Genomic DNA, 115,343 nt, shown 5'->3' on the forward strand with positions numbered 1-115,343 from the left:
GGCGTCGCTTTCGCCGTCTGGGCACCCCGCGCCACCGCCGTCCGTGTGATCGGCGACTTCGAGGGGTGGGAGGGCCGCACGACCGCGATGCGCCGTCTCAACGACCTCGGCGTCTGGGAGCTGTTCTGGCCCGGCGCCCTCGAGGGCCAGCGGTACAAGTTCCAGATCCTCACCGACAGCGGTTGGGTGGAGCGGGCGGACCCGTTCGCCCGACGCACCGAGGTCCCGCCGCTCACCGCATCCGTCATCACGAGCGCCCACCACACCTGGTCCGAGGGCGACGACCGGTGGATGGCCGAGCGTGCCGCGTCGACGACGCACGACCGGCCGATGAGCATCTACGAGGTGCACCTCGGCTCGTGGCGCCCCGGCCTGAGCTACCGCGAGGTCGCGGACGACCTCATCGGGCACGTCCAGTACACCGGCTTCACCCACGTGGAGTTCCTGCCCCTCGCCGAGCACCCGTTCGGCGGCTCGTGGGGCTACCAGGTCACCGGGTACTACTCGCCGACCGCGCGCTTCGGCTCCCCCCGACGACCTCCGCTACCTCATCGACCGGCTGCACTCGGCCGGCATCGGCGTCATCATGGACTGGGTCCCCGGGCACTTCCCGAAGGACGAGTGGGCGCTGGCGAAGTTCGACGGCTACGCACTGTTCGAGCACCCGGATCCCCGTCGCGGCGAGCAGCTCGACTGGGGCACCTACGTGTTCGACTTCGGGCAGCCGCAGGTGCGGAACTTCCTCGTCGCGAACGCGCTGTACTGGCTGGAGGAGTTCCACATCGACGGCCTCCGCGTCGACGCCGTGGCCTCGATGCTGTACCTCGACTACTCCCGCACCGAGTGGCTGCCGAACATCCACGGCGGCCGCGAGAACCTCGAGGCGATCACACTCCTGCAGGAGACGAACGCCACCGCGTACAAGCGCTACCCCGGCATCGTGATGATCGCCGAGGAGTCGACCTCGTGGCCCGGTGTCACGCAGCCGACGAGTGCGGGCGGGCTCGGGTTCGGCCAGAAGTGGAACATGGGCTGGATGCACGACACGCTCCAGTACGTCGAGCGCGACCCGGCGTACCGCTCCTACCACCACGACGAGATCACGTTCTCGTTCGTCTACGCGTTCAGCGAGCAGTTCACGCTGCCGATCAGCCACGACGAGGTCGTGCACGGCAAGGGCTCGCTCTACGGCAAGATGCCCGGCGACGAGTGGCAGAAGCTCGCGAACGTCCGTGCCTACCTGGCGTTCATGTGGGCGCACCCGGGCAAGCAGCTGCTGTTCATGGGACAGGAGTTCGCGCAGCCCAGCGAGTGGAGCGAGGCGAACGGTCTCGACTGGTGGCTCCTCGACGACCCGGGACACCGCGGTGTCCAGGACCTGGTCGCCGAGCTGAACCGTGTCTACAAGGAGAACCCGGCGTTCTGGACGCACGACGCCACGCAGGACGGCTTCGAGTGGCTCGAGGGCGGCGACGCACCGCACTCCACGCTCGGTTTCCTCCGCAAGGCCGGTGACGAGCGCATCGCCGTGTTCGTCAACTTCTCGGGCGTCCCCGTCGAGCACCGCTTCGGTCTGCCGACCGCGGGGACGTGGAACGAGGTGCTGAACACCGACGCGTCGGCCTACGGCGGCTCCGGTGTCGGCAACCTCGGCGCCGTGCAGGCCGAGGACGTCCCGTGGGCCGGCCGGCCCGCCTCGGCGAACCTCGTGGTGCCGCCGCTCGGCGCGGTCTGGCTGCGCCTGGCGGACTAGCGCACCGACGCGACGACGGACGGGAGGCCCGGTACCAGCTGGTACCGGGCCTCCCGTCCGTCGTGGGCCGCTCCGCGGCGGCTGCTCAGTACAGCGCGTTGGCGAGCCGCCGTCGCGCCGCGACGACGCGCGGGTCCTCGGAGCCGATGAGCTCGAAGTACTCGACCAGACGGACCCGGAGTGCCTCGCGGTCCTCGCCGAAGACCGTGGGCACGAGGTCGAGCAGGCGCCCGAAGGCGTCCTCGACGTGCCCGCCGCTGATGTCGAGGTCGGCGACCGCGAGCTGTGCGGCGACGTCGCGCTGGTCGGCTCCCGCGGCGGCGCGGATCTCGTCCGCGGTCCGTCCGGACAGCCGGTCGAGGAGCGACACCTGCGCCAGCCCGGCGACGGCCATCTGGTCGTGCGGGTCCTGCAGGATCGCGGTCCGGTACTCCGCGATCGCGGCGGCGTAGTCCCCGCGCTCGATCGCGTCGTACGCGGCCTGGTGGTGCGGGGGGCAGCGGCTCGGGCTCCGGCTCACCCTGCTCGGCGCCCTCGGGCACGTCCGCAGCGCCGTCGACCTGCACGCGGCCCGCGACGCCGTTCTGCTCGGCGGCCTGGAGCACCTGCTCGAAGACGTCGCGGACCTCGGCCTCCGGCAGTGCACCGACGAACAGTCCGAGCGGACGTCCACCGATGACCGCGGCCACCGTGGGGATCGACTGCGCCTGGAAGGCCTGCACGAGCTGCGGGTTCGTGTCGGCATCGACCTTGGCGAGCACGAGACGGCCGGCGTACTCCTCGGTCAGACGTTCGAGCACCGGGGGAGAGCTGCTTGCACGGCCCGCACCACTCGGCCCAGATGTCCACGATGACCGGGACGACCGTCGACAGCTGCACGACGTCCTGGAAGCTCTGGTCCGTGACGTCCATGACCAGCGACGGGACGCTCAGGACGCCGTCGGGCTGTCCCGCACCGGTCGGCGCGGGCGTACCGGCACCGGTGGTCGCGGGGGCGGTCTGCGGCCGCTGTGCGCGGTCGACGAGGGACGAGAGGTCGACCGCTCCGCGCAGGCTGGACGGGGTCGGGGGGGGGACGTTGGTCATTGCACCTCACTAGCTGCGATCAGGCCCTGGGTGAACCCGAGGAGTTCTATCTTGTCGTCCGAGCCCACCGGGGGGCACGGAGAAGAGCAGCTGGACGCCGTACGTCGCCCGCACGCCCTTCGTGCTCGAGTCGACGCCCGACAGCGCCTTCACGGCGCCCTCGGTGTTGACCTTCGCCCCAGTGGCCGTCGGCGTGACCTCCTCGACCTCGTCGAGGTCCACGGAGACGAGCGCACCCGCGGTGTTCGTGGCGAGTGCCAGCGGGGTGTCGTCCGGGATCTCCGACGAGAACGCGATCTCGGCCGTGTCGTCCAGCGACTTCGCCTTCTCGTCCTTGTAGGACTTGCCGATCCGGGTGCGGAGGTCGTCGCCGTCACCCGCGAACAGGTCCGCGGAGGGGCTCTCGGCGTCCTTGGACAGGATGTCCGCGTAGGCCGCCGCCACCTCGTCCGGAGCGAGCGCGAGGAGCTTCGAGTCCGGGGCGAGCTGCGCGGCACCGATCGCGGTTGGGGCGAGCGAGGGCAGCTGCGCGTCCGCCTCGAGCGAGACGGCGTACTCCACCTTGTAGTCGGAACGGGCGTCCTGCTGCACGAGCGTCAACGCCTGCGGGGCGGTCTGCTCGTCGGAGCAGTCCGCGGCGACGACTGCGAAGACCGTCCGCGGCCAGGAGTCCGTCTGCTGCGGGAGCGCCACGCAGACGTCGTCCGCCGCGATCGCCGGCAGCGGCTTCGCCTCTGCATCGGCGTCCCGGATCGCGTAGTTGGCCTTCCGGAGCTCCAGGGCCGGTCCGGCGAACCGGGTACCGGCGAGGTCGGCGTCCTTGTCCGCGTCCGCCTGCTCGGCGACGTCGGCGACGCGGGAGACGATCCGCGAGATCTGCTGCTTCGTGGCGGCCGTGGCCGGGGCAGGTGCGGCACCGCCGGTCGCCGTGGCGGTCGGTGTGGGCGTCGCGCCCGCGTCGCCGCCCTGGGGCCAGTACTCGGATGAACAACCGCTCAGCACGAGCGCACCGGCGACGAGCACCGGCACGGCCACGAAGGACCGACGACCGCGTCGGCTCCGTGCCGGGACCTGTGCCCCGGCAGCGGCGGCACGACGGGAGGCACGGACACGCGGCGGTCGTCCGCCCCCCGCTCCGACGACGCGGACCACGGGACCGACGCTGGTGCAGGAACGCCCAGACCAGCAGGACGACCCCACCGAGGACGAACAACCCGCCGACGGTCAGGAGCGGACCGACGGACGGTGTCGCGGTGTCGCGGGGCCACGTGACGGAGACGTCCGACGGGGCCGGCGCCGACCCGTCGGAGGCGACCACGAGGGACACGTCCGCGGGCAGCCGCACGGTGAACTGCCGGGCGTCGTCGTACTCCTGGTACCAGAGGTCGCTGCCCCGCGGGTCCGGCACCTCCGTCGCGGTCCCGGTGGTGCGCGCCGTGAGCTTGCCCGCTGCGGCGTCGTAGCGCAGGGTCGTGTGTGCGGCATCGCCGACCCAGGCGTCGACGTCCGACGTCCTGCCGTAGGCCGCGAACACCTTCCCCGTGCCGGAGACGCTGATGCGCTGGTAGCCGGGGTTGGCGTTGAGCACGCTCCCCGGGATCACGGTCACCGGGGCGGACGTCGTACCGCTGGTCGCGGCGACGATCGAGGACGGGGGCGCGAACACCGTGCGCTGCCCGACGCCGAGACCGACGAGGAGCACCCCGATGACGAAACTGACGATCGCCAGGACGAACCGCACGGACTCTCTCCCTCCGCGCCGGGGTGGGGTGGACGGCGCGCGAAACAACGGTCCAGGGTACCCAGGACAGCTGTGAGGCGCATCCCCCCGGGCCTGGTCCACGCCTCCAGGGGCCGACCTGGACGCACCACTACACTCGGGGTCCGGACCGCACGGGGTGGTCCGGGACGACCGCAGGGAGCGACGCGTGGCGAACGACGAGGCAGAGTTCGGGACCGAACTGCGGGGGGTACCGCAAGGACGAGGTCGACCGTGCTCTGAACGACCTCCGCCGCGAGCTCATCAAGTCGAACACCGACCGGGCCGAGGCGGCGAAGGAGATCCGCCTGCTGCAGTCCCGCGTCTCCGACCTGCAGGGCGAACTGGACGAGGCCGGCACGCCGACGTACAGCGGCCTCGGTACCCGCCTGGAGTCGACGCTCCGCGTGGCCGAGGAACAGTCGACGCGGCTCATCAGCCAGGCCGACATCGACGCCCAGCGGCTCCGTGCCACCAGCCGGACCGAGGCGGAGCGCGTCCTGCGCGAAGCACGCGACGAAGCGCACGACACGCTCGAGGACGCGCGGACCCGGGCGACGAACGAGCTCTCCCGCGCCCGGGCAGAGTCGGCCGACACGGTGGAGCGCGCGCGTGCCGAAGCCGGGATCCTCGTGCAGGACGCCCGGAACGAGGCCGCCGCCGTCCGCGGGGCCGCCGTGACCGAAGCAGCCGAGGTGCGGTCGGTCGCGATCCGTGAGACGAACGCGCTGCGCGCCCAGGTCGAGCACGAGGTCGCCGAACTCCGTGAGGTCGCGCAGCGGGAGTCGGCAGCCGCCCGCCGTGCCGCCGCCGACCTCGAGCGCGAGACGGAGCACCGTCGCAGCGTCTTCGAAGCCGACCAGACCCGCCGACTCGAGGACCTCGACCGCGAGGAGAGCACCCGCCGCGAAGCCCTCGAGCGCACCCTCACCGAGGCGCGCACGGCCTGGGAGCGCGAACACGGCGCAGCCCGACAGGCCCTGGACCTCGAGGTCGAGAGCGCGCGCGCGGAGCTCGCCGCCGAGGTCGACCGCCGCCGCGCCGAACTCGCAGCCGAGGTCGACGACCGCCGCCGACAGCTCGACGAGGACCTCGCCGCCGCCCGGGCCACGTGGGAACGCGAACTCGCCGGGGCGCGGACCGCGCTCGAGCAGGAGATCGAGGCCGCGCACGCGCAGCTCCGTGTCGACACCGAGCAGACCGCCGCCGAGAACGCCCGCCGCGTCCAGGAGACCACGGAACGGATCGAGCGCGAGACGGCCGACCACCTCGACCGCATCCAGCGGGAGCGCGAGGCCGCCGAAGCCGCAGCCGAGCGGGCTGCACGGGAGCACGAGAACGAACTCGCCGCACGCCGGGAGCGCGAGCACGCCGAGGTCGACACCGAGATCGCCGATCGACGGAGCGCCGAGCTCGACGCCCTGTTCGCCGAGCGGACCGCCCTGCGACAGGAGATCGACACGGCACGCGCCGCCCTCGCGCAGGAGCGTGACGAAGCCCGGGCGACCGTCGAACGCGAACGGGAGGACGCTCGGGCCGCCCTCGAGACGGAGTTGGCCGCCCGACGGGACGACGCCGAGCAGGAGTACCTGGAACGCCACCGCGCCACCGTGACCGAGACGCAGAAGTACCTCGACGAGGCGAACCTGCAGCTCGCCGAGGCGACGCGGCGCGCCGCCGCCGCCCGGGAGATCGCCGACCGCCTCGAGCGGGAGGCCGCCGACGTCGCACGACAGCAGGAGTCCGACGCCCGGGAACGAGCCGCGGACCTCGTCCGCGACGCCCAGGAACGTGCGCACCGACTCGTGGCCGACGCCGAGGAGCGGACGGCGCTCCTGCTGGCCGAGGCCGAGGACCGTCTCGGCGCCATCCGCACCGAGCGGGAGGCCGTGGCCGGCTACCTGGAGAACCTGCGGGGCGTGCTCACGCACGCGGCAGGCGTCATCGAGGAGCAGGGCGCCGCTCGTCCCGCCACGGTCGGCGCGGACGACGCGGACCAGTCCCGGCTCGAGACGGACGGCGACGCGGCTCGCTGACCGGTCGCCCGGGGCCGGCGCTGGTCGGGCTAGGCCTGCGTCGGCCAGTGCGTGGGCAGCGGAGCGCTGCCCGGCACGACGAGGTCCGCGACGGCGTCGAGGACGACCCGCACGTACTTCTCCCCCACCCACAGGTGCTTCGCGCCGGCGACGGGCACGACCCGGACGTCCGGTGCGACGGCGAACCGGCGGACCGCATCGTCCGGCACGAGGAAGTCGTCGTGCTCGGGGACGAGGGCGACCACCGGCACGCCCACGCCCGACCACCGGGCGAGCTCCTCGTCCGTGGTCCGGTGCAGCGGTGGCGACAGCAGGACGACCCCGGCGACGTTCCCGGCCTCGACGTGCTCGAGCGCGTGCTTCAGGATGACCTCCGTCCCGAAGGACCACCCGACGAGCCACGGCGTCGGCAGGCCCCGCACGACGACCTCGTCGACGGCGGCCCGGAGGTCGAAGCCCTCGGACACCCCGTCGCCGAAGACACCCTCGGACGTCCCGCGCGGTGAGGTGACGGAGCGGAAGTTGAACCGCAGGACGGCCAGGTCGGCCAGCGCGGGGAGCCGGGCCGCGGCCTTCTTCAGGACGTGCGAGTCCATGAAGCCCTGCGCGGTGGGCAGCGGGTGCAGCGTGACGAGTGTCCCCCCGTGCCGGTCGGTCCAGCGGCTCGGCCAACTCCCCCCACCAGCGTCAGGTGGTCGTCGGTGACGAGCTCCACGTCCGTCCGCCGAGCAGGCAGCACGGTGCCGGAACGGATCTCCTCGCCGGGCGCAACCGGCTCGCGGGTCTGTCCCTCGGGGCGTTCGGTCGTCATGCGATGCTCCAGCAGTGATGGTGCCAATGACGGCGCGCAGCGAGGTCGGCGGCGTCGCCGAGCACCCCGTCCGCACGCCACACGACGACGTGCGCGGTCCCGGGTTCGATCGTCAGGCCGCAGCCCGGGCAGAGGTACTCCTTCTGCGCCGATGCTGCCGAGATCGGTTGCACCGACCACTCGCGGCCACGACGGACTTCGGTCCGGCGCCAACCGCCCGTCAGTCGCTCGAGTCCGGCCCCCCTCAGGGACGTCATCGTGGCCACGACCACGCGGGCGACGCGGCCGGTTGCTCCGCGGCACCGCGATCGCCGATCAGTACCAGTTGTACGAGACGCTGTGCGCCCAGGCGCCGCAGGGCGTGCCGTAGACACCGGTGATGTAGTTGAGTCCCCAGGTGATCTGCGTGGCGGGGTTCGTCTGCCAGTCGGCACCGGCGGAGGCCATCTTGCTGCCCGGGAGGGACTGCGGGATGCCGTACGCACCGCTCGGGTTGTAGGCGTTCACCCGCCAGCCGGACTCCTTGTTCCAGAGCGAGACCAGGCAGCTGTACTGGTCGTTGCCCCACCCGCGGGCGGCGACCATCTGCTGCGCGATCGCCTGGGCGCTACCAGGGTCCGGCGTCGCTGCGGTGGCGGCCAGGGGCGTGCTCGCGGCGGGCTGCGCTGCGGTGGCGTCGTCCTCGGTCGACGCGGTGTCGCTCGACGCACTGTCGGTCCCCGCGGGCGTGGCGGTCGGAGTCGGCGTGGGAGTCGGCTTGGGCGCGGGCTTGACGACGTCGAACCCGTCGCGGGCCGCGTCGAAGTCCCCGTACGTGCCGTGCGCCGAGAACTGCTGGGGCGTCGAGATCGGAGCCGGGGCGAGCACGGGCGCGGCCGTGGCGGCGTCGGTCTGCATCGGGTTGAACAGCGATCCACCGACGAAGGCCGACACGGCGAGGAACGACATCGCCGGGATCGTCGAACGCTGCCGCACGAACCCGTTGAAGGACCGCGGGGTCGACGGCTTCGACGGCGCGACGGACCGCGCGCGGGACCGGCGGACGATCCGGGCGGCGGGAGCGGTCACGACAGCTGCGGCCCGCGTGGCCTCGGCGTCGGAGACGCGGTTCGCTGCGACGGACACCGGCGCGATGACGGGAGCGACGGGCTGCTCCTGCTGGGCCGGGGTGGGACGGACGACCGAGGTCTCCGCCGTGCGCGTTCGGTTCTTCGCCGCTCGTCGCTCGCTGACGATCGCGTGATCGTGCAGTTCGCGGTTCGCGCGGTCGGATCGAGTGTCTGCCGTGTGCCTGCCCATGAGTCCGACCAGGATAACGGAACGATCACGGAAAGCGAAGCACCTGGGGACGGCGATTCGGCAGACGCCGATGCGGCCCGTTGCGCCCGTCCGTCAGCGCACGGCGAGCATGACCTCGACGACGGCGTCGAGGAGGGCGTCGACCTGGGCTTCGCGGTACCCGCCGTGCTTCGGACGGAACACGATCGACCGGACCTCGGTCAGGCTCAGCGGCTTGCCGTCCTTGAAGTAGCCGTGCAGCCGGCGCGAGAACGCGTCGACGTCCTTCGGGTGGTAGCCGGTCGTCAGGACGCTCACGCGCTGGAACCGCTGCCCGTCGGGTCGGCCGAGTCGCGCGACCACGTCGGACGCCTTGCTCCGGGCCTCCGCGTACCAGGCCTTCTGGCCGACGTCGGCGATCTCCCGCTCACGCTCACGTGCGGCGAACGCGTCCTCGAGTCGTTCCAGCGCGGCGTCGACGTGTTGCGTCGAGTAGCCGCCCTTCTTCATCGAGAAGGCGGTCGCGCGGATCTTCGCCGCCTCGATCCCGGGGGGCGCTGTCGTTCGCGGTGTAGGCACGCCGAGCGTCCTCGAGGAAACGCTCGACCTCGTCGGCGTCGTAGCCGAGGACCGAGCGGGGGGGCAGTCGGGAACGTCGAAGGCACGGCGCCATTGTGCCAGGCCTGTGTCGGAGCACTTCCTGGACGCGCGGGGACAGCGTGCGCGGAGCCCCGTCCGGAGTGTGGTCAGCGCACGATGACGAGGTACATCAGGTACGCGATGGCCGCCGACGGCAGGATGCTGTCGATCCGGTCGAGCAGCCCGCCGTGGCCCGGCAGGAACGAAGAGATGTCCTTGATCCCGAGGTCGCGCTTGATCATCGACTCGGTGAGGTCCCCGAGCGTGGCCGATCCGGAGATGAGCACCCCGAGGATGATCCCGGTCCACCAGGGCAGTCCGAGCATCAGCCACGTGACGAGGATGCCGACGAGGATGCTCGCCGCGACCGATCCCCCCGAAGCCCTCCCACGTCTTCTTCGGGCTGATGCGCGGCGCCATCGGGTGCTTGCCGAGGTTGATGCCCGTCGCGTACGCCCCGGTGTCCACCGCGACGACCACGAGGATGAACGCGATCACCCAGCGTTCGCCGTGGTCCTGCGCGGACAGGAGCACCACGCAGGCACCGAGCAGCGTCACGTACGCCTGGACGAACAACCCGTTCGTGAGGTCGCGGACGACGTTCTGCGCCGACGGCTTCGTGCGGGCGAAGGCGACCTCCACGAGGCGCCACACCGAGATGACGACGACGCCGCCGAGCAGCGTCGACAGCGCCCAGTCCTGCCCGCCGAGGAAGGCGGCCGGGACGGTCGCGACCGCGACTGCGACGCTCGGGATCCTCGGGACGTCACGACCCGCGAACCGCATCGCACTCGCGAGCTCGTAGACGCCGACGCCGAGCAGGAACGCGGCGACGAGCATGAACACCGGTTTGAAGACCAGGAGCGACGCGAGCATGACCACCGCGAACGCGAGTGCGATCGCGATCGCCGCCGGCAGGTTCCGCCCGGTGCGGGCGGTCAGTGCTTCGTTGCGCACACCGAACTCGGCACGACGTTGCCGGATCTGCGCCTCGAAGTCGCTCCGGGCCGCCCTCGCCCGCGCGTCGAAGTCCTGTCGGAACCCCGTCATGCGGCGGTCATCTGATGTGGGGCGGTCGTCGCCCTGGTCCGGACGGCGCATCAGACCTCGAGGAGTTCGGCTTCCTTCTTCTTCAGCGCCTCGTCGATCTGGTCGACGTGCTTCTTCGTCAGCGCGTCGAGCTCCTTGTCGCTGCGGGCGATGTCGTCGTCGGACACCTCGCCCTTCAGCGCGTCGAGGTCGTCCTTGGCCTTGCGGCGGATGTTGCGGAGGACGACCTTGTGGTCCTCGCCCTTCCCCTTGACGATCTTCACGAACTCCTTGCGGCGCTCGGCCGAGAGCTCGGGGATCGTCACGCGGACGATCTCGCCGTCGTTCGTCGGGCTGGCCCCGAGGTTCGGGAAGGTCGCGATCGCACGCTCGATCTCCTTGAGCGCCGACTTGTCGTACGGCGTCACGATGAGGGTGCGGGCCTCCGGCGTCTGGAGGGGACGCGAGCTGCGCGAGCGGGGTCGGCGAACCGTAGTACTCGACCGGGATCTTCTGGAAGAGCGCGGCGTTGATGCGGCCGGTGCGGACGGTGGCGAAGTCGTCCCTCGCGACGTCGACGGCCTTCGCCATCTTCTCGGTCGCCTCGGTCATGACGTCACTGATCACGGTGGTTCTCCTTCGGTACGGGTCGAGTCTAGTCAGTCGGCGGTCGGGACCCGGTCAGTTGCTGACGACGGTCCCGATGCGCTCGCCCTGGATCGCGGCGCGGACGTTGCCCTCGCCCTCCATGCCGAACACGTGCATCGGCATGCCGTTGTCCATGCAGAGCGAGAACGCGGTGGCGTCGACGACCTTGAGCCCCTTGAGGAGTGCGTCCTGGTAGGTGACGTGGTGCAGCTTCTCGGCGGTCGGGTCCTTCTTCGGGTCGGCGGAGTACACGCCGTCGACGCCGTTCTTGGCGACGAGCACCTCGTCCGCACCGATCTCGAGCGCACGCTGCGCGGCGACGGTGTCGGTCGAGAAGTAGGGCAGGCCGGCGCCCGCACCGAAGATGACGACGCGGCCCTTCTCGAGGTGCCGCTCGGCGCGACGCGGGATGTACTGCTCGGCGACCTGGGTCATGCTGATCGCCGACTGCACACGGGTGGCGGCGCCGGCCTGCTCGAGGAAGTCCTGGAGGGCGAGGGCGTTCATGACGGTACCGAGCATGCCCATGTAGTCCGCGCGGCCCCGGTCCATGCCGCGCTGCGACAGCTCGGCACCGCGGAAGAAGTTCCCCCCCACCGACGACCACGGCCACCTCGACCTCGCGAGCGGCGTTCGCGATCTCCTTCGCGATGGAGCTGATGACGTCGGGGTTCACGCCCAGGGAACCGGCGCCGAACGCCTCTCCCGAGAGCTTCAGCAGGACCCGTCGGCGTCCGGTCTTCTCGTCGGTCATGTGTCAAGCACCCTTCGTCGTGGTCTCGTGGAAATGTACTCGGTGCGCCGGGGCGCACGACAACGGGGCCAGGAACCGGTTGGTTCCTGGCCCCGTCATGGGTTCGTTACGCGCCGACCTTGACGCGGGCGAAGCCCTGGATCGTGATGCCGGCGTTCTCGGCGGCCTTCGCGACGGAGATCTTGTTGTCCTTCGCGTAGTCCTGGTCGAGGAGCGAGATGCCCTTGATGAAGGCGTTGACGCGACCCTCGACGATCTTCGGGAGGGCGGCCTCGGGCTTGCCCTCCTCGCGCGTGATCGCCTCGACGGTGGCGCGCTCCTTCTCGATCGCGTCGGCCGGGACCTCGTCGCGCGTGAGGTACGACGGGTTCGCGAACGCGACGTGCTGCGCGATGGAACGGGCCTCGGCGGCGTTGTCACCCTCGTAGGCGACGACGACGGCGATCTGCGGCGGCAGGTCCTGGCTCGTCTTGTGCAGGTAGATCTCGAAGGCCGAGCCCTCGACACGGCGGACCGTGCGGACCTCGAGCTTCTCGCCGAGCGCCGCTGCGCTCTCGTTGACGACCTCGAGGACGGTCTTGCCGTCGAGCGGGGCCGCGTTCGCCGAGGCGACGTCGGTGGCACCGGCAGCGGCGACCGCACCGAGCACCTTGTCGGCGAGGGTCGTGAACTTCTCGTTCTTCGCGACGAAGTCGGTCTCGCTGGCGAGCTCGACGACGGTGGCGGCACCGTTGTCGGCCGATGCGACGACGACGCCTTCCGAGGTCGCACGGTCGTCGCGCTTGGCGACGGCCTTCGCGCCCTTGATGCGGAGCAGTTCGACGGCCTTGTCGTAGTCGCCGTCAGCCTCGACGAGGGCGTTCTTGGCGTCCATCATGCCGGCGCCGAGGTCCTCGCGGAGCTTCTTCACGTCAGCAGCGGTGAAGTTTGCCATTGCCTGGAGTCCTTTCTGGACTGTGCGTGTGTGGAGAGTGGGGAGCGGAGCAGGGGCGCCGGACCGGTGACGGTCCGGCGCCCCGGGTGCTCACTCGGCGGGGGGTGGTCTCCGCAGCGGCGGCGGCCTCGGCCGTCGGCTCGGCGTTCTTGTCGGCGTCGGCGATCGGCTCGCCGATCTCCTTCGCGGCGACCTGAGCGTCAGCGTCGTTCTCGGCGACGGTCGCACCCTCGGGGGGCGGCGTCGGCGGCCGGCGTCGCGCTGTCGCCACCGAGGAGCTCCTGCTCCCACTCGGCGAGCGGCTCGGCGGCCGCGTCGTCGTCGCCACCGTTGTGGCGGGTCTTCAGACCCTCGGCCGCGGCGTCGGCGACGATGCGGGTGAGGAGGCCGACGGAGCGGATCGCGTCGTCGTTGCCCGGGATCGGGTAGGTGATCTCGTCCGGGTCGCAGTTGGTGTCGAGGATGCCGATGATCGGGATCCCGAGCTTCTGCGCCTCGTCGACGGCGAGGTGCTCCTTCTTGGTGTCGACGATCCAGAGCGCGCTCGGGGTCCGCGTGAGGTTGCGGATACCACCGAGGGTCTTGTGGAGCTTGTCCAGCTCGCGCTTCTTGATGAGGAGCTCCTTCTTGGTGAAGCCCTTCGTCGTGTCGTCGAAGTCGATCTCCTCGAGCTCCTTCATGCGCGCGAGGCGCTTGGAGACCGTCTGGAAGTTCGTGAGCAGACCGCCGAGCCAACGCTGGTTGACGTACGGCTGGCCGACGCGGGTCGCCTGCTCGGCGATGGAGCCCTGCGCCTGCTTCTTGGTGCCCACGAAGAGGATCGTGCCACCGTGCGCGACCGTCTCCTTGACGAAGTCGTACGCACGGTCGATGAAGGCCAGCGACTGCTGCAGGTCGATGATGTGGATGCCCGAGCGCTCGGCGAGGATGAAGCGCTTCACCTTCGGGTTCCACCGACGGGTCTGGTGTCCGAAGTGGACGCCGCTGTCGAGCAGCTGGCGGATGGTGACGACGGCCATGCCGTCCCTCCTTGTTCTCGGCGCACGGGACGGAGCCCGTGCACACGGTTGCGGTTGTGTCGGTCACGACCGGTGGTCGTGGCCCCTGGCGCCCAGCCCCGTGACCGCCCGCTCGTGAGAGCGGGACCGATGGCCGCGGGACGTGCCGGAGGCCGGCACTGGTGGACACGCGAAGTCAGCGCGACCAGCGCGCTGCTGGATAGATGCTAACAGAGGAAGGAGGCCCGGATCACGCGACCCGGCAGGGTCACGCGATCCGGGCCTCCCGGCTGGGTGGGCGGCAGCGTCAGGCCTTGGCGCTGACCGTGTCGCCCTCGGCCGAGATGCCCATCTCCTCGAGGGAGCGGCCCTTGGTCTCGGGGATCTTCGCGATGACGAAGAACAGCGACAGCAGCGCGAAGAGCGCGTAGATGCCGTAGGTGACCGTCAGGTTGAAGCCGGACAGCACCGGGAACGAGATCGTGACGATGAAGTTCGCGATCCAGTTCGCCGCCGAGCCGATGCCGAGCGCGGTGGCGCGGATGCGGTTCGGGAACATCTCGCCGAGCAGCACCCACATGAGCGGGCCCCAGGTCGCACCGAAGGAGACGACGAACAGGTTGGCGAAGACGAGGGCGATGACGCCCCAGGCGCCGGGCAGCGAGGGCTCGCCGTCGACGATGCGGGCCTGCGAGAACGCGATGGCGACCATCGTCAGCGAGACGAACATGCCCGCGGAACCGGCGACGAGCAGCGGCTTCCGGCCGACCTTGTCGACGAGGAAGATCGCGATGAACGTGACCAGGACGTTCACGACCGAAGTGATGGTCGAGATGAGGAACGAGTCGCTCTCCTTGAAGCCGACGGCCTGCCACAGCGTCGTCGAGTAGTAGAAGATCACGTTGATGCCGACGAACTGCTGCAGGACGGCGAGGATGATGCCGACCCAGACGATGGGCTGCAGGCCGAAGCGGTTGCCGCGGATCGAGCCCTTCTTCTCGTTCGCTTCCTTCTGGATGCCGTCCTGGATCTCCTCCAGGCTCGTGTTCACGGTGTCACGGGGCACGATCTTGCCCATGACCTCACGCGCGTCGTCCTCGCGGCCCTTGGTGAGCAGGTACCGGGGCGACTCCGGCAGCGTGATCGCGAGGATGCCGTAGACGATCGACGGGACGACACCGACCAGGAACATCCAGCGCCAAGCCGGCAGGCCGAAGACGTCCGCCGACGCGCTGCCCGCCGTGACCGCGAAGAACTGGTCCGAGAGCAGGGCGGCGAAGATGCCGAGCGTGATCGCGAGCTGCTGGAAGGACGCGAGGCGCCCACGGATCGCCTTCGGGGAGACCTCGGAGATGTAGGCGGGTGCGATGACCGATGCGGTGCCGATGCCGAGTCCGCCGACGAGGCGCCAGATGACGAAGTCCCACGTGGCGAAGGCGAACCCCGACCCGATCGAGGACACGAAGAACAGCACCGCGGCCCAGAACATGATCCGGGTACGACCGAACCGGTCCGCCAAGCGTCCCGCGAAGTACGCGCCGAACGCACACCCGATGAGGGCGGAGGCGACCGCGAACCCGCTGGCGCCGTCGGAGAGGTCGAACTCCCCCTTGATCGCGTCGACCGCCCCGTTGATGACGGACGAGTCGAAGCCGAAGAGGAAGCCACCGACCGCCGCCGCGACGGCGAACAGCGTGACCTTCCCCTTGAACGCACGGTCCTCGCCGTGCTCGGTGGTCCTGGTCGACACGATGCTCCTGGGTTCCCGCCGCCGTGCCGGGTGGTGCACGGTGCCCCGGCGGTCGGCTGGATCGCCGTCCGAGCGGCGTTGCGGTGTCCGGAGCGGCCCCGACAGTACCCCTTCGCGGGTTGTTGAGCACATCGGGCGCCGTGCGGCGGCCGCTCCTCCACTGGCCGGGAGGCCCGGGGCTCCGTCCACAGGAGGGCTCCGGTCCGCCTCGGGGCCGGGTCGGGACGGCGAGCCTGGGTGGCATGACGAGCGCGACGAGGAGCGGACGGGGAAGCGTGGTGCCGGGCGTGGCGGGGCGGCGTGCCGAGCGGGGGGCCGGCACCGGGTCGGTGGCGGGGTCCGTGGCGGGGTGCGTGGCGGTGTCCGTGGCGGGCTGAGTGGCGGGCTGGGTGGCCACGGGTCCCGGCGTCCGCGGCGACTGCGACCGCGATGAGGACTCGGAGGGCGCTGCCGGGCGTCCTGCGGGTGGGGCTGGCTGCATCGGTGGCCGTGGCCGTGGTCGGCCTGGTCGGACCGGTGGGTCGGGTCGGTGTGGCCGACCTCGCCGCCCCGGGTCGTGCCGCCGGGATGGTCGACCGGCCCGGGGAGCGGGGGTGGGCGGCGGCATTCCACGGCGTCGGCGCGGGCGGCCAGATCGGCGCGGGTGGCTCGGGTGGCGCGGTCGGCGCGGTCGGCGCGGTCGGCGCGGTCGGCCAGGACGGCCAGATGAGCCGGACCGGCCTCGTCGAGCCAGCACCTGCCTCCGCCCCGTCCGGCGCGGCCCGGTCCACGGTGGGACGGCCCCGGTGGTCCTGGCCGACGGCACGTCACGTCGTCCAGCGGCCGTGGGAACCCCCCGGCGACCGAGTACGGGCCCGGGCACCGTGGTCTGGACGTCGCCGCGGACCCTGGCACCACCGTGACGGCCCCCGACGCGGGGACCGTCACGTTCGCCGGCCCGGTCGGAGGTCGACCGGTCGTGACCATCGACCACGGAGACGGGCTCGTGAGCACCCTCGACCCCGTGCGACCGGTCGTCCGGAAGGGCGACCGTGTCGACCGTGGGGCGCCGGTCGGGGTCGTCGCGTCCGGGCACTGCCCTGCCGTGACGCCGTGCCTGCACCTCGGCGCTCGGGACGACGGCAGCTACGTCGATCCGCTCCCGTTGCTGCCGGCACCGGCCTGGCCGGTCCTGCTGCCGGAGAACGCGCTGGCCGCCGGCGTCGGAGCGGGCACCGGTCAGGCGCGGGGGGTGCGCCGTCCGGTACACCTCGCGCAACCGAGCGGACGAGACGTGCGTGTAGATCTGCGTGGTGCCGAGGCTGGCGTGCCCGAGCATCTCCTGCACGGCACGGAGGTCCGCTCCCCCCATCCAACAGGTGCGTCGCCGCCGTGTGCCGGAAGGTGTGCGGGCCGCTCGGCCCGTCCCCCCGGTAGCGCTTCGAGCAGTCTCGCCACGATGCGGTAGGCGCTCCTGGTGCCGAGTCGCGCTCCGCGGTCGCCGAGGAACAGGGCGGTGCCCGCCGCGGACGTCCGAGCGGGCGGTGCGCCGGTCGACGGAGTACCGGCGGCGGCGAGCGCCGGTCGGCCGCGCTCGAGCCAGTCCTCGAGGGCGTCCCGTGCCGGCACCCCGAACGGCACGACGCGTTCCTTCCCGCCCTTGCCGAGCACCCGGACCGTCAGGCGCTCCCGGTCGAGGTCCGTCAGGTCCAGTCCGACGAGTTCGCTCACCCGGATGCCGGCGGCGTAGAGCAGCTCGACCACGGCGAGGTCGCGCAGGGCGGCGGGGTCGTCACCGACCGCGCGGGCGCTCAATCCGTCGAGCATCTCCCGCACCTGGTCCTGTGCGACCACGCGCGGCAGGTGCGCGGCACCCTTCGGCGCGCGGAGCCGCACGCCGGGGTCGACCGGCAGCACGCCGGACTCGCTCGCCCACCGGGTGAAGGCGCGCACCGACGCGCTCCGACGGGCGATCGTCGAGCGGGCGAGACCGCGCTCGTTCGCCGTCCACAACCAGTCGCGCAGGAGCTCGAGCGTGATGCCGTCGGTCCGGTCGATCCCCCCGCCCGGACGCGAACGCCGTGAGGTCGTCGAGGTCCGCGCGGTACGCCCGCACGGTCTGCTCACTGAGGCCGCGCCCGTGTCGGCCGTGCTCCAGGAACGCCGACACGGCCCGGTCGAGCCGGTCACTCCCGCGGTGGTGTCCCTCGTCGTCGTGCACCTCGTCAGGGTACGGCCGGCATCGAGCACGCTCCCGTCACCCCGCCGGGTGCGCGGCCCGTCCCCCCACCCGAGACTGCGGAGGACGACGGCGGTCCCGGTCCCGCTCCGGACGTCGCGCTGGTCGTCCTCCCGCTCCGCCGCCGGCTCCCCCCCGTCGTCTGGTGTCACGCGGCCGTCCACCCGCCAGGCCCCCCGCGTCACCAGCCCTTGCAGCTCGGCGAGCGCGAGAGCGTCGGTCGCGTCCGCCGGTGACAGCCCGGACCGGACGGCGACCTCGTCGAGCGGGATCGGTCTCCGGCGGCTCAGGGCATCGACGGCACGGAGCACCTCGGGATCGACGCGCGCGGCGGCGATCGGCACCGCAGGGTCCGTCGTCGGGTCCCCGGACCGGGTGCGGAGGGCCGCGTCGACGGGATCCGCCGGGTGCACGACGATCTCGGCACGGCGATCGGCGATCAGCCGGTGGCAGCCGGCCGACGCCGAGGACGAGTACGGCCCCGGCACGGCGAAGACCGGTCGCCCGAGTTGCCCGGCATGGTGGGCCGTGTTGAGTGCGCCCGACCGCGCACCCGCCTCCACGATGACCGACACCGACCCCAGGGCAGCGATGAGCCGGTTGCGGGCGAGGAACCGCCACCGAGACGGTCTGGTGCCGGGCGGGCACTCCGCGAGCAGGGCTCCGTGGTCGGCGACGCTCCGGAGCATGGTGCTGTTCCCCGCCGGGTAGAGCTGGTCGACACCGCCGGCGAGCACCGCGACCGTGGGTGTACCTGCTGCGAGGGCCACCCGGTGCGCGACCGCGTCGATGCCGTACGCGCCCCCCGGAGACGACGAGGCACCCGGCGTCCGCCGCGGCCGAGGTGATCTCCGCCGCGGCCTCCGCTCCGAGGACCGTGTTCGCCCGGGCCCCCACGACCGAGATGCCCGGGAGGTCACCGACCGGACGCGTTCCTCGACGCCACAGCACGAGGGGAGCATGGACACCGAGGTCGTCGATCCCGGCCGGCCAGTCCTCGTCACCCGGGACGAGGAGCGTGCACCCCACGGCGGAGGCTGCTCCCAGGACGGCGTCGACGTCGAGGCGGAGCAGCCGTGGGCGCCACCGTTCGAGTGCCGGCACGAGCGGGTCCGAGGCCGCCCGGGCGAGCTCGTCGCGCACGTCGTCCTCCGCCGAGTCGCGTCCGGTGTCGACGAGCATCTCCCCGAGTGCCACCGGCCCGTCGTCGAGCGCCTGCAGGACGGCACGGATCGAGCGGCCCGCGCCCAGCCGTCCCACCAGCTCGCCGGCCGTGCCGTCCCCCGGCTCGACGACCGTCGACCAGGCGACCCGGGCGAGGAGTTCGTCGGTGCCCAGCTCGCCGGGTCGTACGACGGCGGCACGGAGTCGTGACAGCGCGGCGGCACGGTCGACGCTCCTGCGCCGGGCAGTCCTGCCCCCGGTGCTCACAGCGCCGTCCGCAGCGCGAGCGCGCGCTCGACGTGTCGTCGGTCGGGTCGGTCGTCGCCGTCGAGGTCCGCGATCGTCCACGCCAGTCGCATCACCCGGTCCCATCCGCGCATCGTCAGGGTGCCGAGGTCGAGTGCTCGGTCGAGGACGTCGGAGGCACCCGGTGCGGCGCGGCCGTCACCGCGCAGCCACGTGCCGGTGACGTCGGCGTTCGTGGTCCATCCGGTCCCCCGGAGCCGAGTCCGCATGCGCTCCCGGGCATCGCCGATCACCCGCCTCGCCGCATCGGTGGTCGGGGCCGTCCCGTCACTCGCGCGGAGCGTCCCGGTCGTCACCCTGGCGACCGCGACCCGGATGTCGATGCGGTCGAGCAGCGGCCCGGACAGGCGACCGAGGTACCGCCGGACCGCGCTCGGCGGACACGTGCAGGCCGGGCCACCGACACCCCCGGCGTTCCCGCATGGACAGGGGTTGGCGGCGAGCACGAGCTGACACCGGGCGGGGAACTCGGCTGATCCGCCGGCGCGGTGCACCGTGATGCACCCTGCTTCGAGGGGTTGCCGGAGCGCGTCCAGGACCGCTCGGGGGGAACTCGGTCGCTTCGTCGAGGAACAGCACACCGCCTGTCGCCCGTGACACCGCTCCCGGCCGGAGCTGCCCCGTCCCGCCGCCGATCAGGGCGGCCGCCGACGCCGAGTGGTGCGGCGCTTCCCACGGCGGTCGCCGTGTCCAGGAGCGCACGCCGTGCCCTGCGACCGACCGGACCGCGGCGACCTCGAGTGCCGCGTCGCCATCGAGGTCCGGCAGCAGCGCGGGCAGGCGTTCGGCGAGCATGGTCTTGCCCGAACCCGGCGGCCCGAGCAGGAGGACGTGGTGGCCGCCCGCGGCGGCGGTGACGACCGCGCGGACACCGATGGCGTTGCCGACCACGTCGGCGAGCTCGAGCGGCGGTGGTGTGTCGTCGACCGGCACCGGGAGGAGCACCGGGTCGGCGAACCCGGCCGGGAGATCGGCACCGGCGTCGATCGCGGCGGACCGGAGCGAGTCCACCCCGGTGAGCGTCACCCCGGGGACGGCCTGCGCCTCTGCGAGGTTCCCGATCGGCAGGACGACGCGGTCCATCCCGGCCTCGCGGGCCGCCAGCACGACCGGGATGATGCCCAACACGGGGCGGACGCGTCCGTCGAGACCGAGCTCTCCGACGTAGACGGTCCGTCGGTCGGCCCCGGGAGCCGTCCCCGCGGCGGCGAGGACCGCCATCGCGATGGCCAGGTCGAACCCGGAGCCGCGCTTGGGGACGCTGGCCGGGGTGAGGTTGACCGTGATGCGACGTGACGGCAGCGGGCAGTCGGCGACGGTCGCTGCCGAGCGGACGCGTTCCCGGGCTTCCCCGAGCGACGTGTCCGGCAACCCGATGATGCTGAAGGTCGGCAGCTGACTGGTGAGGTGCGCTTCGACCTCGACGAGGGTCCCCCCGCACCCCCCACGAGCGCCACGGCCGACGTCCGTCCGATGTCACTCATCCGATCGCCTCGACGTGCTCGATCGCCACGTGGTCCGCCACGATCGTGACGGCGATGCAGTCGAGCCGGATCGCGCGCGCCGTCTCGTCGCGGTTCGCGTGGAACCAGGCCGGGACGAGTCGACGCATGCGGGCGAGCTTTTGCGGCGTCACGGCTTCGAGCGGATGACCGGCGGCCTGGCCGGTCCGGGTCTTCACCTCGACGAAGACGATGGTCTCGCCGGTCCGCGCGACGATGTCGATCTCGCCGCGTGCGCATCGCCAGTTCCGGTCGATGATCCGGAACCCGTGCCGCTCGAGCCATTCCACGGCGTGGCGTTCTCCGGTCATCCCCGTTGCTCTCCGCGAGTCGGTCGGAACTCGTGGCGCTGCTCGATTCGTCATGGAGTCAGGATGATGAACGCCGCGACCGAATGGAGAAGGCTCGTGGTGTCCTGTGGATGGACGCGCGGAAAGACCGTCCTGTGGAGGAACGGTTGGCCCGATGTCCCGCACAACGACAAAGGCCGGACTATTCCTCACGGAATGTCCGGCCCTTGCTGTGATCGGCGACGGACGCCGATCGGGATGATCAGTGTGCGGCTGCGTACGCTTCCTGCACCTGCGTCGAGATACGACCACGAGAAGAGACCTCGTAGCCGTTCTCCTTCGCCCATTCGCGGATCTTGCCGAGTTCCTCGGAGTTGCCGCGCTTCGGCGCCGACGAGGGCTTGCCCGTCGACCCGGTGCGACGACCGGCGGTCTTGCGCGCTGCTGCGATGTAGTCCGAGATCGCGTCCCGGAACTTGTCGACGTTGTCGTTGGACAGGTCGATCTCGTAGGACGAACCGTCGAACGCGAACTCGACCGTGCGGCCATCGCCAGCGGCGATCGGCGAATCGTCGAGATCGTCGACGAGCTGGACAGTGACCTTCTGCGCCATTTCTCACTCCTTCAGGATCGTGAATACGGTCCAGCGTATCGCAGGAGTTTCCGGAATGACCGAATGCGTCGGCGATCCCCTACTCGTCGAGAGCGAGTTCCTTGGGGAGTTCGAGTTCCCGCGCGGTGAGTTCTTCGACGTTCACGTCCTTGAACGTGAGAACGCGAACGGACTTCACGAATCGGTCGGACCGGTAGACGTCCCAGACCCACACGTCGTTCATCGTCAATTCGAAGTAGAAGTCGTGCTCGGTGTCCCGACGGACCAGCTCGACCTCGTTCGCCAGGTAGAAGCGGCGCTCGGTCTCGACCACGTACCGGAACTGCCCGACGACGTCGCGGTACTCGCGGTACAGGGCAAGTTCGACCTCGCGGTCGTAGTCGTCGAATTCTTCGTCATCCATCGCGCGCTCAGTCTACGGCGACGCGGTCGAGTTCCTCGAACCCGTCGAGCGCGACCGCGGAGGCGGCGTGCAACCAGGTCTTCCGGTGCAGCGCATGCGGCCCGACCGTTCGGATGGCGTCGTAGTGCGCGGTCGAGCCGTACCCCTTGTTGGACGCCCACGCGTAGTGCGGCGCATCGTCGTGCGCAGCGATCATCAGCTCGTCACGAGCGACCTTGGCGACGACGGACGCCGCGGCCACGGAGGCGCAGTCACGGTCCGCCTTCACCCGCACCTGGACGTCGAGTGGCCGGTGCTCGGACGGCAGGGCCCGCGAGAGCCAGTCGAACGACCCGTCGAGCACCACCACCGCTCCCTCGAGCGAGACCCCGTCGTCGACGAGGGTCGTGATCGCCCGCGCCCCGGCCAGCCCCAGTGCGGCGACGATGCCCTGCTCGTCGACGACCTCGGCGGACGCCATCCCGACGGCGGTGCGCGCCCACCGGGTGACCGTCGGCACGAGCTCGGTCCGCCGCGCCTGGGACAGGAGCTTCGAGTCGGCCAGCCCCTGCGGCACGCGACGGACGTCGACCGTCACCGCCGCGACACCGACGCCGACCGGCCCGGCGATGGCACCACGGCCGACCTCGTCGACACCGATCACGGTGACCCGGCCGGCGGCGAAGAGCGACTTCTCCAGCCGCAGGGACGGACGGACCGGGGTCACTCGTCCCGCTCCTCCACGCCGGCGAAGACCTCGGGATGGTCGTCGAGCCAGGTCCACCGGCTCATCGGCCAGGAGATGACGAACGCCCGGCCCGTGACGTCGGAGAGGGGGGACGAACCCCTTCGACGGGGTGTCCCCGTTGTACCGGGAGTCCTTCGAGTCGTTCCGGTTGTCGCCCATCACCCAGATGGTGCCCTTCGGCACGGTGACGGAGAAGTCGGTCGACGAGGCACGGGTGTCGCCGGCCGGGAGCTTGAGGTACGGCTCCGTGATCGGGACCCCGTTGACCGTCATCTGACCGAGGTCGTTGCAGCACGCGACGGTGTCGCCCGGCAGCCCGATGACCCGCTTGATGAGGTGGTCGTCGCTGTCCCCGGTCCCGAGCCCGACCTGCGTGAGCAGCCAGTCGGCCGCTTGACCGACGGGCGACGTCGGGGTCACGTTCGGCAGCTGCTCGCCGTCGAGCCACCCGCCCGGGTCCTTGAAGACGACGACGTCCCCGCGCTTGAGGGCGACGGTGTCCGGCACGAGTTCGTTGACGATCACGCGGTCGTTGATCTGCAGCGTGTTCTGCATCGAGGCAGAGGGGATGTAGAAGGAGCGGATCAGGAAGGTCTTCACCAGGAAGGACACCAGGAGTGCCGCGATGAAGATGATGACGAGGTCCCGCAGGAAGGTCAGCACCCCGTTCCGCGGCTTCCTCGTGTTCCGCGGGCGACGGGCCTCGCCCTCAGTCGTGTCCGTCATTTCCACTCTCGTCGACCTGTTCCCCGGGGGGCCCGGGACGCATGCCCCCCGGAGCGCGAGCGGCTCCGGGAACGGGCGAGCCCCCCCGCCGATGCACAACCGTACATGGACGAGGGGCTCGCAGCGGGCCCGGCGTTCCGGGCGTCGCTGTGAAGGCGATCAGTTGTCGCGCTTCTCCTTGATCTTGCGGCGGGCCGCCTTGCCGCGGAGTTCGCGGAGGTAGTAGAGCTTCGCGCGACGGACGTCACCGCGGGTGACGATCTCGACGTGGTCGATGATCGGGGGAGTGCACCGGGAACATGCGCTCGACGCCGACCTGGAAGCTCACCTTGCGGACCGTGAAGGTCTCGCCGATGCCGTGGCCCTGGCGGCCGATGACGACGCCCTGGAAGACCTGAATACGCGAACGCGTGCCTTCGACGATGTTGACGTGGACCTTGACGGTGTCGCCGGGGCGGAAGTCCGGGTGGTCGGTGCGCAGGGCACCGGCGGTCACGTGGTCGAGCAGCTGCATGATGGTGTCACTTCCTGCGGACGCACACGGGTCGCCGCGGATCGAATTCGGAAAGTACGAGATGCGTGCCCGGTGTCGGCGACTCCCCCCGTGGCAGAGTCCAGCCAGGGCACGATCGATCATCATGCCACAACAACCCCACCGCAGCCAACCGGCAGGATGGTCCCATGATCGAACTCCGCACCCCCGCCGAACTCGACGGACTGCGTGTCGCCGGCCGCTTCGTCGCCGACGTCCTCGACACCCTGCTGGAGACGGTCGACGTCGGGGTGAACCTGCTCGACCTCGACCGCGTGGCCGCGCGGATGATCGCGGACCGTGGCGCCGAGAGCTGCTACGTGGACTACCACCCGTCCTTCGGGAAGTCGCCGTTCGGCAAGAACCTCTGCACGTCGGTGAACGACGCGGCCCTGCACGGGCTGCCGTACGACCGTGTGCTGCAGGACGGCGACCTGGTCAGCCTCGACTTCGCCGCGAGCGTCGGCGGGTGGGTCGCGGACTCCGCCGTCACCGTGCAGGTGGGCACGCCCCGGGACGAGGACCAGCGTCTCATCACCACGGTCGAACGGTGCCTCGCCGCCGGCATCGCGCAGGCGACCCCGGGCAACAAGCTCGGCGACGTCTCCGCCGCGATCGGCTCGGTCGCCAGGGGCGCCGGGTACGACGTGAACCTGCAGTTCGGCGGGCACGGCGTCGGCCGCACCATGCACGGCGACCCGCACGTCCCGAACGACGGCCGCCCGGGACGCGGACTGAAGCTCCGACCGGGCCTCGTCGTCGCGATCGAGCCCTGGCTCATGCAGGGCACGGACGAGCTCGTCCAGGACGAGGACGGCTGGACGCTCCGCAGTGTCGACGGGTCACGGGCCGCGCACGTCGAGCACACGGTCGCCGTCACGGAACAGGGCCCGGAGGTCCTCACCCTCCGGCGCGCGCAGCGCGGCGCCTGAGGCGGCAGCACCGACGAACGGACGGGAGGCCCGACACCAGCTGGTGTCGGGCCTCCCGTCCGTCGAGGGGTCGCGTCGACCCGCTCAGTCCGGCAGCAGGTCCGGACGGACGCGCCGCGTCCGCTCCACCTGCTGCTCGTGGCGCCAGGAGGCGACGCGCGCGTGGTGCCCGCTGAGCAGCACGTCCGGCACGTCGAGGCCGCGCCACGACGCCGGCTTCGTGTAGGAGGGGTACTCGAGCAGGCCGTCCTCGTGGGACTCCTCGACGAGTGACTCGGGGTTGCCGACGACACCCGGGACCAGCCGTCCGACGGCCTCGATCACGGCCATCGCCGCGACCTCGCCGCCGTTCAACACGTAGTCACCGAGGGAGAGCTCGACGACCGTGCTGCGCGCCGCGGCCCATTCGAACACGCGGGCGTCGATCCCCTCGTACCGACCGCAGGCGAACACGAGGTGCTCGTGCTCGGCGAGGGACCGGGCGATGGTCTGCCGGAAGGGCGTCCCCGCGGGCGTCGGCACGACGAGCGTCGACGAGCCGTCAGGGCGGAGCAGGGCGTCGAGGGCCTGGGCCCACGGTTCCGGCTTCATCACCATGCCGGCGCCGCCGCCGTACGGGGTGTCGTCGACCGTGCGGTGCCGGTCGGTCGTCCACGAGCGGAGGTCGTGCACGTGCAGGTCGAGCAGGCCGCCCTGCCGGGCCTTGCCGAGCAGGGAGACGTCGAGCACCCCGAAGAACTCCGGGAAGATCGTGACGATGTCGATCCGCACGGTCAGTCCTCGGTGTCGGCGGCCGGGGACGTCGCCGGTGGGGTCACCGTCTCGGGACGGCTGGTGTCCTCCGGGTCCTCGAACAGACCGGTCGGCGGGGTGACCGTGACGGTGCCGGCGTCGAGGTCGACCGCGGGCACGATCGCCGCGACGAACGGCACGAGGACCTCGCCGCGATCGGGCGTGTCGACCGCGAGCAGGTCCTGTGCCGGCAGGTGGTCGACCCGTGCGACGGTGCCGACCTCGACGCCGTCGCGGAGGACCTTCAGGCCGACCAGCTGGTGGTCGTACCAGGCGTCGTCCTCACCGGTGTCCTCGTCGGTGTCCTGCTCGACCCAGAGGATCGCCCGCGCGAGGGTCTCGGCGGCGCTCCGGTCGGCGACACCCGCGAAGAACGCGACGGGGTGGCCGTTGTACCAGCGGAGTTCGTCGAGCGCGATGGTCTTGCCCGACCACGGGGAGTCGTCGGGGACCTGGAGCGTGAAGACCGCTCCCGGCGTGAACCGACGATCCGGGTCGTCGGTGTAGAGCTCGAGCTTGATGCCGCCCTTGAGCCCGTGCGCCTTCGTGATGCGACCCACCCGGAGCTGGGTCGTCTCCCTAGGAATCGCTGTCCACCACGTCGACCCGCACGCGCTTGCCGTCGGCCAGGGCCGTGACGAGCGTGCGGAGCGCCTTCGCGGTGCGTCCGGCGCGACCGATCACGCGGCCGAGGTCCTCGGGGTGCACACGCACCTCGAGGACCTCGCCCCGCGCGGAGGTGGAGCTGGCGACGCGCACGTCGTCAGGGTGATCGACGATCCCCTTGACGAGGTGCGTCAGCGCGGATTCGAGCAAGGACTACGCCTCGGTCGTCTCGTCGGAGGACTCGTCCGCTGCCGGAGCGGCCGGGGCCGTCTTCTCCGACTTGGGCTTGAGGACGGCCTTCTTCGAGCTGTCGACCGTGAAGGCCGGCTTCGGCTCGCGGACCTTGACCTTGGACTCGGTGTCCTTCTCGCCCTTGAACTTGGCCCAGTCACCGGTCAGCTTGAGGAGCGCGGCGACCTGCTCGGTCGGCTGCGCGCCGACGCCGAGCCAGTACTGCGCACGCTCGGACTGGACCTCGATGAACGAGGGCTCCTCGGTGGGGTGGTACTTGCCGATCTCCTCGATCACACGACCGTCGCGCTTGGTGCGCGAGTCGGCGACGACGATGCGGTAGTACGGCGCTCGGATCTTGCCGAGGCGCTTGAGACGGATCTTGACAGCCACAATGACTCCTGTTGCGTACGTGTTGTGGTTGAACCGGAACCGCGGGCGTGGGGGGCACACACGGTGGAAGCTCTGAGAGACTCGCGATCCGCTGGATAGAGGGTCGAGCGGACACGATTCGACCGTTCATTCTTGCAGATTCCCGAGCGGGAAGCGAGCCACGACGCGCGGCGCGCCCCGGGCACTCGATCCGGGCGGTCACGGCGCCAACGCGCGGACCGCCTCCAGGGCCTCACTCGTGGCGCGCACGGCGTCGACCGCGCGGGCGTCCCGGGCACCGCCCACCACCGCGAACGGCACGTCGGCGGACCGGAGGCCCGCGACCAGGTCGTCCCGCGCCTCCTGGCCGGCACAGAGCACAACGACGTCCGCCGGGACGGCGACCTCCGTGCCGGACCCGTCGCGGATCCAGAGCGCGCCCGGTTCGATGCGGAGGTACTCCTGCACGTCACCGAGCATCCGGACGCCTGCGTCACGGAGCCGACCGAGCGCCACCCACCGCGAGGTGAGGCCCACGCCCTGGCCGAACTTCCCGTTCCGGCGGAGCACCGTGACCAGGTGGCCCGGGCGGACCGTCCGGTGCACGGTCGGCTGGCGCTGTGGCAGGTCACCGACCAGTTCCGTCGAGACCGGAACGTCCCAGCGGGCGGCGAACTCGACGGCGCGGACCGCCTCGTCGGGTGACTCGGTGAGGAAGGCGGCGGTGTCGACGCCGATCCCGCCGCCGCCGATGACCGCGACGCTGCCCTCGGGCACGCCCTCGCGGAGCGCCTGCTCGTAGGTGAGCACGTGCGGCAGGTCGGCGCCGGGCAGGGCAACCTCCCGGGGCACGACACCGGAGGCGAGCACCACCGCGTCGCTGCCCGTCAGGTCGTCGACGGTCGCCGCCCGCCCGAGGTGCACGGTGGCGCCGCGCTCCGCGAGTTCCGCGCGTGCGGCCTGCACCGGACCGGCGTAGTCCTCCTTGCCGGGGATCACCGCGGCGAGTCCGAACTGTCCGCCCAGGACGTCCGACGCCTCCCACAGCCGGACGTCGTGACCACGGCGGGCGGCGTCGACCGCTGCGGCGAGTCCCGCCGGTCCCCCCGCCCACGACGTCCACGCGCTTCGGCTCCGAGCTGGGTCGGAGGGGGGAACTGCAGCTCCCGGGCTGCGCGTGGGTTGACGAGGCACGACACCGGTGCGCCGACCACGGACCGGTCGAGGCACGCCTGGTTGCAGCCGATGCAGGTGTTCACGAGGTCGGGCCGGCCGGCCAGGGACCGTTCCACGAGCTGCGCGTCGGCCAGGAACGGTCGGGCGAGCGCCACCGCGTCGATCCGTCGGTCGGCCAGCACGGCCTCGGCGTCACGGAGGTCCGTCATCCGGTTCGAGGCGATGACCCGGACGTGCGGGTGGTCGGAGGCGCGGACGACGTCGGCGATCCGGGCGGCCTGCTCGATCCACGCGCCGTGCGGCACCGCGGCCTGGATCGTCGGCGTCCGGGACTCGTGCCACCCGATGCCGACCGAGATCGCGTCGAGCCCGAGCGGCAGCAGTTCGAGCACGAGCGCGTCGACGTCGGCATCGGACGACGAGCCGGGCATGAGGTCTGCTCCGGACAGGCGGATCGTGACGGCCAGGTCCGGGACCGCGGTGCGGACCGCACGCACGACCTCCACCGCGAACCGACGGCGCTTCTCGGGGGGTCCCACCCCACTCGTCGTCGCGCAGGTTCGTCAGCGGCGACTGGAACTGGTTGACCAGGTACCCCTCGGACGCCATGATCTCGACGCCGTCGAAGCCGATCGCCGCGGCGGTCCGCGCCGCGGCGGCGAAGTCCTCGACGGTGCGCCGGACCTCGTCCGCGGTCAGCTCCTCGGGCACCACCCCGCGCGCGGCAGCCCAGGGCAGCGCGGACGGAGCGACCGCGCGCTGGGGTCGGCCGTGTCGGTCCTGCAGCCCGCCGACCAGGGCGTACCGACCGGCGTGGAAGAGCTGCGCGAGGACCGTCCCGCCCGCGTCGTGCACCGCGTCGACCGCCGTGCGGAAGCGCTCGTCGGCCCCGCCGACGCCGAAGACCGCGAAGTCCGGACCGCCCCGCGCCTCGTCGCTCACGGCGATCCCGCCGGTGATGATGCAGGCCGCTCCCCCCGGCCGCTCGTTCCCGGTAGAACGCCGCCATCGCGACCCCACCGTCGTCGAGCACCTCGAGCCCGGTGTGCATCGACCCCATCACCACCCGGTTCGGCAGGTGCAGTGGGCCCAGTGTCCAGGGCGAGCCGACCGTGCGGAGGTCGGCGGGCACGGTGGCGGCGGGCACGGTGGTGACGGGCACGGTGGCGGCGGGCGGAACGACAGCGGTCACGCAAGGAAGACTAGGCGACCCGTGCGGGTGCTCGTCAGGGCGGACACGCCGCGCTCCCCGCCGATCCGTCAGGTGGACGGGCAGGATGGCCCCATGGACATCCGGTTCACCGAATCAGCCCCGTCGACGATCGGCGTCGAGTGGGAGCTGCCCCTCGTCGACCGCGCGACGGGTGACCTCGCCCCCCGGGCACCGGCTGTGCTCGCAGCCGTGCGGGAGCGCCTGGGCGATGCGGACCGGGTGACGGAGGAGCTCCTGACGAACACGGTCGAGGTCGTCACCGGCGTCCACCGTTCGGTCGGCGGGGCGACGCGGGAACTCTCCGGCATCATCGGCGAGGTCATCGACGCCGCGACTCCCCCTCGACGCCGACGTGATGTGTTCCGGCACACACCCGTTCGCCCAGTGGGACCAGCAGGAGATCACCCCGGACAGCGAGCACTACGCGGAACTCATCGACCGGACCCGCTGGTGGGGACGGCAGATGCTCATCTGGGGCGTCCACGTGCACGTCGGCATCGACGACCGGGACAAGGCCGTCCCGATCATGAACGCGATGCTCGGCTACGTCCCGCACCTGCAGGCGTTCACCGCGTCGAGTCCGTTCTGGGGCGGCACCGACACCGGCTACGCGTCGAACCGGGCCCTGATGTTCCAGCAGCTCCCGACCGGCGGACTCCCGCCCCAGCTCGGGGCATGGGCGAACTTCGAGGAGGTCGTCGGGGACCTCGTGCACACCGGCGTGATCGACGGCGTGAAGGACCTGCGCTGGGACATCCGACCGTCGCCGGGCTGGGGCACGCTGGAGAACCGCGTGTCCGACGGGATCTCCACGCTCGACGAGGTCGGCGCCGTCACCGCACTCGTGCAGTGCCTGGTGACCGAGAGCTCCGACCGGCTCGACGCCGGCGAGACCCTCCAGGCGATGCAGCCCTGGTTCGTCCGCGAGAACAAGTGGCGCGCTGCCCGGTACGGCATGGAGGCCGAGATCATCACGAACGTCGCCGGCGACGAACGGCTCGTGACCGACGAGGTGCACGACCTCGTCACCCGGCTGGACCCGGTCGCCGAGCGGCTCGGTTGCCAGCAGGAGCTGCACCACCTCGACACGATGATCGAGCGCGGCGCGTCCTACCAGCGCCAACTCGCGGTGGCGCAGGAGAACAGCGGGGACCTGCGCGCCGTGGTCTGGCATCTCGTCGCGGAGCTGCGCGACTCGCTCTGACACCCGCCGGACGCACGACGGGAGGCCCGTCACCAGCCGGTGACGGGCCTCCCGTCGTGATGGTGGTCGCGTGCGCGACCCCTGGTCGTGGTCAGCGACCGAGGAACTTCTGGAGCGAGGCGAGCTCCTCCTCGCTGGGTGCCTTGCCGCCCTTGCCCATGCCGAGCCCGAGCCCGGCACCGGACGGTGCCTGCTGCGGGGCGGCCGGGGCGCCCGCCGCGAGCGCCGCGCGCTTCGCCGGGTTGCCGACCTTCTTCTTCTTGGTCTGCGGCTGCTGCTTCTTGCCGCCGTGCATGCCCGGGATCGGTCCCATGCCCGGCATCTGCGGCACACCGCCGCGCGCCACGGTCTTCATCATCTTCGCGGCCTGCTCGAACCGGTTGACGAGGGCGTTCACCTCGGTCACGGTCGAGCCGGCACCGCGCGCGATGCGGAGGCGACGGGAACCGTTGAGGAGCTTCGGCAGTTCGCGTTCCTGCGGCGTCATCGACTGGATGATCGCCTCGGTGCGGATGATCTCCCGCTCGTCGAAGTTGTCGAGCGCCTCGCGCATGCCCTTCGCACCCGGGAGCATGCCGAGCATGCCCTTGATCGAGCCGGCCTTGCGCAGCTGCTGCATCTGCTGCAGGAAGTCGTTCAGCGTGAAGTTGTCGGACGCGATCTTGTCCGCGACCTTGCGCGCCTCTTCCTCGTCGAACGCACCCTGCGCCTGCTCGATGAGGGACAGGATGTCGCCGAGGTCGAGGATGCGGCTCGCCATGCGGTCCGGGTGGAACGGCTCGAAGTCGTCGAGCCCCTCACCCGTCGAGGCGAACATGATCGGTCGGCCCGTGACCGACGCGACCGACAGCGCCGCACCACCGCGGGCATCGCCGTCGAGCTTCGACAGCACGACGCCGGTGAAGTCGACGCCCTCCTGGAAGGCACGGGCGGTGTTCACCGCGTCCTGACCGATCATCGCGTCGATGACGAACAGGACCTCGTCCGGGTCGACCGCCTTGCGGATGTTCGCCGCCTGCTTCATGAGCTCGGCGTCGACACCGAGTCGACCGGCGGTGTCGACGATGACGGTGTCGTACTGCTGGTCGACGGCGGCCTTGATCGCGTTCTTGGCGACCTTGACCGGGTCACCGACGCCGTTGCCGGGCTCGGGGGGCGAAGACGTGCACGCCGGCCTGCTCACCGACGACCTGCAGCTGCTGCACGGCGTTCGGACGCTGGAGGTCCGCCGCGACGAGCATCGGAGTGTGGCCGTCCTTCTTGAGCCACTTGCCGAGCTTGCCCGCGAGGGTCGTCTTGCCCGCACCCTGCAGACCCGCGAGCATGATGACCGTCGGGGGGTCGCTTGGCGAACTCGAGGCGGCGCTGCTGCCCGCCGAGGATGCCCACGAGCTCCTCGTTGACGATCTGGACGACCTGCTGCGCCGGGTTGAGGGCCTTGTTGACCTCGTCCGAGAGCGCACGTTCACGCACGGCGGCGGTGAACGACTTCACCACCTCGAGCGCGACGTCCGCGTCGAGCAGGGCCCGCCGGATCTCGCGGACGGTGCCGTCCACGTCGGACGGGGTCAGCCGTCCCTTGCTCCGCAGGTTGCGGAAGGTCTCGGTGAGCCGATCGGAGAGTGAACCGAATTGCGCCATGATCCGACCATCCTACCGTCCGCGGTCGTCGGCCCGGGAGGCGCGGCGCGGGACCGCACCGCCGGTGCCGTTCACGCCCGCTCGCGCCGGCGGATCTGCCGCGGCCCGGCTGCCACCACCGCAGTGACGACGACCGCGCCGGCGAAGACGCTGAGGGTGACGATCCCCCCACGGCACGGAGTCGCGATCCTGCCGGGGTGGTGGAGCGCTAGCGTCGGGCCATGCGGAACGTACCCCCCCACACTCGACCCAGACGTCGTCGCAGAGATCGACCGCCGGCTCGTGGGCGTCGAGCAGGACCACGGCGTCCGCGTGCCGTGGGCGATCGAGAGCGGCAGTCGGGCCTGGGGGGTTCCCGTCGCCCGACAGCGACTACGACTGCCGGTTCCTCTTCGTGCGACGCTCCGACGACTACCTCGCACTGTGGCCGGGACGGGACGTGATCGAGACCCCACTCGATGCCGTCTTCGACGTCAACGGGTGGGACCTGGCGAAGACCGTCCGTCTCCTGGTGAACGGCAACGCGACCGTGACGGAGTGGCTGCGATCCCCGATCGTCTACAGCGGAGACGAGGGCTTCCGCGACCGCCTCCTGACCCTGGCCGCGGCCGTCGCGGACCGCGGACGCATCGGCCGACACTACCTGCACGTCGCGCACCGACAGCAGGAGCGGGACCTCACGCTGAAGCGGTTCTTCTACGTCCTCCGCCCAGCATCGACACTCCGGTGGCTCCACGACCACCCGGAGAGCGCGACCCCGCCGATGGACCTGTCGACCCTGCTGGCCGACTCGACCGTCCCGTCGCACGTCCGTGACGCCACGGCGGACCTCATCGAGCTGAAGGCGAGGACCCGCGAGATGGGCACGGCCACCGCTCCGGACGTCCTCCAGCGCTTCGTCGCCGACGAACTCGACCGTGCCGCCGGCTTCGACGACGTCCCACCGAGCAGCACCGCGACGGAGGCCCGCCAGATCGCCGAGGACTACTTCCGAGCGGAGGTGCGCCGCTGGTCGTGAGACCGCACCGGAGCACCAGAGCCGGCCGGTACCATCCCCGGCCCGGTACTCAGTCCAATGGCGCACCTGCTCGAGGCGCCGGCAGGGCGCCAGTCGGTACGACTCCCGGACCGGCGGGCACCACCGGCAGCGGCCGGCCGGGAGGCCTCCCACCGGTCCGGGCCGTTCGTCACCTCGACAGCGCGACCGGAACGACGACTGGCGCGTCCCCGCCGAACGGGACGCGCCAGTGGCCGTGGTGTCGCGACGTCAGACGCGCGAGCCGCCTCCGCGCACGCGCCGGAGGATCCACCCCACGACGGCGAGCACGATGAGCACCAGCCCGATGAAGAGCAGGGCCTTGAGCGCGGCGCTGACGATGCCGGTGATCAGCAGGACGACGCCGACGATGATCGCGATGATGAGCAGTGCGGGCATGAGATGTCCTCTTCCGGTCGGTCAGGTACCAGCCGGACGGTACACGTCAGCGGGCTGCTGCGCGCGCCGGTCGACGTCGACGTCCACACCCTGCGCGACGTCACTGTCCACGGCACGACTGCGGAGGAAGACGACCGCCAGGATCGGCAGCAGGATGATCTGTCCCCAGATGCCGATCGACTGCGCCTCGTCCGCCCAGCTCCGCGCCGTCATGCCGACCGCCTTCAGCGCGAAGCTGTGGAACCAGCCGACGAAGAGCAGCAGGTTCGCCGTCATGTACGCGACGACCCACCACAGGCGGATGCGCACGACCGCGAAGAACGGGGTGAGCCACAGGACGTACTGCAGCGAATCGACCTTGTTCGCGACCAGGTAGGCGCAGAGCAGGGCCGCACTCGTCTCGATCCACGGCATCCGACCGCGGCGGAGCCCGATGAGGAGCCCGACGACCAGGACGGCCAGCACGGCGACCGCGGTCGCTCCGGTGGAGAGCAGGTTCAGCTTGTGCTGCACGCCCGGGTCGGGGTTCGCCGACCACGGCTGCAGGCCCCAGTACCAGACCGACATCGTGCTCGGGTCGATGGCCCGGGTGCCCTGGAACCGGATGACGGAGAACCACGACGTGGCGTTGACGACCACGAACGGCAGGTTGGCCGCGAGCACCACGCCGACGGCACCCGCCACGGCAGCGGCCGCGCGACGGAACCGGTCCGGCCACGCCACACCGGCGTCGACCAGGAAGGCGAGGACGAACGGTGCGACGAACGCGAGCGGGTAGAGCTTGAAGGCCCCGCCGAGGCCGAACAGCGCCCCGACGACGACCGCTCGCCAGACGGGTGCGCGTCCGGCCGGCCACCGCACCGCGGCGAACAGGCCGGCAGCGGTGCAGAGCACGGTGAGCAGGTCCCAGTTGTAGAGCGCGTAGAGGAACAGCGGCGGAGTCGCGGCGAAGACCCAGGCGCGGCGTCCGGCGACGCGGGCCAGGAACACGGTGACCAGGACCACCACGGGCACGAAGGTGATCGCCGTGACGACGAGGAACCCGCGCAGCGAGTCGACGGGCAGTGCCGACAGCCAGGCCCAGAGGCCGGTCAGCGTCGGGTACTCGAGGGTGCCGGGCGGCAGACCGCGGTCGGTGAGCTCCCCGACGTAGGGGAACACGTGCGACCCGAGGTCGCGGATCCCCCCACAGGCTGAGGGTGTCGCCGAGGCACGCGTGCCCCGTCACGTACGCCAGGTCCAACCCGTCCGCCGCGCACTGCAGCTTGTGGAACAGGCTCCCGAACGTGAGCGCGACGGCGACGCAGCACATCACCACGAGCTCGAGGACGGAGACGCCGCCGGGAGCGCGGTCGGTCAGACGGCGGAGGACGGGACTCACCCGACCAGGTTCTGCACGAAGACGTGCGGCGTGAAGCCGGTCAGGTCGTTGATGCCCTCGCCCTGGCCGATGAGCTTGATCGGGATGCCCGTCTTCTCCTGCACGCTGAGCACGAACCCTGCCTTGGCCGACCCGTCGAGCTTCGTGATGACGAGTCCCGTGACCCCGGCGCCCTCGATGAAGGCCTGCGCCTGCGCGAGCCCGTTCTGCCCGGTCGTCGCGTCGAGCACGAGCAGGACCTCGGCGATCTCCGTCTGCTTCTCGACGACGCGCTTGATCTTGCCGAGCTCGTCCATCAGCCCGGCCTTCGTGTGCAGCCGGCCGGCGGTGTCGATGACGACGATCTCCGTGCCCTCGCGGATCGCACGCTCGACGGTCTGGTACGCCACCGACGCCGGGTCCTGCCCGGGCTGTGCGGGGCGGACGACGTCGACGCCGGCACGCTGCGCCCACGTCGCGACCTGCTCGACGGCCGCGGCGCGGAACGTGTCGGCGGCGCCGACCAGGACCGTGCGGTCGTAGGTGCGGAGGAACTTCGCGAACTTCCCGATGGTGGTGGTCTTGCCGACGCCGTTGACGCCGACGACGAGGACCACGGCGGGACGGTTGCTCAGCTTGAGCGTCGTGTCGAGCTTCGACAGCCGCTCCTCGAGCACCTCGCGCAGCATGCGGTTGAGGTCGGCGGGGTCCGTCGTGTCGTACCGGGCGACGCGCGCACGGAGGTCCTCGATGATCTCCTCGGAGATGTCGGGGCCGAAGTCCGCGCCGATCAGCGCCGTCTCCAGGTCCTCCCACGTCGTCTCGTCGATGGTCTTCCGCTGGAACAGACCACGGAGCCGGGAGGACAGGGACCAACTACTCGCCATGTTCCCAGCTTACGGGTGCCCACTCGGTGCCGGCCTTCGGTAGGGTCGGAGTCGCGAAGGGGAGTATTCCCTCTCGGCGACCCCGTCAGTACGGCCCGGAACGACCCGGACCCGGGGCGTCGGTCGCGGCCCACCGGATCACCGGACAGGACCGCGGCGGAAGAGACCTTCAGGCTCCGGCGTACCCACTTTCCCTGTGTGGCACGCCCCTGACCTGGAGGCTCTCCATGGACGTCCCCCCTGTACGTGTGGCTCTTCACGATCGCAGGCATCCTCGGCCTGCTCGTGTTCGACTTCTTCTCGCACGTGCGCACGCCGCACGTGCCGCACATCCGCGAATCGGCCTTCTGGTCCATCGTCTACATCGCGCTCGCGATCCTGTTCGGTGTCGGCGTGTGGGTGTTCGGCGGCGGACAGGCCGGCGGTGAGTACTTCGCCGGCTGGTTGACCGAGAAGGCGTTGTCGGTCGACAACCTCTTCGTCTTCCTCATCATCATGACGACCTTCGCGGTGCCGAAGGAGTTCCAGCAGAAGGTCCTGCTCGTCGGTGTCGCGATCGCCCTCGTGGCGCGCGGTGTCTTCATCGCCCTCGGCGTCACGATCATCGAGAACTTCTCGTGGGTCTTCTACCTGTTCGGTCTCCTCCTGTTCTGGCTCGCGTGGTCGCAGGCCAAGGGCGGCGACGAACACGGTGCCGAGGAGGGCGACTCGAAGCTCATCCGTCTGCTCCGCCGCGTGATCCCGACCTCCGAGCACTACGACGGTGACCGCCTCACCACCAAGGTCGACGGCAAGCGCCTCTTCACCCCGATGCTGCTCGTCATGGTCTCGATCGGCCTGACGGACGTGCTCTTCGCGCTCGACTCGATCCCCGCGATCTTCGGGCTGACGCAGGACGCGTTCATCGTGTTCACCGCGAACGCGTTCTCGCTCCTCGGTCTCCGCCAGCTCTACTTCCTCATCGCCGGCCTGCTCGAGCGGCTCATCTACCTCGGTCAGGGCCTGGCCGTCATCCTCGCCTTCATCGGCGTGAAGCTCGTCTTCCACGCCCTGCACGTCAACGAGGTGCCGTTCATCAACGGCGGTCAGCACGTCGAGTGGGCGCCCGAGATCCCGATCTGGTTCTCGCTGGGCTTCATCCTCCTGACGATCACCGTCGCGACGGTCGCGAGCCTCGTCGTGTCGAAGAAGCGCCAGCAGCGCGGCCTCACCCCGACCGGCGAGCCGGCGGACGCCGTCGAGGCCGACGCGAAGTAGTCGCCACCTCCCCACGCCTGACTGGAGGCTCCCCACCGGTCACGGCCGACCCGCCGCTGGCGCGTCGGTCCGGAACCGGCCGGTGGGGAGCCTCCCGTCCGTCTCCGACCGTCGGCTACGCGACCGCTGCGGCGGGCTCGGGCTTCTGCACCCGCTGGCCGACGACGGCGGACACGCCGTCCTGCCGCATCGAGACCCCGTACAGCGCGTCGGCGATCTCCATGGTCCGCTTCTGGTGCGTGATGACGATGAGCTGCGACGACTCCTGCAGCCGCCCGAACACGGTGAGCAGGCGGCCGAGGTTCGCGTCGTCGAGCGCCGCCTCGACCTCGTCCATGATGTAGAACGGGCTCGGCCGGGCCGTGAAGATCGCCACGAGCAGCGCCACGGCAGCCAGGGACCGCTCCCCGCCGGACAGCAGCGTCAGCCGGTCGATCTTCTTGCCCGCGGGCTTGACCTGCACGTCGATGCCGGTGGTGAGCAGGTCGTCCGGGTTCGTCAACGTGATCGATCCCGAACCGCCGGGGAACAGGATCGGGAACACGACGTCGAACGCCTCGCGGGTGTCCTCGAACGCGGACGCGAAGATGGTCTGCATCTTCCCGTCGAGCTCCTCGATGATCGTCAGGAGGTCGGCGCGGGTCTTCTGCAGGTCGTCGAGCTGGTCGGACAGGAACGCGTGCCGCTGCTCGAGCGCCTGGAACTCCTCGAGCGCGAGCGGGTTCACCTTGCCGAGCCGCCCGAGGTCACGCTCGGCCGCGGCGAGTCGGCGCTCCTGCTCGGCGCGGACGTACGGCGTGGTCGGGACGTCCGCGGGGTCGACGTCGGGTGCCTCGTACTCGGGCAGGGCAGGCCCGCCGGGCAGGGTCGAGCCGGCGGCGAGCACGGTCTCGTCGGTGTCGTCGGTCTCGTCGACGTCGACACCGACCGGGTCGAGGTCGTCAGCGGCCGTGTCCTCGGCCCCCGTCGACACGTCCTCGGCAGCGGCCGCTCGTGCCGCCTCGCGGTGCCGTCGTGCGAGCACCCGCGGGTCGATGAGCACGTCGACCGGCACGGGGACGTCCGGCCCGTACTCCGCGACGAGCACGGTCTCGCCGAGCCCGAGTTCGCTCTGCGCCCGGTCGAGGACCCCGGACAGGTGCAGCCGCTTCTCGTAGATCTCCATCTCGAGCGAGTGCACCCCGTCGGTGATGGTCTGCAGACGGTCCCGCAGCTCGCGCTCCTCGTTCCGGATGCCCTGCAGCTCGGTGTTGCGCTTCGTGCGCTCGGACTCCTCGGTCGCGAGCTGCACCCGGGCCTCGGCCAGCGAACGGTCGACGGCGGCGAGGACCACCGGCAGGTCGGCCAGGACACCCTCGGCCGAGGCGATCTGCCCCCGTCGGATGACCGCGAGACGCGCAGCCTCCTCGGCCGCCGCCCGCTCCGCTCCGAGTTGCCGCTCGAGCTGGTCCGCCCGACGCCGCTCGGCCCGGGCACGCTCGCGGGCGGTCTCGACCTGCAGTCGGTGTTCGATCTCCGCCGCCCGGGCGGCGTCGACGGCGTCCTGCGCCGCCGGCCGGGCGGACGCGTCGACGACCGGGCGCGGGCGCTCCGCGAAGGCCCGGAGCTCCGCTTCGGCCGCGGCGAGTGCCGCTTCGGAGGCCGCAGTCGCACCGTCCGTCTCGGCGAGGGCTGCGCGCAGCCGCTCGACCTCGGCAGCGGTGTTCTCCGCCCGGGCGCGGGCGGAGGCACTGGTCCGGTCGTACTCCGCCGTCGCGCGGGCGTGGGCGCGCGCGGCCCGGTCCGCCTCGTCCACCGCCCGCCGTGCGGCCTCCACCGCGGTCCGCGCAGCCTGGAGGCCCGCGGCCGCCTCCTCCGCCTCGGCCACCACGGTCTCCCGGCGGGTGGCCGCTGCGTCGCGGTCCGCGGCCAACTCGATGCGGGACGTCGAGCGCTGCCCGCCGCCGGTCACCCGCGCCGCGCGCACGAGGTCGCCGGACCGCGTGACCACCGTGGCGTCCGGGGCGGCCGCGAGCACCGCCTCCAGGTCGACGTCGTCCCGGTCGGCGACCAGCGTCTCGGTCAGGACCGCGGTGAGCGCGGGCGGGCCGGTCACGACGTCGAGCGCGGCCCGGACGCCGGGCGGCAGCGCGGCGGGCAGCCGTGACGCACTGCCGGCCACGTCGGCGACGACCACGTCGATGCGACCGAGGTCCGCGGCCCGGGCGTGGTCGACGGCGTCGAGCGCAGCCCGCCGGTCCTCGGCGAGCACGGCGTCCGCGAGCCCGTCGAGTGCGGTGGCGACGGCCGCCTCGTACCCGGGCGTGACCGTGAGACGGTCGGCGAGCCGGCCGGCGATCCCCTCGCGACCGGCGTCGATGAGCGCTTGCGAACCGTCACGGACGTCGATCGAGAGCGCGAGCGCGGCGATCCGGGCGTCGAGGGCGTCCCGTTCGCGCTCGAGCGCGTGCAGTCGGTCCCGGTGCGTGTCCCGGTCCGCCTGGGCTCGGTCGAGCTGGTCGCGGGCCGCCGCCAGCGTCGCAGTGAGTGTCTCGTCGTCGGTGTCCAGCGCCGGGTCGCGACCGAGGTCCTCCAGGGTGGCGGCGGCCTGCTCGGCACGGACGACCGCCTCGGAGAGCGCTCGCTCCCGCCGCTCCCGGTCGGCGACGGCCGACGACCGCCGCGAGCGCGCCACCTCGACGGCCCCGGCGAGCCGCTGGCCGTTCAGGTCGTGCTGCGCGACGCGGGCAGCCTGCGCGGCGATCTGCTCGTCGAGCGCGTCGAGTGCGGCACGAGCGGCCTGCACCCGCTCACCGACGGCGGTCGTCCCACCCTGCATCTCCTGCGCACGCAGGTCGAGCCGGTCGGCTTCGGCGCGGACGCCGGCGACCCGCTCGGGCGTGACGGTCGGGCCCTGCTGCGGTGCCTCGGCCTGCTGCGCGAGGAACATCAGCCGCTGGTTCGCGAGCATCGACAGGCTGCGCAGTCGCTCCTGCACGCTCTCCAACCGGTGGACCACGGTCCGGGCGCGGTCGACGTCGTCGCCGACCATGCTCTGCTCGACCTGCTGCTGCCGCTGCCGGATCTGCTCGAGCCGCTCCTGCAGGACGATGCGCTCGGACTTCCGACCGGTCTCGACCTCGACGTGGTCGCGCAGTTCGCGCCGCAACCGCACGACGTCGTCGGCGAGCAGGCGGGCCTTGGCGTCCCGGGCGACGGCCGCGACCGACTGCGCCTTGCGGGCCACCTCGGCCTGGCGTCCGAGCGGTTTCAGCTGCCGGCGGATCTCCCCCCGCCAGGTCCGACAGCCGTGTCAGGTTCGTCTGCATCGCGTCGAGCTTCCGGAGCGTCTTCTCCTTCCGGCGGCGGTACTTGAGGATGCCGGCAGCCTCCTCGATGAACCCGCGCCGGTCCTCCGGGGTGGCGTGCAGCACCTTGTCGAGCTGGCCCTGCCCGACGATGACGTGCATCTCCCGGCCCAGCCCGGTGTCGCTCAGCAGCTCCTGGACGTCGAGCAACCGACAGTTCTCGCCGTTGATGGCGTACTCGCTGCCACCGTTCCGGAACAGCGTCCGCGAGATCGTCACCTCGGCGTACTCGATCGGCAGCAGACCGTCGGCGTTGTCGATCGTCAGGGTCACCTGTGCGCGACCGAGGGGACCGCGGGTGGCGGTGCCGGCGAAGATGACGTCCTCCATCTTGCCGCCGCGGAGGGTCTTCGCCCCCCTGCTCCCCCCATCACCCAGGCAAGGGCGTCGACGACGTTCGACTTGCCGGAGCCGTTCGGGCCGACGATGCATGTGACGCCCGGCTCGAACGCGAACGTCGTGGGCTGCGCGAAGGACTTGAACCCCTTGAGGGTCAGGCTCTTCAGGTACATGCGGTCTCCGGCTGGTCGGTTCGCGTCAGGCTAACGCCTGCGCTGCCGCGGAGCGGGCTGGCACACGGGGCAGCGGTGGCTCGACCGGTTCATGAAGGCCTCACGCACGATCGCGGTGCCGCACCGCGGGCAGGGCTCCCCCCTGCTGGCCGTACACCGCGAGGCGTTGCGAGAAGTACCCGGACTGCCCGTTCACGTTGACGTACTGCGCGTCGAAGCTCGTCCCGCCGTCCTCGAGCGCGCGGCGGAGCACGGCCCGGACCTCGTCGAGGAGCAGGTGCAGCGTCGCCCGGGGCAGCCGGTCGGCCGGTCGGTCGAAGTGCAGGCGCGCTGCCCACAGCGACTCGTCCGCGTAGATGTTCCCGATGCCGCTGATGACCCCCCTGGTCGAGCAGCACACGCTTGATGCCGCTGGACCGCTTCCGCGCCGCGGCGGTGAAGCGGTCGTCGTCGAACGCGGGGTCGAGCGGGTCCCGGGCGATGTGCGACACCTGGAACGGGATCCGTCGGCGCCAGTCGGCTCGCGGGTCGGTCGTGTCGATCTGCCCGGCGTGGCCGGCGGCAGCGCCGTCGACCGTGGGCAGCATCCGGTCGATCGCCATCGACCCGAAGGTGCGCTGGTCGACGAACTCGAGCTGCACCGGTGCCTCCCGGACGCCGTCCCGGTCCGTCCCGGGAGGCTGCACGTCGAGGACGATCCGCCGGTGCCGTGCGGCGGGTCGGTCGCGGCCGAGCAGGATCTGGCCGCTCATGCCGAGGTGCGCGACCAGTGCTTCGGGTCGGTCCCCGTCGGGGTCCAGCGGGAACCACATGAACTTCCCGCGACGGACGGCCGCGGCGATCGTCCGCCCGGTCAGGCGGTGCGCGAAGTCCTCGGCAGGCCCGTCGTGGCGGGTGAGCGCGCGCTCGTCGTGCACCTGCACGGCGAGCACCCTGGCGCCGGTGACGGCGGGTTCGAGGCCGGCGCGGACGACCTCGACCTCGGGGAGTTCGGGCACCCGGTCAGCCCTCGACGGGACGTCCGGACAGTCGCGTCCAGGCGTCGAGCGCGGCGGACATCTCCGCCGTCTTCTTGCTCGTGCCGGTGCCGGTGGCGACGTCCTCGCCCTGCAGCACGACCGTCGCGTGGAAGGTCTTGTCGTGGTCCGGGCCCGCTTCGGTGATGCGGTAGGCGGGGTTGCCGAGCGAGCGCGCGGAGGCGAGCTCCTGCAGGCTCGTCTTCGGGTCCATCGCGGCGCCGAACCGCGCGGGGTCGACCAGCAGCGGCGCGACGAGCCGCAGCACCAGGTCGGTGGCGGCGTCGGCGCCGGCGGACAGGTACGTCGCCCCGATCACGGCTTCCACCGTGTCGGCGAGGATCGACGACTTGTCGCGACCACCGGTCTGCTCCTCGCCCTTGCCGAGCCGGAGGTACGCGCCGAGCCCGATGTGGCGGGCGATCTCGGCGAGGGCGACCGTGGAGACGAGGCTCGCGCGCCGCTTGGCGAGCTCGCCCTCGTCGAGTTCCGGGTAGTCACGGAACAGCTTGACAGTCACGGCCTGCCCGAGGATGGAGTCGCCGAGGAACTCGAGCCGCTCGTTGTGCCCGATCCCGCCGTGCTCGTACGCGTACGACCGGTGGGTGAGGGCGAGCTGCAGGAGTTCCGGGTCCACCGGCACGTCGAGGAGGTCGCGCAGACGAACGACGTCCGACCCCACGGGGCGGGACCCCGCGGCGCCGGACGTCGCAGTCATGAGGGGAGTCCGATCAGACGTCGGCGACCTTGCGGCCCTTGTACTCCATGTACAGGGGCGTGCCGGCCGAGTCCTCGACGACCTTCGCGCGGTGCGGGAGGCTGTAGGTGACCTTGCCGTTCTCGATCGTCTTCACGAGCTGGACCGGTGCGGCCTTCCACTGCGATCGACGGGCGTGCGTGTTCGCACGGGACTGCTTGCGCTTGGGGACGGCCATGGTGGTTCTCTTTCGCTTGGTCGGTGGTCAGTCGTGGGCGGTGGCGGTCACTCGGCCTGGTCGGCCGGCGTCCGCTCCTCGTCCGCGGTGGTCTGGTCGGGAGTGCTGTCGTCGAACTGGATCCCGCTGAGCGCAGCCCAGCGAGGATCGGTGGCAGCGGTTGTCGGCCGCTCGCCGATGTCCGCCAGGCGCTCACCCGTCTCCGGGTCGAGTCCTGGGCAGTCCGGCCGGCAGACCGGCTGGAACGGCAGTGACAGCACCACCGCGTCTCGGACGACCGGTTCACAATCCACGTGGTCATCGTGAACCTGGTAGTCGAATTCCTCCGAGGCATCATACGCGAACAGTTCCGCGAATTCGACCTCGACGAGCTCGCTGACGTCGATGAGACAGCGCGAGCACTCCCCCCGTCGCCTCGGCCCGGGCGGTGCCGGACGCGAGCACACCCTCGTGGAGGCCCTCGAGCTTCACGTCGAGGTGCATCTGGTCGCCCTCGCGCACGGCGATGAGACCGGCGCCGAGGGTGCTCGGGACGGTGATGTCGAGCGACACCTCGCGCATGTCGCCCGGCCGGTGCGCGAGGTCACGCACACGCAGGGCGTAGGGGCTGTTCACGGAGGAAGACACGATCAACCAGCCTACCCCGCTCAGGCCGACGAGTCGAGCACCCGGAGCGTGTCGAGGGCGGCCGTCCGTCGGTCCGGCCGTCAGGCCCGCCCGGCGAGCGCGCGGGCCACCGCGTCGGGCACGTACGGCGTCACGTCGCCACCGAGGGACGACACCTGCCGGATGAGCGAGCTCGAGACGTGCGCCCGGGCGGCGTCCGGCAGCAGGAAGACCGTCTCCACCCCGGCGAGGTGCCGGTTCATGATCGCCATCGGGGTCTCGTAGGCCACGTCCTCGCCGGACCGCACACCCTTCACCAGGATCTTCGACCCCACCTGCCGGCAGTAGTCGACCAGGAGCCCGGCCGTCCACTCCCCGACCACGACCCGGCCCGGGATCCCGAGCTCCGTGACGGACTCCCGGATGAGCCGGACCCGGTCGCCGGCGTCGAACAGTGCCGCCTTCTTGTCGGGGTTGTGCACGACGAGCACGTGCACCTCGTCGAACAGGTCCACGGCACGGGCGATCACGTCGAGGTGTCCCAGCGTCACGGGGTCGAACGAGCCGGGCACCACGGCGATCTTCGTCATGTGAGCGACGATACCGGCCGACTCCGCTCAGTTCTTCCCGAGGAAGGCCGCGTCGGACTCGTCGAGGCGGCGTGCGAGGGCGTCCCGGAGCGCGGGACTGCCGCTCAGGTCCGGGTCGTCCTCCAGGAGGCGTTCGGCCTCCTCCCGCGCGTCCACGATGAGGTCGGCGTGCTGCACCACGCGCAGGAGCGTCAACGACGACCGCCCACCCGACTGCCGTTCGCCGAGCACGTCGCCCTCCCGGCGCAGTTCGAGGTCGACCCGTGCCAGCTCGAACCCGTCGTCGGACGCGGCCACCGCGTCCACGCGCTCCCGTGACACCGTGTCGGTCTCGGCGGCGGTGACGAGCAGGCAGACACCCGCGTACTGCCCGCGACCGATGCGCCCGCGCAACTGGTGCAGCTGCGAGACGCCGAACCGGTCGGCGTCGAGCACCGCCATCATCGAGGCGTTCGGGACGTCGACACCGACCTCGATCACCGTCGTCGCGACGAGCACGTCGACCGCGCCGTCGGCGAAGGACGTCATCACGCGGTCCTTCTCCTCCGCCGACATCCGGCCGTGCAGGACCTCGATGCGCCGCCCCGCGAGCACGGGCATGGCGCGCATCCGTTCCGCGGTCGCGAGGACCGTCGCGGGCTTCCTGGTCGGCGTGCCGTCGGCGTCGGCGCCGCCCGGCGTGCCGTCGGCCGCGGCTCCGTCGCCGGCGGGACCGGGCGTCCCGTCGTCCTCGCCGTGCGCGTCGTCGATCGCCGGACAGACGACGAACGCCTGGCGCCCGTCCGCCAGCTCCTCGGCCATCCGCGTCCAGATGCGGGACTCCCACCCGGGGTGCTCGGCGAGCCCGACGGTGAACGTCTCGACCCCGGCCCGGCCGGACGGCATGCCCTGGATCGTCGAGACGTCGAGGTCGCCGAACACGGTCATCGCCACGGTCCGCGGGATGGGCGTCGCGGTGAGGACGAGCACGTGCGGTGGCGTCGAGCCCTTCGTCCGCAGGGCCTCACGCTGCTCCACCCCGAAGCGGTGCTGCTCATCGACGACCACCAGGCCGAGTTCGGCGAAGTCGACCCGGTCGCCGAGCAGCGCGTGGGTGCCGACCACGAGGCGGGACCCACCGGACGCCGCGGCGAGCAGCGCCCGCCGGCGCTCGTCGGTGGACTGCGACCCGGTCAGGATCACCGGACGGAGCTCCGCGGCCAGGTCCGGCCCGAGGAACTTCACGATCGACCGGAGGTGCTGCGCGGCCAGGACCTCCGTCGGGGCGATCAGCGCGGACTGTCCGCCGGACTCCGCCACGGTGAGCATCGCCCGGATCGCGACGAGGGTCTTGCCCGAACCGACCTCGCCCTGCACGAGCCGGTGCATCGGCCAGGTCCCGGCCATGTCCTGCGCGATCTCGGCCCCGACCGACCGCTGGTCGTCGGTCAGGGTGAACGGCAGGCTCGCGTCGAAGCGCTCGAGGACGCCGCCGGGCGACGCGGTCCGGGCGACGGACGCCGTGGCCCGCGCCGCGATCCGGCGCTGCACCAGCGCGGTCTGCAGCACGAACGCCTCGCGGTAGCGCAGGGCGTCCTGCGCCCGTTTGAAGTCGGACACCTTCTCCGGCCGGTGCAGCAGTTCGAGTGCCCGACGGAACGGCACGAGGTCGAGCCGGGTCCGGACGGAGGCCGGGATCGGGTCGGCGACGTCCGGCAGCGTGTCGAGGACGACCCCCATGGCCTTCGCGATCTGCCAGGACGACAGGGAAGCCGTGGCCGGGTAGATGGGGATCGGCTGGCGCGACCAGCGGATCGCCTCCTCCGACCCCGGGTCCGCCGTGGCGCGGGGGGTCGTCCCGGTCGAAGAGCTCGTAGTCCGGGTGCGCCAGCTGCCGGGCGCCGCGGTAGTCGCCGACCTTGCCGGCGAAGACCCCGCGGGCGCCGGGCACGAGGTCCTTCGTCCGCCACCCCTGGTTGAAGAACGTCAGGGTCAGCAGGCCGGTCCCGTCCCCGATCTTGGCCTCGAGGATGGAGCCCCGTCGCGCCCGCATGGTGCGCTCCCGGACCTCGACCACCTCGGCGACGATCGTGACCGACTCGCCGATCGCGAGCGAGTCCAGCGCCGTGAGTGCGCCGCGCTCCGCGTAGCGACGCGGAGCGTGCTCGAGGAACTCCCCGACGGTGCGGTGCCCGAACGCCTTCTCGATCGCCTTCGCCGTCCGCCCACCGAGGACGTTCGCCAGCCGCACGTCGAGCGGCGCCGGGCCCCACTGCACGGGTCCCCCCCACGGCAGCGGACGGCGCGTCGCCGACCGACGCAGCGCCCGCACGGGCGGCGTCAGCGCCCGCGGCTGGGCTCGTCGGAGCGGCATCGGTGCGGGAGGTGGCCACGCCCCAACGGTACCCGCGACGTCCGACCCGCCACGAGCCTCCCCCGGCGGGGCTGTGGAGGACGCCGGGGTCGCCGCCGCGGCCCGCTACGGTGGCAGCATGACGCGCATCATCGCCGGCGCCGCCGGGTCCACGACGCTCCGGGTGCCGAAGTCCGGCACCCGACCGACGAGCGACCGTGTGCGCGAGGCGCTGTTCTCCTCCCTCGAGTCGCGCGGGCTCATCGACGACACCTCGGTCGCGGACCTGTACGCCGGAACCGGTGCGCTCGGCCTCGAAGCCGCGTCCCGGGGTGCGGTCGAGGTGTCCCTGGTGGACCGCGCCGCGTCCGCGGCGGCCGCCTGCCGCGAGAACGCGCGCGCGGTGCAGAAGCGCGCGCCTGGTGTCCGCATCGACGTCCACGCGCAGCCCGCACTGGGGTACCTGCGGGGGGACGGCGAAGACGTTCGACCTCGTCTTCATCGACCCGCCGTACGAGGTCGCCGAGTCCGAGGTCACCGACGTGCTCGAGGCCCTCGTGTCACGCGTGACGCCCGGTGCGGTCGTCGTCGTCGAACGCGGCACCCGCTCCCCCCGAGCCCACGTGGCCGGCCGGGCTCACCCGGTTCAGCAAGCGCTCGTGGGGTGACACCGTGGCATGGGAGGCCGTGGCCGACGCGGACTGAGGCTACCGCCGCTCCGACCGGAGCCGGACCTGCTGCCGGGCCGGTGCCGGAGCGCGCGGGGGGTGCGACTTTGCGTCAGCCCGCGACGCCGTCCCAGTCCGCGTACGGGTCCCACCCCGTCGTCGGGACGGGCGTCCCGCCACGAACCAGGTCCACGGACCGCTCCGCATGGTCCGCTCCCGCGTGGGACGTGCGCTCGCGCACCACGCCGATCCGGCGGAAGCCGCCCGGCAGGCGCGTCCCGACCGGGAAGGTCGCCAGCAGCCCGTGGTCCTCGCCGCCGTGCAGCGCGACCTCGTCCACCACCCCGTCGGGCGCCGACGCCTCGGCCGGGTCGAGTTCCAGGGTCACGCCACTCGCCCGGGCGAGGCGCCCTGCGTCGATCGCGAGCCCGTCGGACAGGTCGAGCATCGCCGTCGCACCGGCTGCGGCAGCCAGCGGACCGTCGGCGATCGGGGGGGACCGGGCGGCGCTGCCGGGCGACGTCGGGGTCCGTGTCGGCCCCGCTCGCCCGGACCCGCTCGACGTCGGGCTCCCCCCGCGGCGTCGACGCCGTCCCGGAACAGCCGGGCCAGGCCGCGGGCGGCGGCGCCGAGCTCCCCGGAGACAGCGAGGACGTCACCGACCCGGGCACCGGACCGGACGACGGGGTCCCGCCCTCCGAGGTCCCCGAACGCGGTGACGGTCAGCGAGAACGTCGCCGACGTGGACAGGTCGCCGCCGACCACCCCGCACCCCGGAGCGAGGGCGTCGACGGCGAGTCGGAACCCGTCCGCGACGCCCTCCAGCACCGCGACCTGGGTGTCCGGCGGAGCCGCGATCGCGACGACGAGACCGGAGGGCACGGCGCCCATCGCGGCGACGTCGGAGAGGTTCGTGGCGGCGGCCTTCCAGCCGACGTCCTCGGGCGAGGACCACGCCCACCGGAAGTCCGGGCCGTGCACCATCATGTCCGTGGTCACGACGAAGCGGCCGTCGGGGGGCGGCGACGACGGCGCAGTCGTCCCCGGGCCCGAGGACCGGGGACCCGGCGGGGAGGCGTCGCGTGACCCGGTCGAGCACCGCGAGTTCGCCGAGCGCTCCGACGGTCGTGCGCTGTGCTCCGGCGGTCGCCCGCCCGTCGACGCCGTCGGGACCGTCGGTGCGGTGCTCGTGCTGGTGCTCGTCGTGCGTCGCGTCCACACGAGAACGGTAGCCTGGACGCCGATGGACACCGCGCGCCGAGGACCCCGCATCATCGCCACCGTGCTCGCCGCGGCGGCGGTCGTGGCCGGGCTGTCCGGCTGCACGAACGCGGTCCGCATGGAGCCCGCTCCCGCAGCGGACGCGGCCGCGTGTGCCGATGCCCAGGTCCGCCTGCCCGCGGTCGTCAACGACACCCTGGCGCTCCGCAACACCTCCGCACAGGCCACGGCGGCGTGGGGGGTCCCCCTCCGCCGTGCTCTACCACTGCGGTGTCGCCGTGCCGACCGTCTCCGACCTGCCGTGCTTCTCGCAGGGCTCCGTGGACTGGATCCGCGACGACCGGGGGGAAGGAGGTCGTCTACACGACGTTCGGCCGGTCCCCCCGCGGTCCAGGTCGTCATCGACACCTCCCGCGCGACGGGCGACGCCCTGCAGGACCTCGGTGACGCCGTGTCACGGCTGCCGGAGGACGGCCACCGCTGCCTCGACCCGCAGGACGTCGACTGACCCGGACGGTCCTCAGCGGACCGCGGCGCGTCCCAACTCGATGAGCTCCGCGACGAGTTCCGGGTAGGGCAGCCCCGACGCCGCCCAGCAGCGCGGGTACATCGAGAACGGGGTGAACCCCGGCATGGTGTTGACCTCGTTCACGACGAAGCCGTCGTCCGTCAGGAAGCAGTCCACACGGGCCAGCCCGGCGCCGCCGATCGCCTCGAAGGCACGCGCTCCGACGGAACGGATCTCGTCGGTCTCCGCCTCGGTGAGCGGGGCCGGGCACAGCAGCTGCTCGTCACCGCCCAGGTACTTGGCGGCGAAGTCGTAGAAGCCGTCCTCGGCGACGACGATCTCCCCGGGCAGGCTCGTCCGCGGCACGCCGTCACGACCCTCGAGCACGGCGACCTCGACCTCGCGGCCGACGACCCGCGGCTCGACGATGACCTTGCTGTCGTGCTCGAAGGCGAGGTCCATCGCCGCACCGAGCTGAGCGGGGTCGTCGACGCGCGAGACGCCCATGCTCGACCCGGCGCGTGCGGGCTTCACGAACAGCGGGAAGCCGTGCGCGGCGACGGTCTCGGCGACGTCGACCGGATCGGCCTGCCACTGCCGACGGAGCACCGTCGTCCACGGGGCGACCCGGAGCCCGGCGTGCTCGAGGACCGCCTTCGCGACGTGCTTGTCCATGGCCAGGGCGCTCGCCAGGACGCCGTCGCCGACGTAGGGCAGGCCGGCGGTCTCGAGCAGGCCCTGGACGGTGCCGTCCTCGCCGAAGGGTCCGTGCAGGATCGGGAAGACGACGTCGACGTCCCCGAGCGACTCGACCGAGCCGTCCGGCAGTTCGACGGAGAACCCACGGGAGTCGCCGGAGAGCGGGAAACGGACGCGGGTGCCGTTGTCCGGCACGGTCGGGAGCTCCTGACCCCGGAGTGCCCAGACCGACGGGTCGTCCGCCTGGAGCGTGAACGCCCCGTCCTTCGTGATGCCGATCGGCAGCAGGTCGTACCGGTCGCGGTCGACGACGTCCATGATGCCGCCGGCGGTCACGCAGCTGATCTCGTGCTCGCTCGACCGGCCACCGAAGAGCACGGCGACGGTGGTCCGCTCGTCGGTGCCGCTCGGCGTGCGCTCGGCGTCGGTCGGTTCGGATGCGGGCGCGGTGCTGCTCATGGACGCTCCAAGCGGTGGGTACCGGGACCGGTCACTCGCCCTGGGGCTCGTCGGTCTCCGTGAGGTGCGGCGCGATGTTGCGCGGATCGAGCCTACCGGCGAGGACCTCGCCCACCTGTCCGACGATGGGCATGTCGACGCCGTTCGCCCGGGCCAGCTCGAGGATGGGCGCGACCGAGGCCAGGCCCTCCGCGGTCTGGTTCATCTGCCGCACGACCTCGTCGAACCGGTACCCCTGCCCGAGCAGGCGCCCGGCGGTGTTGTTGCGCGACAGCGGCGACTGGCAGGTGGCGATGAGGTCGCCGAGGCCCGCGAGACCGGACAGCGTCGACGGCTGCGCGCCGAGCGACACCGCGAACTCGGTCATCTCGGCGAGGCCGCGGGTGATGATCGACGCCTTGGTGTTCTCGCCGTACCCGACACCGTCGACGATGCCGATCGCCACCGCGATGAGGTTCTTGAGGACCCCACCGAACTCGGTGCCGATCACGTCGGTGTTGATGAAGGAGCGGAAGTACGGGTTCGTCGCCACGGCTGCCACGGCGGTCGCGGTGTCCGCACTGGACGACGACACGACGGCCGCGGTGGGCTGCCGGCGGGCGATCTCGAGCGCCAGGTTCGGTCCGCTCGCGACGGCGATGCGGTCCTGGTCGATGCCGAGGCCGTCGAGGAGCACCTCGCTCATCCGCAGGCCGGTCGCCTTCTCCACGCCCTTCATGAGGCTCACGACGGGCACATCCGCGGGCAGGAGTTCGCGGATGGCGGCGAGGTTCGAGCGCAGCGTCTGCGACGGCACCGACACGTAGACCTGCTCGGCACCGGACAGCACCGCTGCCAGCGACGTCGACGCGGTGAGGGTCCGCGGCAGGTTGATGCCGGGCAGGTACTCCGAGTTCCGCTTCGTCTCGGTGATCTCCCGCGCGACCTCGGGACGCCGGGCCCAGAGCACGGTCTCGGCCCCGCCCTCGGCGAGCACCTTGGCGAACGTGGTCCCCCCAGCTGCCGGCACCGATCACGGCGACCCGTGGCTTGTCGGTCGACTGCATGACGACGCGGATCGCGGCGGTGTCCACGGCGCCGCGGGCTGCGACGGAGGGGTCCGGGTGGTCGTCGTGCGGGCGGAGGCCGGGCGCGCTGGTCCGGTCGGCTGCGTCACTCAAACTTGCCGGTCTCCTTCTGCTTGTTCGCGGTCGGGTCCCAGCGCTCGGCGGGCGCCTGCTCACCGCGGAGGCCCTCGAGCAGCGCGGTGATGCGCTCCATGAGCAGCGCGGTCACCTCGGTGAGGGCTTGCTGGTCGACCGGCTTCCCACGCCACCGCGACAGGTCGAGCGGCTCGCCGTAGACGATGTCGACCTTCGCCGGCGGGAACAGGCGGAGCTTCTTGCCGTACCGCGCCATGATCCGCTGCGTGCCCCAGTGGGCCATCGGGATGAGCGGGACGTCGTTCTCGAGGGCGATCCGCGCCGCCCCGGTCTTGCCGCGCATCGGCCACAGGTCCGGGTCACGGGTGAGCGTGCCCTCGGGGTAGACGATGACTGCGCCGCCGTTCGACACGAGTCCCTTGCCGCCCTTCAGCGGGTCGTTCAGGCGGGTCCGGCCGTTGCGCTCGACGGGGATCTGCCCCATACCGCTCATGAGCTTGCCGAACACCGGCACGCGGAACAGCGACGCCTTCGCGAGGAACCGCGGCGATCGACGGTGCAGCCACACGGTCGTCCCGACGACGAGCGGGTCGATGTTCGTGTAGTGGTTCGGGGCGAGGACGAACGCCCCCCTCCTCCGGCAACCGGTTCGGGCCGTGCCAGCGGTAGCCGGAGGCGAACCGGATGGTCGGGATCACGACGGACCCGGTGATCCGGAAGGCCCGGTTCAGCTCGCCGCGTCGCCACCGCCGACCGGGGACCGGGAGGCCCGTGCGGACCTCTCCGGGTCGTCCCACCTGTGGCAGTTCCAGCGCGTCGGGCCCGGTCGTCGGTCGTGCCACGGCGGCACCGTCACCGGTGCCGCCGTGGTCGTGCTGCTCCGCCACGTCAGCCGGCGAAGTCGAAGTCCGCGCCGAGCTTGCGGAGCTTCGGGATGAAGTGCTCGTACCCGCGGCTGATGATGCCGACGTTCGTGATGTGCGACTCGCCCTCCGCGGTCAGTGCCGCGATGAGGTGGCTGAAGCCGCCGCGGAGGTCCGGGACGCGGACGTTCGCGCCGTGCAGCTTGGTCGGGCCGGTGATGACCGCGGCCTGCTCGAAGGGACGACGGGCGACGCGACGGTCGTGGCCGGGCAGGCCCTCCTTGTGCACGACGATGTCGGCACCCATCTCGTTGAGCGCGTCGGTGAAGCCGAAGCGGTTCTCGTAGACGGTCTCGTGCACGACGCTCTGGCCCTCGGCCTGCGTGAGCGCGACGACGAGGGGCTGCTGCCAGTCGGTCATGAAGCCGGGGTGCACGTCGGTCTCGATGACGACGGGCTTGAGGACGTCGAGCTCGCGGTAGAACCGGATGCCGTCCTCCTGGATGTCGAACCCGCCGCCGACCTTCCGGAAGACGTTGAGGAACGTCATGAGCTCCTGCTGCTTGGCGCCCTCGACGAAGATGTCGCCGTTGGTCGCCAGCGCGGCGGAGGCCCAGCTCGCGGCCTCGTTGCGGTCGTTGATCGCACGGTGCGTGTAGCCGCGGAGCGACTTGACGCCTTCGATGAAGATCGTGCGGCTCGGTTCGACCGTGACGATCGCGCCCATCTTCTGCAGGATCGCGATGAGGTCCATGATCTCGGGCTCGATCGCGGCGTTCCGCAGCTCGGTGGTGCCCTCGGCGAGGACGGACGAGAGCAGGACCTGCTCGGTCGCGCCGACGCTCGGGTAGGGGAGCTCGATGTTCGCGCCCTTGAGGCCGTTCGGGGCCGTGATGTGGATGCCCGAGACCTGCTTGTCGACGACGGCACCCATGGCGCGCAGTGCGTCGAGGTGGAAGTCGATCGGGCGGTCGCCGATGCGGCAGCCGCCGAGGTCGGGGATGAACGCCTCGCCGAGCTTGTGCAGCAGCGGACCGCAGAACAGGATCGGGATCCGGCTCGAGCCGGCGTGCGCGTCGATCTCGGCGAAGTGCGCCGACTCCACGCGCGAGGGGTCGAGGATGAGCTCGCCACGGGCGGGGTCCGTCACGCGGACACCGTGCACCTCGAGCAGGCCGCGCACGACCTTGACGTCGGAGATGTCCGGGACGTCCTTGAGGATCGACGGGGTGTCGCCGAGGAGCGCAGCGACCATGGCCTTGGTCGCCAGGTTCTTCGCACCGCGGACCTCGATGCGTCCCACGAGCGGCTTGCCGCCCCGGATGACGATCTCGTCCGACTTCAACCCGACGCGCGCCCCTGCAGCTGCTGCGTCCTGTACGAGAGAGTTCACTACTTCACCGGCAATGTCTTCGGCCGCCAACGGGAGCGGCGGGATTCGAACTCCGTGATCGAGGTCTCGTCACGGAGGGTGAGCCCGATGTCGTCGAGCCCTTCCATCAACCGCCAACGAGTGTAAGCGTCGATCTCGAAAGCCACGTCCATGTCGCCGATCGACACGCGCTGTGTCGCCAGGTCGACGGTCGCCTCGATCCCGGGCTGGGCCTCGATCGCCGCCCACATCCGCTCGATCTCGGGCTCGGACACCATCGCGGTGACCAGTCCCTGCTTGCCGGCGTTGCCCTTGAAGATGTCCGCGAAACGGGGTGAGACGACCACGCGGAACCCGAAGTCGCGCAGCGCCCACACTGCGTGCTCGCGGGAGGACCCGGTGCCGAAGTCCGGGCCGGCGACCAGGACCTTCGCGCCCTGGTAGGCGGGCTGGTTGAGCACGAAGTCGGGGTCCTGGCGCCAACCGGAGAACAGCGCGTCCTCGAACCCGGTCTTCGTGACCCGCTTGAGGTAGACCGCGGGGATGATCTGGTCGGTGTCGACGTTCGACCGCTTCAGCGGTGCCGCGATCCCGGTGACGGTGCCGATCTTCTCCATCAGTTGTTCCCTCCAGCCGTCGCCGGCACGGCCAGGCGGGCGTCGTCCTCTTCCAGGTCCCACGGGCTCGACAGCGTTCCGCGGACAGCGGTCGCCGCGGCCACGAGCGGCGAGACCAGGTGGGTCCGGCCGCCCTTGCCCTGCCGCCCCCTCGAAGTTGCGGTTCGAGGTCGAGGCACAGCGCTCCCCCCGGCGCGAGCTGGTCCGGGTTCATGCCGAGGCACATCGAGCAGCCGGCGAAGCGCCACTCCGCACCGAACTCGGTGAACACCCGGTCCAGGCCCTCGGCCTCGGCCTCCAGGCGCACCCGGGCGGACCCCGGCACGACCATCACCCGCACGCCCGGCGCCTTCTGACGCCCGCGGATGACCGACGCGAAGGCGCGCAGGTCCTCGATGCGGGAGTTGGTGCACGAGCCCATGAACACGGCGTCGACGGCGATGTCCTTCATCGGCGTCCCGGCGGCGATGTCCATGTACTCGAGGGCTCGGGAGGCCGCGGCCTGGTCGTTCGGGTCGGTGAAGTCGGACGGCGACGGGACCGAGTCGGACAGCGAGACGCCCTGACCGGGGTTCGTCCCCCCAGGTGACGAAGGGCTCGAGGGCGTCCGCGTCGATGAAGACCTCGGCGTCGAACACGGCGTCGTCGTCGGTCGCGAGGGTGTCCCAGTACGCGACGGCCTCGTCCCAGTCGGCGCCCGTCGGGGCGTGGTCGCGGCCCTGGACGTAGTCGTACGTGGTCTGGTCGGGGGGCGACCATGCCCGCACGGGCACCGGCCTCGATCGACATGTTGCAGATCGTCATGCGGCCCTCCATGGAGAGCGCCCGGATCGCGGAGCCGCGGTACTCGAGCACGTAGCCCTGTCCGCCGCCGGTGCCGATCTGCGCGATGACCGCCAGGATGATGTCCTTCGCCGTGACGCCCGGGCGCAGCGTGCCCTCGACGGTCACCGCCATCGTCTTGAAGGGCTTGAGCGGCAGCGTCTGCGTGGCGAGGACGTGCTCGACCTCGCTCGTGCCGATGCCGAACGCCATGGCGCCGAAGGCCCCGTGCGTCGAGGTGTGCGAGTCCCCGCAGACGACCGTGATGCCGGGCATCGTCAGTCCGAGCTGCGGACCGACCACGTGCACGATCCCCTGCTCCTTGTCGCCCAGCGAGTGCAGGCGGACGCCGAACTCCTCGCAGTTGCGGCGGAGCGTCTCGATCTGCGTGCGGCTGGTCGGGTCCGCGATCGGCCGGTCGATGGCGAGCGTCGGGGTGTTGTGGTCCTCGGTGGCGATGGTGAGGTCCAGGCGTCGCACCGGACGACCGGCCTGCCGCAGGCCGTCGAAGGCCTGCGGGCTCGTCACCTCGTGCACCAGGTGGAGGTCGATGTAGAGGAGGTCCGGGTTGCCGTCCTCACCCTTGACGACGACGTGGTCGTCCCACACCTTCTCGGCGAGCGTCCTGCCCATGCCCGTGCCTCCTCATCCGCGTTCCGACCCCGCTGTCACGGCGTCGTCCGAGCATGGTAGCAGCTTGGTATACCAATCGCGACGACGCCCGGGAGGCCCGCCCCGCGGTCCCCGACACCCGTCGCGGTGAGAGGATGGCGGGGACATGACGACGCCCGCGCACTCGACCCGCACCACCAACCTCGAGGGCGCGGCCCGCGCCGCGATCGCCGGTGGGGTGCCGCTGGCACTCCTCATCGCGCTCGGCCTGCCGCAGTACGCCGCCTTCGCGGTGTTCGCCGGGTTCACGGCGATCTTCGGCGCGACCGAGCCCTACCGACAGCGCGCCGTGACGACCGGGGTCGCCGGCGCGATGCAGGTCGTGTGCATGGCGGCGGGCATCGCCGTCGCCCTCCTCGGCGCGCCGCTCTGGCTGCAGGGAGTCGGGCTCGTCGTCGTCATCGTCGGCGCGGTCGGCACACTGACGGCACTCCGGGCGATCCCGGCACAGCCGATCTTCCCGGTGTTCGCCTTCGTGGTGTCCGCGCTCGTGCCCGTGCGTCCGTCCGACCTGCCCCTCGTGGCGACGGTCATCCTCTGCGCGGTGGCCTGGGCGTGGCTCGTCGCGATGTCCGGCGCCGCGTTCCGGCTGGTCCTGCACCCGCACGCGCCGCACCGCTTCCGCCCGCTCGCGGACCGCAAGCACCGTTCCCTCGCGGTCCTCCGGACCTCGGCCCTCTGGGAGACGGTCGCCCTCAACGTCGTCGGTGCACTCGCTGCCGGTGCCCTCGCCGAGGCACTGCCCGGCCTCGGGCACCCGTACTGGGCGGTCATCGCCGTCGTGTCGACGCTGCCCGCGCTCCGGCAGCGGCACACCGTCTCGCGCGCGGTCCAGCGCGTCGTGGGCACGGTCGGCGGCACGGTGATCGCGGTCGGGATCCTGCTGCTCGAGCCCTCGGCCTGGTGGATCGTCGTGATCGCGGTCGTCGGACAGTTCGGGGCCGAGGTGTTCGTCGCCCGGAACTACGCCGTCTGCCTGCTGTTCCTCACCCCGCTCGCCCTCGCGGTCTCGTGGCTCAGCGTGCCCGAAGCGCCGACGCTCCTCGCACTCGACCGGATCGGCCAGACCCTCCTCGGCGCGCTGGTGAGCCTCGTGCTCCTCGCCGTCGGGCGTGCGGTCGAGCGGCGGCGCGGCCGCCCGCTCGGTGCGACCAGCAGCATCCGGACCGTCTGACGGACCGCGGTCGTCCCGACGGTCCCGTACCGGGCCTCCCGAACGGCGCAGGGCAGGTCCGGACGTCCGGCACGCCGGGCGCGTGCGGCACGATGGGCGCATGGACGACATCGCCACGCCCGGGACCTACACGCTGCTGCCCACCGCACCGCCGCTCGAGGACTACCTGCGCCTCCGACGTGACTCCGGCTTGACACCGGTGACGGCCGAGCAGGGCGCGCCGGCGATCGACGGCGCGTGGTCGGCGTGTCACGTCGTCGACGAGGACGGGAGACCGGTCGCGATGGGGCGGGTCATCGGCGACGGCGGGTGGTACTTCCACGTCGTCGACATCGCCACCGACCCCGGGCACCAGCGTCGTGGGCTCGGACGGGCCGTCGTCGAGTGGCTCGTCGCGGACGTGCGCGAGCGGGCCCCGGAAGGCGCCTACGTCTCGCTCATCGGGGACCCGCCCGGGCAGCGCCTCTACCGGTCACTCGGGTTCGAGGACGTGGCGCCGAGCCTCGGCATGGCGGTCGTCCTCGGCACGGACGGCTGAGCGCGGACCGCTGCGCGCGGTCGGCTGCTCGCCGTCGGCCGTGCTCAGCGCGGCTCGATGTTCCAGGCGTCGATGACCGGGCGGCCGTGCTCGTAGCCGAGGGTGCTGACCGTCGCCGTCCCGAGCTTGAGCACGGCACCGTCCTGCGGGGCGAGCCGGATCCAGGCCGCACCGAGGGCGCGGAGGACGTGGCCGTGGGCGACGACGATCGCGTCGTGTCCCTCGGCCAGGACGGGCCGCGCCCGGTTGATGACCCGTTCCACGCGGACCCGGACCTCGGCAGCGTTCTCGCCGGGGGGTGTCACCGGCCGGGACCCCGTCGGTCCACAGGTCCCACGGGCCGTGCCGCTGCACCTTGATCTGCGGCGTCGTGAGGCCCTCGTAGGCGCCGTAGTCCCACTCGTACAGGTCCTCGTCGAGTTCCGGGTCGACGCCGATGATGCGGGCGGTCTCGCGCGCACGTGTCAGTGGGCTGGACAGTGCCAACGCGAACTCGCGGTCGGCGAGGTACCGGGCGGCACGCTCCGCCTGGGCCTCCCCGTTCGCCGTGAGGGGGGGATGTCCGTGCGGCCGGTGTGCTGCCCGCTCTTCGACCACTCCGTCTCTCCGTGACGGACGAGGACGAGTTCGCCGGGGCGTTCCGAGGTCATGAGTTCCTTCCGAGCCAGAGGCCGAGCGCAGCAGCGCCGACCGAGACGACGAGCATGCCGAGGCCGTTGAGGACGGCGAGCCGGGTCTTGCCGGATCGGAGGAGCTGCACGGTCTCGACGCTCGCCGTCGAGAACGTCGTGTACCCACCCATCATGCCCGTCCCGAGCACGGTGACCATCGGGACTGCGATCGTCCCGGCTCCACCGAGCCCCGTGACGAGTCCGAGGACGAACGACCCGGTGACGTTGACGAGCACCGTGCCGAGCGGGAACCGCCGCACCCGCGCCTTCACCAGTCCGTCCAGGACGAACCGCAGCGCGGCTCCGACACCGCCACCCGCCGCGACGAGCAGGAGTCCCACGGCCGTCACCGCGCCGGCCCCGTCCCCGGCCCTGCCGACGCCGTGGCTCGCCGCCGGAGCCCCGCGGCGAGGGCGGTCCCGGCGACCACCGCGGCGAGGCCGAGCAGCACGGTCAGCAGCGCGGAACCGGCGCCGGCCCCCCAGCGCCCGACGTCGATGAGCCGAGCGGTGTCGTCCGCCAGCGCGCTGTAGGTCGTGAAGCCACCGAGCACGCCGGTCCCCACGAACAGCCGGACGGTGCGCCGACGTCCGACGTCGGGGCCGGTCAGTGCGAGGTGCTCGAGCAGCAGACCGAGACAGAACGCCCCGGCGACGTTGATCGCGAGGATCGTCCAGCTGATGCCGTCGACGGGCGGCAGCACGGCGGCGAGCACGGCCCGGACCGCGGTGCCGAGTGCTCCACCGAGGGCGACCAACGCGATGAGTCCGGCGCGCAGGTGCGGCGGCGGTCCCGCCGGTCGTCCGTCCATCCGTCGTCTCCTGCCCACTCGCACCCCGGCTGCACCCGCTGCCGGGCGGGACGACGAAGGCCCCCCACCCGGACGGGTGGGGGCCTTCGTGCTGGTGACCCCAGCGGGATTCGAACCCGCGTTACCGCCGTGAGAGGGCAGCGTACTAGGCCGCTATACGATGGGGCCGCGGCGATGTGTCGGTTCGGAGTGTGTCACTCGTGGTGACCCCAGCGGGATTCGAACCCGCGTTACCGCCGTGAGAGGGCGGCGTACTAGGCCACTGTACGATGGGGCCGTTCCGACAACTCGACAAGTATGGCACAGGGTGTGAGCGAGCACCAAAACGAGCCCGTCCGTCCCGGTGTGTCGCCGGGCCGACCGGGGCATACGGTGGGTCGATGACGGTGCGCATCGGCCTGTCCGGCTGGCAGTACGACTCGTGGCGCGGCGACTTCTACCCGGAGGGCCTCGCGAGACGACGCTGGCTCGAGCACGTCGGTGATCGGTTCCCGGCCGTCGAGGTCAACGGCTCCTTCTACTCGTTGCAGCGTCCGTCCCGGTACCGCGCCTGGCGGGCGGCCGTCCCGGAGGGCTTCCGGTTCGCACTCAAGGGCGGCCGCTACCTCACACACATGCTGCGGCTCCGGAACGTGGACACCGCGCTGGCGAACTTCTTCGCCTCCGGTCCGCTCGAGCTCGGTCCGGCCCTCGGTCCGGTGCTCTGGCAGCTGCCCGAGCAGGTCGTGCCCACGCCGGAGGTCCTCGACGCGTTCCTGGCGGCCCTGCCCCGCTCGCACGGTGACGCCGCCACGCTCGCCACCGGGCACGACGCCAAGGTCGCCGAGCCCGCCACGACGACGGAGCACGCCAGGCTGCGGATCGACCACGCGCTCGAGGTCCGGTCGCCGGACGCCGTCACGCCCGAGCACCTCGCGGTGCTCCGCCGGCACCGGGTCGCGCTCGTGGACTCACACGCCGGGGACTTCCCCCCGGTTCGTCCACGACACGGACGCGCCCCTGGCGTACCTCCGTCTGCACGGAGCGCCGCACACGTACCACGACGGCTACCCACCGGAGGCCCTGGCGGACTGGGCCAACACCGTCCGCCGCCACGACGAGGCGGGCCGTGACGTGTGGGTCTTCTTCGACAACGACGCGGAACGGCACGCCCCCCTGGGACGCACTCGGCCTCGCCCGGCTCGTCGGCCGCCCTCAGACCCGGAGCGACTCCCCCCGGCGCCAGCGAGACGACCTCGCCCGCGGGTTCGACGACCTGACGGATCCGGTCGGTGTGCCCGGCGAGCCCGATGTCCGAGAGCGTGGCCTCGTGGATCGGGACGGCGCGTCGCGGTGCCACCGCTGCCAGGTGGTCCATGAGCTCACCGATCTTGAGCCACGGTGCGCCGACGGGCGTCGCGAAGAGCTCCACCGGCACGCCCGGGTCGATGTAGGCGTCGCCGGGGTGGAACAGCAGCCCGTTGACGAACACCCCGGTGTTGTCGACCACCGGGACGGACGAGTGGATGAGCTGGTGTCGCGTCCCGTGGAAGGTGAGGGAGAACGGCCCGACGGTCCGGGCCTCCCCCCGCGGTCACCACGTCCACGGCGACGACCTCGGCCAGCGCCGTGGCGACACCGGCTGGGCCGAACACGGGGATGCCCGGGTTGCGCTCGAGGATGCCGGCCACCTGCTCGGCGGTGCCGTGGTCCGGGTGCTCGTGGGTGACGACGACGGCGACCACGCCCGTCACCTCGACGGGGCGGGTGAAGGCGCCGGGGTCGATGACCAGACGGGCGCCGTCCTCCTCGACGACGAGGCACGCGTGCTCGAGCTTCGTGACCAACATGGCGACGAGCGTACGCCGCCCTGCACGCGCAGGGTCCGGCCCGTCGCCGGGCCGACGGACTCCCGGCTCCCCGCGTCACCGGTTGTCCGGCGGACGCCCGGCCCGGTCCCTACCGGGCGTCCGGCGGCAGGGTCTCCTGGGCGGCGTGTGCGGCCTGGGCGTGCTCGGCGTCGGCGATGAAGCGTTCCGCGCCGTCGCGGGGCATGGCGGACTGTCCGCCACAGTACGAGCACTGGAGCACGTAGCGGCCGTGTCCGAAGGGGAACACGGGCACGAAGAAGAGCGTGAACCAGGTGCGGAGGCGGTGCAGGCGCTGCGCGGCGGTCGATCCGCAGAGGGCACAGGCGAAGAAGAGGACGCCGGCGAGGGCGCTCCTGGTGCGGCTGCCGAAGATGATCATGACGTCCCCTGTCGGTGGTCGGTCGCCGGACGCCGCCGCCGACGACGTCGTCGGCGTTCGGGCGTGGCGCGTGCTGTTCCGCCCATGATGGGCCGGTCGTGGTGTGGACGGGCGGATCGAACACGCGGCTGAGCCCGGGAACGACGAAGGCCCCCGGTTTCCCGGGGGGGCCTTCGATCACGTTGCTGGCTGGGGTACCTGGACTCGAACCAAGAACGACGGTACCAGAAACCGCTGTGTTGCCAATTACACCATACCCCATCGGACCCTGCGGTCCTGCGCCCCGTTGTCCGGGGCACGATCAACTACTGTACAGCATCCCGGAGGTCTTCGAGACCACCCACCAGGTCGCGGTGCACCGCAGCGGCCGTCGACGCCCCGTGACCGGCCGCGACGATGAGCTGTTGCGGTCCCGGCGGCGTGATGTCTCCCACCGCGTACAGCCCGGGTGCGCCGGTCCGACCGAGCCGGTCCACCCGCACCAGGCCCTGCTCGTCCCGGTCGAGGTCGGCGTCGACCCAGTCGAGGTCCGCGTGCCACACCGGGCGGACGAAGGCGCCCGAGCGCGGTTCGACGTGCCCGTCCGCGAGCCGCACACCCGTCATCCCGTCGCGGTCGCCCTCGAGGTCGGCCAGCGGTCGGGCGTCGACACGGATGCCCGCGCGTTCGAGCCGCGTGCGACCCTCGCCGGTCACCGGCGCCACGCCGTTCGTGTACACCACCAGGTCGTCCGTCCACGCGCCGACGAGCAGCGCGCGGTCGACGACGTCGTCCGTCTCGCAGATGAAGGCCAGCGGTTGCCCGGCCTTGTCGTAGGCGTCGCACTCCACACAGCTGTGCACGTCGGTGCCGTAGAACGCGCGGAGCGACGGCAGCGCGGGGAACGCCTCACGGAGACCCGTGGCGAGGACGACCGCGCGCGCAGCGGCGTCCACGTCCGTCCCCCCGCCAGCTGCCGTGCACCCGCCAGACGTCACCGTCGCGCCAGAGGCGGTCGACGACGGCCTGCGTGACCGTGGCCTCCGGGTACCCGGCGACCTCCTCGCGACCGAGCCGTCGGAGCTCGAGGGGCGAGATGCCGTCCCGTGTGATGAACCCGTGCGACCGGAGGGTCGCCGCGTTCCGGGGCCGGTTGGCGTCGACGAGCAGGACGGTCCGCTTGGCCCGCACCAGGTTCAGCGCGGCGCTGAGCCCCGCGGGACCCGCGCCGACCACGACGACGTCGTACACGGCCGTCAGCGGGCCGCGAGGGAGCGCAGTCGCGCGAGCGTCGACGCCTTGCCGAGGATCTCCATCGACTCGAAGAGCGGCGGGCTGATCCGTCGCCCGGACACCGCGACGCGCAGCGGACCGAAGGCGACACGGGGCTTGAGCCCGAGTCCGTCGATCAACGCCGCACGCAGCGCCTGCTCGATGGCCGTGGTCTCCCAGTCCCCGAGCGCGTCGAGCGCCTCGATGCCGGCCTGCAGGACGGGCACGGGGTCACCCTTGAGCGAGGCGAGGGCGTCGTCCTCCACCACGAGGTCCGCGTCCGACGTGAACAGGAAGCCGAGCATCGCAGGCGCCTCGCTCAGCAGCTGCATGCGCTCCTGCACGAGCGGTGCCGCGAGGGCGAGGACACGCTCCTGCTCCCGTGTCGCCGGCTCGTCGAGGTACGCGGTCAGGTACTGCTTGAGACGCTCGCGGAAGTCCGCCGCGTCGAGCAGACGGATGTGGTCGCCGTTGATCGACTCGGCCTTCTTGTGGTCGAACCGTGCCGGGTTCGGGTTCACGTCGGTGACCTCGAACGCGGCGGTCATCTCGTCGACCGAGAACACGTCACGGTCGGGACCGATCGACCAGCCGAGCAGCGCGAGGTAGTTGACGAGCCCCTCCGGCACCATCCCGTTCGACCGGTGGTGGAACAGGTTCGACTCCGGGTCCCGCTTCGAGAGCTTCTTGTTGCCCTCCCCCCATGACGTAGGGCAGGTGCCCGAACTGCGGGATGAAGTCGGCCATCCCGATCTCGTGGAGCGCCTCGTACAGTGCGATCTGCCGCGGCGTCGAGGAGAGCAGGTCCTCCCCGCGGAGGACGTGGGTGATCCCCATCAGCGCGTCGTCGAGCGGGTTCGTGAACGTGTACAGCGGCTTGCCGTTCGGCCGGACCACGACGAAATCCGGGAACGAACCCTGCGGGAAGGTGATGGCGCCACGCACCAGGTCCTGGAAGCCCAGGTCACGGTCGGGCACACGCAGACGCAGCGCCGGCTCTCGGCCCTCGTCGCGGAAGGCCTGACGCTCGGCGTCGCTGAGGTCGCGCTCGTGGTTGTCGTACCCCTGCTTCGGGTCTCGCCCGTTCGCGCGGTTCCGCGCTTCCATCTCCTCGGGCGTCACGAAGGACTCGTACACGTGGCCGGCGTCCTTGAGCCGCGCGATCGCGTCGACGTAGACGTCCGTGCGCTCCGACTGCCGGTACGGGCCGTGGGGGGCCACCGACCTCGACGCCCTCGTCCCAGTCGAGCCGCAACCAGCGGAGCGCCTCGATGATCTGACCGTACGACTCCTCGCTGTCCCGAGCGGCGTCGGTGTCCTCGATGCGGAACACGAGCTTGCCGCCCGTGTGCCGCGCGTACGCCCAGTTGAACAGGGCGGTACGGACGAGGCCGACGTGCGGCGTTCCGGTGGGCGACGGGCAGAACCGGACGCGGACGTCGGAACCGGTGGCTGAGGAGAATGGCGCTGTCATGACGCCGTCGATCCTACCGTGGCGCTCCCCTGCCGATCGGTGTCGGGGGGCGACGCCCCTGCGTCGAGGATGCGGCTGGGGGACGCGAAAGAGCCCCTGGCCGGGGTGAGCGTTGCTGCTCACCCCGGTCAGGGGCTCGATCGTTCTGTGAAAAGAAGTCCGGCGGCGTCCTACTCTCCCACAAGGTCCCCCCTTGCAGTACCATCGGCGCTGAGAGGCTTAGCTTCCGGGTTCGGAATGTGACCGGGCGTTTCCCTCTCGCTATGACCACCGGAACAATTTCGACACTCCAACGAGGAAGCTTCGAAACCATTCCGCGCATGCGCAGTGTTCAGTTTCAGTTGTTCCCGATCGTCTGTCGGGAACCACAAAGTGGACGCGAGCCCCACACCCGCAAGGGTGTGGGTAAAAAGTGTGTGTCAAGTCTTCGGCTTATTAGTACCGGTCAGCTCCACGGGTCGTTAGTCCCCGCTTCCACATCCGGCCTATCAACCCAGTAGTCTGCTGGGAGCCTCTCACACTCAAGGTGCATGGAAATCTCATCTCGAAGACGGCTTCCCGCTTAGATGCTTTCAGCGGTTATCCGGTCCGAACGTAGCTAATCAGCGGTGCCCTTGGCAGAACAACTGACACACCAGAGGTTCGTCCATCCCGGTCCTCTCGTACTAGGGATAGATCTTCTCAAATTTCCAACGCGCGCAGCGGATAGGGACCGAACTGTCTCACGACGTTCTAAACCCAGCTCGCGTACCGCTTTAATGGGCGAACAGCCCAACCCTTGGGACCTACTCCAGCCCCAGGATGCGACGAGCCGACATCGAGGTGCCAAACCATGCCGTCGATATGGACTCTTGGGCAAGATCAGCCTGTTATCCCCGAGGTACCTTTTATCCGTTGAGCGACAGCGCTTCCACAAGCCACTGCCGGATCACTAGTCCCGACTTTCGTCCCTGCTCGACCTGTCAGTCTCACAGTCAAGCTCCCTTGTGCACTTACACTCGCCACCTGATTGCCAACCAGGTTGAGGGAACCTTTGGGCGCCTCCGTTACTCTTTGGGAGGCAACCGCCCCAGTTAAACTACCCATCAGGCACTGTCCATGAACCCGATCAGGGTCCTACGTTAGACATCCAAAGTGACCAGAGTGGTATTTCAACAATGACTCCACGAACACTAGCGTGCCCGCTTCACAGTCTCCCACCTATCCTACACAAGCCACTCCGAACACCAATACCAAACTATAGTAAAGGTCACGGGGTCTTTCCGTCCTGCTGCGCGTAACGAGCATCTTTACTCGTAGTGCAATTTCGCCGAGTTCGCGGTTGAGACAGCTGGGAAGTCGTTACGCCATTCGTGCAGGTCGGAACTTACCCGACAAGGAATTTCGCTACCTTAGGATGGTTATAGTTACCACCGCCGTTTACTGGGGCTTAAATTCAGAGCTTCGCCGTGAGGCTGACCCTTCCTCTTAACCTTCCAGCACCGGGCAGGCGTCAGTCCGTATACATCGTCTTGCGACTTCGCACGGACCTGTGTTTTTAGTAAACAGTCGCTTCCCACTGGTCTCTGCGGCCTTCAACGCTCACGGAGTGAATCCGGTCACGTGTCCGGCCCCCCCTTCTCCCGAAGTTACGGGGGGCATTTTGCCGAGTTCCTTAACCACGATTATCTCGATCTCCTTGGTATTCTCTACCTGACCACCTGAGTCGGTTTCGGGTACGGGCGGCTGCAACCTCGCGTCGATGCTTTTCTCGGCAGCATAGGATCACTGATTTCCCCTTAACGGGTACGCGTCGGATCTCAGGCGTACAGACGACGGATTTGCCTATCGTCAGCCCTACATCCTTACACCAGGTTCACCTTACGGATACCATCGCCTGGCTCAGCTACCTTCCTGCGTCACACCTGTTCATACGCTAACCGCACCAGCATGGGGTCGAGCGTTAGACCGGCCCGTCTCACCCCGAAGGGATCAACAAGTGCCGGGTTAGGACTCTTAGCACCACTGGATTAGCTTGGGCGGTTGTTCGCCGGTACGGGAATATCAACCCGTTGTCCATCGACTACGCCTGTCGGCCTCGCCTTAGGTCCCGACTTACCCAGGGCGGATTAACCTGGCCCTGGAACCCTTGGTCTTTCGGAGGACGGGTTTCTCACCCGTCTTTCGCTACTCATGCCTGCATTCTCACTCGTGTGGCGTCCACGGCTGGATCACTCCGCCGCTTCACTCGCCACACGACGCTCTCCTACCACTCCGCACGACTGAACCACGAAGGCTTGTCTATGTGCGAAATCTACAACTTCGGCGGTGTGCTTGAGCCCCGTTACATTGTCGGCGCGGAATCACTTGACCAGTGAGCTATTACGCACTCTTTCAAGGGTGGCTGCTTCTAAGCCAACCTCCTGGTTGTCTGTGCAACTCCACATCCTTTCCCACTTAGCACACGCTTAGGGGCCTTAGTTGGTAGTCTGGGTTGTTTCCCTCTCGACGATGAAGCTTATCCCCCCACCGTCTCACTGCTGCGCTCTCACTCACCGGCATTCGGAGTTTGGCTGACGTCAGTAACCTGTTGAGGCCCATCGGCCATCCAGTAGCTCTACCTCCGGCGAGAAACACGCAACGCTGCACCTAAATGCATTTCGGAGAGAACCAGCTATCACGAAGTTTGATTGGCCTTTCACCCCTATCCACAGCTCATCCCCTCCATTTTCAACTGAAGTGGGTTCGGTCCTCCACGACGTCTTACCGTCGCTTCAACCTGGCCATGGATAGATCACTTCGCTTCGGGTCTAGGACATGCGACTGAATCGCCCTATTCAGACTCGCTTTCGCTACGGCTACCCCACACGGGTTAACCTCGCCACATATCGCTAACTCGCAGGCTCATTCTTCAAAAGGCACGCCGTCACCCCTACAAAGGAGGCTCCGACGGTTTGTAAGCAAACGGTTTCAGGTACTATTTCACTCCCCTCCCGGGGTACTTTTCACCTTTCCCTCACGGTACTTGTCCGCTATCGGTCATCTGGGAGTATTTAGGCTTATCAGGTGGTCCTGACAGATTCACACGGGATTTCTCGGGCCCCGTGCTACTTGGGATACACATCCGGCCATAACACCATTTCGTCTACGGGGCTGGCACCCACTACGGCCCGGCTTTCAAACCGGTTCGACTATGATGCGCTGTAACCGTCCCAGTCCGGCAGAACTGAGCGACGTGTCCCACAACCCCGACCATGCAACGCCCGCCGGCTATCACACATGATCGGTTTAGCCTCATCCGTTTTCGCTCGCCACTACTCACGGAATCACATGTTGTTTTCTCTTCCTGTGGGTACTGAGATGTTTCACTTCCCCACGTTCCCTCTACCCGCCCTATATATTCAGGCGGGAGTCACCAGGTCGACAAGTCGCCTGGCGGGGTTTCCCCATTCGGAAATCCTCGGATCGAAGCTCGATTATCAGCTCCCCGAGGCTTATCGCAGATTTCTACGTCCTTCTTCGGCTCCAGATGCCAAGGCATCCACCGTTTGCTCTTAGAAACTTGACCACAAAGATTAAAATTGCGATCCAACGCCATGTTTCACGCCAACCCGAAAGCCGACGATCATCGATGACGCGAATCTAAAGATGCTCGCGTCCACTGTGTAGTTCTCAACATACGATCGGCACCACACTCCACCAGACACAACGCCTGACCTCATGCAGCCCACCGAAGGACCTTGCGGCCCAACCCCCCAACCACCGAACCCGCCTCCAAAAGAGACAACCCGACGATCAGGAAGCCTGGTCCCTCAGGACCCAACAACGTGCACCAGCCAACCCGCTTCCCCCCCGACCCGTTCCAACCCAGACACCTCACAAAGAGACACCCGAGCGTACTGAGACCAGAAGACGCGCTCCCGACTGCACTGTCAATGTTCCACCCATGAGCTACCCGTCGGACACGTTCGGTCCGAACCGGGCGCCTGGACCAGCAACCAACCCACCACGACGGTGAGCAGCACTGACCAGATGCTCCTTAGAAAGGAGGTGATCCAGCCGCACCTTCCGGTACGGCTACCTTGTTACGACTTAGTCCTAATCACCGATCCCACCTTCGACGGCTCCTTCCACAAGGGTTAGGCCACCGGCTTCGGGTGTTACCGACTTTCATGACTTGACGGGCGGTGTGTACAAGGCCCGGGAACGTATTCACCGCAGCGTTGCTGATCTGCGATTACTAGCGACTCCGACTTCATGAGGTCGAGTTGCAGACCTCAATCCGAACTGAGACCGGCTTTTTGGGATTCGCTCCACCTTACGGTATCGCAGCCCTTTGTACCGGCCATTGTAGCATGCGTGAAGCCCAAGACATAAGGGGCATGATGATTTGACGTCATCCCCACCTTCCTCCGAGTTGACCCCGGCAGTCTCCTATGAGTCCCCGGCATAACCCGCTGGCAACATAGAACGAGGGTTGCGCTCGTTGCGGGACTTAACCCAACATCTCACGACACGAGCTGACGACAACCATGCACCACCTGTACACCGACCACAAGGGGGGCGACCATCTCTGGCCGTTTCCGGTGTATGTCAAGCCTTGGTAAGGTTCTTCGCGTTGCATCGAATTAATCCGCATGCTCCGCCGCTTGTGCGGGCCCCCCGTCAATTCCTTTGAGTTTTAGCCTTGCGGCCGTACTCCCCAGGCGGGGCGCTTAATGCGTTAGCTACGACACAGAAACCGTGGAAAGGTCCCTACATCTAGCGCCCAACGTTTACGGCATGGACTACCAGGGTATCTAATCCTGTTCGCTCCCCATGCTTTCGCTCCTCAGCGTCAGTTACGGCCCAGAGATCTGCCTTCGCCATCGGTGTTCCTCCTGATATCTGCGCATTCCACCGCTACACCAGGAATTCCAATCTCCCCTACCGCACTCTAGTCTGCCCGTACCCACTGCAAGCCCGAGGTTGAGCCTCGGGATTTCACAGCAGACGCGACAAACCGCCTACGAGCTCTTTACGCCCAATAATTCCGGACAACGCTTGCACCCTACGTATTACCGCGGCTGCTGGCACGTAGTTAGCCGGTGCTTTTTCTGCAGGTACCGTCACTTTCGCTTCTTCCCTACTAAAAGAGGTTTACAACCCGAAGGCCGTCATCCCTCACGCGGCGTTGCTGCATCAGGCTTTCGCCCATTGTGCAATATTCCCCACTGCTGCCTCCCGTAGGAGTCTGGGCCGTGTCTCAGTCCCAGTGTGGCCGGTCACCCTCTCAGGCCGGCTACCCGTCGTCGCCTTGGTGAGCCATTACCTCACCAACAAGCTGATAGGCCGCGAGTCCATCCCCAACCAAAAAATCTTTCCACCACCAGGCCATGCGACCAGTAGTCATATCCAGTATTAGACGTCGTTTCCAACGCTTATCCCAGAGTCAGGGGCAGGTTACTCACGTGTTACTCACCCGTTCGCCACTAATCACAGGAGCAAGCTCCTGATCATCGTTCGACTTGCATGTGTTAAGCACGCCGCCAGCGTTCGTCCTGAGCCAGGATCAAACTCTCCGTAAAAAATTACAACCAACACCGAAGTGCCAGCGAGTTGATCTTGACTGTTGACTGTCTACTGACAATCTTCAATCCAAAAGGAATTGCTTCATGACCCGGCCGGAAAAACCGACCAGGCACGAGGTCAATAAAATTGGCATTGACAATGTGCACGCTGTTGAGTTCTCAAGGACCAGACGCACTCCCCACTCCACACCACCAGGATGCTTCGCCAGAGAGGCTGGTTCGTTGCCCGGGGAAGAACCGGAGCCAGACTGCATCTCCCGGAGTCGAACTCCGTCAGCGTCTCGGCCGATCCGTTCTCCGCCTCAGCGGCAACGAGTGATTACTCTACACAGCCTGCGAGGACCTGCCAACCGGGGTCCATCCCGGGCGTGTCGCCCACGCCTCCGCGGATCACGGCCAGCGCGCACGGGGCCGGCCCCGGGACGGACGGAGGCCCGACACCGTGACGGTGTCGGGCCTCGAGGTCGGCGACGTCGCCGGTCAGTGCCGTCGCCGGTCAGTGCCGAGCGATCACGGGGTTGCGGAGCGATCCGATGCCGGAGATCGTGACCTCCACCACCTCGCCGTCGCGGATCGCGCCGACGCCCGCCGGGGTGCCGGTCAGGATGACGTCGCCCGGGAGCAGGGTCCAGATCGACGAGATGAACTCGATGAGCGTCGGGATGTCGTGCACCATCTCGTTCGTGGACGCGGCCTGACGGAGGTCGCCGTCGACGCGCGTCTCGATGCGGATGTCCGACGGGTCGATCTCGGTCTCGATCACCGGACCGAGCGGGCAGAACGTGTCGAAGCCCTTGGCGCGGGCCCACTGGCCGTCGCGCGCCTGCAGGTCACGGGCGGTCACGTCGTTCGCGATCGTGTACCCGAGGATGACGCTCGCGAAGTCCTCCTTCGCGACGTTCTTGGCGAGGGACCCGATCACGATGGCGAGCTCGCCCTCGTGGTCGACGCGGCCGATGTCGGCGGGCAGCCGGATCGGGTCCTCGGGACCGATGACCGACGTGTTCGGCTTGAGGAACACCACCGGGTCGTCGGCGGTGTGCTCTTCCATCTCCGAGACGTGCTCGGCGTAGTTGAGCCCGACGCCGATGACCTTCGACCGCGGGATGACCGGGGCGAGCAGCTTCGCGTCCGCGAGGGGGCACCCGCTCCCCCCGTCGTCTCGAAGCCCTGGTACATCGGGTCGCCGGCGAGCACCACCAGTGCGCGCTCATCGAGGATGCCGTAACGGGGGGTCCTCCCCCCTCGGTGCTGAACCGTGCGATCTTCACGCGTCGACCCTACTCAGCACTCGTGGTGGTCGTCGGCTCCGTCAACCGGACCATCCACCCGTGCGGGTCGGGACGGCGTCCGTACTGGATGTCCGTCAGTTCCGTACGCAGCGACATCGTCAGTTCGCCGGCACCGGTGGTCGGCGAACCGATCGTGAAGCCGTCGCCACGGAGTTCCGCGATCGGCGTGACGACCGCCGCGGTGCCACACGCGAAGGCCTCGGTGATGGTGCCGTCCGCGACGCCGTCCCGCCACTCGCTGAGGCTGACCGGACGACGCTCGACCCGGAGGCCGCGGTCCACCGCGAGCTGCAGGATCGAGTCGCGCGTGATGCCCTCGAGGATGGAGTCCGAGTCGGGCGTGATCAGCGTGCCGTCGGCGCGGACGAGGACCACGTTCATGCCGCCGAGCTCCTCGAGGTACTCGCCCTTCTCGGAGTCGAGGAACATCACCTGCTGGCAGCCGTGCTCGTACGCCTCCTGCTGCGGGAGCAGGGACGCCGCGTAGTTGCCGCCGGTCTTGGCCGCACCGGTGCCGCCCCGGGCTGCGCGGGCGTACCGGGTCGACAGCCAGATCGACACCGGCTCCGGCCCCGAGGTGAAGTACGCCCCAGCTGGGCTCGCGATGCAGTGGTACTGGACCGCGTGGGCGGCGCGGACGCCGAGGAAGGCCTCGGTCGCGATCATGAACGGGCGGAGGTACAGGCTCGTCTCCGGGGCCGACGGCACCCAGGCCTCGTCCGCGCGGACCAGCTGCCGGACGGACTCGACGAAGACCGACTCGGGCAGTTCCGGGAGCGCGAGCCGTCGCGCCGAACGGGCGAACCGTCGCGCGTTCGCGTCCGGACGGAACGACCACACCGACCCGTCGGCGTGCCGGTACGCCTTCATGCCCTCGAAGATCTCCTGCGCGTAGTGCAGGACGCTCGCGCTCGGGTCGAGGGAGAGCGGTCCGTACGCGTGGACCGAGGCGCCGTGCCAGCCGTGGTCGATCGTCCACGAGACGGACGCCATGTGGTCGGTGAAGTGCTTGCCGAAGCCGGGGTCGGCGAGGATCTCCTCGCGTTCCGCCGCGGCACGACGCTCCGGGGACGGAGTGGTCGCGAAGTCCAGTGCGAAGTCGGCGCCGCTGCTGTCGCTGCCGTCGTTGGTGTCGTTGCTCATGGGATGGCTCCTGTCAGGCCGTGGTGGTGCGTGCGGTGACCGCGGCGACGATGGCGTCACCGATCTCGGCCGTCGACCGCTGTGTGGTGCCCCGGTCGGCGAGGTCGGCCTCGACCGCCTGCGTCACCGCCGCCGCGAGGTCCGGTCGGCCGATGTGGTCGAGCAGGAGGGCGACGGACAGGACGGCGGCGGTCGGGTCGGCCAGCTGCTGGCCGGCGATGTCGGGCGCCGATCCGTGGACCGGCTCGAACATGCTCGGGAAGGTGCCGTCCGGGTTGATGTTTCCGGAGGCGGCGAGACCGATGCCGCCGCTGATCGCCCCGGCGAGGTCGGTGATGATGTCGCCGAAGAGGTTGTCCGTCACGATGACGTCGAACCGCGACGGCTCCCGCACCATGTGGATCATGACGGCGTCGACGTGCTGGTAGTCGACCGTGACGTCCGGGTGTTCCTGCCCCACCGCGGCGACGGTCCGCTGCCAGAGCGACCCGGCGTGCACGAGGACGTTGCTCTTGTGCACGAGGGTGAGGTGCTGCCGGGGTCGCCGCGAGGCCAGGTCGAACGCGTACCGCACCACGCGCTCCACGCCGTGCGCCGTGTTGAGCGAGACCTCGGTGGCGATCTCGTGCGGCGTCCCCACGCGGATCGCGCCGCCGTTGCCGACGTACGGACCCTCGGTGCCTTCGCGGACGACGACGAAGTCCACGTCCCCGGGTGCGGCGAGCGGTGACGCGACGGCGTCGTGCACGGTCGTCGGCCGGAGGTTGACGTAGTGGTCGAACGCGAACCGCAGCTTCAGGAGCAGCCCGCGCTCGATGATCCCGCCGGCGAGCCGTGGGTCCCGCGGGTCACCGCCGACGGCTCCGAGGAGGATCGCGTCGTGCTCGGCGATCGCCGCCATGTCGTCCTCGGTGAGGACGTCCCCGGTCTCGAGGAAGCGACTCGCACCCAGCGAGAAGGCGGTCTCCTGCACGTCGAGCTCCGCACCGACCACCGCGTGCAGGACCTTGAGGGCCTCGTCGACGACCTCGGGGCCGATGCCGTCCCCGCGGATGACCGCCAGCTTGAGCGTCTGCGACATGGGTCTCCTAGAGCGTGATGTCGATCTCGCGGAGCGACGCCGCGTCGATCGTGGAACGGACGTGCTCGAGCACCTCGTCCGGGACCGGCGAGTCGACGGTCAGCACGCTGAGCGCTTCCCCACCGGCCGACTGGCGGGCGATCTGCATGGCGGCGATGTTGATGCCCGCGTCGCCGAACTCCTTGCCGTACACCGCTACGATGCCCGGCCGGTCCGTGTAGGCCATGACCACGTGGTGCTTGTCGAGCGCGACCTCGACGTCGTAGCCGTTGATCTCGACGAGCTTCTCGACCTGCTTCGAGCCGGTGAGCGTGCCGGAGACGCTGATCGCCGGACCGTCGGACTGCGCGCCGCGGATCGTGAGGAGGTTGCGGTACTCGGGGCTGTCGCCGTCGGTGATGAGCCGGACGGTGACGCCGCGCTGCTCCGCGATGAGCGGCGCGTTGACGTAGGAGACCTGGTCGCTGACGACGTCGGTGAACACGCCCTTGAGCGCGGCGAGCTTCAGCACACTGACGTCGTACTCGGCGAGCTCGCCGTGCACCTCGACGTCGATGCTCGTGACCGGCGAGGTCGCCATCGCGGTGAAGACCTGGCCGAGCTTCTCGACGAGCGGGATGCCGGGCCGCACGTACGGGTCGATGACCCCGCCGGCGACGTTGACCGCGTCGGGCACGAGCTCGCCCCCCGAGTGCCAGGCGGACCGACTTGGCGACGGCGACACCGGCCTTCTCCTGCGCCTCGTCGGTCGAGGCACCGAGATGCGGCGTCACGACGACGTTCGGCAGGGAGACGAGCGGCGAGTCCTTCGGCGGTTCGGACACGAAGACGTCGAGCCCGGCACCGGCGATCGTGTTCGACGTCAGGGCGCGGTACAGCGCGTCCTCGTCGATGAGGCCGCCGCGGGCGACGTTGACGACGAACGCGGTCGGCTTCATGAGCGCGAACTGGTCGTCGGAGATCATGCCGACCGTCTCCGGGGTCTTCGGCATGTGGATCGTGGTGAAGTCGGCACGGCGGAGCAGGTCCTCGAGGGACACGAGCTCCACCCCGAGCTGCTGTGCACGAGCCGTCGTGACGTAGGGGTCGTACGCGATGACCGAGACGCCGAAGGCCTGGAGGCGCTGCGTGATGAGCGCGCCGATCCGACCGAGGCCGATGATGCCGACGGTCTTCTCGTACAGCTCGACGCCCGTGTAGGACGACCGCTTCCACGCGCCGGCGGCCAGCGACGCGTGCGCCGCCGGGATGTGGCGCGCGAGCGACAGGATGTGCCCGACGGTCAGCTCGGCAGCCGAGATGATGTTCGACGTCGGCGCGTTCACCACCATGACGCCGGCGGTCGTGGCCGCCTTGATGTCCACGTTGTCGAGCCCGACGCCGGCGCGGGCGATGACCTGCAGCTGCGGTGCCGCGGCGATCGCCTCGGCGTCGACCTTCGTCGCGGACCGGACGAGGATCGCGTGCGCGTCGGACAGCGCGGAGAGCAGGGCCGGACGGTCGGTGCCGTCGACGTTCCTGATCTCGAAGTCGGGCCCGAGGGCGTCGACGGTGGCGGGCGAGAGTTCTTCGGCGATCAGGACGACCGGCTTCGACACGACTGCTGTTCCTCACACGAGACGGGTGGTGTACCACCACCCTACCGACGCGGCGGGGTCGTTACGACGCCGTCAGCGTCGCCGACCCGGACGGTCCGCCCGGCTCAGAAGTCGAGCAGGCGCGGGACGAAGAGCTGCAGGTCGAGCCAGAGCGCTCCGGCCGCCGCGAACGCGAGCAGGAACACCGCTGCCGTCACCGCGAGCGTCGACCGGCGGGTGACCCACAGCGCGACGACGAAGGCCAGCGGCGCGATCACGATGTCCAGGACGAGCCAGACCCACGGCACGGCGCGTCGGAGCGAATCGCCGCCGGACGAGCTCGCGATGAACGCGTTGAACTCCTGCACCGAGCGCGACACGGTCACGAGGTTCCCGACGCTCTGCACGGTCATGTACGCCAGCAGCACGGCGAACACGGCCCAGATCGCGATCCGGGCGAGGAGTCCGGTGCGGAACCGTGCCGCGCGGCCCGCACGGCCGTCGACCGCCGTCACCCGAAGCTCCGCGTCATGAGGAACGGCCAGGGGAAGAGGACGACCGCGCCGAGGAGCATCCACAGCAGGCGGGTGCGGGTGCTCCGACCGCGGGCCGCCCAGAGCACCACCGTGAACCACAGCGCCGGGGCGACGATCGACAGGAAGCGCAGGACCTCGACGTAGCCGCTCAGCACCCGGTCGACGCCGGACACGTAGGTCGTCGAGGCGGTGAGCAGCCACGCCACGGTGTACAGCAGGTACAGCCCGCCGAACACGCCGAACCCGATGAGCGCCCCGGAGGTCTCGGGCGCGTCGGGGTCACGCTCGTCGCGCTCCCGGACGGCGATCGGGTTGTGCGCGGCGTCCACGTGCGTGGCGTCGTCCGCGTCACCCCACGACAGGGCGTCGTCGTCGTCGGGTTCGCGTGCCTCCGTCATGCCGTCGAGTCTACGAGGGTCGCCGCTCATGCCTGGGCTGGCTGGGTCTCGAGCACACCGGCCACGACGTCGCGGACGGCGGGGAACAGCGGGTGGCCCTCCATCAGTCCGGTGAGGATCTCGGTGAGGGCGTGCGCCGTCGCACCGGAGCGGAGCAGCGCGTGGAGTTCGTACGACTCCGGGTCGTCCTGGTCGTCGAACTCGAGCGCGACGCGGACGGCGCCGAGGAGGTGGTCCACGGGGGAGGCCCCGCTCCGCGAGCTGCGCGGCCGGGCCGATGAACCGCTCGCGGCGACCGAGCTTGCGCAGCGGGTTCCGGCCGACGCGCAGCGTCGTGTCCGGCAGGAGCGGGTTCGCGATGCGCGTCAGGTTCGCCGCGACGTACCGCGCGTGTTCCTCCGGGTCGAAGCCGTGCTTCGCGACGAGCAGTGCGGTCGTCTCCGCGAGCACCCCGTCGACCTCGGCGCGCACGGCGGGGTCCTGGAGGGCCTCCCGGATCAGCCGGATGCCGCGCACCCAGCCGTGGTAGGCGGCGGTCGCGTGCGCGGTGTTGACGGTGTAGAGCTTGCGCTCGACGAACGGCTGCAGGTCGTCCACCCAGGTCACGCCGTCGATGACGGGGTGCTCGGCGGCGGTCCCGGCGAAGGGCGTGCGCTCGATGACCCACTCGTAGAAGGGCTCGAGCACGACGTCGAGACCGCCGGACTGGCCGAGGACGCCGGACTGGTCCGGGACGATGCGGTCGATCGCACAGTTCGCGAAGACCGCGGCGATGTCGCGGTCCTCGAGGATCGGGGCACGGCGGATGCTCGCGTGCAGGGAGTCGGTGGCGTTGAACGCGTTCTCGCACGCGACGATCGTCACCTCGCCGCGGTCGAGCGGACGGGCCGCGAGGCCCTCCGCGATGAGCGGCGCCACGAGAGGCAGGGTGCGGGCCCCGACGGCGGTGGTGACGACGTCGGCCTCGGCGATCGCCCGGACCACGCGGTCGCGGTCCGTCTTGCTGTTCAGCGCGCGGAACCCGGCGACGGTGTGCTCGACCGGCATCTCGCCGACCTCGTGCACGACGAACCGGCCGGCCTCGTTCAGGGCGGCGACCACACGCTCGTCGACGTCGACGAAGGTCAGGTCGTAGCCGCTCGCCACGAGGAACTGGCCCACGAACCCGCGCCCGATCTTGCCGGCGCCGATGTGGACCGCTCGTCTCGTCACCGCCATCCGACGATCATCCCATGTCCGGCGGCGGGCCCGCGCCACGCCGTGGGCGCGACGACCGGCACGACGTCGGGCGTCGTCGCGCTGTGTCGACGTCCGGAGACGTCGGGGTTCTGGAGGAGCTGCTGCATCGTGTCCGGGTCACATCGAGAGGCGGCGGTGCACTGCACCGCCGCCTCGCGGGTCGAGCTTGTCTCAGGCAGACTACCGCGCGGCCGAACCGTCGACGTAGTCGGAGTCCGCCTGCTTCCACGCGAAGAGCTTGCGGAGCTCGCGGCCGGTCGCCTCGACCGGGTGCCCCTCACCCTTCTCGCGGAGGGCCTGGAACTCCGGGGCACCGGCGTCCTGGTCCTCGATGAAGCGCTTCGCGAAGGTGCCGTCCTGGATGTCGGCGAGGACCGCCTTCATGTTCTCCTTGACCTCGGGGGGAGATCACGCGCGGGCCGGAGACGTAGTCGCCGAACTCGGCGGTGTCGGAGATCGACCAGCGCTGCTTGGTGAGGCCGCCCTCCCAGATGAGGTCGACGATGAGCTTGAGCTCGTGCAGGACCTCGAAGTAGGCGATCTGCGGCTGGTAGCCCGCCTCGACCAGGGTCTCGAAGCCGTACTGGATGAGCTGCGACGTGCCACCGCAGAGGACGGCCTGCTCACCGAACAGGTCGGTCTCGGTCTCCTCGGTGAACGTGGTCTTGATGCCGCCGGAGCGCAGACCGCCGATGGCCTTGGAGTAGGACCAGGCGAGGTCCCAGGCGCTGCCGGACGCGTCGACCTCGACCGCGACGATGACCGGGACACCACGGCCGGCCTCGTACTCGCGGCGGACGGTGTGCCCCGGGCCCTTCGGCGCGACGAGCGAGACGTCCACACCCTCCGGCGCCTCGATGTAGCCGTAGCGGATGTTGAAGCCGTGACCGAAGACGAGCGTCGCACCCTGCTTGAGGTTCGGGGCGATGTCGTCCTTGTAGACGATCCGCTGCACCTGGTCCGGCGTGAGGATGACGACGACGTCGGCCCACGCGGTGGCGTCGGCCGGGGTCAGCACCTCGAAGCCGGCCTCTTCGGCCTTCTGGCGGCTCTTCGAACCCTCCTTGAGGCCGATCTTGACCTCGACGCCGGAGTCGCGGAGGTTGAGGGCGTGGGCGTGGCCCTGCGACCCGTAGCCGATGACCGCGACCTTCTTGCCCTGGATGAGGCTGAGGTCGGCGTCGGCGTCGTACACGATGTCAGTCACGGTGCGTGATCTCCTTGGTTCGGTGGTCTCTGGCTGACCGGTGCTCAGCGCACCCGGTCGGTGATGCTCTTCGGTCCGCGGCCCATGCCGAGGAGGCCGGCGCGGGCCAGCTCCTTGATGCCGTAGGGCTCGAGGACGCGCAGGATCGCCTGGATCTTGCCGGGGTCACCGGTCACCTCGACGACGAGCGAGTCGGTGGCGACGTCGACGACCTGCGCCCGGAACAGCGTCACGGCGTCGAGCACCGCGGACCGGGTCTGGTTGTCGACACGCACCTTCACGAGCATGTGTTCGCGCTGCACCGACTGGGGGGAAGTCGAGCTCCACGATCTTGATGACGTTGACGAGCTTGTTGAGCTGCTTCGTCACCTGCTCGAGCGGCAGGTCCTCGACGTCGACCACCACGGTGATGCGGCTCAGGCCGTCCACCTCGGTGCTGCCGACGGCGAGCGACTCGATGTTGAAGCCGCGTCGGGCGAACAGCCCGGCGACACGGGTCAGCAGACCCGGCTTGTCCTCCACGAGGAGGGACAGGACGTGGCTCATGCGGGCTCCCCCCGTCATGTCGGCGTCCTCGTCGTCCCAGGTGGGCGCGAGTTCGCGGGCGTACTGGATGGAGGAGTTGCCGACACCCTGCGGGACCATCGGCCAGACCATCGAGTCGCGGCTGACCACGAAGTCGATGACGACCGGGCGGTCGTTGGTGTCGAGCGCGAGCTGGATCGCGGCGTCGATGTCCTCGGGACGCTCGACCCGGATGCCGAGGGCTCCGTAGGCGTCCGCGAGCTTGACGAAGTCCGGCACGCGGCGGGTGCCGTGCCCGGTCTGCAGGTCGGTGAACGAGTGCCGGCCGTCGTAGAACAACGTCTGCCACTGCCGCACCATGCCGAGCGACGAGTTGTTGATCACCGCGACCTTGATCGGGATGTCGTTGATGACGCAGGTCGCGAGCTCCTGGTTGGTCATCTGGAAGCAGCCGTCACCGTCGATCGCCCAGACCACTCGGTCCGGCTGGGCGACCTTGGCACCCATGGCTGCGGGGACGGAGTAGCCCATCGTGCCGGCGCCGCCGGAGTTGAGCCACGCGTTCGGGCGCTCGTACTGGATGAACTGTGCCGACCACATCTGGTGCTGCCCGACACCGGAGGCGAACACGCCCTCCGGTCCGGTCATCTCGCCGATGCGGCGGATGACGTGCTGCGGTGCGATGAGGCCGTCCTGCGGCTCGACGTACCCCAGCGGGAAGTCGGCACGGATCTTGTCGAGGTGCGCCCACCAGTCGGCCGTGGAGGCGCGCTCGGACTGGTCGACGGCGGCCCACGCCTCGAGCAGGTCCGCCAGCACGACCTTCGCGTCCCCGACGATCGGCACGTCGGCGAAGCGGATCTTCGAGATCTCGGCCGGGTCGATGTCGACGTGCACGACCTTGGCGTCCGGGGCGAACTCGTCGGCCTTCCCGGTCACGCGGTCGTCGAAGCGGGCGCCGAGCGCGATGATGAGGTCGCTCTCCTGGAGCCCGAGGACCGCGGGCACGGTGCCGTGCATGCCCGGCATGCCGAGGTGCTGCGGGTGCGAGTCCGGGAACGCACCGCGCGCCATGAGCGTCGTGACCACCGGCGCGCCCGTCGCCTCGGCGAAGCGCAGGAGTTCCGGGGGAGGCACCGGCACGGATGACTCCGCCGCCGACGTACAGGACCGGGCGGCTCGACTCGGCGAGCAGCTGCGCGGCGGCGGTGATCTGCTTGCCGTGTGCCTTCGTGACCGGACGGTAGCCCGGCAGGTCGATCTTCGGCGGCCAGATGTACGGCGCCGACATCTGCTGCGCGTCCTTGGTGATGTCCACGAGCACCGGGCCGGGCCTGCCGGTCGTCGCGATCTGGTGCGCGGCGGCGATCGTGGCGGGGATGTCCTCGGGCTTCGTGACGAGGAACGAGTGCTTCGTGATCGGCATCGTGATCCCGACGATGTCGGCCTCCTGGAAGGCGTCCGTCCCCATCAGGGTCGAGAAGACCTGCCCGGTGATCGCGATGAACGGCACGGAGTCCATGTAGGCGTCGGCGATCGCGGTGACGAGGTTCGTCGCACCGGGGCCGGACGTCGCGATCGCGACGCCGACCTTGCCGGACGAGGACGCGTAGCCCTCGGCGGCGTGGCCGGCGCCCTGCTCGTGCCGGACCAGGATGTGGCGGATGGTCGTGGACGCCATGAGCTCGTCGTAGAACGGGATGATGGCGCCGCCGGGCAGGCCGAAGACGTCGGTGATCCCGAGGTGCTCGAGCGTCCGGAGGACGGCTCCCGAGCCGGTCAGGACCTCTGGTGAGCGACGTGCTCCGGCAGCGGACAGCGGTGTGGCTTCCGTGGGCATGAACGGTTCCTTGCCTGGAGGGATGGCGATGTGTCGGGTGTCGACGTCAGCCCGTGACCGCGCCGAGGGCGGCGGACTGGACGAGCTTGGCGTACTTCGCGAGGACTCCGCGGGTGTAGCGCGGGGGGCAACGGTTCCCAGCCTGCTCGGCGGGATTCCAGCTCGGCGTCGTCGACCAGTAGGTCGAGCGAGCGAGCCGCGATGTCGACACGGATGCGGTCGCCATCGCGCACGAATGCCACTGGACCTGCGTCCACGGCTTCCGGTGCGATGTGGCCGATGCAGAGGCCGGTTGTGCCGCCTGAGAATCGACCGTCCGTCAACAGTAGTACATCCTTGCCGAGGCCTGCGCCCTTGATGGCCGCTGTGATGGCCAGCATCTCGCGCATGCCCGGTCCGCCCTTGGGTCCCTCGTAGCGGATGACCACGACGTCGCCCTTCTGGATGCGGCCCTCGGTGAGGGCGTCCATCGCGGCACGCTCGCGGTCGAACACCCGCGCAGGCCCCTCGAACACGGAGGCGTCGAAGCCGGCCGTCTTGACGACGGCACCCTCCGGCGCGAACGAGCCCTGCAGGATCGTCAGGCCACCGGTCGCGTGGATCGGGTTGTCGATCTTCCGGAAGACCTCGCCGTCGAGCTCGGGCGGGTCGATCGCCGCCAGGTTCTCGGCGACCGTCTTGCCCGTGACGGTCATGCAGTCGCCGTGCAGCAGGCCGGCCTCGAGCAGGGCCTTCATGATCACCGGGATGCCGCCGTTGCGGTCGACGTCGACCATGACGTACTTGCCGAAGGGCTTCATGTCGGCGAGGTGCGGGACCTTCGAGCCGATGCGGTTGAAGTCGTCGAGGGTGAGCTCGACCTCGGCCTCGTGGGCGATCGCGAGGAGGTGCAGCACGGCGTTCGTCGACCCACCGAGGGCCATGAGCACGGTGATGGCGTTCTCGAAGGCCTCGCGCGTCAGGATCTGCCGGGCGGTCAGTCCCAGGCGGAGCATGTTCACGACGGCTTCGCCCGAGCGGTGCGCGTAGTAGTCGCGGCGGCGGTCGGCACTCGGCGGCGCGGCGGAGCCGGGGAGCGACATGCCGAGCGCCTCGGCCAGGCTCGCCATCGTGTTCGCGGTGTACATGCCACCGCAGGCGCCCTCACCGGGGACGATCGCGCACTCGATCTCCTTGAGCTCTTCCTCGGTCATCGTGCCGGCCTTGCACGCACCGACACCCTCGAAGGAGTCGATGATCGTGACTTCCTTCATCGACCCGTCGGCCTGCTTGACGTAGCCCGGCATGACCGACCCGGCGTAGAGGAACACGCTCGCCAGGTCGAGGCGCGCGGCGGCCATGAGCATGCCCGGCAGGGACTTGTCGCAGCCGGCGAGCAGGACGGTGCCGTCCAGGCGCTCCGCGCTGACGACCGTCTCGACGCTGTCGGCGATGACCTCACGCGACACGAGCGAGAAGTGCATGCCCTCGTGGCCCATCGAGATGCCGTCCGACACGGAGATGGTGCCGAACTGCAGCGGGTACCCGCCGCCGCCGTGGACGCCTTCCTTGGCGCCCTGGGCGAGGCGGTCGAGGGAGAGGTTGCAGGGGGGTGATCTCGTTCCAGGACGAGGCGATGCCGATCTGCGGCTTCTCCCAGTCCTCGTCGCCCATCCCGACGGCCCGCAGCATGCCACGCGAAGTGGTTGCTTCGATCCCGTCGGTGACGACCCTGCTGCGCGGCTTCACGTCGATGTCAGGCATGTCCAGAGTCTAGGACCGTTTGGGATACCAGTGGCGCAACACCATGCGTCTGCATCGTGTTGCGCCCTCGGTCAGCGCGTGGCCCGGAGTCGTCCGAGCTGCTTGAGCACGTCGGTCAGGGCTGCCGGATCGGCGACACGGTGGGCGGCCAGGGTGTCCCCCTCCCCCACTTTCACGCCGACGTCGCCGTCGCGGAGCACCCGGAAGCCGTCCTCGTCGGTCACGTCGTCGCCGGCGAAGAACACCGCGTCCGCTCCTCGGAGCTCCCGGAGGCGGTCGATCGCGTCGCCCTTCGTGACGTGGCGGACCGCGAACTCGAGGATGTCCTTGCCCCCCGCGCTCGAGCACGCCGGGGTCGGCGTCGTGCGCGGCACGGCTCGCCTCGGCGTTCGTCGCGGCGGCCTCCTCCGCGCTCACCCGCCGGGTGTGCACACCGTGGCCCGCCGGCTTGTGCTCGATGACGACGCCGGGGTGGCGGGCACCGACCGCGTCGAGTGCAGCGCCGATCCGGGCGACCCTGGCGGTCTCTTCTTCGGTCAGCGCGGCTTCGTCGTGGCCGTCGACACGCCACTCGACGCCGTGCGAGCCGATCAGCGCCATGGTCTCCGGCGCGTGGGACACCGCTGCCAGGCTGCCGAGCGGCCGTCCGGACACGAGCACGACCTCCGTGTCCCGCGCGCGCTGCAGGGTGAGGACGGCGGCCCAACTGCCGGGCAGCGCACCCACCCGTGCGGGGTCGTCGGCGAAGGGCGCGAGCGTGCCGTCGAAGTCGAGCGCCACGAGCAGTCGCGGCGCAGCCGCGAGCGTCTCGAGCGCCTGGACGAGACCGGTCTCCGTCGTCCGGTCAGGCATCGCGGTCCTCCCGGGTGTCCTCGGCGGCGCGCGCGGTCTGGGCGTCCTGGTCGAAGATCGACGTGCCGTCGGTCGGCGCCTCGCGGTGCGGCTCCCCCCTGGTCGGCTGCGTCCGGGTCGATCTGGGCACTCTTCGGCGCATGGCGGTCGAGCGCTTCGAGGAACGAGCGGGACCAGCGCGCCACGTCGTTGTCCCGCACGCGCTTGCGGAGGGCCCGCATGCGCGTCGAGCGCTCCCGTCGGGGCATCTCGATCGCGCGCTGGATGGAGTCCTTCAGCGCCCCGATGTCGTGCGGGTTGACGATGACGGCCTGCTTGAGCTCGTCGGCGGCACCGGCGAACTCGGAGAGGATGAGCACGCCGTCGTTGTCGAAGCGACTCGCGACGTACTCCTTCGCGACGAGATTCATGCCGTCGCGGAGCGCCGTGACGAGCATGATGTCGGCGGCGAGGTAGAGCGCCACCATCTCCTCGCGGGGGGTAGCCGTGGTGCAGGTACGAGATCGGCTGGTGGCCGATGACGCCGAGGTCGCCGTTGATGCGTCCCACGGTGAGCTCGATCTCGTCGCGGAGCATCCGGTAGGTGTCGACGCGTTCCCGGCTCGGGCTGGCGACCTGGATGAGCGCGGCGTCCTCCACCGCGAGGCGGCCGTCCTCGACGAGCTCGCCGAACGCCTTGATGCGGTGGCGGATGCCCTTCGTGTAGTCGAGCCGGTCGACGCCGAGCAGGACGGTCGCGGGGTTGCCGAGACCGTCACGGATCTCCTTCGCGCGCTGCTGCACCTCGGGACGGCGGGCGATCTCCTCGAAACTCTCGGCGTCGATCGAGATCGGGAAGTGCCGGGCCTCGACGTGCCGGACGGTGACGCCCTTGCGGCTCCGCGGTGCCTGCGGGTCGTCCACCGGGACGTCGACGATCGAGCCCTTCGTCGTGTAGCCCTTGATGTGCCGCACCGCACGGAGGAAGTCGCTCGCGTCGTCCTGCCGCTGGAACCCGATGACGTCCGCACCGAGCAGGCCGTCCAGGATCTGCGCGCGCCAGGGCAGCTGGGCGTAGATGCCGACCGGCGGGAACGGGATGTGGTTGAAGAACCCGATCGTCAGGTCGGGACGCAGGGTGCGCAGGAGCGCCGGCACGAGCTGCAGCTGGTAGTCCTGCACCCAGACGATGCCGTCCTGCTCGGCGATCTCGGCAACCTGCTCCGCGAAGCGCTGGTTCACACGCTTGTACGCGTTCCACCAGTCGCGGTGGTAGCTCGGGTGCTCGATGACGTCGTGGTACAGGGGCCACAGTGTGTCGTTGCTGAAGCCCTCGTAGTACTCCTGCACGTCGTCCGCGCTGAGCGGGACCGGGACGATGTGGATGCCCTCGTTGTCGAACGGCTCGACCGTGACGTCCGGCTGGCCGACCCACCCCACCCAGGCCCCGTCGTTCTGGCGCATCACCGGCTCGAGCGCCGTGACCAGGCCGCCGGGAGAGTGCCGCCAGCCCTCCGAACCGTCCTCCTCGACCACCCGGTCGACGGGCAGTCGGTTCGAGGCGACGATGAATGCGTACCGGGTGCTGTCCGTGCGGTCTGCGGGCATGGGTGGCGGGTGCTCCGTTCCTGCCCGGCGGCCTGCCGGGGCGTCGACCCCGAAACTACCAGCGACCGGTCGACCGGGCTGAGCGGATGTTCACGGACGGGCACCGGAGCGCCCAGACCGTCGGGTGCCACCGGACCGCCTCACTAGGCTCGCCCCATGGTGAGCACGCGCTGCTGGCAGGACGGGTCGCCGGCGGAGCAGGACTTCCCGGTCGGACACGTGTCGGAACTGGTCGCCCGCGACGGCGCCTTCGTCTGGGTCGACTTCACGGATCCGACACCGGCCGACCTCGAGCAGGTCGAGGGCGAGCTCGGCATCCACGCCCTCGCCGTCGAGGACGCCGTGGAGCGCGGGCAACGCCCGAAGCTCGACCGGTACCGGGACAGCCTGTTCCTCGTCGTCTACGACGCGCACGGCCCCGGCGAGGACGGTGGACTCGTCACCCACGAGGTGAAGGCGTTCGTCACCTCCCACGCGCTCGTGACGATCCACGGCGCCGACTTCGACACCTCCGCGGTCCAGCGCCGGTGGGACGCCAACAGCGACCTCGCCGACCACGGGGTCCCGTGGCTGCTGTGGGGCCTGCTCGACACGGTCGTCGACCACGCCACGAGCGTCCTCGAGACGATCGAGCGGGACATCGACGCGCTCGAGGACGACCTGTTCGAGAACGGGGACCCGCGCGAGCAGCAAATCCAGCGGCGCTCGTTCCGGCTCCGGAAGGCGCTCGGCGTGCTGCGCCGGCTCGTCGTCCCCACCCGGGACAGCGTGGGGTCGCTGCTGCACGGTGACGCCGAGACGATCGTCGACGGGGTCCGCCCGTACTTCCGCGATGTGGAGGACCACCTCGTGTCGATCGCGGACACCGTCGAGCAGCAGCGCGACGCGGTCTCCAGCGTCCTGGAGACGAACCTGAACCTGGCGTCGAACCGGCAGAACACCGTCATGAAGAAGGTGACGAGCTGGGCGGCGATCATTGCCATCCCGACCGGCATCACGAGCTTCTTCGGGCAGAACGTGGAGTTCCCCGGCGAGGGCGAGTGGAGCGGGCTGTGGGCGTCGCTCGCGCTCACCGTGGTGACGTCGCTGGTCCTCTACCGGTCGTTCAAGCACCGCGACTGGCTCTGAGTGCCGGCACCGCGAGCGCGCCGGGCACGACGGATCAGATCTGCAGCGCCAGCACGCCCGCGACGACGGTGAGCGGCGCGACCACGCACCCGAGGGCGATGTAGCGCCCCCACGAAAGGTGGATGCCCTCGGCCGTGAGCCGCGCGTGCCACAGCAGCGTCGCGAGCGAGGCCCACGGCGTGATGAGACACCCGGCGTTCACGCCGACGAGCAGCGCCGCGTACCGCAGGGCCTCGTGCCCCGCGGCCGGTTCGAGCACCAGGTAGGCGGGCAGGTTGTCGATCGCGTTCGCCGCGACGGCCCCTGCCCCGCCGAGGAGCAGCAGCGGACCGGTCCCGGTGCCCCCCGCCGACCGCCTGGACGATCGGGTCGGTGACCCCGGTGGCGTGCAGGGTCTCGACGACGACGAAGAGCCCGGCGGCGAACACGAGCGTGGACCAGGGCACGCGGGACGGCCTGAGCTCCGAGGGTGCCCGCCACGCCGCGACCCCGATGAGCACGAGCGCCGCGAGGACGGCGGCGACCCAGACCTCGACCCCCGCGGTCAGGGCCACGACCAGGGCGACGAGGACGACGGACGCCGCCCAGGAGAAGACCGGATCGGACGCCTTCCGCAGCCCGACCGGCGTGTAGCGCCCGAACAGCGAGCGACGGAACACCACGAGCAGCACCGCGCAGGGCACGACGACCCCGGCGAGCGCCGCCCACACCATCAACCGGGCGAACGGCAGCGGCCCGTCGAGTCCGATGCCGTCCACCGCGAGCAGGTTCGTCAGGTTCGACACCGGCAGCAGCAGCGATGCCGTGTTCGCGAGCCAGACGGTGGTGAGGGCGAAGGGCATCGGCGGCAGCCCGACCCGGCGCGCGAGCGTGATGACGATCGGTGTCAACAGGACCGCGGTGGTGTCGATCGACAGGAACACCGTGCACACCACGGCGAGCACGACGACCGCGGCCCACAGGCCGATCGTCCGTCCGCCGCCGATCCGCGCGGCGAGGTCGGCGAGCCGGTCGAAGACGCCCGCGTCCGCGGCGAGCTCGGAGACGATCGTCAGCCCGAGGACGAAGCCGAGCACCGGCAGGACCCGCTCCGCGAGCGCCGCGAGTTCGGGCAGCGGCAGCAACCCGAGGGCGACGCACACCGCCCCGACGGCGAGCAGGACGGCTCCGATGACGGCTTGGCGCACGATGCGACTCCTTGCTGGGATGGCCGGCGGTCCCTGTGCGCCCGGCGGCGCTCCAATGTACCGCCCGGTAACGTGGGCCGGACGACGACAGGAGGAACCCGTGCGGAAGTTCATGTTCAGCGGTGCGGTGTGGGGCTCGCTCATCAGCGGCTACAGCGTGCTGCAGACGACCAGGCGTGGACCGCGCGACTGGCGGCTCGCCCTGACCTGGGTGGCCTGGCTCTCGACCACGATCGTGGCGGTCGGCACGGTCGTCGAGGACGACCGCGCGGTGAAGGCGAAGCAGCGCGCAGCACGCTGACGGCACCACACGACGGACGGGAGGCCCGCTACCAGCTGGTAGCGGGCCTCCCGTCCGTCATGGGACAGCTGGTCAGCGCCGCTCGGGCGGGACGTCCTCGGCGCGGATGCCCGAGGTCTGGATCGGGCCGGTGAACAGGGCGGAGCGTTCGTCGCCCTCACCGAACAGCTGGGAGTCGTTCTCGCTCCGCGGCCGGCGCGGTGCCGCGGGCTCCTGCACCGGGTCGGTGAGCTGGACGCGCTGCAGCGGCAGTGCCTCCGGGTGCTGGCGCTGCATCCACTCCACCATCTCCTCGCGGACGTAGCACCGGAGGTCGAACAGGCCGCCGGCATCGGGCGCGGTGACGAGGATGCGGACGCGCACCAGTCCCCCGACGGCGTCCGTGACCTGCAGCACCTTGGTGCGGCCGTCCCAGATCGTGCTCGTCTCGAGGATGCGGTCGAGCTCTTCGCGCATCTCCGACGGGCTCACCCGCCAGTCGAGGTCGAACTCGACCGCACCGAGCAGCTCGCTGCCCGTGCGGGTCCAGTTCTCGAACGGGGTGCTCGTGAAGTAGGTCGAGGGCAGCACGAACCGCCGGTCGTCCCACAGGTGCACGACCACGTAGGTGAGGGTGATCTCCTCGATCCGGCCCCACTGCGTCTCCACCACCACGACGTCGTCGACCCGGATCGAGCCGGAGAAGGCGAGCTGCATGCCCGCGAAGACGTTCCCGAGCATCGACTGCGCGGCGAGACCGGCGATCACCGAGAGGAGCCCGGCGCTCGCCAGGACGCTCGCGCCGGCGGCCTCCACCCCGGGGAAGGTGAGCAGGATCGCACCGACGGCGATGATGACGAGGACGGCGACGGTGAGTCGCCGGATGATGAGCACCTGCGTTCGCACCCGGCGGGCGACCCGGTTGTCGGGGACGTCCACGCGGTACTTGTGCAGCCCGAGGCTCTCGAGGAAGATCGCGAGCTCGCAGGCCAACCAGCACCCGACGCCGATCATCGCGATGAGGAAGACGTGCGACACCTCGTCCCGCCACGGGAACCGGTCGGCGTCGCGCGGGATGCTCGTGCTGAACGCCGTCCAGAGCATGGCGAGGAGCAGGGTGGTGCGGGTCGGGTGCTTCGTGCGCCGGGAGAGCGCGGCCGCCCAGCGTTCCCGCCGACCGAGCGCCCGGAAGACCAGGTGCAGGACGAGTGACGCGACGGCCGTGACGAGCAGGGCGATCCCGATCGCGACGAGGAGTCGGAGGAAGATGTCCATCCGTCCATCGTGGTGGGTCCCGCGTCACTCGTCGTCCAGGCGGCGGCCAGGGAGCGGGCCGCGGGAAGGCCATCGGGCGCGGTGGGACGAGGTGCGGAGGCCGCAGGGCGCCCGGGTCGGACGTGCGGCGGTAGCGTGTCGGCCATGACAGCGAAGAACGACACGGGGGGTCGACCGCGCTCCGGCGAACGACTTCTCGCACGAGCAGGAGGGCTACCAGCACGGGCTGAAGCCCCGGCAACTGCAGATGATCGCCATCGGTGGCGCGATCGGGACGGGCCTGTTCCTCGGTGCCGGTGGCCGGCTCCACACCGCCGGTCCCGCCCTCGCGGTGACGTACCTGATCGCGGGCGTGTTCGCCTTCTTCATCCTCCGGGCACTCGGGGAGCTCGTGCTGCACCGGCCCTCCTCCGGGTCGTTCATCTCGTACGCCCGCGAGTTCTACGGCGAGAAGTTCGCCTACGCGGCCGGGTGGATGTACTTCCTCAACTGGGCGATGACCTCGATCGTGGACACGACGGCCGTCGCGGTCTACTTGAAGTACTGGTCGGCGTTCACCGCGGCCCCGCAGTGGCTCCTCGCACTCATCGCCCTGGTCGTCGTCCTGGCCGCGAACATGGTCGCGGTGAAGGTGTTCGGCGAACTCGAGTTCTGGTTCGCGCTCATCAAGGTCGCCGCGCTCGTCGCGTTCCTGGTCGTCGCGATCGTCTGGCTCGTCTTCGCGTTCCCGGTGGAGACCGGCGGCGAGGCGGTCCGGACCGGCTTCTCGATCTGGGGCGACAACGGCGGGCTCCTGCCGAACGGCGTCCTGCCGGCCGTCCTCGTCATCCAGGGCGTCGTGTTCGCCTACGCCGCGATCGAGCTCGTCGGCACCGCGTCGGGCGAGACCCAGGACACCGAGAAGGTCATCCCGCGCGCGATCAACTCCGTCGTCTTCCGCATCGCGGTCTTCTACGTCGGCTCGATCGTCCTCCTGTCGATCCTGCTGCCGTACACGGCGTACAAGGAGGGCGAGAGCCCCTTCGTCACGTTCTTCTCGTCGATCGGGAACCCGCAGGTGGGGGGTCGTCGTCGGGTCGATCATGAACTTCGTCGTGCTCACCGCGGCGCTGTCGTCCCTGAACGCCGGGCTGTACTCGACCGGCCGCGCGCTGCACTCGATGGGCATGAACGGCTCGGCGCCGAAGTGGACCACGAAGATGTCGAAGGGCGGCGTGCCGTACGCCGGCATCCTGCTCACCGCGGCCTTCACCGTCGCCGGTGTCGTCCTGAACTACTTCGTGCCGGGACAGGCGTTCGAGATCGCCCTGAACATCGCCAGCCTCGGCATCATCACGGCGTGGGGCACGATCATCCTCTGCCAGATGAAGCTGCGACAGTGGGCCAAGCAGGGGCTGGCGAAGGAACCGACGTTCCGGCTGCCCGGGGCTCCCGTCACGAGCTGGCTGACGCTGGCGTTCCTCGCGTCGGTGATCGTGCTCATGGCGATCGACTACCCGGTCGGGACGTACACGATCGCCTCGCTGGTCGTCGTCATCCCGCTGCTGGTCGTCGGTTGGTTCCTGCAGCGTGACCGGATCCTCCGCATCGCCTCGCTGCGCCAGGGCGTCACCGGTCCGTACCCGATCACCGGCCGCGACCCGGCCGCGCAGGTGCGGCGGTCCACCGAGCACACGGACGGCGACGGCCGCAGCTGACCCCCCCGACGTGGCACGGGTCCGGCACCCGCCGGTACGATCAGCGGGTGCCGGACTCTCCTGTTCTCCCGACGCTCGACCTGCAGCACACCTGGCGTGGCGCCACGTGCCGGGTGCGGGTGTTCCGTGACCGGGTCACCGCGGAGACGAGCTTCGAGCGCGACGCGCTGCTCCCGGTACCGATGGACGCCGTGCAGGGGTGGCGGATCGAGGAGTGCGACGACGACGCGGTCTGCGTCGAGTTCGTCACGCCGGACGACGTTTGGCGGGTGTTGCTCTCCCCCGCCGACGAGGCGGTCGCCGACGTCGCGTTGCGCTCGGCGCTCGGTGCGCCGCTCCCGCCCGCGTCGTAGCGACGTCGCCGGCAGGGGCGGGCGGGCGGGCGTCAGACCAGCAGCAGCACCGCGGCGAGCACGGAGGCCACCGCGATCACCAGCGCGATGAGCAGCAGCACGAAGTGCACGCGCCAGAACGTCGTCGGGCGGCCCGCGGCGTCCCGGGCGCGGGAGTCCTTCGCGACGCGCTGGAAGAAGCGCGGCCACGCGACCACGTTGAAGACGGCGCCGACGATCAGGACCACTGCAGCGAAGACGAGCACCCGACGATCCTACGCCCGGGCCTCGGCCGCCCCCCACGACCGGCCGAGACCCGCGACCACACCGGGTGTAGCACGTGCTACAGAGCGTACACGACCGGGTGGTCGGGCCCGGGGTCAGGTGCCCGCGAGGACCGCTTCCGCCTCGGCCAGCGCTGCCTGGTCGGCCGGGCTGAGCGGTGTGCGGTGTCGACGGGCGCCGTCGTTCACCTCGACGATGAGACGGCTGAGCCGGGTCGCGGGGTCGTCGGAGTCGGGGTACTCGTTGTCGGTGCCGAGTCGGGCGTGGACCGGTTCGAGACGGCGGAGGGCATCCTGCAGCGCCCGGGTCCGTCTGCTCTGCCAGAGCCGGTGGCCGAGAACGAGCAGGAGCATGCCGGATGCGACGAGCAGCACCGCGCCCGGTGTCGTGACGTCGTACGGCAGGGCGAGCGCCCGCGTGACGTCGATCCGGCCGGCGACGTGGGCCAGGTCCATCACCGCGACGACCACCATGCGGACGACGCCGAAGACCCCGCCGGCGACGAGCGCCCACAGGCCGACTCGGTCCGGACCGGTCCGGGCCTCCCGGATGCGCAGCACGCAGATGAGCCCGGTGGCGCCGAGGGCGACGCCCAGGTACGTCGTCTGCACGATCGAGTAGACCGCCGCGAGGGGCTGCGCACCGACGGCGAGCATGAACGTCGTGGTCGTCGGGACCGGGTCGAGCAGCACGAACGCCGTCACGACGGCGACGACCACGACGGAGCACGACGCGACGACCGCCCTGCGCATCCACGGCCGTGCCGCTCCCACGGCCTTCGCGACGCCCCAGAGCAGCGTGCTCGTCCCCGCCGCCATCAGGACGTCGCACACGAGTGTCAAGACGTTCCGTCCGCCGAGCAGCGGGTCGACGGCGCGGTACAGGGGGGTCGACGCCGGCGACGACCGTGCCCGAGAACAGCAGGAACGTCAGTGCCAGCGTCCGGTCCTGCCCGCGTTGCACGACGGAGAGGACGACCGCCCCGACGACGAGCAGGACCGCCTGGACGACGGCGAGGATCACCCGAAGACCCCGCGGAACGCACTCGGACGTTCGCGGTGGCCGCGGATCAGCTGCGCGAGCCGGTCGGCGAAGAGCTCGGCCTCGCGTTCGTACTCGTTCTCGAAGAGGCCGCGGGCGAGGGCCCGTTCGACCTTGTACTCGGGCAGGTCCGGGATGAGGCTCCGGATGGCGGCGGCCTGCGGCGCGGTCTCGTGGTGTCCGTGCAGGACGTGGCCGAGCTCGTGTCCGATGACGAACGCGCGGAAGGTCGGGGACGGCGTCGGGGAGATCATCACGAGGTGACGGTGCTCCAGCGTCGCGACGAAGCCGCACACCGGCTCGTCGGCCAGGAACGACTCCTCACGGACGGTGATCGGCTTGCCGACGAGGTCCTCGGCCGCCGCGACGGCGTCGTCGATCCCGGTCCAGCCCGCGTCCTCGCCCAGCTGCCAGAACCGGTCGACCAGCGTCGGCGCGGTCACACCGCACCGCCGCTGCGCGACTCCTGCTCGATGACCTCGGCGATGCGGCGGAGGGCCTCCGGCGAGAGTTCACCGGGGAAGGTCCGCGCTGCGAAACCGCTCACCCGGGCCGAACGGACGGCCCGCACGAGGGCGAGTTGCGCGCCGATGCGCTCGGGCAGTTCACTGTCCTCGAGCAGGAAACGGTCGTCGACCTCGAAGAAGCCCGCGAGCAGGCGCAGCAGCTGGGTGTCGCTGTTCCGCCGCCCGTCACCGGAAACCATGTAGGTCCACTTCGCGCGCGAGAGCGAACCGCCGCCGTCGGCCACGTACTGCTCGATCTCCGCGAAGGGCACGGGTGCACCACGCTGCGACTCCTCGAAGTCGAGCAGCAGGTTGAGCCGTCGCGCGAGCTCCCCCCGCGTCGAGCACGCCGCCCTTCGGCACCGATCCCGTCATCGTCGCCCCCCTTCGATCCCGTGCCCGACCACCCTACTGCGCCACTACCCTCGGACGGGTGTCCCGCCGGTACCCCGCTTCCATCGCCGGCCCGGTCGAGCACGAGATCGTCGTGTCGCGCTCCCGGTTCGTCACCCTCGCGCACCCCGCCGCGGACGCGGCGGCGGCGGAGGCCGTCATCGCGGACGTCCGCCGTCGCTCGTGGGACGCCCGGCACCACTGCACCGCGATGGTCACCGGCGTCCTCGGAGACCAGGCCCGGTCCTCCGACGACGGTGAACCCTCGGGCACCGCGGGCGTCCCGATGCTCGAGGTCCTCCGTCGGCGGGACCTCACCGACGTCGTCGTGGTCGTCAGCCGGTGGTTCGGCGGCGTGAAGCTCGGTGCCGGTGGGCTGGTCCGGGCCTACTCGACCTCGGTGTCCGAGACGCTTGACCGGGCGGAGGTCGTCCGCCGCGCCGCCCGGACGCAGGTGACCGTAGCGGTCCCGCACGCCGACGCGGGACGGGTGGACAACGCCCTGCGCGCGTGGGTGCAGCGGCACGACGCCACCTCCGGCGCGACGGTCTACGGCGCGGAGGCGACGTTCGAGGTGTGGGTGCCGACCGACGGGATCGCAGAACTCCGGGCGGAGTTGGCGGCGGTGTCGTCGGGCGGGCTCGATGCGGTGGTCGGCGAGGAGCGAGTGGTGGAGCTGTCCGACGGGTGACGCAGCGCCGGCGGCTGGGCCGTCCGGTCGAGATGGTGACCGGAACCGGGTCGGGCGTGTCGGGCACGACGGTCTCGCGAGGCACGGTGCGTGGAACGCCGGTAGGACGACGAAGACCCCGACCGGATCGGTCGGGGTCTTCGGTTGGTGCACCCCCCTCGGACTTGAACCGAGAACCCACTGATTAAGAGTCAGTTGCTCTGCCAATTGAGCTAGAGGTGCGTGGTGTGGAGTTGTCCTGCCGCTTCGGCGTGCGCCCCGCGACGGGAATCAACAATAGCATGACTTCTGCGTGCCGTTGACCACTCGCGGCACCGGACGAACAGGAGCCCCACTTGAGCGACCGTCTCGCCGCCGGCGACACCGCCCCCCGACTTCACCCTCCCCGACCAGGACGGCACCGAGCACGCGCTCGCGGACCTCCGCGGACGGAAGGTGATCGTGTACTTCTACCCCGCGGCGTCCACCCCGGGCTGCACCACCGAGGCCTGCGACTTCCGCGACAACATGTCGTCGCTCCAGGCCGCCGGCTACGAGGTCCTCGGCGTCTCGAAGGACGAGCTGCCCGCCCTGCAGCGCTTCCACTCCGAGCAGGCCCTGAGCTTCCCGCTGCTGAGCGACCCCGATCTCGCCGTACACCGCGCGTACGGGGCATGGGGTGAGAAGAACAACTACGGCAAGATCGTCACCGGCACCATCCGGTCGACGATCGTCGTCGACGAGGAGGGCCGCGTCCAGCTGCCGCTCTACAACGTCAAGGCCACCGGCCATGTGGCGAGCCTGCGGAAGAAGCTCGGCCTGGTCTGACGGCCCGCCTCCCGGTGCTGCTCGGGCCCGGTGCTGCTCGGGCCCGTCGCCGCTCAGTCCCGGCGCACGAGTGCCGCGGTCACCGGCCGGCTGAGCACGAGCGTGATGCCGAGCAGCGCCGGGATGAGCAGCGCCCACCCGACGGACGCCACCCGCGACTCGCCCTGGAACGCCCCGATCGCAAGGGCACCCTGCAGGACCTGCCAGACGACCACACCGCTGCGCACCCAGGCGCGTCCGCGGCGGAGCCCGGCCACCATCGCGCCGAGCCAGACGGTCGCGAGGACCGCGAGCACGAGCAGGGCGATCCCGGACGCGATGCCCGCTGCCGGGGTCGTGAGGAGTTCCACGAGCAGGTAGACCGTCACGGCGGCCATCGCGAGGAACTCGAGCCCGACGACGGCGACGAGCACGAGGAGTGCAGCGGGCCGCCTCCGGGGGGACGAGTTCGTCGTCCGTGGTGGTGTCAGGCACAGCGATCCTCCAGCAGTGAAACCCTTGATTTGGCCATACCAGTATGGAACGATGTCCGAGGTCGTTTGGACGGCACGATGTGGTGTACGTCTCCCGTGGTTCGACGCTCCTCCCCCCGAGCGTTCCGCGGGCGTCGAACTCTCCCCCGCGCGGGCTCCTCCCCCCACAGGAAGCCTCCCGTACGTCACATGAGCATGTGCAGAGTCCCGATCCCCCCGAGCCACGGCCGCGGCCTGCCGTTCGAGCATCTACCGCAAGGAGCACCACACATGGACTGGCGTGACCAGGCTGCCTGCCTCACCGCAGACCCCGAGCTCTTCTTCCCCGTCGGGAACACCGGCCCGGCCGTCGACCAGATCGAGAAGGCCAAGTCGGTCTGCGCTCGGTGCACCGTGACCGAGATGTGCCTGCAGTACGCCCTCGAGAACAACCAGGACTCCGGTGTCTGGGGCGGCCTCAGCGAGGACGAGCGTCGCGCGCTCAAGCGCCGCGCAGCCCGCGCCCGCCGCGCCTCCTGACCGCGCACACCTGACGGGAGAGCCCGCCATCCCTCCGGGTGGCGGGCTCTCCTGCGTCCGGCCCGTGGCACTGTGCCGCAGGGACACCGCGGAACGCCTGGAGGCCCGCACCTCCTCCGCCGGACCGGGTGCGGGCCTCCAGGCCGTCGCGGACGACCGCGAGCGGTCAGGCGGTCGCTGCCGGTGCGGCCGTGAGCCAGCGGAACGGGATCGAGATGGTCACCTCGGTGCCGCTGCCCGTGAGGGTGTGCCAGTCGATCGTGCCGCCGAGTTCGCCCTGGATGAGGGTGCGGACGATCTGCGTCCCGAGCCCCGACCCGACCTTGCCCTCCGGCAGGCCGACGCCGTTGTCGCGGACCTGGATCTCGATGTGGTCGTCGTGCCGGTTCGCCACGATCTCGACCTCGCCGTCGCGCCCGTCGAGCCCGTGCTCCACGGCGTTGGTGACGAGTTCGGTGAGACCGAGCGCGAGCGGGGTCGCGGCCTCGGACGGCAGCACACCGAACTCCCCCGTCTTCTTCGGGTGCACGGTCGTGTTGTGCGACGCCGCGACCTCGGTCACGAGCTTGAGGACCGAGTCGAACACCTCGTCGAAGTCGACGGTCTGGCTGAGCCCCGTCGACAGGGTGTCGTGCACGACGGCGATGGCGGCCACGCGCCGCATCGCGTTCTGCAGGGAGGTCCGCGCCTCGTCCGAGTGCGTGCGCCGGGCCTGGATCCGCAGGAGGGACGCCACCGTCTGCAGGTTGTTCTTGACGCGGTGGTGGATCTCACGGATCGTCGCGTCCTTGGTGATGAGCTCGCGCTCCTGGTGCCGCATCTCGGTGACGTCGCGGCAGAGGACGACGGCGCCGATGCGGGCACCCTGGTCGCGGAGCGGGATCGACCGGAGGGTCACGGTGACGCCCTTCGCCTCGATGTCGGCCCGCCACGGAGCGCGGCCGGTGACCACGAGCGGCAGGGACTCGTCGACGTCGAGCTGCGCACCGAGCAGCTCCGTCGTGACCTCGGCCAGGGACTTGCGCTCGAGTTCGCCCTCGAAGCCCATCCGGTTGAACGCGCTGAGACCGTTCGGGCTCGCGAACGTGACCACGCCGTCGGTGTCGAGGCGGAGGAGACCGTCACTGGCACGGGGCGCACCACGGCGGGGGCCAGCGGGTGCGCCGAGGTCCGGGAAGTCGCCGGTGGCGATCATGCCGAACAGGTCGTTCGCGCTCGCGGTGAAGTTGAGCTCCTGACGGCTCGGCGTGCGCGACTCGTCCTGGTTGGAGTGGCGGGTCACGACGGCGATCGGCCGCTCGGTGGTCTCGGCGCTCTTCGCGGTCAGGCGTCGGAGCACCGGGATGGCCCGGACGCGGGTCGGGGTGTCCTCGTACCAGTCGGGCTCGGCCGAGTCGACGACGCGGCTCCCGGTGAAGCTCTGGGTGACCTGGTCGCGCCACTCCTCGCGGATCTCCTGCCCGACGATGTCGCGGTAGAACAGCGTCGCCGCCGAGGACGGCCGGGCGTGGGCGACGGCCACGAAGGACGACCCGTCGGCGGTCGGTACCCAGAGGACCATGTCGGCGAAGGACAGGTCGGCCAGCAGCTGCCAGTCGCCGACGAGCAGGTGCAGCCATTCCACGTCGGCTTCGGAGGAACGGCCTTGTGCGAGGACGAGGTCACTGAGGGTCGACACCAGCCAAGTCTAGGTCCGCCGCTGTGTGGAGACGGCGCACTCTCCACAGGCATCACCACTCGGCGAAATGTGATGTTGCACGGCCCAAACGCTCGGCCCTGGAGAAAGGGGGCCGGGGTGACGGACACGGCGCAACGGATCGACGAGGAGCCGGTCGGGAGGCACGACCAGACCGAGGAGGACCGGAGGGACCGCCATCGCGCCGAGGACGAGGGGACGGGCGGCACCCACGTCGTGCCCTCCTCCTCCTCGAGCGTCGTCCGGACGGTCGACCCCGGGGTGGACGTCGGCACGGACGGGACCGGCGCGGCCGTCGGCACGGACGGGACCGGCGCGGCCGTCGGCACGGCCGGGACCGGGGCGGTCCTGAGTCCGTCCGTGACCGGAGCGGTCCTCGGTGCGTCCGGGACCGGAGCGGCCCTGGATCCGTCCGGACCCGCGGCGGTCCTGGATCCGTCCAGGACCGGGGCTGCGCCGGGCCCGGACGAGACGCAGTCGGCTGTCGGTGCGGGTGGCGGCGGCGCGGGCACGGACCTCCCGGACGCCGGCGAGACCGCGCGGTCCCTCGCCCTGTGCGTCGCCGAGATCCTCACCGGCGCCCGTGAGGTCGACACCATCTCGCGGTGGATCACCGACGAGGTGCACCGACACCTGCAGCACCGTGCGGCGGTCGCGGCGCGTGCCCGGTCGGTGTCCCGCCACGCACGGCAGCGTGCGGTCATCCGGGTCGGCGGCGTCGTGCTCGACGGGCCCCGGGACGGCGTCGCCGAGGCGGCCGTGGTCGTCCACACCCGAAGTCGCGCCCGGGCGGTCGCCATCCGGCTCGAGGTCCGCAACGGTCGCTGGCGGGCGACCGCGATCGGGGTGCTCTGAGTGCGCGGAGCCGGGCCCGTCGAGCAGGGTCGACGTCGATCTTCCTGCCGGGCCCGACGCCGCTGCAGGTCCCCGACGCCGCTGCAGGTCCCCGACGCCGGTGCAGGTCCGCGACGCCGATCCCGCTCCCGCTCCCCGCTCCCCGGTCCCGGTGCCGGTCCCACGCCCGGCGCCGGTCCGGGTGTCGGCCGCCCTGCCGGTGCCGGTGCGGGCGCTGGCGCTGGCACCGGCACCGGCACCGTCACCGGCACCGGCACCGGCACCGGGATGACGGACGGGAGGCCCGGTACCAGCTGGTACCGGGCCTCCCGTCGTGTCGTGCGGAGCGTCAGCCCTTCTTGGCGGCCGCCCGGCGCTCGGCGCGGTTGTTCGCGTCAGCCTGCCCGGTGGCGGTCGCGGCGGAGCCGAAGGCCGAACCCCGCTCGGGGGGCCGCCGCTTCCTGCTCGGCCTGCTCACGCTGCGCGCGCGCCGTGGCTGCCTGCTCGAGGCGCCCGGCCTCGTCGCGGACCTCGACCTCGCCGTCGATGGACGGCGCCGAGTACTCGAGTCCGGCGTTCTCACCCTCCTCGCCGAGCCCCTTCGCCTCGATGACGGCGCTGTCGCCGTCCGACTGGACCTGCACCTCGAGGTTGAAGAGGAACCCGACCGACTCCTCGCGGATCTGGCCCATCATCGTCTGGAACAGCGCGTAGCCCTCGCGCTGGTACTCGACGAGCGGGTCACGCTGCGCCATCGCGCGGAGGCCGATGCCGTCCTTGAGGTAGTCCATCTCGTACAGGTGGTCCCGCCAGCGGCGGTCGATCACCGAGAGGACGACGCGACGCTCGAGCTCACGCATCGCCTCTTCGCCGAGGGTCTCCTCGCGCTTCTGGTAGGCGAGCTGGGCGTCGGACAGGATCTCCCGCGCGAGGAAGTCCCGCGTTGCCTTGCCCTTCGAACCGGCCTCGGTGATGACCTCGTCGATGGTGATCGAGATCGGGAACAGCGTGCCGAGCTCGGTCCACATGGCGTCGAGGTCCCAGTCGTCCGGGGAACCCTCGCCGGTGTGGGTGTCGATGACGTCGTCCACGACGCTCTTCAGGAACGACTGCGCGCGCTCGTGCAGGTCGTCGCCCTCGAGGATGTGGCGGCGGTCGCTGTAGATGGCCTCGCGCTGGCGGTTCAGGACGTCGTCGTACTTCAGGACGTTCTTGCGGATCTCGGCGTTGCGGCCCTCGACCTGCGCCTGTGCGGAGCGGATCGCCCGCCCGACGAGCTTGTTCTCGATCGCCAGGTCGTCCGGCACGTTGCCGCGGCCCATGAGGCTCTCGGCGGCACCGGAGTTGAACAGCCGCATGAGGTCGTCGGTCAGCGACAGGTAGAAGCGGCTCTCGCCGGGGTCGCCCTGACGACCGGAACGACCACGCAGCTGGTTGTCGATGCGGCGGGACTCGTGCCGCTCGGTCCCGAGGACGTAGAGACCGCCGGCTTCCCGGACCTTCTCGCTCTCCTCCTCGACGGTGGCCTTCATCGCCGAGAAGACCTTGTCCCACTCGGCTTCGTACTCCTCCGGCGTCTCCGTCGGCGACAGGCCCTTCGCGTGCATCTCCTGCACCGCGAGGAACTCGGCGTTGCCACCGAGCATGATGTCGGTTCCACGACCGGCCATGTTCGTCGCGACCGTGACGGCGCCGGCGCGACCGGCCTGGGCGACGATCGCGGCTTCACGCGCGTGGTTCTTCGCGTTGAGGACCTCGTGCTTCACGCCCTTCTTGGCGAGGAGCTTCGACAGGTACTCGGACTTCTCGACGCTCGTGGTACCGACCAGGACCGGCTGGCCCTTCTGGTGACGCTCCTCGATGTCGTTCGCGACCTGCTCGAACTTGGCCTGCTCGTTCTTGTAGACGAGGTCGGTCTGGTCGATGCGCTGCATCGGTCGGTTCGTCGGGATCGGGACCACGCCGAGCTTGTACGTGGACATGAACTCCGCCGCCTCGGTCTCGGCGGTACCGGTCATGCCGGAGAGCTTCTGGTACAGGCGGAAGTAGTTCTGCAGCGTGATCGTGGCGAGCGTCTGGTTCTCGGCCTTGACCTCGACGCCCTCCTTGGCCTCGATCGCCTGGTGGATGCCCTCGTTGTAGCGGCGGCCCATCAGGATGCGGCCGGTGTGCTCGTCGACGATGAGGACTTCGCCGTTCATCACGACGTAGTCCTTGTCGCGCTTGAACAGGGCGACGGCCTTGATGGAGTTGTTCAGGAAGGAGATCAGCGGGGTGTTCGCCGACTCGTACAGGTTGTCGATGCCGAGGTAGTCCTCGACCTTCTCGATGCCGGGCTCGAGCACGCCGACGGTGCGCTTCTTCTCGTCGACCTCGTAGTCCTCGCCCGGGGTGAGCCGCGTGGCGATGGAGGCGAACTCGGTGAACCAGCGGTTCGCCTCGCCCGACGACGGGCCGGAGATGATGAGCGGCGTCCGGGCCTCGTCGATGAGGATCGAGTCGACCTCGTCCACGATGGCGAAGAAGTGGCCGCGCTGGACCATGTCCGACGCCTGCCACGCCATGTTGTCGCGCAGGTAGTCGAAGCCGAACTCGTTGTTCGTGCCGTAGGTGATGTCGGCGGCGTACTGCTCGCGGCGCTCGGCCGGCGACTGGCCCGCGACGATGCAGCCCGTGGTCATGCCGAGGGCGCGGAAGACGCGGCCCATGAGCTCCGACTGGTACGACGCGAGGAAGTCGTTGACCGTGATGACGTGCACGCCGCGCGACGGGATGGCGTTCAGGTACGCCGCGGTCGTCGCGACGAGGGTCTTGCCCTCACCGGTCTTCATCTCGGCGATGTTGCCGAGGTGGAGCGCCGCGCCGCCCATCAGCTGCACGTCGAAGTGCCGCATGCCCAGGGTCCGCTTGGAGGCCTCGCGCACGGCGGCGAACGCCTCGGGCAGGAGGTCGTCGAGGGTCTCGCCGTTGGCGTACCGCTCGCGGAGCTCGGTCGTCTCCTCGAGGAGTTCCTCGTCCGTCAGACTCGCGAAGTCGTCCTCGAGGTCGTTGATCGCCGAGGCGTACGCCTTCAGCCGACGGAGGGTCCGCCCTTCACCGATGCGGAGGACCTTCTCCAGCACGTTTGCCACGTGAGCTCCTTACGAAGTCGTCGTGCGCGGTCCGCGCGCCCGATCAGCCAGTCATGCTAGCAACCCGCCGCAGCCCGGCGCTGGGAGCAGGACGAGTGCACGCCGGACAGCACGAGTGCGCACGGTCCGAACGGACCGTGCGCACTCCCGAGCGCTGCTACGCGTTCGCGGAGGTCGTCTCCTCGACCAGGACGTGCTCGCTCCCCCGGGCGTCGGCGCCCGGGTTCTCGTCGATGCCGATGACGCCGTAGTCCCAGCCCTTGCGGCGGTAGACCACGCTCGGCCGGTGGGTCTCGGAGTCGACGAACAGGTAGAAGTCGTGTCCGACGAGCTCCATGTGGTACAGCGCGTCGTCGACCGTCATCGGGGCGGCCTCGAACACCTTCTGACGGATGACGACGGGCGAGTACGCCTGGTCGTCGTCCTCGTGGTCCGCTGCCTGGTCGACGTCGACCACGGGAACGGCGCCCGTGGCGACCTCCTCGATGAGCTTGCCGTCGGCGGGCTCGACACCCATGCCCTCGAAGCCGGCACCGGCGGCCTCGGCGACGGACGTCGGGCGGTGGCGCCCGCGGTGCACCTTCTTGCGGTCACGAGCCCGGCGCAGGCGCTCGGCGATGCGCGCGAAGGCCAGGTCGAAGGCCGCGTACTTGTCCGACGCGGCCGACTCGGCCCGGACGAGCGGTCCGGGCCCGATGATGGTCAACTCGACGCGGTCCTCGCCCTGCGCCCCGCTGCTCTTCTCGTGGTGCCGACTCAACCGCACCTCGAACGCGAGGGCCCGGTCGGCGAGGGCGTCGATCTTCTCGGACTTCTGCTCCACGTAGGTCCGGAATCGGTCGGTCACTCCGACGTTCCGGCCCGTGATCGTCACGTCCATGGCGGCTCCCATCCACTTTCGGCGGTTCGCCTCCGTCCGGCGAACACCAACGCCTTGCCGCGAGGCTAGACCCTGCCACCCGAGCGGGTGCTCGCGTCGGGCGGTCGGGCGGGGACACCCACCGGATGCCCAGGGGACACTCGGCCTTCACACCTCGACGCTCGCAACCGCGACGCACCGGACCACACGTCCGCCCGCGGCCCGCACTGCTCGGACCGCCTCGGCCATGGTCACCCCGGTCGTCACGACGTCGTCCACGACGACGACGTCCCGCCCGGCGACGAGCGCGGGGGCGCAGAGGGTGCCGACCGTGGCGGCGACGCGCTCGATGCCGGTGCGCTCCTTCTGCCCGGCACCGCCCCCCGTGCGGGTCTGCACCCCCCGCGCCCGGACGCCGCCCGGGCCACGCCGGGCAGCGCCGCCGGGACGGCGACCCGTCGGAGGGCGGGGGGCTCGCCGCACGCCCGCGCGGCGGAGCACCGTCACCACCGGGTCGAACCCACGACGGCGGTGCCCGCGCGCCGACGGGGGCACCCGCAGGACGACCGCGTCCGGCGCCGCGGCGAGCGCCGACCGCACCAGGTCGGCCGTCCGGTCCGTCAGGGGTGCGACGACGTCCACCCGGCCGCGCAGCTTCCACTCGAGCACGAGCGTCCGTACGAGTCCCTCGTACTCGTACGCCGCGTCGAGTCGGACCCCCCGCGACGAGCCGGGTCCGTCCGGGGAGGGCCGCGAGCGTCCCCCCGGCAGGTGTGGCACAGCGCCCGGTCGGGCGCACCGCACCCGACGCAGTCGACGGGCAGGAGCACGGCGAGCACCGTGCTGACGGCGTCACGCCATGGCTGGTCCGCGCCGGGGACACGACCGGGGACACGACCGGCGACCGGACCGGGCTCGGCCGGATCCGGGGCGGAGGCACGGCCGACGTCAGGAGCAGGCGCGGGCCCGGGCACGGGCCCAGGTCCAGGTCCAAGTCCAGGTCCAGGTCCAGGTCCAGGTCCAGGAGCGTGCGGTACCACGGACGGCAGCTGTGGGGACGACATGACCCGATGCTCGCCCGGCGGAGTGCCGTCGGGGTGCGCCGCACGGCGGACTGTGGACGGGCCTCCCGGCCGGCCCCGCCGTGACGGGGGAGGCGCTCAGCGCTGGATGCCGAGGACCTCGGCGTCGACGCCGGTGGTGTCCCACCCTCCGCCGGTCGACTGCAGCACCGACCCGTCGGTCATCCGGAGCAGCAGCGCACCACCGCTCCCCCCCGGCGATGGTCGTCGCCGTGCCGCCGGGCTTCGCGAGCGTCTCCGGCTGGCCGCCGACGGTCGTCCGGACGACGCTCGCCCCCGTGCTCGTCCGACCGACGGACGCGACGTCGAGTTCGTCCACCCAGGTCGCGCTCACCGGGTCGCCAGCCGCGGCCTGGACGCGCACCGGCGGACCGAGGGACGTCGGGGCGCGGTCCGAACCCCGCGTGATCGCGACCACGTACAGGGCAGCACCGTCGTCGGTGTCGAGGAGCGCGAGCGCACGGGTGGAGTCACGGGAGACCTGGAAGGACACGAGCTCCCCCTCCGGCAGGGTCGAGGTGACCTGGTGCGGGTCGCCGCCGGTGCCGTACGCCGTGATCGACCGGGCGTCGGAGCGCTCCGCCACCCACACGAACCCCTGGTCGTCGATCGACGGGGGCACGAGGTCGTCCCGGGTGTCGACCCGGAGCGGGTCCTTGCCGCTGCGCACGACGAACACGCCGTCGCGGTTGCCGACCGCGGCGAGCGTGCCCGAGGCGGACAGCGCGAGCGACCGCGGGTCGAGCGCGGCGATCCGGCCGCTCATCCCGCCGCCGAGGCCGGTGACGTCCCCCGTGCTCGGCGTCGCGAAGCCGGCGGCGCCGTCCTGCACGACCAGGGGCCTCGCGTCGACGTCGGGGTTCCGCTGGGCACTCGTGCCGCTCGAGTCCGGTAGGGGCACGGGCACGCTCTCGACGGTGAGGTCGACGGAGGAGACGGTCGCGATGGAGGACAGCGAGTCGGTGAGCTGCTCCCGCATCCGGACCTTGTCGACGGTGGTCGCGCGCAGCGCCTCGCTCGACAGGTCGACCTGGGCGCTGCCGCTCTCGATCGTCACCGCGTTGAGCGAGAGCTGAGTGCCCTCGGGGAAGGACGAGACCACGGTGCCCTCGAGCCACTCGGCGGGGCCGGCGAGGAGCGCGCTGACGATCCGCGTGCTCGTCGAGGACCGGGCGAGGAACCACCGCTCGTCCGGCACGAGGTACCGGTACGTCGGGTCGTAGAAGTAGAGCGCGTGCGGCTGGAACACCGAGACGAAGTTGATCGGGGACAGGATGATGCCGTCGGGGGGCGTAGGCGATCCGCCACTCACCGTCCTCCCGCGTGAACTGGAACGTCAACGTCGACGAGGTCGGGCGGACCGCCTGGGTGTACTCGCCGTCCGCGTCGACCGAGGCGCTCGCGCTGAGCGTGTAGGTGAGCTCACGCGTCCCGACCCGCTCGACCTGCCCGTCACCCTGCCGGATCGTCACGCCCTGGCGCGGGTTCCACTTCTGCGAGAAGCCGGCGCTGAGGAACTCCCGGGCGACGGCGTAGTCGTTCTGGGCGCCGGTCGCGGCGTCGATGAACTGGGTGAGCAGCTCGGTCTGGTCGGATCCGGCCTCGGGGCCGGAGGGGCGGTAGTCCACGCCGCCGGACTGCGACTCGTCCGTGATGGACCGCCCCGCGCGGACCGGCCCCTCCTCGGGGATCGCGGCGCACGCCGAGACGGCGAGGAGCGTCACGGCCGCGAGCGCCGTCGCGAGCAGGCGTCGGAGTCGCCGGGCTCCGGGTCGAGCGGTCCTGGTCATGGTCGGTCCTCCGGTGCGGTGGGTCCGTCGTACGACTCGTCGAGTGCGGGCAGCGGGATGGCCGAGGTCGCCGGAGCCTCGTCGGTACGGCGCGGCAGGACGAGCACGAACGCCGATCCCTCCCCCGGTCGGGACCAGACGTCGATGCGGCCGCCGTGCAGCTGCGCGTCGCCCAGGCTGATGGCGAGCCCCAGCCCCGTGCCGCCGATGGTGCGTTTGCGGCTGGGGTCGGCCCGCCAGAACCGGTCGAACACCCGGGCGGTGTCCTCGGGCGGCATCCCGACGCCGCGGTCCCGGACCGCGATCGCGACGGAGCGCGAGTCGCTGTCGACGACGACGTCGACCGGGCGGCCGTCACCGTGCTCGACCGCGTTGCCGACGAGGTTGCGGAGCACCCGACGGATCCGGCGGCCGTCGAGCTGCATCGGCGTGTGCCCGCCGGGGCTGGCGAAGCGGAGTTCGATGCCGACCCGTTCGGCGAGCGGACGGAACTCGTCGACGATGTCGGCCGTGAGCGCGGCCGGGACGACCGGCTCGGTCTCGAGTTCGACGGCCTGGGCGTCGTACCGCGAGATCTCGAGGAGGTCGGCGAGCAACAGCTCGAACCGGTCGACCTGGGCGTGCAGCAGCTCCGCGGAGCGGGCGGCGGCGGGTTCGAAGGCGTGCCGGGCGTCGTAGAGCAGGTCCCCGGCGAGGCGGATGGTGGTGAGCGGGGTGCGCAGCTCGTGGGAGACGTCGGACACGAAGCGCTGCTGCACGCGGGAGAGTTCGGCGAGCTGGGTGATCTGCCGGCTCACCGCGTCCGCCATGTCGTTGAAGCTCCGCGCGAGGGTGGCGATGTCGTCCTCGCCCCGGACCGGGATGCGTTCGTCGAGGCGTCCCGCGGCGATCTTCCGACTCGTCTCGGCGGCACCGCGGATCGGCAGGACGACGAGCCGCACCACGAGGGACGTGACGAGGGCGATGAGGACGATGAGCGCGACACCGCCGATGGACAGCGTCTGCGACACGAAGTCCAGGGTCTGCTGCGCGTCGGACAGGTCGTAGACCAGGTACAGCTCGTACTGGCCGGCGCTCGGGATCTGCAGCGTGGACCCGACGGCGAGACCGGGGCCGCGTCCGTCCGGCCCGTCGAGCCGCACCGGCTGCAGACTGAGTTCGCCGGTGTCCGCGGCGACCCGCTTCCGGAGTTCGTCCGTGATGACGGCGTCGGGGAACCGGGTGCTCGCGACGTTCTGCAGGATCTGCGGGGTCGGTTCGCCGGGTGTCCGCTCGATCGCGATGCTCGTGCCGCCCGGGCTCGTCGTGTTCGAGAGGATCGCGTTCTGCGCTTCGCTCTGCAGGGACTCGAGTTCGGTCTGGTTGTTGTCCTCGGCCGCGGTGGCGGCGTCGAAGATACCCTGCGCGACGATGGTGGCGCGCGCCGACTCGGCCTCGATCTGGTCGCGACGCTGCGCGTACACGTTGTTCGAGATGCTGACCATGACGGCGGTGCCGATGACCGCGACGGCCAGACCGGTGGTCGCCACGGTGATCGCGACGGACCGGACCATGAGCGAGCGGCGCCACAGGTAGGCGATCCCGCGCCAGACGCGGCGGAGCCAGTACCGGGCCCGCCGGCGCACCCGGCGGAGCGGCACCGGGACCGACGTCGACGGCACGGCCGTCAGCTCTGTGCGCCGGCCCGGTACCCGACGCCGCGGACGGTGGTCACGATGCGCGGGTTGTCCGGGTCGTGCTCGATCTTCGCGCGGAGGCGCTGCACGTGCACGTTCACGAGCCGGGTGTCCGCCTTGTAGTGGTAGCCCCAGACCTGCTCGAGGAGCATCTCGCGGGTGAACACCTGGCTGGGCTTCTCGGCGAGGGCACGGAGCAGGTCGAACTCGAGCGGGGTGAGCGCGATGGGCCGGTCTCCGCGGCGGACCTCGTGTCCGGGGACGTCCACGACGAGGTCACCGACGTGCAGGACGGTCGCGTCCGACGCGGACGGCCGGAGCCGGGTGCGGATGCGCGCGACGAGCTCCTTCGGGTTGAACGGCTTCACGACGTAGTCGTCGGCGCCGTTCTCGAGTCCCGCGACGACGTCGGCGGTGTCGCCCTTCGCCGTGAGCATGATGATCGGCGTGCCGCTCTCGGCGCGGATCCGGCGGCACACCTCGATGCCGTCGATGCCCGGCAGCATGACGTCGAGCAGCACGAGGTCGGGCTTCGTGGCGTGGAACGCGTCCACGGCGTCGTTGCCGTCGGCGCTGAAGTCGGCCTCGTAGCCCTCCGAGCGGAGGACGATGCCGATCATCTCGGCGAGGGCATGGTCGTCGTCGACGACGAGGATGCGCGGTGTCATGGGATCGGGACTCCGAGGGGCAGGGCGGGGGTGCCCGGGGGACGGGCACGCTCCGCTCACGATAGCCGAGCCCTCATCGGCGCACGTTTTCCGACAGGATGGACACGGTCACCGCGTCCGGCGGCGACCGGACGACGGGGGACGGCGCATGGTCGACGGCGGATGGCACGTTCCGGGGGGCGGGGACGCCACCGGAGCACACGGGCGGGCCCGAGCGCGCGTCCGGCGCACCAGGGTGGCCCGCGCAGGGCGGTCACGGCGGCCCGGGAGGCCCGGTGCACTCCCCCCGCGTGGCCGGCGTCCGTGGGTGGGCCCGGAGGTCCGGGGCACCAGCCGCCACCGCTCCCGTCCGTCGGAGGGCCCCGTCCGCAGCCCGTCCGCCCGGTCATCCCGCTCCGTCCGCTCGGCCTCGGCGACGTGCTCGCCGGCGCCTTCACGGTCTTCCGCCGCAACGCGCGGGTGCTGCTGCTCTGGGCCGTGCTGCTCTCCGGCGTGCTGGGCCTCGTGTCCACGCTCACCTCGGCCTTCGGGCAGCGCACCCTGCAGTCCCGCATGCTCGCGGCGGTGGACGGCACGGGTGACGCCGACACGATCATCGCGGGCACCGTGACGTTGTACGCCGTCCTGTCGATCGGCCTCCCGTTCCTGGCGTACCTGGCGCGCGGGTTCCTCGTCGCCCCGATCGCGGTCGACACCGGGCAGCGCGTCCTCGGACGGCGCGGGACGTTCCGGGGGCTGTGGGCACTGCTCGCCGGACGTCGGCGATCGGTCCTCGGGTGGATCCTGCTGCAGCTCGCCGGCGGGGTCGTGCTCGGGACGGTCTTCGTCCTGGTCGTGCTCGCGTTCGTGGCCGCCCTGTCCGCCGGTGACGGTGCCGTCGGGTGGTTCGTCCTGACGATCGTCGTGATGGTCCTCGGGTTCGCCGTGCTCGTCGCCTTCTTCACCACGCGGTTCGCCTTCACCGTCCCGACCATCGCGCTCGAGGGCCGCGGGGTCTTCTCGGCCGCCGGGCAGTCGTGGCGCCTCACCCGTGGCGCGTTCTGGCGGACCTTCGGGATCCTGCTGCTCGTGCAGGTGGTGCTGGCCTTCGCGGCGAGCATCGCCAGCGTCCCGCTGACCGTCGGGCTCACGCTGTTCTCCGGCGTGTTCGACCCGCTCGGTCAGACCGGATCCTCGACCGCCGGAGGGCCGCCCTCGGTCGGCGCCGTCGTCACGCTCGCCATCGGCAGCCTGCTCGTGATCGCGGTGCAGTGCGTCACGGACGTGCTGACCGCGTCGATCACCACCTTCCTGACGATCGACCGGCGCATCCGGACCGAGGCGCTCGACCAGCGCATCGCCGCGCACCTGGAGACCGGGCAGCCGGCCGACCCCTTCGCACCGTCGCCCCCCGGCGACCGGCAGTCGTGGTCGCCCCGGCAGGGCTGGCCCCAGCAGCAGGGCTGGCCCCAGCAGCAGGGCTGGCCCGAGCAGCAGGGCTGGCCCGAGCAGCAGGGCTGGCAGCAGCAGGGCTCGCCTGGGCAGCAGGGCTGGCCCGAGCAGCAGGGCTGGCCCCAGCAGCAGGGCTGGCAGCAGCAGGGCTCGCCTGGGCAGCAGGGCTGGCCCGAGCAGCGCTGGCCCGAGCAGCAGGACCCGCCGAGCGGTCGCCCGTGACCGCGGTCGACCCGGACGAGGCCCGCCGCCTGCTCGAGCAGGAGCTCGGCCGCGCCGAGTACCGCGGGGCGCAGGAGACCTGGTGGGACCGCGCCTCCCGGGCCTTCCTCGACTGGCTCGGGTCCCTGCTGCCGGACGGTGGCGGCTCCACCACGTTCGGGCGGACCCTGCTCGTGATCGCGGTCGTCGTGCTCGTCGCCGTCGTGGTGCTCGTCGTGGTCACCCGCGGGCTGCCGCGTCGACGAGCACGGCTGCGCGGCGAGGACCCGGGCGGGGTGTTCGACGACGACGACCTCCGCTCGGCGAGCGCCGTCGCCGCTGCGGCCAGCGCGGCGTTCCGGGCCGGGGACTGGTCGACCGCGGTGCTCGAGGGGTACCGCGCGCTGGCCCGGGGTCTCGCCGAACGGGACCTGGTCACGGTGGTCCCGGGGGGCCACCGCCCGCGCCATCGCAGACCGCGCCACGGTGCCGTTCCCCACCCTCGGCACCGTGCTGCGGGACGCGTCGGACGCCTTCGACGCCGTCCGGTACCTCGGGGTCGACGCCGACGAGGAGACCGCCCGCCGCGTGCTCGACGCCTCCGCGGCGGTGCGCGCCGCCCGGCCGGTCCCGACGGGCGGCCCCGGCGGCCCGGGCGGACACCGCGCTGGCACAGGGCCCGGCACCGACGCCGGCAGCGCTCCCGGCCCGGCGGGTCCCTCTGTCCCGGCACGGCCCGCCGACCAGACGGACGCCGACCGGACGGACGCCGACCCGGGGGGTCCACGCATGAGCACCACCGCGACGCCGGCGGCACCGGCCGGAGCGGCTGCCGCCCCGACCGGGCCGACCCCGCGTGACCGTGCCCTGCGCATCGGTGCCTGGGCCGCGGTGGTCGTCGTCGGGCTGCTCCTGGCGGTCCTGACCGCCGCCGTCGGTCCCGGCCAGCAGCCGTCGGACGTCCCGCTCGACCCGTCGTCGACGACGGGCAGCGGCTCGCGGGCACTGGTGCGGGTCCTCGGCGAGCAGGGCACCGAGGTCACGGTCGTCTCCGACGCCGACCGGATCGGCAGCGGCGAGGGCACCGTCCTGGTGGACGACTCGGCCGGGGTGCTCGCCCCGTCCGTCGCCCGCCGCATCGCGAGGACCGCGGCCGACGTGGTCCTCGTCACCACCGACCCCGCCGTCCTGGAGGCGTTCGGCCTCGACGCGCGTCCGGCCGGCGCGTCCTCGACGGACACCACGGCGTCGACCGCGTCGTGCGCGATCCCGGCCGCCCGCGACGCCGGGTCCGTCAGCACCGCCGGGGTCACCTACGCGACCGACGACCCCGACGTGGTCCGCTGCGTCCCGTCCGGCACCGGAGCGGACCGTCGGTGGGGCCTCCTCCGCACGGCGACCCCAGCCGGGCACGTCACCGTCGTCGGCACGACGGCGGCCTTCCGGAACGACACCGTGACCCGTGCGGGCAACGCGGCCCTGGCGCTCGGTCTGCTCGGCAGTCAGGAGGACCTGGTCTGGTACGTGCCGACGGCCGGGAGCGCCGACGCCGCTCCCTCGCTCGGCGACCTCGCTCCGCCGTGGGTCCCGAGCGCGATCGGCGTGCTCGGCGTCGTGGCGGTCGCCGCGGCGGTCTGGCGCGGCCGACGGCTCGGCCCCCCTCGTGGTCGAACACCTGCCGGTCGTGGTCCGTGCCGCCGAGACCACCGAGGGACGCGCGCGCCTCGCCGTGCGGGTCCGCGACCGGACGCACACGCTCGACACGCTCCGGATCGCCGCGCTCCGCCGGATCGGGCGGCAGCTCGGTCTGCCCCGCTCCGCACACGTCGACGAGGTGGTGCGCCGGACCGCCGCCGTGACCGGCCGACCGGTCGGGCAGGTCGGAGCGGTGCTCGTCGGCGGGCCCACCGGCGACGACCGTGCGCTCGTCGCCGGCGCGACCGCCCTCGACGACCTGGAGGACGCGGTCGGCCTGGCCGTGTCCGGGGACGTGCGCCGAGCCTCCCGGACGGCTCCGCCGAGGACCACCGACGACGCGACCCGCACTCCCCCCCACAGGTGCGCCCGCGCGGCGCGGTCCCCGGGACGGCGTCGCCGGCCGGGCCGCACCGCCGACACCCCCGTCCACGACACCGACCCCGCCCACACCACCAGGAGGACGACCGTGACCGACCTGCCCACCACACCCGCACCCGGGCCCCGCTCGGGCGGCGACCCCCTGCGCGAGGTCCTCGGTCGCGTCCGCACCGAGGTCGGCAAGGCCGTCGTCGGCCAGGAGGGCGCGGTCTCCGGCATGATCGTGGGTCTGCTCGCGCAGGGACACGTCCTGCTCGAGGGCGTCCCCGGCGTCGCGAAGACCCTGCTCGTGCGGAGCCTCGCGGCGGCGATGTCGCTCGACACGAAGCGCATCCAGTTCACACCGGACCTGATGCCCGGCGACGTCACCGGCTCGCTCGTGTACGACGCCTCGACCGGGACGTTCCCGTTCCGCGAGGGACCGGTGTTCACGAACGTGCTGCTCGCGGACGAGGTGAACCGGACGCCCCCCGAAGACGCAGTCCGCGCTGCTCGAGGCCATGGAGGAACGCCAGGTCAGCGTCGACGGTGCCGCCCGGCCGCTGCCCGACCCGTTCTTCGTCGCGGCGACGATGAACCCCATCGAGTTCGAGGGGACGTACACGCTCCCGGAGGCGCAGCTCGACCGTTTCCTCATGAAGCTCACGCTCGACCTGCCACCGCGCGACGTCGAGTGGCAGGTCCTCCGCCGGCACGCCGACGGGTTCGTGGCGCGGGACGTCCGTTCCGCCGGCATCGTGCCCGTCGTCGGCGTCGACGAGGTCCGTGCCGCGCAGCGCGCCGTACAGGCCGTCGGTGCCCGGGACGACGTGCTCGCGTACGTGGTCGACCTGGCCCGTGCCACCCGGCAGGCACCGTCCGTCCGCGTCGGGGTGAGCCCGCGCGGGTCGACCGCGCTCCTCGCCGCTGCGAAGGCCTGGGCCTGGCTGACCGGCTACGACGCCATCACGCCCGACCACGTGCAGGCGATGCTCCTGCCCGTCTGGCGGCACCGGCTCCGCATCGCGCCCGACGCCGAACTCGAGGGTGTCGGGGCGGACGGCGTGCTGCAGCAGGTGCTCGAGCAGGTCCGGGTGCCGATCTAGTGGCCGTCACCGGTCGGTTCGTCGCGCTCCTCGCCGTCGCGATCGTCCCCACCGTGTTGCTCGGCAGCGGGTGGGGCGGTCTCGCGTGGATCGGCCTCGTGGTGCTCGCCGCCGCCGTCGACCTCGTGCTGGCGGCCGACCTGCGGCTGGTGCGGGTGGAACGCCGGATGCCCCGCCTCGCCCGCCGCGACACCACGGCCGAGGGGACGCTGGTGCTCGCCAACGACGGTCGGCGGGTGCTGCGGGCGGTGGTCCGGGACATGTGGGAGCCCTCGGCCGGCCACGGACCGCGTCGGATCCCGATGACCGTGCCCGGAGGCGAGCGCCGCACCGCCCGGATGCGGTTCGCCCCCTTCCGTCGCGGCCGACGCACCACCGCCGGGATCGCGCTCCGGGCAGCCGGCCCACTCGGACTCGCCGCGCGGCAACGGGTCGTCGCTGCGCCGGACGCCCTGGTGGTCACCCCGCCGTTCCGGTCGCGGCGACACCTGCCGTCACGCCTGGCCCGCCTGCGGGAACTCGACGGCGAGACGACCCTGCAGCTGCGCGGGCACGGTACCGAGTTCGACTCCCTCCGCGACTACGTCCGCGGGGACGACGTCCGGTCGATCGACTGGCGTGCCACGGCCCGGCGGCAGGACCTCGTTGTGCGCACCTGGCGGCCGGAGCGCGACCGCCGGGTCGTGGTCGTCGTCGACGCCGGTCGTGCCGGAGCCGGACGGGTCGACGACGAGCCCCGCCTGGACACCGCGATCGAGACGGCGCTGCTCGTCGGGGCGCTCGCCGCCGCTGCCGGGGACCGGGTCGACCTCGTGGTGCTCGACGACACCGTCCGGGGTCGCGTGCACGGCGCCACCCGGGCGGACGTCGTGCAGCGGTTCGGGGAGACCCTGGCCACCGCCGAGCCCGGGCTCCGGGCCACCGATTGGGCGGCCGTCCCGGCGATCGTCGACGCGGTGACGACGCAGCGGGCACTCGTGGTGCTCGCGACGAGCCTCGACTCGGTGGGCGCGTCCGGCGACCTGCTCGCGGTGCTGCCCGTGCTCGGCCGTCGGCACGCCGTGGTCGTCACGTCGGTCGAGGACCCCGCCGTGGTGCGGATGGCCGCGACCGGTGGGACGACGGACGGGGGGCGGGGCGGACGCGGCGGGTCGGCGCGCCGGACGAGACCGGACCGGACGCGACGGGACCGGGCGCGCTGCCAGGGACCGGGCCGGAGACGGAGCCCCGACGGGTCGCCGGACCGGGTCGTCGCATCGGCTCGGCTCGTCACGGCTGGACGGCTGGTCGGTGCGGGACGGCTGGTCAGTGCTGGACGGCCGGTCGGTGCGGGACGGCTGGTCGCGGAAGGACGCGGAGCAGGTGTACCGACGCGCCGCCGCGGAACGGACGCTCCTCGACGCCGACGGCGTCGCGGACGTCGCCAGACGCGCGGGTGCCGAGGTGGTGCGGGGGGCTGCCCGAGGACGTCCCACCGCGCACCGCGGACGCGTACATCCGGGCGAAGGCGTCCGGGAGGCTCTGACCCGGTCCGGCGGGCGGGTCGCGACGGACGCGGCGCACGGGTCCGGAGCGAGCAGGGCGCGGCGGACGCGGCGCACGGGTCCGGAACGGGCAGGGCGCGGCGGACGCGGCGCACGGGTCCGGAACGGGCAGGGCGCGGCGGACGCGGCGCACGGGTCCGGAACGGGCAGGGCGCGGCGGACGCGGCGCACGGGTCCGGAACGGGCAGGGCGCGGCGGACGCGGCGCACGGGTCCGGAACGGGCAGGGCGCGGCGCACAGCCGCGGAGCGGTCGGTCGCGGCGGACGCTGTGCACCGCCCCGGAGCGGTCAGTCGCGGGCCGCTGACCGCCGGTGGCCGGTGGCCGGGCGCCGGGCGCGGCCGCGGACCGGATCAGCCCGCGACGATCGCCGCGGCGCCGCGGTCGAACTCGTCGAGGTCCCCGCGCTCCCCCGCCCGGTACGCCCGACCGCCGAGCACCCACTGGTACGCCAGGACCAGGGCGAGCGCGACCGTCCCGATGCCGATCTTCACCGGCCACGGCCACTCCTGCCGGGTCACGGTGCCCTCGACGACGCCGGACAGCAGCAGCGTGAGCACGAGCCCGATCGCGACCGTGATGAGCGCCCGCCCGTCCTCGGCGAGGGCCTGCGCGCGGGTCCGGGCACCGGGGGCGATCCACGACCAGGCGATCATGAGGCCGGCACCGCCCGCGAGGAAGATCGAGTACAGCTCGAGCTGCCCGTGCGGCGCGATGTAGAGGAAGAAGTCGCCGAGCCGCCCCTGCGAGTGCATGATCGACGCCGAGACACCGAGGCTGACCGCGTTCTGCATGATCGCGTACGGCACGAACAGTCCGGTGATCCCGAACGCGACCATGCTGGCCGCGATGTACGCGTTGTTCGTCCACACCTGCGCGGTGAAGGCACCGAGGCCGTGGTCCGAGTAGTAGTCGACGAAGTCCTGCGTCGCGTACTGCCGGAGCGCGGCGTCCGTGCCGAAGGTGGCGACGGCGCCGGGTGTGGAGGCGATCCAGACGGCCGTGATGCCCGCGACGAGGACGGTGGCGACCGCGACCCAGATGGTCACCCAGCGGATGCGGTACAGCGCTGCGGGCAGCTGCAGTGCGAAGAACCTGGTCAGCACGGTCAGCGGGTCGGCCGGTGTCCCGGTGAACCGGAGCCGGGCACGGTGCAGGGTCAGGGACAGCCGGTCCCCCGTGGCGGACCGGGGCGCGGCGGCCCGGATCCGCGCGAGGTCGGTCGCGGCGGCCTGGTACCCGGCGACCAGGCGGTCGACGTCGGCACCGGAGGACGGGCGGCGCCGGGCGAGCCGGTCGAGCTCCGTCCACCGCTCGCGGTGCACGTCCGCGTACGCGTCCAGGTCCATCCGTCTCCCCCCTCGGTCCTCCGCCGCCGACGGCCGTCACGGCGTCGGCCGGGACGTCGCCTCCACCATCACCGTGTCGAGCCCGTCCTGCCGCTCGTGGCACGCTTCCGCCAGAATGATCCCATGCCGAAGCGCAGCACGCCCCGCGACCTGGCGGACGGACGCTTCGTCCGCGCGCTCGACGACACCAACGACGCACTCGTCGTCGGCGAGGCGGTGGCGCTCGACGTCGTCCCGGCGGGCATCGTGCTCCGTCTCGCGGCGGCGCTCCTCGACGCGCTCTCCCTCGGCGCGCTCCTCGTGATGTTGCTCATCGGCCTGTCGCGCGTCTGGCCGACAGGTATCGACGACGCCTGGGCGGCCGCGTCGCAGATCGCCGTCGTCGTGACCGTGTTCGTGCTCGTCCCCGCGGCCGTCGAGACGGCGACCCGGGGCAAGAGCGTCGGGCGGTACGCGCTCGGGACGCGGGTGGTCCGGCTCGACGGCGGCGCGGTGTCCTTCCGCCACGCCTTCACCCGGTCGCTGGTCGGTCTGCTCGAGCTCTGGGGCACCGTCGGGTCGCTCGCGCTCGTGGTCGCCCTGTTCGGCTCCCGACCGCGCCGCCTCGGCGACCTGCTCGCCGGCACCGTGGTCCAGCACGAACGACTCCCGCGCTCCGCTGCCCCGTCGGTGTCCCTGCCGCCGTCACTGGCCGGCTGGGCCCGCGTGGCCGACGTCCGAGCGCTGCCCCAGCGGCTCGAGAACCGGCTCGGGGCGTTCTTCCGCGGGGCCGCGTCCGTACAGCCGGCGCACCGGGACGCCGCAGCCCGCGCCCTCGCGGCCGAGGTCGCCGAGTACGCGCACCCGGTCCCGCCGGTGCCGCCGGAGGAGTTCCTGGCCGGTGTCGTGGCGCTCCGACGACAGCGCGACGCCCGGGCGTTCAGCTCCCGGCTGCGCGCGCTCGACACGGCCACCGGTGTGGCGGGCGCCCGCCCGCCCGGCTTCCCGCGCTGAGCCACGCGGACGCGAGCCGGCGCCGGCGTCAGTACCGGTAGTGCTCGGGCTTGTACGGGCCCTCGACGGCGACACCGATGTAGGACGCCTGCTCCGGACGGAGTTCGGTGAGCCGCACGCCGAGCGCGTCGAGGTGCAGCCGCGCCACCTTCTCG

84 protein-coding genes, 4 tRNA genes, 3 rRNA genes and 37 pseudogenes (2 of these 128 running past the window's edge) are annotated in these 115,343 nt (G+C 71.1%); 29 read left to right on the forward strand and 99 right to left on the reverse strand.

Features of this window, described 5'->3' with window-relative positions; translation table 11 throughout:
* Positions 1-1,753: pseudogene (gene glgB, locus DEJ15_RS12380) on the forward strand (1,4-alpha-glucan branching protein GlgB) (it extends 372 nt beyond the left edge of the window).
* 85 nt (positions 1,754-1,838) lie between these two features.
* On the opposite strand, the pseudogene DEJ15_RS12385 reads toward glgB, so the two are convergent.
* Together DEJ15_RS12385 and DEJ15_RS12390 are read right to left on the reverse strand one after the other, a co-directional pair.
* A pseudogene (locus DEJ15_RS12385) lies at positions 1,839-2,839 on the reverse strand (tetratricopeptide repeat protein).
* A 9-nt stretch (positions 2,840-2,848) separates the two neighbouring features.
* Positions 2,849-3,991 (reverse strand): DUF8094 domain-containing protein, encoded by a 1,143-nt coding sequence (locus DEJ15_RS12390; RefSeq protein WP_284175061.1) that lies wholly within the window; start codon positions 3,989-3,991, stop codon positions 2,849-2,851.
* Positions 3,992-4,603: 612 nt separating this feature from the next.
* On the opposite strand from DEJ15_RS12390, the gene DEJ15_RS12395 reads away from it, so the two are divergent.
* Positions 4,604-6,634: a coiled-coil domain-containing protein gene (locus DEJ15_RS12395; RefSeq protein WP_284175062.1), complete on the forward strand. Its 2,031-nt coding sequence runs from the start codon at positions 4,604-4,606 to the stop codon at positions 6,632-6,634.
* A 29-nt stretch (positions 6,635-6,663) separates the two neighbouring features.
* Here the strand turns inward: DEJ15_RS12395 and DEJ15_RS12400 are convergent.
* The 9 genes and pseudogenes from DEJ15_RS12400 to DEJ15_RS12450 all read right to left on the reverse strand — a co-directional run bounded on the left by DEJ15_RS12400 (position 6,664) and on the right by DEJ15_RS12450 (position 15,475).
* Positions 6,664-7,445 (reverse strand): annotated as a pseudogene (locus DEJ15_RS12400) (alpha/beta hydrolase).
* Positions 7,442-7,748: pseudogene (locus DEJ15_RS18625) on the reverse strand (Rv1322 family protein). The pseudogenes DEJ15_RS12400 and DEJ15_RS18625 overlap by 4 nt, the downstream one beginning before the upstream one ends.
* Before the next feature lie 12 nt (positions 7,749-7,760).
* On the reverse strand, positions 7,761-8,393 hold the full coding sequence (locus DEJ15_RS12410; protein WP_502864379.1) for an aggregation-promoting factor C-terminal-like domain-containing protein: 633 nt from the start codon (positions 8,391-8,393) through the stop codon (positions 7,761-7,763).
* Between the two features lie 444 nt (positions 8,394-8,837).
* Positions 8,838-10,412, reverse strand: a complete 1,575-nt coding sequence (locus tag DEJ15_RS19590) for a phosphatidate cytidylyltransferase (RefSeq protein ID WP_502866101.1) — start codon at positions 10,410-10,412, stop codon at positions 8,838-8,840.
* A gap of 50 nt (positions 10,413-10,462) precedes the next feature.
* Positions 10,463-11,018: pseudogene (gene frr, locus DEJ15_RS12430) on the reverse strand (ribosome recycling factor).
* Between the two features lie 54 nt (positions 11,019-11,072).
* Positions 11,073-11,793 (reverse strand): annotated as a pseudogene (pyrH, locus tag DEJ15_RS12435) (UMP kinase).
* Positions 11,794-11,899: 106 nt separating this feature from the next.
* Positions 11,900-12,727 carry a translation elongation factor Ts gene (gene tsf, locus DEJ15_RS12440; protein WP_110825189.1) on the reverse strand — a complete coding sequence of 276 codons (828 nt, stop codon included), beginning with the start codon at positions 12,725-12,727 and terminating at the stop codon, positions 11,900-11,902.
* Positions 12,705-13,746 (reverse strand): annotated as a pseudogene (gene rpsB, locus DEJ15_RS12445) (30S ribosomal protein S2). Before rpsB ends, tsf begins: the two are co-directional and overlap by 23 nt.
* A gap of 286 nt (positions 13,747-14,032) precedes the next feature.
* Positions 14,033-15,475, reverse strand: a complete 1,443-nt coding sequence (locus DEJ15_RS12450; protein ID WP_258365872.1) for a sugar porter family MFS transporter — start codon at positions 15,473-15,475, stop codon at positions 14,033-14,035.
* Between the two features lie 898 nt (positions 15,476-16,373).
* Here DEJ15_RS12450 and DEJ15_RS18630 point away from each other — a divergent pair.
* A pseudogene (locus DEJ15_RS18630) lies at positions 16,374-16,553 on the forward strand (peptidoglycan DD-metalloendopeptidase family protein); the annotation flags it as partial.
* Positions 16,554-16,703: 150 nt separating this feature from the next.
* Here the strand turns inward: DEJ15_RS18630 and DEJ15_RS12455 are convergent.
* The 3 pseudogenes from DEJ15_RS12455 to DEJ15_RS18635 all read right to left on the reverse strand — a co-directional run.
* A pseudogene (locus DEJ15_RS12455) lies at positions 16,704-17,675 on the reverse strand (tyrosine recombinase XerC); the annotation flags it as partial.
* 428 nt (positions 17,676-18,103) lie between these two features.
* A pseudogene (locus tag DEJ15_RS12460) lies at positions 18,104-18,613 on the reverse strand (DNA-processing protein DprA); the annotation flags it as partial.
* Positions 18,555-18,722 (reverse strand): annotated as a pseudogene (locus DEJ15_RS18635) (DNA-processing protein DprA); the annotation flags it as partial. The pseudogenes DEJ15_RS18635 and DEJ15_RS12460, both read right to left, overlap by 59 nt.
* Here DEJ15_RS18635 and DEJ15_RS12465 point away from each other — a divergent pair.
* Positions 18,654-19,067: a hypothetical protein gene (locus DEJ15_RS12465; RefSeq protein WP_284175064.1), complete on the forward strand. Its 414-nt coding sequence runs from the start codon at positions 18,654-18,656 to the stop codon at positions 19,065-19,067. The pseudogene DEJ15_RS18635 and the gene DEJ15_RS12465 overlap by 69 nt on opposite strands.
* 53 nt (positions 19,068-19,120) lie before the next feature.
* Here DEJ15_RS12465 and DEJ15_RS12470 read toward each other — a convergent pair.
* From DEJ15_RS12470 to rplS, 6 genes and pseudogenes are all read right to left on the reverse strand, one after another.
* Positions 19,121-20,647 (reverse strand): annotated as a pseudogene (locus tag DEJ15_RS12470) (YifB family Mg chelatase-like AAA ATPase).
* Positions 20,644-21,030, reverse strand: a complete 387-nt coding sequence (locus DEJ15_RS12475) for a YraN family protein (protein WP_110826152.1) — start codon at positions 21,028-21,030, stop codon at positions 20,644-20,646. The pseudogene DEJ15_RS12470 and the gene DEJ15_RS12475 overlap by 4 nt, the downstream one beginning before the upstream one ends.
* 187 nt (positions 21,031-21,217) lie before the next feature.
* A complete protein-coding gene (locus DEJ15_RS12480) occupies positions 21,218-21,568 on the reverse strand; it encodes a histone-like nucleoid-structuring protein Lsr2 (RefSeq protein WP_110826151.1) in 351 nt (116 codons plus the stop codon).
* A 79-nt stretch (positions 21,569-21,647) separates the two neighbouring features.
* Complete coding sequence (locus tag DEJ15_RS12485; RefSeq protein ID WP_110826150.1) at positions 21,648-21,971, reverse strand: DUF2469 family protein; 324 nt, start codon at positions 21,969-21,971, stop codon at positions 21,648-21,650.
* A 7-nt stretch (positions 21,972-21,978) separates the two neighbouring features.
* Entirely contained in the window at positions 21,979-23,424 is a 1,446-nt protein-coding gene (gene rnhB / locus DEJ15_RS19595) for a ribonuclease HII (protein WP_502866102.1), read from the reverse strand.
* Positions 23,425-23,583: 159 nt separating this feature from the next.
* Positions 23,584-23,938, reverse strand: a pseudogene (gene rplS / locus DEJ15_RS12500) (50S ribosomal protein L19).
* Between the two features lie 167 nt (positions 23,939-24,105).
* Here rplS and map point away from each other — a divergent pair.
* On the forward strand, positions 24,106-24,888 hold the full coding sequence (map, locus tag DEJ15_RS12505) for a type I methionyl aminopeptidase (RefSeq protein ID WP_110826146.1): 783 nt from the start codon (positions 24,106-24,108) through the stop codon (positions 24,886-24,888).
* A gap of 84 nt (positions 24,889-24,972) precedes the next feature.
* Here the strand turns inward: map and trmD are convergent, their stop codons facing one another.
* The 6 genes and pseudogenes from trmD to DEJ15_RS18640 all read right to left on the reverse strand — a co-directional run.
* The gene (gene trmD / locus DEJ15_RS12510; protein WP_110826145.1) at positions 24,973-25,659 is read right to left on the reverse strand and encodes a tRNA (guanosine(37)-N1)-methyltransferase TrmD; all 687 of its coding nucleotides are present in this window, start codon (positions 25,657-25,659) and stop codon (positions 24,973-24,975) included.
* Between the two features lie 2 nt (positions 25,660-25,661).
* Entirely contained in the window at positions 25,662-26,240 is a 579-nt protein-coding gene (gene rimM, locus DEJ15_RS12515) for a ribosome maturation factor RimM (protein ID WP_181419522.1), read from the reverse strand.
* A gap of 19 nt (positions 26,241-26,259) precedes the next feature.
* The gene (locus tag DEJ15_RS12520; protein ID WP_110826143.1) at positions 26,260-26,496 is read right to left on the reverse strand and encodes an RNA-binding protein; all 237 of its coding nucleotides are present in this window, start codon (positions 26,494-26,496) and stop codon (positions 26,260-26,262) included.
* A 3-nt stretch (positions 26,497-26,499) separates the two neighbouring features.
* Positions 26,500-26,910 (reverse strand): 30S ribosomal protein S16, encoded by a 411-nt coding sequence (rpsP, locus tag DEJ15_RS12525; protein ID WP_110826142.1) that lies wholly within the window; start codon positions 26,908-26,910, stop codon positions 26,500-26,502.
* A 198-nt stretch (positions 26,911-27,108) separates the two neighbouring features.
* Positions 27,109-28,119 (reverse strand): FAD-dependent oxidoreductase, encoded by a 1,011-nt coding sequence (locus tag DEJ15_RS12530; protein WP_349814710.1) that lies wholly within the window; start codon positions 28,117-28,119, stop codon positions 27,109-27,111.
* Positions 28,120-28,214: 95 nt separating this feature from the next.
* Positions 28,215-29,085 (reverse strand): annotated as a pseudogene (locus tag DEJ15_RS18640) (oxidoreductase); the annotation flags it as partial.
* Between the two features lie 265 nt (positions 29,086-29,350).
* On the opposite strand from DEJ15_RS18640, the pseudogene DEJ15_RS12545 reads away from it, so the two are divergent.
* Positions 29,351-30,482 (forward strand): annotated as a pseudogene (locus DEJ15_RS12545) (glutamate--cysteine ligase).
* Positions 30,483-30,573: 91 nt separating this feature from the next.
* On the opposite strand, the pseudogene ffh reads toward DEJ15_RS12545, so the two are convergent.
* A pseudogene (gene ffh, locus DEJ15_RS12550) lies at positions 30,574-32,123 on the reverse strand (signal recognition particle protein).
* A gap of 394 nt (positions 32,124-32,517) precedes the next feature.
* Here ffh and DEJ15_RS12555 point away from each other — a divergent pair.
* Entirely contained in the window at positions 32,518-33,141 is a 624-nt protein-coding gene (locus DEJ15_RS12555; protein WP_284175066.1) for a nucleotidyltransferase domain-containing protein, read from the forward strand.
* Between the two features lie 249 nt (positions 33,142-33,390).
* Here DEJ15_RS12555 and DEJ15_RS12560 read toward each other — a convergent pair whose 3' ends face one another.
* From DEJ15_RS12560 to ftsY, 3 genes are all read right to left on the reverse strand, one after another.
* Entirely contained in the window at positions 33,391-33,558 is a 168-nt protein-coding gene (locus tag DEJ15_RS12560) for a hypothetical protein (RefSeq protein WP_181419521.1), read from the reverse strand.
* A 21-nt stretch (positions 33,559-33,579) separates the two neighbouring features.
* A complete protein-coding gene (locus DEJ15_RS12565; protein WP_284175067.1) occupies positions 33,580-34,719 on the reverse strand; it encodes a glycosyltransferase family protein in 1,140 nt (379 codons plus the stop codon).
* A 216-nt stretch (positions 34,720-34,935) separates the two neighbouring features.
* Positions 34,936-35,805, reverse strand: coding sequence for a signal recognition particle-docking protein FtsY (gene ftsY / locus DEJ15_RS12570; protein ID WP_110826137.1), 870 nt, complete (start codon positions 35,803-35,805; stop codon positions 34,936-34,938).
* Between the two features lie 240 nt (positions 35,806-36,045).
* On the opposite strand from ftsY, the gene DEJ15_RS12575 reads away from it, so the two are divergent.
* A complete protein-coding gene (locus tag DEJ15_RS12575) occupies positions 36,046-37,062 on the forward strand; it encodes a TerC family protein (RefSeq protein ID WP_502866168.1) in 1,017 nt (338 codons plus the stop codon).
* Between the two features lie 115 nt (positions 37,063-37,177).
* On the opposite strand, the gene DEJ15_RS12580 is transcribed toward DEJ15_RS12575, so the two are convergent.
* The 12 genes and pseudogenes from DEJ15_RS12580 to DEJ15_RS12625 form a co-directional block, all read right to left on the reverse strand.
* Positions 37,178-40,288, reverse strand: a complete 3,111-nt coding sequence (locus tag DEJ15_RS12580; protein WP_284175069.1) for an SMC hinge domain-related protein — start codon at positions 40,286-40,288, stop codon at positions 37,178-37,180.
* Positions 40,289-40,571: 283 nt separating this feature from the next.
* Positions 40,572-40,739: pseudogene (locus tag DEJ15_RS12585) on the reverse strand (chromosome segregation protein); the annotation flags it as partial.
* Positions 40,679-40,921, reverse strand: a complete 243-nt coding sequence (locus DEJ15_RS12590; protein ID WP_284175070.1) for an AAA family ATPase — start codon at positions 40,919-40,921, stop codon at positions 40,679-40,681. The pseudogene DEJ15_RS12585 and the gene DEJ15_RS12590, both read right to left, overlap by 61 nt.
* A gap of 30 nt (positions 40,922-40,951) precedes the next feature.
* Complete coding sequence (locus DEJ15_RS19600; RefSeq protein WP_502866169.1) at positions 40,952-41,029, reverse strand: hypothetical protein; 78 nt, start codon at positions 41,027-41,029, stop codon at positions 40,952-40,954.
* Positions 41,022-41,321, reverse strand: a complete 300-nt coding sequence (locus tag DEJ15_RS19605) for a hypothetical protein (RefSeq protein WP_502866170.1) — start codon at positions 41,319-41,321, stop codon at positions 41,022-41,024. Before DEJ15_RS19605 ends, DEJ15_RS19600 begins: the two co-directional genes overlap by 8 nt.
* Before the next feature lie 259 nt (positions 41,322-41,580).
* Positions 41,581-41,919: pseudogene (locus DEJ15_RS19610) on the reverse strand (DNA-formamidopyrimidine glycosylase family protein); the annotation flags it as partial.
* Positions 41,920-41,923: 4 nt separating this feature from the next.
* Positions 41,924-42,655, reverse strand: coding sequence for a ribonuclease III (rnc, locus tag DEJ15_RS12600; RefSeq protein ID WP_110826133.1), 732 nt, complete (start codon positions 42,653-42,655; stop codon positions 41,924-41,926).
* A 13-nt stretch (positions 42,656-42,668) separates the two neighbouring features.
* Positions 42,669-42,872: a 50S ribosomal protein L32 gene (gene rpmF, locus DEJ15_RS12605; RefSeq protein WP_022905230.1), complete on the reverse strand. Its 204-nt coding sequence runs from the start codon at positions 42,870-42,872 to the stop codon at positions 42,669-42,671.
* Between the two features lie 47 nt (positions 42,873-42,919).
* Entirely contained in the window at positions 42,920-43,318 is a 399-nt protein-coding gene (locus DEJ15_RS12610) for a YceD family protein (RefSeq protein WP_284175071.1), read from the reverse strand.
* Positions 43,206-43,499 (reverse strand): hypothetical protein, encoded by a 294-nt coding sequence (locus DEJ15_RS12615; RefSeq protein WP_284175072.1) that lies wholly within the window; start codon positions 43,497-43,499, stop codon positions 43,206-43,208. The genes DEJ15_RS12610 and DEJ15_RS12615 overlap by 113 nt, the downstream gene beginning before the upstream one ends.
* Positions 43,500-43,579: 80 nt before the next feature.
* Positions 43,580-44,068 carry a pantetheine-phosphate adenylyltransferase gene (gene coaD / locus DEJ15_RS12620; RefSeq protein WP_110826132.1) on the reverse strand — a complete coding sequence of 163 codons (489 nt, stop codon included), beginning with the start codon at positions 44,066-44,068 and terminating at the stop codon, positions 43,580-43,582.
* 27 nt (positions 44,069-44,095) lie between these two features.
* Positions 44,096-46,325, reverse strand: a pseudogene (locus DEJ15_RS12625) (ATP-dependent DNA helicase RecG).
* A gap of 214 nt (positions 46,326-46,539) precedes the next feature.
* Here DEJ15_RS12625 and DEJ15_RS12630 point away from each other — a divergent pair.
* Positions 46,540-47,105: pseudogene (locus DEJ15_RS12630) on the forward strand (RsmD family RNA methyltransferase).
* A 75-nt stretch (positions 47,106-47,180) separates the two neighbouring features.
* Here the strand turns inward: DEJ15_RS12630 and DEJ15_RS19615 are convergent.
* Positions 47,181-47,456 carry a hypothetical protein gene (locus DEJ15_RS19615; protein ID WP_502866103.1) on the reverse strand — a complete coding sequence of 92 codons (276 nt, stop codon included), beginning with the start codon at positions 47,454-47,456 and terminating at the stop codon, positions 47,181-47,183.
* Complete coding sequence (locus DEJ15_RS19620) at positions 47,453-48,067, reverse strand: thiamine-phosphate kinase (RefSeq protein ID WP_502866104.1); 615 nt, start codon at positions 48,065-48,067, stop codon at positions 47,453-47,455. The genes DEJ15_RS19615 and DEJ15_RS19620 overlap by 4 nt, the downstream gene beginning before the upstream one ends.
* Here DEJ15_RS19620 and DEJ15_RS12640 point away from each other — a divergent pair.
* Positions 48,054-48,797, forward strand: a complete 744-nt coding sequence (locus tag DEJ15_RS12640; protein ID WP_502866105.1) for a hypothetical protein — start codon at positions 48,054-48,056, stop codon at positions 48,795-48,797. The two genes, DEJ15_RS19620 and DEJ15_RS12640, sit on opposite strands and share 14 nt — an antisense overlap.
* 12 nt (positions 48,798-48,809) lie before the next feature.
* Here DEJ15_RS12640 and DEJ15_RS12645 read toward each other — a convergent pair whose 3' ends face one another.
* The 6 genes and pseudogenes from DEJ15_RS12645 to leuC form a co-directional block, all read right to left on the reverse strand.
* The gene (locus DEJ15_RS12645) at positions 48,810-49,955 is read right to left on the reverse strand and encodes a D-alanine--D-alanine ligase family protein (RefSeq protein ID WP_110826130.1); all 1,146 of its coding nucleotides are present in this window, start codon (positions 49,953-49,955) and stop codon (positions 48,810-48,812) included.
* Between the two features lie 31 nt (positions 49,956-49,986).
* Positions 49,987-51,001: pseudogene (locus tag DEJ15_RS12650) on the reverse strand (NAD(P)H-dependent glycerol-3-phosphate dehydrogenase).
* 106 nt (positions 51,002-51,107) lie between these two features.
* Positions 51,108-51,692, reverse strand: coding sequence for a lysophospholipid acyltransferase family protein (locus tag DEJ15_RS12655; RefSeq protein WP_284176208.1), 585 nt, complete (start codon positions 51,690-51,692; stop codon positions 51,108-51,110).
* A 293-nt stretch (positions 51,693-51,985) separates the two neighbouring features.
* On the reverse strand, positions 51,986-53,353 hold the full coding sequence (murA, locus tag DEJ15_RS12660) for a UDP-N-acetylglucosamine 1-carboxyvinyltransferase (RefSeq protein ID WP_110826129.1): 1,368 nt from the start codon (positions 53,351-53,353) through the stop codon (positions 51,986-51,988).
* Positions 53,353-53,949: a 3-isopropylmalate dehydratase small subunit gene (gene leuD / locus DEJ15_RS12665; RefSeq protein WP_110826128.1), complete on the reverse strand. Its 597-nt coding sequence runs from the start codon at positions 53,947-53,949 to the stop codon at positions 53,353-53,355. Before leuD ends, murA begins: the two co-directional genes overlap by 1 nt.
* A pseudogene (gene leuC, locus DEJ15_RS12670) lies at positions 53,949-55,404 on the reverse strand (3-isopropylmalate dehydratase large subunit). Before leuC ends, leuD begins: the two are co-directional and overlap by 1 nt.
* A gap of 145 nt (positions 55,405-55,549) precedes the next feature.
* Between leuC and DEJ15_RS12675 the strand changes: the two are divergent.
* Together DEJ15_RS12675 and DEJ15_RS12680 are read left to right on the forward strand one after the other, a co-directional pair.
* Positions 55,550-56,617 carry an FUSC family protein gene (locus DEJ15_RS12675; protein WP_110826126.1) on the forward strand — a complete coding sequence of 356 codons (1,068 nt, stop codon included), beginning with the start codon at positions 55,550-55,552 and terminating at the stop codon, positions 56,615-56,617.
* A gap of 100 nt (positions 56,618-56,717) precedes the next feature.
* Positions 56,718-57,155 carry a GNAT family N-acetyltransferase gene (locus tag DEJ15_RS12680; protein WP_110826125.1) on the forward strand — a complete coding sequence of 146 codons (438 nt, stop codon included), beginning with the start codon at positions 56,718-56,720 and terminating at the stop codon, positions 57,153-57,155.
* A gap of 44 nt (positions 57,156-57,199) precedes the next feature.
* On the opposite strand, the pseudogene DEJ15_RS18645 reads toward DEJ15_RS12680, so the two are convergent.
* From DEJ15_RS18645 to DEJ15_RS12715, 6 genes and pseudogenes are all read right to left on the reverse strand, one after another.
* Positions 57,200-57,647: pseudogene (locus tag DEJ15_RS18645) on the reverse strand (histidine phosphatase family protein); the annotation flags it as partial.
* Positions 57,620-57,805 carry a histidine phosphatase family protein gene (locus tag DEJ15_RS12695; RefSeq protein WP_284175075.1) on the reverse strand — a complete coding sequence of 62 codons (186 nt, stop codon included), beginning with the start codon at positions 57,803-57,805 and terminating at the stop codon, positions 57,620-57,622. The pseudogene DEJ15_RS18645 and the gene DEJ15_RS12695, both read right to left, overlap by 28 nt.
* Entirely contained in the window at positions 57,802-58,176 is a 375-nt protein-coding gene (gene crcB / locus DEJ15_RS12700) for a fluoride efflux transporter CrcB (RefSeq protein WP_110826123.1), read from the reverse strand. The genes DEJ15_RS12695 and crcB overlap by 4 nt, the downstream gene beginning before the upstream one ends.
* A complete protein-coding gene (locus DEJ15_RS12705) occupies positions 58,173-58,637 on the reverse strand; it encodes a fluoride efflux transporter FluC (protein WP_110826122.1) in 465 nt (154 codons plus the stop codon). Before DEJ15_RS12705 ends, crcB begins: the two co-directional genes overlap by 4 nt.
* A gap of 92 nt (positions 58,638-58,729) precedes the next feature.
* Positions 58,730-58,805: transfer RNA gene (locus DEJ15_RS12710), tRNA-Glu, on the reverse strand.
* Between the two features lie 33 nt (positions 58,806-58,838).
* Positions 58,839-58,914, reverse strand: a tRNA-Glu gene (locus DEJ15_RS12715).
* Between the two features lie 103 nt (positions 58,915-59,017).
* Between DEJ15_RS12715 and DEJ15_RS12720 the strand changes: the two genes are divergently transcribed.
* Both DEJ15_RS12720 and DEJ15_RS12725 read left to right on the forward strand, forming a co-directional pair.
* Positions 59,018-59,749, forward strand: coding sequence for a DUF72 domain-containing protein (locus DEJ15_RS12720; protein WP_284175076.1), 732 nt, complete (start codon positions 59,018-59,020; stop codon positions 59,747-59,749).
* Positions 59,652-59,996, forward strand: a complete 345-nt coding sequence (locus tag DEJ15_RS12725) for a DUF72 domain-containing protein (protein ID WP_284176209.1) — start codon at positions 59,652-59,654, stop codon at positions 59,994-59,996. Before DEJ15_RS12720 ends, DEJ15_RS12725 begins: the two co-directional genes overlap by 98 nt.
* Positions 59,997-59,998: 2 nt before the next feature.
* On the opposite strand, the gene DEJ15_RS12730 is transcribed toward DEJ15_RS12725, so the two are convergent.
* The 22 genes and pseudogenes from DEJ15_RS12730 to ilvD form a co-directional block, all read right to left on the reverse strand.
* Positions 59,999-60,466 carry an MBL fold metallo-hydrolase gene (locus DEJ15_RS12730; RefSeq protein WP_284175077.1) on the reverse strand — a complete coding sequence of 156 codons (468 nt, stop codon included), beginning with the start codon at positions 60,464-60,466 and terminating at the stop codon, positions 59,999-60,001.
* Between the two features lie 109 nt (positions 60,467-60,575).
* Complete coding sequence (locus DEJ15_RS12735; protein WP_110826119.1) at positions 60,576-60,866, reverse strand: zinc ribbon domain-containing protein; 291 nt, start codon at positions 60,864-60,866, stop codon at positions 60,576-60,578.
* Between the two features lie 186 nt (positions 60,867-61,052).
* Positions 61,053-61,127: transfer RNA gene (locus DEJ15_RS12740), tRNA-Gln, on the reverse strand.
* A 44-nt stretch (positions 61,128-61,171) separates the two neighbouring features.
* Entirely contained in the window at positions 61,172-61,801 is a 630-nt protein-coding gene (locus DEJ15_RS12745; protein WP_284175078.1) for an NAD(P)/FAD-dependent oxidoreductase, read from the reverse strand.
* On the reverse strand, positions 61,755-62,096 hold the full coding sequence (locus DEJ15_RS12750; protein ID WP_284175079.1) for an FAD-dependent oxidoreductase: 342 nt from the start codon (positions 62,094-62,096) through the stop codon (positions 61,755-61,757). Before DEJ15_RS12750 ends, DEJ15_RS12745 begins: the two co-directional genes overlap by 47 nt.
* A gap of 5 nt (positions 62,097-62,101) precedes the next feature.
* Positions 62,102-63,591, reverse strand: a pseudogene (gene gltX / locus DEJ15_RS12755) (glutamate--tRNA ligase).
* Positions 63,592-63,748: 157 nt separating this feature from the next.
* A 5S ribosomal RNA gene (gene rrf, locus DEJ15_RS12760) occupies positions 63,749-63,866 on the reverse strand.
* Positions 63,867-64,006: 140 nt separating this feature from the next.
* Positions 64,007-67,138 (reverse strand): 23S ribosomal RNA (locus DEJ15_RS12765).
* Between the two features lie 475 nt (positions 67,139-67,613).
* A 16S ribosomal RNA gene (locus DEJ15_RS12770) occupies positions 67,614-69,137 on the reverse strand.
* Together the 16S, 23S and 5S rRNA genes form the textbook arrangement of a ribosomal RNA operon.
* Positions 69,138-69,636: 499 nt before the next feature.
* Positions 69,637-70,411: pseudogene (locus tag DEJ15_RS12775) on the reverse strand (fumarylacetoacetate hydrolase family protein).
* 9 nt (positions 70,412-70,420) lie between these two features.
* A complete protein-coding gene (locus DEJ15_RS12780) occupies positions 70,421-71,575 on the reverse strand; it encodes a branched-chain amino acid aminotransferase (RefSeq protein WP_110824458.1) in 1,155 nt (384 codons plus the stop codon).
* A gap of 13 nt (positions 71,576-71,588) precedes the next feature.
* Entirely contained in the window at positions 71,589-72,656 is a 1,068-nt protein-coding gene (locus tag DEJ15_RS12785) for a 3-isopropylmalate dehydrogenase (RefSeq protein ID WP_110824459.1), read from the reverse strand.
* Between the two features lie 7 nt (positions 72,657-72,663).
* Positions 72,664-74,254 (reverse strand): annotated as a pseudogene (serA, locus tag DEJ15_RS12790) (phosphoglycerate dehydrogenase).
* Positions 74,255-74,358: 104 nt separating this feature from the next.
* Entirely contained in the window at positions 74,359-74,748 is a 390-nt protein-coding gene (locus tag DEJ15_RS12795; protein WP_110824461.1) for a hypothetical protein, read from the reverse strand.
* Positions 74,745-75,167, reverse strand: coding sequence for a hypothetical protein (locus tag DEJ15_RS12800; RefSeq protein WP_110824462.1), 423 nt, complete (start codon positions 75,165-75,167; stop codon positions 74,745-74,747). The genes DEJ15_RS12795 and DEJ15_RS12800 overlap by 4 nt, the downstream gene beginning before the upstream one ends.
* A gap of 26 nt (positions 75,168-75,193) precedes the next feature.
* Positions 75,194-76,385: pseudogene (locus DEJ15_RS12805) on the reverse strand (mannitol-1-phosphate 5-dehydrogenase).
* Positions 76,376-76,513, reverse strand: a complete 138-nt coding sequence (locus DEJ15_RS12810) for a hypothetical protein (RefSeq protein ID WP_284175080.1) — start codon at positions 76,511-76,513, stop codon at positions 76,376-76,378. Before DEJ15_RS12810 ends, DEJ15_RS12805 begins: the two are co-directional and overlap by 10 nt.
* Positions 76,514-76,586: 73 nt before the next feature.
* The gene (locus tag DEJ15_RS19625) at positions 76,587-76,769 is read right to left on the reverse strand and encodes a hypothetical protein (RefSeq protein ID WP_502866172.1); all 183 of its coding nucleotides are present in this window, start codon (positions 76,767-76,769) and stop codon (positions 76,587-76,589) included.
* Positions 76,684-77,613, reverse strand: a complete 930-nt coding sequence (ilvC, locus tag DEJ15_RS12815) for a ketol-acid reductoisomerase (protein WP_502866171.1) — start codon at positions 77,611-77,613, stop codon at positions 76,684-76,686. Before ilvC ends, DEJ15_RS19625 begins: the two co-directional genes overlap by 86 nt.
* Positions 77,614-77,657: 44 nt before the next feature.
* Positions 77,658-78,159 (reverse strand): annotated as a pseudogene (gene ilvN / locus DEJ15_RS12820) (acetolactate synthase small subunit).
* A 24-nt stretch (positions 78,160-78,183) separates the two neighbouring features.
* A pseudogene (locus DEJ15_RS12825) lies at positions 78,184-79,978 on the reverse strand (acetolactate synthase large subunit); the annotation flags it as partial.
* A 46-nt stretch (positions 79,979-80,024) separates the two neighbouring features.
* A pseudogene (ilvD, locus tag DEJ15_RS12830) lies at positions 80,025-81,649 on the reverse strand (dihydroxy-acid dehydratase).
* On the opposite strand from ilvD, the gene DEJ15_RS12835 reads away from it, so the two are divergent.
* Positions 81,570-81,734, forward strand: coding sequence for a hypothetical protein (locus DEJ15_RS12835; RefSeq protein ID WP_284176320.1), 165 nt, complete (start codon positions 81,570-81,572; stop codon positions 81,732-81,734). The pseudogene ilvD and the gene DEJ15_RS12835 sit on opposite strands and share 80 nt — an antisense overlap.
* On the opposite strand, the gene DEJ15_RS19630 is transcribed toward DEJ15_RS12835, so the two are convergent.
* Complete coding sequence (locus DEJ15_RS19630; protein ID WP_502866107.1) at positions 81,731-82,573, reverse strand: trehalose-phosphatase; 843 nt, start codon at positions 82,571-82,573, stop codon at positions 81,731-81,733. The two genes, DEJ15_RS12835 and DEJ15_RS19630, sit on opposite strands and share 4 nt — an antisense overlap.
* A gap of 122 nt (positions 82,574-82,695) precedes the next feature.
* Positions 82,696-84,160, reverse strand: a pseudogene (gene otsA, locus DEJ15_RS12850) (alpha,alpha-trehalose-phosphate synthase (UDP-forming)); the annotation flags it as partial.
* Between the two features lie 156 nt (positions 84,161-84,316).
* On the opposite strand from otsA, the gene DEJ15_RS12855 reads away from it, so the two are divergent.
* Entirely contained in the window at positions 84,317-85,288 is a 972-nt protein-coding gene (locus DEJ15_RS12855; protein WP_110824470.1) for a magnesium transporter CorA family protein, read from the forward strand.
* A 34-nt stretch (positions 85,289-85,322) separates the two neighbouring features.
* Here DEJ15_RS12855 and DEJ15_RS12860 read toward each other — a convergent pair whose 3' ends face one another.
* Entirely contained in the window at positions 85,323-85,547 is a 225-nt protein-coding gene (locus DEJ15_RS12860; RefSeq protein ID WP_349814891.1) for an ArsB/NhaD family transporter, read from the reverse strand.
* A 145-nt stretch (positions 85,548-85,692) separates the two neighbouring features.
* A pseudogene (locus tag DEJ15_RS12865) lies at positions 85,693-86,619 on the reverse strand (SLC13 family permease); the annotation flags it as partial.
* On the opposite strand from DEJ15_RS12865, the gene DEJ15_RS12870 reads away from it, so the two are divergent.
* On the forward strand, positions 86,576-86,776 hold the full coding sequence (locus DEJ15_RS12870) for a hypothetical protein (RefSeq protein ID WP_110824472.1): 201 nt from the start codon (positions 86,576-86,578) through the stop codon (positions 86,774-86,776). The pseudogene DEJ15_RS12865 and the gene DEJ15_RS12870 overlap by 44 nt on opposite strands.
* A gap of 72 nt (positions 86,777-86,848) precedes the next feature.
* Here DEJ15_RS12870 and DEJ15_RS12875 read toward each other — a convergent pair whose 3' ends face one another.
* Entirely contained in the window at positions 86,849-88,030 is a 1,182-nt protein-coding gene (locus tag DEJ15_RS12875; protein ID WP_110824473.1) for a mechanosensitive ion channel family protein, read from the reverse strand.
* 226 nt (positions 88,031-88,256) lie between these two features.
* Here DEJ15_RS12875 and DEJ15_RS12880 point away from each other — a divergent pair.
* Positions 88,257-89,727: pseudogene (locus tag DEJ15_RS12880) on the forward strand (amino acid permease).
* 47 nt (positions 89,728-89,774) lie between these two features.
* On the forward strand, positions 89,775-90,080 hold the full coding sequence (locus tag DEJ15_RS12885) for a hypothetical protein (RefSeq protein ID WP_146234089.1): 306 nt from the start codon (positions 89,775-89,777) through the stop codon (positions 90,078-90,080).
* A gap of 32 nt (positions 90,081-90,112) precedes the next feature.
* Here DEJ15_RS12885 and DEJ15_RS12890 read toward each other — a convergent pair whose 3' ends face one another.
* The 4 genes from DEJ15_RS12890 to DEJ15_RS12905 form a co-directional block, all read right to left on the reverse strand.
* Positions 90,113-90,325 carry an SCO4848 family membrane protein gene (locus DEJ15_RS12890; protein ID WP_110824475.1) on the reverse strand — a complete coding sequence of 71 codons (213 nt, stop codon included), beginning with the start codon at positions 90,323-90,325 and terminating at the stop codon, positions 90,113-90,115.
* Positions 90,326-90,439: 114 nt separating this feature from the next.
* Positions 90,440-91,186 (reverse strand): hypothetical protein, encoded by a 747-nt coding sequence (locus DEJ15_RS12895; RefSeq protein ID WP_284175082.1) that lies wholly within the window; start codon positions 91,184-91,186, stop codon positions 90,440-90,442.
* Between the two features lie 177 nt (positions 91,187-91,363).
* Positions 91,364-91,828 carry an ImmA/IrrE family metallo-endopeptidase gene (locus tag DEJ15_RS12900; protein ID WP_110824477.1) on the reverse strand — a complete coding sequence of 155 codons (465 nt, stop codon included), beginning with the start codon at positions 91,826-91,828 and terminating at the stop codon, positions 91,364-91,366.
* Positions 91,825-92,136, reverse strand: coding sequence for a hypothetical protein (locus DEJ15_RS12905; protein ID WP_284175083.1), 312 nt, complete (start codon positions 92,134-92,136; stop codon positions 91,825-91,827). The genes DEJ15_RS12900 and DEJ15_RS12905 overlap by 4 nt, the downstream gene beginning before the upstream one ends.
* Before the next feature lie 188 nt (positions 92,137-92,324).
* On the opposite strand from DEJ15_RS12905, the gene DEJ15_RS12910 reads away from it, so the two are divergent.
* The gene (locus DEJ15_RS12910) at positions 92,325-92,975 is read left to right on the forward strand and encodes an IMPACT family protein (protein WP_110824479.1); all 651 of its coding nucleotides are present in this window, start codon (positions 92,325-92,327) and stop codon (positions 92,973-92,975) included.
* 145 nt (positions 92,976-93,120) lie between these two features.
* Here the strand turns inward: DEJ15_RS12910 and DEJ15_RS12915 are convergent.
* Positions 93,121-93,197, reverse strand: a tRNA-Lys gene (locus tag DEJ15_RS12915).
* Positions 93,198-93,335: 138 nt separating this feature from the next.
* On the opposite strand from DEJ15_RS12915, the pseudogene DEJ15_RS12920 reads away from it, so the two are divergent.
* Positions 93,336-93,782, forward strand: a pseudogene (locus tag DEJ15_RS12920) (peroxiredoxin); the annotation flags it as partial.
* A 53-nt stretch (positions 93,783-93,835) separates the two neighbouring features.
* Here the strand turns inward: DEJ15_RS12920 and DEJ15_RS12925 are convergent.
* Positions 93,836-94,195 (reverse strand): hypothetical protein, encoded by a 360-nt coding sequence (locus tag DEJ15_RS12925; RefSeq protein WP_284175084.1) that lies wholly within the window; start codon positions 94,193-94,195, stop codon positions 93,836-93,838.
* Between the two features lie 330 nt (positions 94,196-94,525).
* On the opposite strand from DEJ15_RS12925, the gene DEJ15_RS12930 reads away from it, so the two are divergent.
* Complete coding sequence (locus DEJ15_RS12930; RefSeq protein WP_022904217.1) at positions 94,526-94,774, forward strand: WhiB family transcriptional regulator; 249 nt, start codon at positions 94,526-94,528, stop codon at positions 94,772-94,774.
* 166 nt (positions 94,775-94,940) lie between these two features.
* Here DEJ15_RS12930 and DEJ15_RS12935 read toward each other — a convergent pair whose 3' ends face one another.
* The gene (locus tag DEJ15_RS12935) at positions 94,941-96,452 is read right to left on the reverse strand and encodes a sensor histidine kinase (RefSeq protein WP_110824482.1); all 1,512 of its coding nucleotides are present in this window, start codon (positions 96,450-96,452) and stop codon (positions 94,941-94,943) included.
* A gap of 117 nt (positions 96,453-96,569) precedes the next feature.
* Here DEJ15_RS12935 and DEJ15_RS12940 point away from each other — a divergent pair, with 117 nt between their 5' ends.
* Complete coding sequence (locus DEJ15_RS12940; protein ID WP_110824483.1) at positions 96,570-97,325, forward strand: Rv3235 family protein; 756 nt, start codon at positions 96,570-96,572, stop codon at positions 97,323-97,325.
* 374 nt (positions 97,326-97,699) lie between these two features.
* On the opposite strand, the gene secA is transcribed toward DEJ15_RS12940, so the two are convergent.
* The 7 genes and pseudogenes from secA to mtrA all read right to left on the reverse strand — a co-directional run bounded on the left by secA (position 97,700) and on the right by mtrA (position 106,510).
* Positions 97,700-100,435: a preprotein translocase subunit SecA gene (gene secA, locus DEJ15_RS12945; RefSeq protein ID WP_284175085.1), complete on the reverse strand. Its 2,736-nt coding sequence runs from the start codon at positions 100,433-100,435 to the stop codon at positions 97,700-97,702.
* A 157-nt stretch (positions 100,436-100,592) separates the two neighbouring features.
* Positions 100,593-101,315: a ribosome hibernation-promoting factor, HPF/YfiA family gene (gene hpf / locus DEJ15_RS12950; RefSeq protein ID WP_258365945.1), complete on the reverse strand. Its 723-nt coding sequence runs from the start codon at positions 101,313-101,315 to the stop codon at positions 100,593-100,595.
* 147 nt (positions 101,316-101,462) lie between these two features.
* Positions 101,463-101,963, reverse strand: a complete 501-nt coding sequence (locus DEJ15_RS12955) for a phosphoribosyltransferase family protein (RefSeq protein WP_284175086.1) — start codon at positions 101,961-101,963, stop codon at positions 101,463-101,465.
* A 279-nt stretch (positions 101,964-102,242) separates the two neighbouring features.
* A complete protein-coding gene (locus DEJ15_RS12960; protein WP_284175087.1) occupies positions 102,243-103,688 on the reverse strand; it encodes an LpqB family beta-propeller domain-containing protein in 1,446 nt (481 codons plus the stop codon).
* A gap of 31 nt (positions 103,689-103,719) precedes the next feature.
* Positions 103,720-104,166, reverse strand: a pseudogene (locus DEJ15_RS19635) (LpqB family beta-propeller domain-containing protein); the annotation flags it as partial.
* Positions 104,163-105,827: an MtrAB system histidine kinase MtrB gene (gene mtrB / locus DEJ15_RS12965; protein WP_258365944.1), complete on the reverse strand. Its 1,665-nt coding sequence runs from the start codon at positions 105,825-105,827 to the stop codon at positions 104,163-104,165. The gene mtrB and the pseudogene DEJ15_RS19635, both read right to left, overlap by 4 nt.
* 5 nt (positions 105,828-105,832) lie before the next feature.
* Complete coding sequence (mtrA, locus tag DEJ15_RS12970) at positions 105,833-106,510, reverse strand: MtrAB system response regulator MtrA (RefSeq protein ID WP_110824488.1); 678 nt, start codon at positions 106,508-106,510, stop codon at positions 105,833-105,835.
* A 417-nt stretch (positions 106,511-106,927) separates the two neighbouring features.
* Here mtrA and DEJ15_RS12975 point away from each other — a divergent pair, with 417 nt between their 5' ends.
* The 5 genes and pseudogenes from DEJ15_RS12975 to DEJ15_RS12990 all read left to right on the forward strand — a co-directional run bounded on the left by DEJ15_RS12975 (position 106,928) and on the right by DEJ15_RS12990 (position 113,153).
* The gene (locus DEJ15_RS12975) at positions 106,928-108,163 is read left to right on the forward strand and encodes a glycerophosphoryl diester phosphodiesterase membrane domain-containing protein (RefSeq protein WP_181419570.1); all 1,236 of its coding nucleotides are present in this window, start codon (positions 106,928-106,930) and stop codon (positions 108,161-108,163) included.
* Positions 108,160-109,002, forward strand: coding sequence for a hypothetical protein (locus DEJ15_RS12980; RefSeq protein WP_284175088.1), 843 nt, complete (start codon positions 108,160-108,162; stop codon positions 109,000-109,002). The genes DEJ15_RS12975 and DEJ15_RS12980 overlap by 4 nt, the downstream gene beginning before the upstream one ends.
* Positions 108,932-109,627 (forward strand): annotated as a pseudogene (locus DEJ15_RS18650) (DUF4350 domain-containing protein); the annotation flags it as partial. The gene DEJ15_RS12980 and the pseudogene DEJ15_RS18650, both read left to right, overlap by 71 nt.
* 679 nt (positions 109,628-110,306) lie before the next feature.
* Positions 110,307-111,303 (forward strand): annotated as a pseudogene (locus tag DEJ15_RS12985) (AAA family ATPase).
* Positions 111,303-113,153, forward strand: coding sequence for a DUF58 domain-containing protein (locus DEJ15_RS12990; protein ID WP_284175089.1), 1,851 nt, complete (start codon positions 111,303-111,305; stop codon positions 113,151-113,153). The pseudogene DEJ15_RS12985 and the gene DEJ15_RS12990 overlap by 1 nt, the downstream one beginning before the upstream one ends.
* 46 nt (positions 113,154-113,199) lie before the next feature.
* Here the strand turns inward: DEJ15_RS12990 and DEJ15_RS12995 are convergent, their stop codons facing one another.
* Positions 113,200-114,195: a stage II sporulation protein M gene (locus DEJ15_RS12995; protein ID WP_110824492.1), complete on the reverse strand. Its 996-nt coding sequence runs from the start codon at positions 114,193-114,195 to the stop codon at positions 113,200-113,202.
* A gap of 123 nt (positions 114,196-114,318) precedes the next feature.
* Between DEJ15_RS12995 and DEJ15_RS13000 the strand changes: the two genes are divergently transcribed.
* Entirely contained in the window at positions 114,319-115,188 is an 870-nt protein-coding gene (locus DEJ15_RS13000) for an RDD family protein (RefSeq protein WP_110824493.1), read from the forward strand.
* Positions 115,189-115,216: 28 nt separating this feature from the next.
* Here the strand turns inward: DEJ15_RS13000 and ahcY are convergent, their stop codons facing one another.
* Positions 115,217-115,343 carry the 3' portion of an adenosylhomocysteinase gene (gene ahcY / locus DEJ15_RS13005; protein WP_110824494.1) on the reverse strand. Its footprint extends 1,352 nt past the window's final position, so 127 of the gene's 1,479 nt are visible here — the last part of the coding sequence; the start codon falls outside the window, past its right edge; its stop codon occupies positions 115,217-115,219.

The sequence above is a fragment of the Curtobacterium sp. MCJR17_043 genome (assembly GCF_003224315.2).
GTDB lineage: Bacteria > Actinomycetota > Actinomycetes > Actinomycetales > Microbacteriaceae > Curtobacterium.

Excerpts from the sequence above, each read along its gene's own strand:
- mtrA (WP_110824488.1), bottom strand. The coding sequence starts at position 106,510 with ATGACACCGCGCATCCTCGTCGTCGACGACGACCATGCCCTCGCCGAG.
- DEJ15_RS12695 (WP_284175075.1), bottom strand. The coding sequence starts at position 57,805 with ATGACCTCGGAACGCCCCGGCGAACTCGTCCTCGTCCGTCACGGAGAG.
- tsf (WP_110825189.1), bottom strand. The coding sequence starts at position 12,727 with ATGGCAAACTTCACCGCTGCTGACGTGAAGAAGCTCCGCGAGGACCTC.
- DEJ15_RS12675 (WP_110826126.1), top strand. The coding sequence starts at position 55,550 with ATGACGACGCCCGCGCACTCGACCCGCACCACCAACCTCGAGGGCGCG.
- DEJ15_RS12720 (WP_284175076.1), top strand. The coding sequence starts at position 59,018 with ATGACGGTGCGCATCGGCCTGTCCGGCTGGCAGTACGACTCGTGGCGC.
- DEJ15_RS12810 (WP_284175080.1), bottom strand. The coding sequence starts at position 76,513 with ATGCAGCAGCTCCTCCAGAACCCCGACGTCTCCGGACGTCGACACAGC.
- rnc (WP_110826133.1), bottom strand. The coding sequence starts at position 42,655 with ATGACTGCGACGTCCGGCGCCGCGGGGTCCCGCCCCGTGGGGTCGGAC.
- DEJ15_RS12995 (WP_110824492.1), bottom strand. The coding sequence starts at position 114,195 with ATGGACCTGGACGCGTACGCGGACGTGCACCGCGAGCGGTGGACGGAG.
- DEJ15_RS19590 (WP_502866101.1), bottom strand. The coding sequence starts at position 10,412 with ATGACGGGGTTCCGACAGGACTTCGACGCGCGGGCGAGGGCGGCCCGG.
- leuD (WP_110826128.1), bottom strand. The coding sequence starts at position 53,949 with ATGGAGAAGATCGGCACCGTCACCGGGATCGCGGCACCGCTGAAGCGG.
- map (WP_110826146.1), top strand. The coding sequence starts at position 24,106 with ATGATCGAACTCCGCACCCCCGCCGAACTCGACGGACTGCGTGTCGCC.
- DEJ15_RS12560 (WP_181419521.1), bottom strand. The coding sequence starts at position 33,558 with ATGCCCGCACTGCTCATCATCGCGATCATCGTCGGCGTCGTCCTGCTG.
- DEJ15_RS19630 (WP_502866107.1), bottom strand. The coding sequence starts at position 82,573 with ATGCCTGACCGGACGACGGAGACCGGTCTCGTCCAGGCGCTCGAGACG.
- DEJ15_RS12785 (WP_110824459.1), bottom strand. The coding sequence starts at position 72,656 with ATGTCGCAGACGCTCAAGCTGGCGGTCATCCGCGGGGACGGCATCGGC.
- DEJ15_RS12930 (WP_022904217.1), top strand. The coding sequence starts at position 94,526 with ATGGACTGGCGTGACCAGGCTGCCTGCCTCACCGCAGACCCCGAGCTC.
- DEJ15_RS12730 (WP_284175077.1), bottom strand. The coding sequence starts at position 60,466 with ATGTTGGTCACGAAGCTCGAGCACGCGTGCCTCGTCGTCGAGGAGGAC.
- DEJ15_RS12705 (WP_110826122.1), bottom strand. The coding sequence starts at position 58,637 with ATGGACGGACGACCGGCGGGACCGCCGCCGCACCTGCGCGCCGGACTC.
- ftsY (WP_110826137.1), bottom strand. The coding sequence starts at position 35,805 with ATGGCGAGTAGTTGGTCCCTGTCCTCCCGGCTCCGTGGTCTGTTCCAG.
- DEJ15_RS12680 (WP_110826125.1), top strand. The coding sequence starts at position 56,718 with ATGGACGACATCGCCACGCCCGGGACCTACACGCTGCTGCCCACCGCA.
- DEJ15_RS12485 (WP_110826150.1), bottom strand. The coding sequence starts at position 21,971 with ATGGATGACGAAGAATTCGACGACTACGACCGCGAGGTCGAACTTGCC.
- rnhB (WP_502866102.1), bottom strand. The coding sequence starts at position 23,424 with ATGACGGACACGACTGAGGGCGAGGCCCGTCGCCCGCGGAACACGAGG.
- DEJ15_RS12475 (WP_110826152.1), bottom strand. The coding sequence starts at position 21,030 with ATGACGAATCGAGCAGCGCCACGAGTTCCGACCGACTCGCGGAGAGCA.
- DEJ15_RS12645 (WP_110826130.1), bottom strand. The coding sequence starts at position 49,955 with ATGAGCAGCACCGCGCCCGCATCCGAACCGACCGACGCCGAGCGCACG.
- DEJ15_RS12480 (WP_110826151.1), bottom strand. The coding sequence starts at position 21,568 with ATGGCGCAGAAGGTCACTGTCCAGCTCGTCGACGATCTCGACGATTCG.
- DEJ15_RS12780 (WP_110824458.1), bottom strand. The coding sequence starts at position 71,575 with ATGAGCAACGACACCAACGACGGCAGCGACAGCAGCGGCGCCGACTTC.
- DEJ15_RS12410 (WP_502864379.1), bottom strand. The coding sequence starts at position 8,393 with ATGTCGTTCCTCGCCGTGTCGGCCTTCGTCGGTGGATCGCTGTTCAAC.
- DEJ15_RS12735 (WP_110826119.1), bottom strand. The coding sequence starts at position 60,866 with ATGATCATCTTCGGCAGCCGCACCAGGAGCGCCCTCGCCGGCGTCCTC.
- DEJ15_RS13000 (WP_110824493.1), top strand. The coding sequence starts at position 114,319 with ATGCCGAAGCGCAGCACGCCCCGCGACCTGGCGGACGGACGCTTCGTC.
- DEJ15_RS12855 (WP_110824470.1), top strand. The coding sequence starts at position 84,317 with ATGGTGAGCACGCGCTGCTGGCAGGACGGGTCGCCGGCGGAGCAGGAC.
- DEJ15_RS12640 (WP_502866105.1), top strand. The coding sequence starts at position 48,054 with ATGTCCGTGGTCACGACGAAGCGGCCGTCGGGGGGCGGCGACGACGGC.
- DEJ15_RS12465 (WP_284175064.1), top strand. The coding sequence starts at position 18,654 with ATGGACACCGAGGTCGTCGATCCCGGCCGGCCAGTCCTCGTCACCCGG.
- DEJ15_RS12875 (WP_110824473.1), bottom strand. The coding sequence starts at position 88,030 with ATGGACATCTTCCTCCGACTCCTCGTCGCGATCGGGATCGCCCTGCTC.
- coaD (WP_110826132.1), bottom strand. The coding sequence starts at position 44,068 with ATGACGAAGATCGCCGTGGTGCCCGGCTCGTTCGACCCCGTGACGCTG.
- hpf (WP_258365945.1), bottom strand. The coding sequence starts at position 101,315 with ATGGACGTGACGATCACGGGCCGGAACGTCGGAGTGACCGACCGATTC.
- DEJ15_RS12800 (WP_110824462.1), bottom strand. The coding sequence starts at position 75,167 with ATGACGGAGGCACGCGAACCCGACGACGACGACGCCCTGTCGTGGGGT.
- rpmF (WP_022905230.1), bottom strand. The coding sequence starts at position 42,872 with ATGGCCGTCCCCAAGCGCAAGCAGTCCCGTGCGAACACGCACGCCCGT.
- DEJ15_RS12590 (WP_284175070.1), bottom strand. The coding sequence starts at position 40,921 with ATGTACCTGAAGAGCCTGACCCTCAAGGGGTTCAAGTCCTTCGCGCAG.